We start from the raw sequence: 106,438 nt of genomic DNA on the forward strand, positions 1-106,438 counted from the left end.
CCAGGCGCTGATGCCGATCGAGAAGAAGTATCCGCTGGCGGAGGTCGTGGCGGCTGCAGCGACCTTCGAGCGGCGGATCACCTTCGAATATGTCCTGATTGCAGGAAAGAATGACCGCGAACGCGATGCGATTGCGCTGGCGTCGCTGGCGCGCAAACTCGGCGCCCATGTGAATCTCCTGCCGCTGCATCCCGGCGGAAATCCTGATCTGGTGCCTGCCGGCGCCGCGTCGATCCGCGAATTCCGCGGAGCGCTGACGGCGCGGGGGATCGAGGCAGTGGTCCGCCGCAGTCGCGGCCTCGACATCGACGCGGCCTGCGGACAACTGCGCGTCGCGGTCGAACGGAAACGGCGCGCCGACGAAGCCGTCGCGGGCGGATAGCCGCTTGCCGGGGGGCGCCGCCGTCCGGTAGACTGCGGTACAGGTGATGGGGCTCGCCTTCAACCGCCAATCGTGGCTGATAGCTCCTGCGTACATCATGTACCCGACGAGAGATCATGTCGCAGCCACAGATCACGCCACTCTATCTGGTGACAGTCGCGCTCGGCAGCGCCGTCGGCGGTGCCGCACGATTTGCGCTGACGATCGTGACGCAGAGCCGCACCGATGCAGCCTTCCCGGTCGGCACGTTCGTCGTCAACATTCTCGGCTGCCTGGCGCTCGGCGCGCTGGTGCAACTCACCGCCGGCCGGTCGACCGTGACGCAGTTGCTGCTGACCACCGGATTCTGCGGGGGCTTCACCACCTTCTCGACCTTCAGCTACGAGTCGATCGCGCTGATCCAGAACGGCCTATGGGCGCGAGCCGGAGCGTATGTCGCAGGAAGCGTTGTGCTCGGGCTCGCGGCGTTCTGGTGCGGCATGGCCGCGACGCGCGCAATGGCAGGCGTCATCGCAAGCTGACGGGTGCGAGGCCCTCAATGGGCGGACATATGCACGACGAGCCAGTCGGCGATCATGCCGAGGACTGTCGGCGTTACCCGCGCGCTCTTCAGATCGACATATCCTGCAGGTTGTCCACTCGGGTCGGGCACGAAGAGGTGGTCGAGCCCCGGAAAGAGATGGACCGTGACATCCGCGTTGCCGTTGCTCCGGATCGCGGTCGCGAGCTTGCCCGCCTGGTCGGGCGTGACCTGATGGTCGGTCATCCCCTGCAGGATCAGCACCGGGACTTTCACCTTGCGAGCCGTCATCGCCGGATCGTAATCGAGAAAGAACCGCATCCACGCATTGGAGCGCGCGAGTGAATCGAGTGCCGTTGCCGCCGCGCGGATATCCGTTTCGCGTGACGCGGCAGGAATCGAGGCGTCGTTTTCGATCGCGTTGCGCTGCTGATAGTAGATGACATCGCGCCCGGTCACCGCGGTGCCGGCCATCAGCACAATTCCCTTCAACTGCGGATCGGTCGCCGCGATCATCGGCGCAATCACGCCGCCTTCGCTGTGCCCCACGAGCGCGAGGCGCGTACCGTCGATCCCGCGTTGCGTGCGCAGCCATGTGATTGCCGCGCGGATGTCGTCGGCGTTGTCGGCGGTGGTGCCCGGGGTTCCACCCGAGAGCCCGACGGTCCGGTCGTCGAGCCGAAGCACGGCGATGCCACGGCGTGAAAGCGTGTCGGCAAGCTGGCGAAACGGACGGTAGCCCCCGGCGACCGGGATGTATTCGTCGCGATCCTGCAGCCCGCTTCCCGTGATCGTCACCACTGCGGGGACCGGCCCGGTCGCACCGGCCGGCATCGTGAGCGTACCCCCGAGCACTCCCGCCGGGCCGGGAAGTGTCACTTCGGTCGCGGTGTACGGTGCGCCAGCCGGTGCCGAGTAATCGGTGCGTCCGAGATGCAGCACGGCAGCGGCCGCGGGATCGACGCGGAGCACCTCGAGACGCTGCGCCGGTATCGTACCACCAAGGATTCGCCCGTGCGGATCGACGCGAAGGCGTTCTTCCTGACCCGCAATGACCAACAGCATTGAGTCGGCCCCGACCGGCGTGACCTTGACGCCGAGCGTGGCGCCGCCTGCGAGCGCAAAGGCTGGCACGTCGACCGGGCCGCCCGCGGCGCGTGCCTTGCGCGTGAAGAGTTCCGCGAAGGCAAAGGAGTTGTTGAGCAGCGGGAGTGTTCCCGGCGCGGAGTGGAATCCCTGGATGTGTCCCCCGACGTCTACGAGCAACGAGTCACCGCGGATCGCGACAGCCGCTCTCTGCATCGGCGCGGTGTCGCTGCCGGCTTCGCGGAACACCGAAATCGTCATCGATCGCACCGTGTTCTTCGGTCCGGTGATCGCGACGTAATCGGTGCGCGGCTGTCCCTTGACGGCGACTTGTCCCTGCACGGTGTCGGCGCTCCATGCAAAGCGCTCGATGACGATGGTATCGGCGCCGACTCGCATGATGAAGGCACCCCGATCAGCGATCTGCTGTGCGGCGAGCGGCGCAGCCACCAGGCCGGCGAATGTGACGGTCGATATCAACGCGAGAATCCGGCGCATCAGGCGTCCCTCCCCACGGCTTCGGGATCGTTCTTCCACACGAAATAACTCCAGACGATTGACAGTAGTGCGCTCGCCGCAACGCCGACCATGACGATTTGTGTTGCGATGCGCGGCATCATGAACGCAGCCAGCACGCCGAGGATCCCCGTTACCACCATCGCATAGCCACCGACCCGGTGAGTCTCCCGCCAGGACCGATCGCTCGACAACGTCCATGGCGTGCGGATGCCAAAGATCCAGTTGGGCCGAACGCGAGTCAGGACATTGCCCAGCAGGATGAAGAGAAGCCCGAGACCCAGTCCCAGCAGCGACGCGAAATCGAACTTCCAGCCAAGGTTGTACCCGATGATCAGCACCTGTACCGCTGCGAGGAAGGCGAGGACGGCATTGGTCACGACCCAGTACGACCCGGCGTGCAACGGGAAGTTGCGTCGCTTCGGGTCGAGACGCGGTGCGATCGAGAGGACTGCCGCCATGACCAGTGCCACGATCGGTACCATGACGACCAGGCTCCCGCGCGACATCCATCCGTTCACGTGCCCGTGCGCGTCCCAGTGACTCGCCACGCGCTCCGGGAGCTGCGGCAGCATCTTCATTCCGAATCCGAAGGCGATCACGTTGAGCAGTATCCCCGGCCAGAGCTTTCGGATCATGGTTTTCCTCGCGAGCGGGTTCGCGGTGCCTTCCCGTCAGTCCGGCCGGAAATGTCGAGCATGTGCTGGAGCGCGTCCTGGAAGACGGTGGTATTGAGCGAGTAGATGATGAATTGACCCTCTCGGCGGGTCTGCACCAGCCCGGCGTCGCGCAACACCTGGAGATGATGCGACACCGAGGCGAACGCCATGTCGAAATGCCCGGCGAGTTCTCCCGCCGGAAGGTCTGCATCTCGAAGCAGTTGCAGGATCCGGCGCCGGGTCGGGTCGGCGAGGGCGCGGAAGGTCCGGTCGAGCATCGATCGAGATATTTATACAATCATCTAAATAATCGCAACCACCGGCCCCCGCTGACCGCGCCGGAACCCATCCTCGAAGGAAGACTGATGGCAGCCGGCATCTATACCACCCGGTTCGGCACCGGCTTCCCGGCGAAGAACGCCAGCAGATTCTCCGCCGCCAGGAACCCCATCGCCTCGCGGGTCTCGCGCGTGGCGGAGCCGAGGTGCGGAAGAAGCACCACGTTGTCGAGACCGAGAAAGCGGCGGTCGACGTTCGGCTCCCCGCGAAAGACATCAAGACCGGCGCCGGCGATGTGGCCCGCAACGAGCGCGGAGACGAGGGCGTCGTCGTCGATGATGTCGCCTCGCGCCGTGTTGATCAGGAATGATCCGCGCTTCATCTGAGCCAGCCGCGATGCATTGATCAGTCCGCGGGTCTCCGCCGTACTCGGGCAGTGCAACGAAACGACGTCAGCCTCTGCCAGCAACATCTCCAGCGTCGCGCGCGGCTCGGCGCCGACCTGATCGAGGTCGACGGGCGAGAGCGGCGACGGATTGAAGCAGAGCACCCGCATGCCGAACCCGTGGTGGGCGCGGTGGGCAACAGCTCGGCCGATCCGACCCATCCCGACGATCCCGAGTGTACGGCCGGTCAGATGCGCTCCCAGGAGATGGGTGGGGCTCCAGCCGAGCCATCGCCCCGAGCGAAGCTGCCGCTCCCCTTCGCCGGCGCGTCGTAGCGTCATCAGCATGAGTCCGATCGCAAGATCCGCCGTCGAGTCGGTCAGGACGTCCGGCGTATTGGTCACGACGATTTCGTGGGCTTGCGCGGCGACCAGATCGATGTTGTCGGTGCCGACGCCGAAGTTGGCGATGATCCGGGTGCGCAGCGGATACGCCGCAAGCACTTCTCCGGTGAACTTGTCGGTCACCGTCGCAAGGACGCCGTCGGCGTGGCCGAGCGCTCGCTGCAGATCGTCTGCTGTGGTGGGCTGATCGCGCGGTGCGAGCTGCACGTCAAAGTGTTCGCGAAGCAGCGATTCGACCGCTCCCGGAAGCCGCCGAGTCACGATGACGCGCGGGAGTGCCGCCATCAGCTGGCCAGCCAGCTGCGTTGCGCCGCGGCGACACCAGCTCCCGGGTCCAGCTTCACGCCGGAGTCGAGGAGCGCCATTTCGACCAGCCCCAGCGCGCCGAGCACCATCCCCTCATTCAGATCACCGAGATGCCCGATTCGGAACGCCTTCCCGGCGAGCGGTCCGAGGCCACCGCCGAGCGACAGGTTGTAGCGGGTGAATGCGTGCTTGATCAGCTTCGATGCGTCGACGCCGTCGGGCGTGTAGATCGTGGTCACCGTATTCGATTCTGCGGAGCGTTCGCGACAGCAGATCGAAAGCTTCCACGCTGCGACCGCTGCGCGAACGCCGGCAGCGAGCCGTGCATGCCGTGCGAAGACCTCCGGCAATCCTTCTTCACGGAGCATCGCGAGTGATTCGCGAAGTCCGTACAGCATCGGAATCGACGGCGTGTAGGGAAAATAGCCGGTCTGGTTTTGCGCCAGCATCGGTTTGAGGTCGAAGTAGGCGCGCGGCGCGCCATGGTCGATCGCATCCAGCGCCCGCTGCGACAGGGCGAGCAGCGCCAGCCCCGCCGGCAGCATCAACCCCTTTTGCGATCCGGTAATGGCAACGTCGACTCCCCATGCATCGTGCTGGTATTCGAGCGACGCGATCGCCGACACGCCATCCGACATGAGGAGCGCGGGATGCCCGGTGCTGTCGATCGCCCGACGGATCGCCGGGAGATCGGCGGTCACGCCGGTCGACGTCTCGTTGTGGACGATCAGGACCGCCGCGATATGGCGGTCGCGATCGCTGTTGAGTGCCTCGGCAATCCGATCAGGGGGAGGCGGCGCGCCCCATGCGAGATCGGCAAACGTTGTGACCTCATACCCAAGCCGTCGCGCCGCATCCCCCCAGAGCGATGCGAACTGCCCTGCGCCCGGCAACAGGACGTGCGATCCTGCCGGAAGCGTATTCGTCAACGCCGCCTCCCAGCCGCCGCTGCCGCTCGACGGAAAGAGCGCCACTGTTCCCGTCGCCGTCGCGAAGAGCCTTCTGGTCTGGTCGAGCAACGGGAGGACCAGGTCGGGAAACTCGACCGAGCGGTGATCCTCGGAGGCGCGATGCATCGCCCGAAGAATGCGGTCGGGGATGTTGCTCGGCCCCGGAACAAAGAGGTGGTGTCGTCCTGGCATGATTCGTCAACGAGAGAGAAGCCCTAATATTGACCCGGACCGCGCGAAAGAGAACCACGCCTGGGATTCGCTGGAGGATCAGTTGCTCCGTGCAGACAACTCGGCATCCACACCCGAGCAGCGATTGCGTCGGTGCTACGACGAGGCGATTCGCGCCGTGCAGCCGGAGCGCGCGCTTGGCCGGGCGCTTCCGTCACTCGCTGCACCGACCTCATCGTGCTGGATCATCTCGGTAGGAAAGGCCTCGACCGGGATGGCGAACGGCATCGCGACGTGGCTCGCCGCCAGCGGCCAGGCGCCTGCCGGCGGGATCATCGTCGGCGCCGAGGATCATCCGCCGCCGCACCGCGCGCTCCGGGTGATGACCGGTGATCACCCGATCCCAGGCGAGCGATCAGCGGCCGCGGCGGCCGCAATCGGCAAGACGATCGACCAGATCCCCCGCGGCGCATCGGTGCATGTCGCGATCTCCGGCGGCGCGAGCGCCCTGATCGCCGGTCCGCTGCCGGGGCTCACCGCGGACGATGTCGTCAGGACATTCAAGGCGCTGCTGAGTTCCGGTCTCGACATCAACGAGATGAACGCGATTCGCAAGCGCGTGACCGCGTGGAGCGCAGGGCGGCTTGCGGCGGCGCTCACCGGCCGCGACCTGCACGTCTGGGTGATTTCCGACGTGCCAGGTGACGATCTCGGCAGCATCGCCTCCGGCCCGTGCACCGGCGACGCGTGGACGCGAGACGACGTCGCCCGGCTCGTTGACGAGCATGATCTGGCGGATGCACTGACACCGGCCGTTCGCAGTGCCCTGACCCGCGAAACGCTCAAGCCTGGTGCCTCCGAACTCGCGGGCGTCGAGCCGGTGATCGTTGCCAGCAATCGGACGGCGGTCGATGCCGCGGCCGACGCAGCGCGCGAACTTGGATGGCAGGCACAGGTGATGACTCCTGGACTGCGTGGCGACGCGTCCAGGATGGGGCGTGAAGTTGGGATGGCCCTCGACGCCCGCGCCGACGCGCAATCGGTCTTCATCTGGGGCGGCGAAACGACGGTCACCATCGGAGCGGCGGCGGGGACCGGCGGGCGGGCGCAGGAACTGGCGCTGGCGGCGGCGAGCGAACTGGCGCAACGCGACCGCGCCGCAATTGTGCTCTCGGCCGGCACCGACGGGCGCGATGGGCCGACTGACGCCGCAGGTGCGATCGTCGATGGGAAGACGTGGGGGAGGATCGAGGCCGCAGGTCGCGACCCGGGCAAGGATCTCGCACAACATGACGCATACCCGGCGCTCGATGCGGTGGGGGCGCTCATGCGCACCGGACCGACCGGCACCAACGTCACCGATCTGGTGCTGGGAACTACGCCATAGCGGCCGTGAGCGCCTTCATTGCCATGCCATGCGCCACCGCGACCTCCGGCGAGCGCTGCACGAACTCGTAGTACCGCTGCTGGAAATCGTCACCCTGGTCATCAGGCCGCAGGAGCTCGCGTGTCGTGGCGAGGAGCGCCGGAACGCGAGACTCGGCTTCGCGGCTCGGATCGGTCTCGGCCATTGCTTCGTCCATCGCTGCGATCAGTGCGGTGAGTGGGCGGAGCCATACGAACCACGGATCGTGGATCACCAGCTGCAGGAACTCCGGATTGTCGGCGACGCGCCCGTTGAGCGCCTCCCAGGCGATCCGTTCGTTGCTTAGCAGCGCGCGGTGCAGCACGAGCACTGCATCACGGGTGGCGCCGAGTCGCGCGGCGGGATTCGAGATCACGTGCCGATCGAGGAAGCGGTCATCACAGACGGACACGACGACATCAGCACCGTTTCCTTCACACCAGCGCATCGCTTCATCATGGCGGACCCCGTGCGGCAATCCGCGCGCCTGTCGTCTTTTCGGGCAGGTGTGACGAATGAACGTCGCACCGTAACGCTCGGGGGAGTCATGCCAGCGAAAGGTAGCCACCATACGGGTGGAAGCCGCCGATACGGGAAGGCGGCCTCGAAGAGTGTGGAGCGGGCCATGCACAAGGAGAAGCGCGGGACGCTGAAGAGCGGCCCCGGCGGTCACGGCGGAAAGGTCACCAGCCGGAAGCAGGCGATTGCGATCGGGTTGTCGGAAGCCCGCAAGAAAGGGGCGAAGGTCCCGCCGCAATCGCACTGATTGCCGTTCAATGGTGCGAAACCGCCGCGGTCGCGAAGGCGGCACCGAGCAACACACTCAGGTCGACCATGCGCGTGGTATCCGGCGCGGATACCACGTCGGCGGATCCCAGTGCGACGAGCGCCCGGCCCACGCCGGCGGTGTCGCCCCGGCGAATGAAGATGGTGTTGTGGAGGTGGTTGCCGCGCCCGGTATCGGCGTTGCCGAAGTAGACCACGTCGAGTCGTTCGTGGCGTAGCCGGAGCGTCGCCGCCAGCGCGAGACCCGCCGTCCTGGTCCCGTTGAGCACCTCGACCGTGACTCGCGGGAAAGCACCGGGAATCGCGGCGTCGGTCTGCGGGGCCGCCACCCCGGGATGCCTGCGCCCGGTGATCCACCCCGCGGTTACCACCACGCAGGCGAAGACCGCGCCCACGATCAGCACCCGGCGCGTCATCCGCAAACCATCTGGCGAAAGGCGATGCTCTCGGGCGGCAGCGCCCAGCCGCGCTCGACGGCATAATCGAGACGCCGCCGCACCACGTCGCGAAGTACCGCGTCCGGCCGCTCGGGAAATGCCTGCGCCAAATCCGCTCGACCGGCGCGATCGAAGGTCCTGCCAGGCTCAAGAAAATCGGCGCAGTACAGGGCGCGTCCGGCGCGGCCCCACCCAGGCCACCCGACCGAATGCCATCGCACCGCACTCAGCACATCCGCATCCTGCTCGCCTTCGAGTTCCGCCCGCGCCGCCGCTGCCGGGCCGTGACGCAGTTCAACCGGGCCGTCCACCTCCGGCGCCCACCGGCGCATCTCCGCCTCGGGCGCGTCCCGCAGGGCGTCGTGCAACCATCCGGCGCGAAGCCATTTCCCCGCCTCGTCGATGGGAAGGCGCATCACGACGGTCCATTCGCCGAGGAGTCCCACGACTCGCTCGATGTGCGCCCGACGCACCGGCGACACGATCGCCCAGGGCGGCAGCCCGTCGCGCGGCGGCACCGCGGCGGCGTGCGTCACACGTCGGTCGTTCCTGAGCGATCCAGCCGGTTCGCCGAATCAACGAACGCGATCGCGGGACGAAATCCGGAGACATCCGATTCGTCCACGTCGGCGAATGCCATCACGATGACGAGATCCCCCGGCATGCCCAGGCGCGCGGCGGCACCATTCAGCTGCACCATCCCGGTTCCTGGACGCCCGCGAATCACGTAGGTGGAGAATCGCGCGCCGTTGTTCACATTGACGACTTGCACCTCTTCGTATTCGGCGAGGTTCGCAGCCGCCATCAGGTCGGTGTCGACCGTCAGCGAACCCTCGTACGAGAGATCGGTCGACGTGATGGTGGCACGATGGATCTTCGATTTCAGGAGACGCCGGCGCATGTCGGTCGAAGTGCCTCAGAGGATCGCGTTGTCGATCAGGCGCGTGGCGCCGACGCGAGCAGCGACCGCGACGATCGTCCCGGGTCGGACAGTATCGACGGGCGCGAGCCGGTCGGGATCGACGATCGCAATATAGTCCGGACGAACCGCGGGAACCGCGGCAAATGCCGCCTCGATGATCCCGCGAATTCGCTCGGCGCCGGTCTCGCCGCGCCGGGTCGCCGCCTGCGCGGCATCGAGCGCGCGAGAGAGGACCAGGGCATCGCCGCGTTCAGTCGCCGAGAGGTAGACGTTGCGCGAGCTCATCGCCAGACCATCAGGTTCGCGGACCGTGGCCACGATCTCGAGCTCGACCGGACAATCGAGGTCGCGAACCATCGACCGGATCAGCGTCACCTGCTGAATGTCCTTCTGGCCAAAGATCGCGACGTCGGGCTCGATGATGTGGAAGAGCTTGGCGACCACGGTCAACACGCCGTCGAAGTGTCCCGGGCGGATCGCCCCTTCCCATCGGGTCGCCGCGTCGCCCGCGATGACGCGCGTCCCTCCGTCGCCGCGATACATCTCACCGGCCTCGGGCGCAAAGAGCAGATCGACGCCACGCCCCTCCGCGAGCGCCTGGTCGCGCGGAAGATCGCGCGGATAGCGCGCGAGATCTTCGTTCGGACCGAACTGCAGTGGATTGACGAAGACGCTCATCACCACGACATCCGCCCGACGGCGCGCCGCATCGACCAGGGCAAGATGCCCCTCGTGCAGCGCGCCCATCGTCGGGACCAGTGCGATACGGGCGTTGTGCCGCCGTTCGCGCTCGAGCCGCTGGCGGATCTGCGCGATCGAGCGCAGCACGTCCATCATCAATCGAACGAGTGCGAGTCGTCCGGGTAGGTGCCGTTGCGGACTTCGGCACCGAAGGCGGCGACGGCGTTGCGCACCGTCGCACCGAGGGTCGCGTAGCGCTTGAGGAATCGTGGCGCGAATTCCTCATTCAGGCCGAGCATGTCGTGCAGCACCAGCACCTGTCCATCGCAGCCGGGTCCCGCACCGATCCCGATTGTCGGGATCGCCACCGATGCCGTGATCTCGGCGGCGAGTCCCCGGGGGACCAGTTCGAGAACGATCGCGGTGGCACCGGCGTCTTCCAGTGCTCGTGCGTCGCTCCTGAGGCGCGCGGCGACCGCCTCGTCGCGGCCCTGCACTTTCGTCCCGAGCAGGTTCACTGATTGCGGCGTGAACCCCAGGTGCCCGACGACCGGGATCCCGCGATCAACCAGCGCGCGGACGGTGGGCGCCATCGCTTCGCCTCCCTCGAGCTTGACCGCATGGCAATCGGTTTCGGCGAGAACGCGGCCGCTGTTGCGGACCGCTTCCTCGATGCTGACCTGATACGAGAGAAACGGCAGATCGACGATGATCGGCGTGTGCAACGCACCGCGCCGGACACTCGCCGCGTGATAGATCATCTGATCGAGGGTGGCGCTGAGCGTCGAGGCGCGCCCGGTGAGCACCTGGTTGAGCGAGTCACCCACCAGCAGCAGGTCGATGCCGGCCGCTTCGAGCAGGCGCGCGAACAGCGCGTCATAGCACGTCAGCACGACGAGCTTCTCGCCGCTCTTCTTGCGGGCGGGGAGATCGGGGAGTGTCAGACGACGCTCAGGCATGCGCCTCCAGTTCGGCGATCTCGCGCGCCCAGAATTCACGATCCCGCAGGCCGGGATGCGGCAAAGTCAGTGCAGGAAGGTCGCAAAGGAGCCCGCCGTATCGCACCAGGTCAAGGTCCAGGGTACGCGACGTCCATCGCTCGCCACGCTCCCGTCCCGCCTGCCGTTCGATCTGGTGGCACGCCGCGAGCAACGCATCGGGCGATTGTGCGGTCGCCAAGGCGATCATCTGGTTGAGATAGGCCGGCTGGTCGCGCCCGCCGAGCGGTGCGGTTTCTTCGACGCCGCTCGCCGCGAGGATCCGGGCGCCCGGAAGGGCCCCAAGTGCTTCGCGCGCCATCGCGAGACGCGCCGCCCGGTCGCCCAGGTTGCTGCCGAGCGCCACGAACGCCGTGACGGCCACCTCAGGCAGCATCCACCGCCGTGCGCATCGTGGCCATGAAATCGGCTGCGGCAGCTACGCCATTGCGCCCCAGCGTATCGACGAGCGCGCTGCCGATCACCACGCCATCCGCCAGCGATGCAACACTGGTCGCCTGGGCAGCCGTCGATACGCCGAATCCCACGGCGACCGGAAGCGTCGTCGCGGCGCGCACCCGCGCCACCGATCCGGCGAGATCCGCCGCGAGCGACGTCGACGCTCCTGTCACGCCAAGTCGCGCGATCAGGTAGACAAATCCCTGGGCGCCGTTCATCGCCGCCGCAATCCGCTCCGGCGTACTGGTCGGCGCGACCAGGCGGATCAGGTCGAGCTCCGACTGCTGCACCGCGCGTTCGACTGCGGCATCCGCCCCGGCCGGAAGATCGGTAAGCAGCAACCCCGCGATGCCGATGGTCGCCGCATCGCGAAGGAGTCGTTCGACGCCGTACTGGAGCACCGGGTTCAGGTAGGTGAAGAGGACCACCGGAGCGGCAACCTGTGCCTCGGCGATCAGGTCGAGCGTTCCCGGCAACGACATTCCGTTCGCGAGCGCGCGAAAGGTCGAGGCCTGGATCGTCGGCCCGTCGGCCAGCGGGTCACTGAACGGGACGCCGACCTCGATGATGTCGGATGCCCCGTCGATCGCGCGCAAGGCGTCGCGTGACGCGGCGATCGTGGGGAACCCCGCGGTAAGATACGGGATGAGCGCGGTCCGCCGTGCGGCGCGCAGGTCGCGCCATGTGGCACCGATGCGTGAATCAGATGAAGTAGTCGCCAACGACGATGCCGTACCGATCAGGTGAAGTGACCTTGACGATGACGCGCGGATAACTGCCGTTCGCCGCCGGAATGGAAAGATCGACCAGTTCGCCGGGGGGAGCCACTCGTCCGCCGCTCGCGTCGACGACGAGCCGCACCACAGGCCGGTGCAATTGCTCCGGGTCGGGCGATGCACCGGCCACGATCGCCACCTCGAACGTGTCGAGAATGACGCAGGTGCCGACCGGATAGATCCCGAGCAGGTTGATCAGTGCCTTGACCAGCGTGGGGTCGTAGCCGCGACCCGGATTGAACCACATCTCGCGAAGCACCGCATCCGGCTCGAACGGCACATTCTGGTAGACGCGGCGTGTGGTCGCCGCGTCGTAGCCATCCGCCACGGAGATGAGCCGCGTGAAGAGGCCGAGTTGCCGCGGCCGGATCGGTCGCGGATACCCGCTCAGGTCGACCTTCATGTGGTGCTCGTGCGCCGCGAGAATGGTGCGGTACGGCAGCTCTTCCCCTTCGCGCATCTTGAACAGCGTGAGCGTCCCGCGCCACGGATGCGACTGCATCGCCCGCCATTCCGCCTCGTCCAGCGACGAGCTCTTGTTGAGCAGCGACTGCTCGAGCCGCGCCTTCCCGATGTCGTGCAGCAGTGCGGCCAGGCCGAGATCGTACAACTGCAGTCGGTCGAACCCGAGGCGCTTGCCGAGGGCGACGGCGAAGATGCAGACATTGACCGAATGGGTGAAGGTGTATTCGTCGTAATCGCGCAGCGTCGTGAGGCCGGTGATCGACAGCTCGTTCTCCATCACCTGATCGACGATCACCTGGATCGCCCGCTTCAGCCGCCGCGTGCTCGGCATCGCGCCCATTCGCACGCCCTGCACCACGTCGCGCGCCACCGCCACGCCGTGCGCATAGGTCCGCTTGGCGCGCTCGAGCCCCTCGTCGGCGTCGGCGGCAGCGTCGCCGGTGATATCGCCCGCCGATCCCACGCTGATGCGCACGATTTCCGCCTGCTGCATCCGCTGCCGCAGTGCATCGAGCCGCTCGTCCGGCTCCGCCTCGGCCGCGACCGCGCCGGTCATCGCCAGGAACGCCTGGAACTCGCGCCGCGTCACGCCGTCTTCGATCCGGAGGAGCCCCATGCCGCACGCCTTCATCATCGAGACGAAGCCGCTGAACGCCGCGAAGTTGTCGAGGCCGAGGCGAAGACGCGTCTGGTTGATGAAGATGAAATCGCCGGAGAGACGGATCTCGATCACCCCTTCGAGCCGGCAGAGCGACACCGCCGTTCCGACCAGATCATCGAGCGCCCGCTGCACCGCCGCGTTCTCCACCGGGTACAGCTTGAGCGCGCGCTGGGCCCCGTGGATCGAGATCAGCAGTGCGCGCCCCGATTGGCGCAGCATGCCGTCATCGCGGACCGTGCTTTCGGTCACGGCACCCATTCCCGGAGCACGGCGTTGGCGGCGCTGCGCACCACGGCGTCGCGATCCGACGTGAAGCGGTCAACCAGCATGCGGGCGTCGATCGTCCGCACCTTCCCCAATGCGAACAACGCGCACGCACGGATCTCGGCCGGCTCCCGGCGGCGCAGCAGGCCCCGCGGCTCAAGCAATCCGCGAAGCCGCGTGATCGCCCCATCGCCCGCAAGGCGGCCGTACGCTTCGTACATCGCTCGCCGTTCGCTTCGCTCCCAGTCGATGTCGGTGTCCGTGAACAGGAGGCGCTCCAACTGGGCCACCATCCCGCCGGAGCCGCCGCGATCGACCAGTGCCGTCAGCGCCATCTGTCGCACACCGCGATCCGGGTCGGCGAGCGCCAGTTCCATCGCGGCCACGGCGCTCGGTGTGCCGAATTCGCCCAGCACGCGCACTGCCACCATCCGGATCGGCTCGTCGCCATCCTTGAGCCGTGCGATGATCACCGGCACCAGGTTCGAGAGTCCCAGACGCGAGGCAAGCGAGATCGCCGGCACCAGCGCGTCGGTCGGCCCGTTGTCCAGCAGCGCCGCAAGCGCGTGCGGTTGGGCGCGCGCGATCGACTCGACGCTCCCTTCGAGCACCCGGCGGACACTCGCCTCGGTGATGCGCCCGAGTTGCGTGAGTACCGCCGGGAGCGCTGACGGCTTGAGCTCGCGGAGCACTTCTCCGACGTCTTCTTCGGCGGGACGCGATGCCATGTCGCCGAGCACCCGAAAGAGCTGGTCGAGAATCTCCGGCGTCGACAGGCGCTCCTCGAACGAAAGCACCGCGCCGTGCAGCTCCTGGTCGAGTCCGTGCGCACGCGCCGAGATGACGCGCAGTTCGCGGATGATCCGTGCCACCGCGCGGAAGCCGCCGGTCGAGAGCTGCACCGGGAGGATGTCGTCGAGCAGCGCGATCGCTTCCTTGCGGACCGCCGAGTCGCGCTGTCCCTCGAGGATGTCGAGCAGCGCATCGATCGCCGCCTGGCGGATGTCGCGCCGGTACTCCTCCTCGAGTTCGGTCTGCACCAGGCGAATCTCGGCCTCGTGCAGGAAGTACGGCGTGGCATCGAAATCGGTGAGATCGACGACTCCGAGATTGCCGCCGCGGGCATCATCCGATCCGGGCGGCGCTTCCTCGGCGGCAGCGACCTCTTCCTTCGCGGCGTCCGGCGGCAACGGCTCGTCGCGTGAATCGCTGTCCTGCAGGAACTCCATCCCGTCGCCGAGCACTTCGATGAAGACGTACGAGATCAGCACGAACTCCTGCTCCCACAGCAGCGTCAGGAGATCGTCGCTCGCGTCGACCGGCAGCATCCGCGCGGAATTGGCAACCTGCAGGAAGCGAAGGATCTCTTCCGACTCGACGCCGGGAAGGAGTGTCAGGCGCCGCAGGCCGTCCTTGTAGAGTTGCCACGCCAGCCCTTCCGACTTCGGCTGCTGGCGATATACCGGCACTTCGTCCCAGGTGATCTGATCCTCTTCGATCCCGAGCACCAGGCGACCGGTGATCCCCCACACCGGCCCGAACGCGTCCGCGACCTGCTGCATCGCGCGCTGATAGACCGGATTGTTGGGGAGATACATCTGCAGCGCGCGCTGGCCCTTCGACAACACGCGCAGCAATTCCTCGATGACCCTGACATCCGCTTCATTCGACGTGACCGCCGGTCCCGCTGTCACGCAGGAGTGCCGATCGTGGCGGCGACGTGTGCCACGTCCTTGTCACCCCGCCCGCTCAGGCAGAGCAGCACCTGCTGATCTGCCGTCCACCGTCCCCGCGACCCGAGAATCCAGGCGATGGCGTGCGCGGTCTCCAGCGCCGGGATGATTCCCTCGAGACGCGCGATCGCCTGGAACGCATCCAGTGCCTGCTGGTCATTGATCGCGTGATACGCGACGCGGCCCTGATCGCGAAGCCATGAATGCTCGGGGCCGACCCCCGGGTAGTCGAGACCAGCGGAGATCGAGTGCGCCGGGAGCACCTGTCCGTCGGCGTCCTGCAGCAGATACGACAGCGAACCGTGGAGCACGCCCGGTGCACCGGCCGAGAGCGTGGCACTATGACGCCCCGTCGAAATTCCCTCCCCCGCGGCTTCGACGCCGATCAGTTCCACGTCGCTGTCGTCGAGAAAGCCGCTGAACATCCCGATGGCGTTCGATCCACCGCCGACGCACGCCACCACGGTGTCCGGCAGCCGCCCGCTTCGCTCGATCAGCTGCGCCCGCGCCTCGCGCCCGATGACCGACTGGAAATCGCGGACCAGCCGGGGAAATGGATCGGGCCCGACCACGGAGCCGATGATGTAATGCGTGGTGGGAACGTTGGTGACCCAGTCGCGGAGCGCTTCGTTGGTCGCGTCCTTGAGTGTGCGCGTCCCCGACGACACCGGTACGACCGTCGCGCCGAGGAGCCGCATCCGGTAGACATTCAGCGCCTGCCGCGCGACATCCTCCTCGCCCATGTAGACAACGCACTCGAGGCCGAATCGCGCGCAGACCGTTGCCGTCGCGACGCCGTGCTGCCCCGCTCCGGTTTCGGCGATGATCCGTCGCTTTCCCATCCGGCGTGCGAGCAGTGCCTGCCCGATCGCATTGTTGATCTTGTGCGCACCGGTGTGATTGAGATCCTCCCGCTTGAGCCACACGGTCGTGCCAACGGCCTCGCTGAGCCGCGGTGCGGGCGTCAGTGCCGACGGCCGCCCGACGATGTCGCGCAGCAGCGCCGCATATTCGTCCCAGAACGCGCTGTCATCGCGCATGTCGAGATAAAGCGCTGTGAGATCATCGAGCGCTGCAATCAGCGTTTCTGGGACGTAGCGGCCACCGTAGGGGCCGAACCGGCCGGCGACCGTGGTGTCAGGCGGCAGAGCGTGCGGCAAGAACGTTCTCCAGGAAGCTGGCCAGGCGCTCGGGATCCTTGATGCCAGGTGAGGATTCAATCCCAGAACTTACATCGACCACGTCGGGCCGGACGACCTCGATCGCGGCGGCGACGGTGTCGGCTGCGAGCCCGCCGGCGAGGACGAATCGCGCCCGCGGCACCGCTGCTCGGGCGCACCGCGCCAGTTCGAGCGGAATACCGACACCCCGCCCCCCGGCTCCGCCAGGGACTCGCGCCTCGATCGCCACCGCGTCGACGCCCAGCGCCGCCTCGCCAAGCTCCTGGGCAAGGTCAGTTCCGAAGTCGATCGGAACCACCCGCCACACTTCGTAGCCTCTGGCCCGAAGGTCTGCGGCGGTCTCCGGTGAGTGATCTCCGTGCAGCTGCGCGCCGGCCAACCCCGCCCGCTCCATCATATCGAGGATCGTCCCGCGCGGCCTCGGTCCAAAGACCCCGAGCACCGGGACCCCGTGCGCCCCCGCGACAACCGCGGCCGCCTGTTCCACGGTCACCATCCTCGGCCCCCCCGCAAAGACGACACCTAGCCGCCACGCGCCGTGCGCCGCCGCGAGCGCCGCGTCGCTCGGGCGGGTCAGGCCGCAGATCTTGGCGCTAACGAGCACGGCGCACCACACCTGACAGCTCGCGCGCAGCACGGGCCGGGTCTGCTGCCCGGGCGAGGGCCGACCCGATGAGGACAGCGTCAGCTCCGGCGCCGGCCGCTGCCGCAACGTCGTCGGTCGTCGCCATTCCCGATTCGGCGATCGCGATCCGGTCGGCAGGAACGGTGGCGATCAACTCCCAGGCCGCCGCCGTATCGATGCTGAAGTCGTCAAGATTGCGCGCGTTGACCCCCACGACCATCGCCCCGGCGTCGAGCGCACGATCGAGCTCACCCCGGTCGTGAGCCTCGACCAGCGGCGTAAGTCCGAGCTCCACGGCGAAGTCGACCAGCCGCCGGAGCGCCGCGTGCTCCAGTGCCCGGACAATCAACAGCGCCGCGGCGGCACCCGCCGCACGCGCCTCCAGGAGCTGCGTCTCGTCGAGAATGAAATCCTTGCGGAGGACCGGCAGCGGAACTCCCCGCGCCACCCCCTCCAGATCGTCGAGCGAACCACCAAAGAAGCGCGAGTCGGTCAGCACCGATATCGCGGCCGCGCCCCCCGCGCGGTACGCCGAGGCCAGGGACAACGGATCGAGACCCAGGTTGATCGCACCGGCCGATGGAGACTGCCGCTTCACTTCGGCGATCAGCGCCACGGACGGACCACGCACCGCGGCGCGAAAATCGACCGTCACCGGCCGGGCGTCCGCTGCCCGCTCGAGTTCCTTCCGGCGGACACGAAGCGCCGGCAGCAGCGTGCGGGTCTGGTCGAGGATCTGGTCAAGGGTGGTCATTCTTGCGATTCGGTTTCCGTTCGGGTACATTCGGTTCGGGATCTATTCGCCACTCACCGGAGATTGTCTTGACGCTCACGCGAAAGCAACACGACATCCTCGACTATGTCTCGACCTCCATCGCGAAGAACGGGTTTGCGCCGAGCTTCGAGGAAATCGCCGAACGGTTCGGTTACCAGTCACTCGCCACCGTCCATGAGCATCTCAGCAATCTGGAACGGAAAGGTTATATCCGCAGGGGATATAACGAGAGCCGCGCGATCGAAGTTCTCCCGCGCCGCGGTACCTCCGGTGCGACCGAGATCCCGCTCCTCGGCGCTGTCGCGGCGGGGTTTCCGATCGAATCGATGATGGCCGGCGAGGTCGTTCCGGTCCCCGATTTGATGCTCCCCCGCCGAGGCCCCAACTACGCCCTCAAGGTCAAGGGTGAGTCGATGGTCGATGAGCAGATCCGTGACGGCGATCTCGTCGTCGTCAACGGGCGCGATTCGGCAGACAACGGCGAAATGGTGATCGCGCTGGTCAATGGAACTGAAGCGACCGTCAAGCGCTTCTATCGTGAGCCCGGGGGCTGGATTCGACTCCAGCCGGCCAATACCACGATGCGCCCGATGCGATTCCAGGAGCGTGACGTTCTGATTCAGGGTGTAGTCGTGGGGGTGATCAGGAAGTACTAACCGCAACACTCAGGCAGGTTTCGCCGGCGCCGCCTTCCGCAGCGCCTCGAGGCGCTCGCGTGCGCTCCCCGAGTCCAGCGCCTTCATCGCAACTCCAATCCCGTCTTCAAGAGTCGCTGCGAGGCCACCAACGTATGCCGCAGCGGCCGCGTTGAGGATCACCGCTGCCCGTAGCGCCGGTGCCGCTTCACGCGGCGATTCGAAGAGGTGCGCGATGCGCGCCGCGTTCTCGCCGGGCTCGCCGCCTTCCAGGCCGTCAAGCGACGGTGTCGACATTCCCGCCAGGCCGGGATCGAAGGTCCACTCGCGAACGCTGTCGCCGCGCACTTCCCAGATCGCCGTCTTCCCCACAGGTGAGATCTCGTCCATTCCGATTTCGGCATGCACCACGAGGCCGTGCGTCACGCCGAGTCGCGCCAGCGCCCCGGCCAGGATCGGCCCGCGGGCACGATCAGCGACGCCGACGACCTGTCGGCCGGCGCTCGCCGGGTTGGCCAGCGGCCCAACGAGGTTCATAAGCGTCGGCCCCTTGATCCGCCGGCGCGCCGGTCCGACGTGCCGCATCGCCGGGTGATACGCCGGCGCAAAGAGGAAGACCAGCCGCGCGGCGATCAAAATCGTGGCGGCGGCGTCCGGCGCCACGTCGATGGCGATCCCAAGCGCTTCCAGGACGTCCGCGGATCCCGACCGCGACGTGTAGCTGCGATTGCCGTGCTTGGCGATCGTTGCCCCGGCGCCGGCCGCCACGAACGCTGCCGCCGTCGAGACGTTGATCGTGGTGATCACCCCGCCGCCGGTCCCGCAGGTGTCGACCAGCGACTCCGGCGCCGAGTGGGCCACGCGCAGCATCGCCTGCCGAAGCGCCCGGACGGCGCCGGCCACATGATCGGCAGACTCGCCCCGTGACCGTAACGCCAGGAGGAGCCGTTCGATCAGCGCCTCAGGTGCTGCGCCACTCATGATCTCGACAAACGCGGCCTCGGTGGCAGCGTCATCGAGCCGCTCTCCCCGGTCGAGCAGGTCGACTGCCGATTCGAGCGCGGATTGGCTGTGAGAATGGGGCGGCATCGTGGGGGCCAAGCGTATGAGGCCAGCGTTGCTTTTGTCAATATTCACAATGGTTTGCGCGGGTTGCCGCGACCTCTTTCGCGGACTAGTTTTGGCAACTTCATGGAGCGCGCCTTCTTGCTGTTCCTGGAGTTCGATGGCACCGACTTCTGCGGCTGGCAACGACAACCCCACGGCCGGTCGGTGCAGCTGGTCGTCGAAGGGGCGCTATCCGAACTCGCTGGATCCGAACGGAAGGCTGTTGCCGCCGGGCGCACCGACGCAGGTGTCCACGCTCTCGCCATGCCGGTCAGCACCTCGATGCCTGATCGCTGGACCTCCCCGGCACTGCTCCGTTCGATGAATTCGATCCTTCCTCGCGAAATCGCCGTCCGCGAAGTCCGCGCAGTCGTTCCGGGAACAGACGCCCGGCGCTCCGCGATCGAGCGGCGGTATCAATACGACATCGGTGTCGGCGGCACGGCGCGCTCGCCCTTCAGGTCGCGTACCGAGTGGGCGATGACCGTCCCGCTCGAGGTGGCCGCCATGCAGCACGCCGCCGATGCCATCAAGTCCCAGCATGATTTCCGCGCCTTCGCCGCCGTGGGCGAGCCGAAGCCGCACTACGACTGCACCGTCAGCGACGCGACCTGGTCCGCGATCCCGGGGCGGCTCCGCTTCGTCGTCGCAGCCGACCGTTTCCTGCACCACATGGTCCGGATGCTCGTCGGCACGATGGTCGACATCGGCCGCGGTCGCCGGCCGGCGAGCGACATGGTGGAGCTCCTTTCCCGTCACGACAACAGCGAGACCTCCCCGCCGGCGCCGGCTGCGGGTCTCTCATTCGTCGCGGCGAAGTATCCGGCGAACTGTTTCCTCGACGAGTGCGCCACATGGTAGTCCGTCGCGTCGCGATCGTGCTTGCCGCGCTGGTCCTCTGCGCCTGCGGTCGCCACGGACGTGCCGACGCGCAGCAGAGTACTGCGCCGGCGCGGACGATTCCCAATCGTGCGATCGATGCGCAGCGTCGCACCGCGATTGTCGACGCCAGCGCACGCGTTGCACCGGCCGTCGTGTCGATTCACGTGATCCTGCCGACACCGCGCCCGACGATGTATGACATGTTCACCGGTCAGTCGGAAGGAACACCACAGGGGTTCGGCACCGGCTTCATCTTCCGCTCCGACGGGATCATCGTCACCAACCAGCATGTCGTCGCGAACGCACAGCAGATCACCGTGACACTCGAAGACGGCACCGACGTACCAGGACGCGTGCTGGGCGAAGACCCAGTCACCGACATCGCAGTGATCAAGATCGACAAGACGCACCTTCCCGTCGTAACGATCGGCAAGTCGAGCGATCTCATGATCGGCGAATGGGCGATCGCCCTCGGCAATCCCTACACGTACCTTCTCGGCAATCCCGAACCGACGGTCACCGCGGGGGTGATCAGCGCAACCGGCCGCAACATCCTTCCCACCGGGAATCTGCAGGGGATGTATGTCGACATGATCCAGACCGATGCCGCGATCAATCCCGGCAATTCCGGCGGCCCGCTGGTCAACGCCCTCGGCGAGGTGATCGGCGTCAATTCGTCGATCTTCTCCAACTCCGGCGAATCGGTCGGCCTCGGCTTCGCCATTCCGATCGAACGCGTGGCGCGCGTCGCCAACGAAATCATTGCGACGAGTTCGGTCCGCCGCGCCTGGGCAGGGCTGCAGGTCGCCGGGGCGCAGAACATTCTCGACTGGAAGCAGACCGGCGGCGTCACGGTGCAATCGGTGGCCCCGGATGGCCCGGCGGCGAAGGCGGGGATCAAGGTCGGTGACATCCTGATCAAGGCGAACGGCCGGACGCTGCGCACCTTCCTCGACTGGGAAGCGGTGAAGATTGATCTCAAGGTCGGCGACCCGATCGATGCCACCGTCAAGTCCGGGAATTCGACCGTCAACCATCGCATCACCACTGGCGACCTGCCGACGATCACCGCCACGCGCGTCCGGGTGCTCCAGGGACTCGATCTCGTCACGGTCACGGCGGCCATCCGCGAAGAACGGCGCATCACCACCAACACCGCAGGCGCGCTGATTCTCAAGATCGAAGCCGATATCGCACAACGGACCGGCCTGCAGGAAGGCGACATCATCTACGGGATCAACCAGGAGCCGATGCAATCGGCCGACGACGTCACGCGCACGCTGTCAGCGGTGCGACCGGGACAGGTCTTCATCCTCTGGATCGAGCGCGGCGGCACCCGCGGCCAGATCTCCCTGCGCATGCCGTCGTGACCGATTCGCGCTGGCAGTCACCGCTCGGTACGCGGTACGCATCGCCCGCGATGCAGCGGCTGTGGGGCGAACCACACCGGATCGGGCAATGGCGGCGCGTCTGGCTCGCGCTCGCCGAAGCCGAGGCCGAACTGGGCATCGCCATTCCGGCACCCGCGCTCGCGGAGATGCGAGCCCATCTCGACGACGCCGATCTCGTCGCCGCCGCCGCCTTCGAAAAGCGCTTCCGCCACGACGTGATGGCACACGTGCATGCGTTCGGAGAACAGGCGCCGGCCGCGCGCCCATTCCTGCACCTCGGCGCCACCAGCGCATTCGTGACCGACAACGCCGACATCCTGATCATGCGGGATGCGCTCACCCTCGTCCTCGGGCGGCTCGTCGAAGTCATCACCGTGCTGCGTCAGTTCGCGCTCGATCATGCGTCACTTCCCTGCCTCGCGTACACGCACTTCCAGCCGGCACAGCTCACCACGGTCGGCAAACGTGCCACGCTCTGGCTCCAGGAGTTCGCGCTCGACGCCGAGGCGATTGCGCATCGACTCGACACGTTGCCGATCCGCGGCTGCAAGGGGACCACCGGTACGCAGGCGTCGTTCCTCGAATTGTTCAACGGCGATCACGCCAAGGTCCGGTCCCTCGAAGCGCGAATCACTGACAAGCTCGGCTTCACGCAAGTCTTCCCTGTCACCGGGCAGACGTACCCTCGGAAGCTCGATGCGCAGATCCTCGACCTGCTGAGCGGCGTGGCACAATCGGCGTCGAAGTTCGGCGCCGACCTCCGGCTGCTGCAGCACGAAGGTGAGCTTCTCGAACCGTTCGAGGCCGAGCAGATCGGCTCGAGCGCGATGGCATACAAGCGGAATCCGATGCGCGCCGAGCGGATGGGCGGACTCGCGCGCCATGTGATCTCGCTGCAGGCGAGCGGCGCGAATACCGCAGCCTCCCAGTGGCTCGAGCGCACCCTCGATGACTCGGCCAATCGCCGGCTCACCCTTCCCGAAGCATTTCTCGCCACCGACGCGATCCTCCTGTTGGCGACCAACATCAGCCGCGGCCTCGACGTGCGGCCGGGGATGATCGATCGGCATGTCCGGGAACAGATGCCGTTCATGGTTACCGAGCGCTGGCTGATGCTCGGCGTGCAGGGCGGCGGCGACCGGCAGGTGCTGCATGAGGTGATCCGGCGGCACTCGCACGCGGCCGCTGCCGCAGTCGCGGCGGGCCAGCCGAACGATCTCCTCGACCGTCTCGCGCGCGACGGTGCCTTCGATGCGGTGCGCCAGTCGCACCTCGAAGCGGAACTCAATCCTGTGCGCTACGTGGGGCGCGCACCGCAACAGGTCGGCGAATTCCTCGCCGAGTACCTCGATCCGCTCATCGAACGACTCGCCGTGCGCGCACCCGCGCCGGCGCACGCGGAGCTCGCGGTATGAGCGCGCCGATGGTCGCCTCCGCGCTCCCGCTGCCGCTCTGGCGGCGCGGCAAGGTGCGCGAGGTGTATGAAGTCGGTGCCGACCGGCTGCTGATTGTCGCCAGCGATCGCGTCAGTGCGTTCGACGTCGTGATGGCGGAAGCGGTGCCACACAAGGGACAGGTCCTTACGCAACTGTCGGCGTTCTGGTTCAACCAGCTCGCGACGGTCACGCCATCGCATTTCATTTCGGCGTCGACCGACGCGATCATCGACGCCATCCCCGCACTCGATGGCAGCCGCGATCAGATCGCCGGACGCGCGATGCTGGTGAAGCGCACCGACCCGGTGGCATTCGAGTGCGTCGTTCGCGGCTACCTCGCCGGATCTGCATGGGGCGAATACCGGCACTCGGGAACGCTCGCGGGTGAGCAGCTGCCACAGGGACTCGTCGAATCGTCCAAGATGCCGGCGCCGATCTTTTCTCCTGCCACCAAGGCCGAAACCGGTCACGACGAGAACGTCACCTTCGATCGCGTCTCCCGCGAGCTCGGCACAACCCTCGCCGATCGCCTTCGCAGCACGTCGATCGCGATCTATCAGGCGGGGAGCCGCATCGCAGCCGAACGCGGCATCATCATCGCCGATACGAAGTTCGAGTTCGGACTTGACGACACCAGCACCCCGATCGTCATCGATGAGATGCTCACCCCCGACTCGTCGCGCTTCTGGCCGGCGGACGCCTACCAACCGGGGCGGACCCAGCCAAGTTTCGACAAGCAGCCGTTGCGCGACTGGCTCGCCGCGGAGCGAACCGCCGGTCGATGGAACGGCAACGCACCGCCGCCGCGACTGCCCGACGAAGTGGTCGCCGCGACCAGCAGCCGATATCGTGACGCCTATCTTCGCCTCACTGGCCACCCGCTCCCGGAGTTTGCCTGATGCGCGTTGCACGTGAGGGGTGGCTCTTCATCGCGATCGCCTGGACGATCGTCGTCGTCCTCCTCGTCGCTGGCTGGTGGCCGGTCGCGCTCGTGATGGCGATCGTGGCGTGCTGGGTCGTGGCATTCTTCCGCGATCCGGTTCGCAACGGCCCGCGTGGCGACACACTGGTCATCTCCCCGGCCGATGGCGTCGTCGTCAGCGTTGTCCGGATCGACGAGCCCGATGTGGTCGGCGGCACCACCCACCGCGTGGCGATCTTCATGAACGTGTTCAACGTGCATGTGAACCGGTATCCGGCCACCGGAACCGTCGTCTTCCGCAAGTACCAGCCCGGCGTCTTCGGTCATGCGGGGCGCGACAAGGCGAGCCTCGAGAACGAGCACAGCGATGTCGGCCTCAGCACCGCGCACGGCAAGCTGCTGGTCCGGCAGATCGCCGGGAGCATTGCCCGCCGGATCGTCACCGATCACGCGGTCGGCACCGCCGTTCACCAGGGAGATCGCATGGGACTGATTCGCTTCGGGTCACGCGTCGACATCTTCCTGCCGATCGGTGCGGCGATCCGCGTCAAGGAAGGCGACCGCACTCAAGCCGGCGTCACGGTGATCGCCGAATGGACGTGAGTCCGATCAACGCCCCGCGCCGCACGGTGATGCGCCGTGTCGTGGTGGTGATGCCGAGCGCCTTCACGCTCGGCAATCTCTTCTTCGGCATCTGGGCGATCGTCGCGGCGTACAACGGCGGCTACCTCTGGGCGGGCTGGTTCATCATCTTCGCCGGTGTCCTCGATGGCCTCGACGGCCGCGTCGCGCGGGCGTCGAACACTGGCACGCGTTTCGGCGCCGAGCTCGACTCGCTCGTCGACGTGATCTCGTTCGGCGTCGCTCCGGCGCTGCTCATCTACTTCGAAGAACTCGCCACGGTGCGCGGCTTCGCGTGGGTGCTCTGCTTCCTCTACGTCATGGCCGCGGCGATCCGTCTGGCGCGCTTTAACGTCGTCGCCGGGCTCGGCGGACGGCCGTCGGCGTGGTTCACCGGCCTCCCGTCGCCCGCGGCGGGTGCCACCCTGGCCGTCTGGTGGGCGTTTTCGCAGACGTCGTGGTATCGCGTCACGCTGGCGCAGTACAACGGCCAGCACATCGTGACGGTGGGATTGATGGTTCTCGTCGCGATGCTGATGGTCAGCAACGTGAAGTACCCGCGATTTCCGTCGGCCGGGATCCGGAATCCATCGCAGATCACCGGCCTCGTGATCTACCTCGTGATGCTCGCCGGCGGATTGATCGTACCGCGTTACTTCCTCTTTCCGCTCGGGATCACCTATATCGCCTTCGGCCTGCTCCGCGCCGTCGTGCACAATCTCGCCGATCGCAACGACAACCATTCCGGCGGCGGACAGGTGTCGGTCCTCGCCAATCGCCGGCGCCAGGGCGGTCGCAATCTCGAGGACCTCGAATGACGTTCCGCGTTCATGTGCGCATCGTCCCGCGTAGCGGGTTGCTCGACCCGCAGGGACAAGCGATCGAGCACGCCCTTGCCGCACTCGGCTTTGCCGGCGTCGCCGACGTGCGCGTCGGCAAGGCGATCGAACTCGGGATCGACGCACCGACGGCGGAAGCGGCGCGCGACGAAGCGCGTGCGATGTGCGCGCGGCTCCTCGCCAATCCTGTGACCGAAGACTTCGTGATCGAGGCCGACGCGACATGAGCACCGTCGCTGTTGTCTCCTTTCCCGGCAGCAATTGCGAAACCGAAACGCTCGCTGCGATCGAGCGCGCCGGCGGCAATGCCGTGCTTCTCGACTACCGCGCCAAGTCTCTCGGCGATGCCGGTGCCGTGATTCTCCCCGGCGGATTCTCCTACGGCGATTATCTCCGGTCCGGAGCGATCGCGCGGTTCGCGCCGGTGATGGACGCGGTGCGGAAGCTCGCGGAAGACGGCGGCGTCGTGATCGGCATCTGCAACGGCTTCCAGGTGCTCTGCGAAGCGCACCTTCTTCCCGGTGCGCTGCAGCGCAATGCCCAGCAGCGGTTCGCCGGCCGTCCCGTCGATGTCCGGATCGAACGGACCGACACCGTGTGCACCGGCGAGTACCGCGACGGCGAAGTGATTCGCATTCCGATCGGTCACGGCGAAGGGCGGTACGTCGCCGACGCGGCGACGCTCGCCGCGCTCGAACGCGACAATCGCATCGTCATGCGATATGTGCCGGTCGACGGAACCGATGCGCCATCCAACCCGAACGGCGCCACCGACGGCATCGCCGGGATCTGCGATCCGACGGGCCGCATCGTCGGCTTCATGCCGCATCCGGAGCGCCAGGCCGATCCCGCCCTCGGCTCCGATCTCGGCCAGCGGGTCTTCTCCTCGCTCGTCGCCTCGCTCGCTGTGGGCGCGCCCGCGTGACGGCGATCGCACCCGCCGAAGCGTTTCCCGGCGAGCGGCCGGTCACTGCGGCCGTCGTCCGCGAGCACAAGCTGACCGATGCCGAGTATCAAGCAATTCTCGACCTCCTTGGTCGCACGCCGACACTGACCGAACTCGGAATCTTCTCCGCGCTCTGGTCGGAGCACTGCTCGTACAAGCACACCAAGCCGATCCTGCGGACGTTTCCCACCGAAGGGCCGCAGGTGGTGCAAGGACCCGGCGAAAACGCCGGGGTGCTCCGGTTGCGCGATGGCTGGGCAGTCGCCTTCAAGATCGAGTCTCACAATCACCCGAGCGCGATCGAGCCGTTCCAGGGCGCCGCCACCGGCGTCGGCGGAATCCTCCGCGATGTATTCACGATGGGTGCACGCCCCGTTGCCGTGCTGAATTCGCTCCGTCTCGGCCCGCTCGACGACGCCCGCAACCGCTATCTCTTCGCCGGCATCGTCAAGGGCGTTGGCGACTACGGCAATTGCGTCGGCATCCCGACGCTCGGCGGCGAAGTTGTCTTCTCCGCGTGCTATACCGGCAATCCGCTGGTCAACGCGATGGCCGTGGGCCTCCTTCGCGAATCGGATTTGATCACCGCACGAGCGCACGGCGTTGGCAATCTCCTGATCGCCGTCGGCGCGCGGACCGGTCGCGACGGCATCCACGGCGCATCGTTCGCTTCGGAAGACCTCAGTGCCGAGAGTGAGAAGCGTCGCCCGCAGGTCCAGGTCGGCGATCCGTTCACGGAGAAACTCCTTCTCGAGGCGTCACTCGAGCTGATCACCAGCGGCACCATCGTCGCGATCCAGGATATGGGTGCGGCGGGGCTCACTTCGTCATCGGCGGAGATGGCCGCTCGTGGTGGCGTCGGCGTCGAGCTCGATACGTCGCGAGTCCCGGTCCGCGAAGCCGGGATGACGCCGTATGAGATCATGCTGTCGGAATCGCAGGAACGGATGCTCGTCGTCGCCGAGCCGGCGCAGGTCGACGAGATCGTCCAGATCTGCCGCAAGTGGGATCTGGAAGCCGCGGTGATCGGATCGGTGACCGACGACGGGATCTACCGCATCGTGCACGAAGGTCGCGTCGTCGCCGCGATTCCGGGCAAGGAACTGGTCGACGGCTGCCCGATGTATGCGCCACCCGCGGCGGAATCTGCCGAGGCGATCAACCGGCGCACAATTACTCCAGCGGCCGCCGATCCACCGGTCGATGAGGCTCTGAAGCGGCTTCTCGACGCGCCGACCATTGCCAGCAAGCGATGGGTGTTCGAACAATACGACTCCACTGTGCGCGGTAGCACCGTCGTCGTTCCCGGTGGTGATGCCGGCGTCCTCAAGGTCGCGGGCACCGACTTTGCGCTGGCGATGACCGTCGATTGCAACGCGCGCTACGTCCTCCTCGATCCCTACCAGGGCGGCCTCGCCGCAGTCGCTGAAGCAGCGCGCAACATCGCCTGCACCGGCGCGCGCCCGCTCGGGATCACGGATTGTCTCAACTTCGGCAACCCCGAGAAACCTGCGATCTTCTTTCAGTTTGCCGAAGCGTGCCGCGGGATCTCCGACGCCTGCCGCGCGTTCAATACGCCGGTCACCGGCGGTAACGTCTCGCTCTACAACCAGAATCCCAACGGCGCCATCGATCCGACGCCAACAGTCGGGATGATCGGCCTTCTTGACGACGTCACCACTGCCGTTCCCGCCCATTTCCAGCGCAGCGGCGACGTGATCCTTCTTCTCGGCACCACGCGCGGTCATCTCGGCGGAAGCGCCTACTGGGCGGAAGTGCTCGACACCGTCGGTGGTGCGCCGCCACCGGTCGACCTCACCGCCGAGCGTGCCCTCCAGGACTTCCTTGTCACCACTGCACGCGAACGGCTGATTCACTCGGCGCACGATCTCTCTGACGGCGGCCTCGCCGTCGCGCTCGCCGAGTGCTGCATCGGCGGCCCGTGGGCGACGTCGAGCTTTGGGGCCGAGGCCGATCTCGCCGGGCACGCCAACGACGTCGGCGATACGGCATGGTTTTTTGGCGAGGATGGCGGCCGGGTGCTGATTTCGTGCGATCCGGCCAACGTTGCGCGGTTGCAGAAGCTCGCCCACCATCACGGCCTTCCCTGCCACTACCTCGGCCAGGTCGGCGCTGCCGGAGGCGATCTGGACGTCCATCGCGGGAACCAGCGGTGGCGCTGGTCCGTTGGCGAGTTGCGCACCATCTACATGAACGCCATTCCGCGCCGGATGTCGCCGGCACGGACGGCAGGGGGCAACTGAGCCGTGTGCGGCGTCGTTGGTGTTTCCGGGATTCCTGATGCGGCGCGGATCGCCTACCTCGGCCTCTACGCCCTGCAGCACCGCGGCCAGGAGAGCGCCGGGATCGTGGCGATCGACGCCGCCGGCAAGGCTCGCGTCCACCGCGCCATGGGGCTGGTGGCCGACGTCTTCACCAACACCGCCCTAGAAGGGCTTCCCGGCGATACGGCGGTGGGCCATACCCGCTACTCGACGGCCGGCAGCAGCATCCTCGCCAACGCCCAGCCGTACCTCGTCAACTATCACGCCGGGCCGCTGTCGGTGGCCCACAATGGCTCGCTCACCAATTCGACCGAACTCAAGGACGAACTGGTCCGGCAGGGCTCGCTCTTCGCCACTACCGTGGATACCGAGGTCATCGTCCACCTGATCGCCCGGTCGAGTGCCGCGACGGTCGAGGGCCAGATCCGTGACGCATTGGAGAAGATCGACGGCGCCTATTCGCTGGTGATGAGCGTCGGCCGCACCATCTACGCGGCAGTCGATTCGCGCGGCTTCCGGCCGATGGTCGTCGGCCGGCTCGGCGGCGGATTGATCGTGGCGTCGGAGACCTGCGCCCTCGACCTGATCGGTGCCACCTTCGTCCGGGAGCTCCAACCCGGTGAATTCGTCAAGATCGACGATGGCGAGATGATCGACCTCCCCCGCCTCTCGCCGCGGCGGACTTCACGCTGCATCTTCGAGCTGGTCTACTTCTCGCGCCCCGACTCCACCGTCTTCGGCGAATCGGTCAATGCCGTCCGCCGGGAACTCGGCCGCCAGATCGCCCGGCACCACGCCGCCCCGGGTGCCGACGTGGTGTTTTCCGTCCCCGATTCGTCCAACGCGATGGCGCTGGGATATAGCGAGGTCTCCGGCGTCAAGCTCGAACATGGATTGATCCGGAATCACTATGTCGGACGGACCTTCATCAATCCGGTGCAGGCACTGCGTGTCGAAAAGGTCAGGATCAAGTTCAATCCGGTGCGCGACGTCATCGAAGGGCGGTCGGTCGTGGTGATTGACGACTCGTTGGTGCGCGGCACAACCAGCAAGGGACTGGTGGGGATGATTCGTGACGCCGGTGCGCGTGAAGTGCATCTCCGCCTCGCTTCGCCGCCGATCACCGGGCCGTGCCACTACGGGATCGCGACGCCGACCAGGGAAGAACTCATCGCGTCGAGCCATTCGGTCGAGGAGATCCGTGACTACCTCGGCGTCGATTCGCTCGACTATCTCACGCTTGACGAGATGGTCGACGCCACCGACGGCAGCACGCCATGGTGCCACGCCTGCTTCTCCGGTGACTACCCCACGCCGGGCCAGCTCACACTCGGTCAGCTCCACCACGCACCGCAACTGGTCGCCCTCACACGATGAGCGACGCGTTCGTCCCCCAGCCGCTGGTCTATTTCTTTGGCCAAGGGCGGGCCGACGGCACGTCCGCGATGAAGGACATTCTCGGCGGCAAGGGCGCCGGACTCGCCGAGATGACCAACCTCGGGATCGCGGTACCGCCCGGCTTTACCATCTCGGCGCAGGTCTGCCCGACCTATCTCGAAACCCGTTCCTTCCCGCCGCGCCTCAAGGTGCAGGTCGAACGTGCCCTCGAGCGCCTCGAGGCCGCGACATCGAAGGAATTTGGCGGGATGACGTCTCCACTCCTCGTGTCGGTGCGCAGCGGCGCCGCCGTGTCGATGCCGGGAATGATGGAGACGATCCTCAACCTCGGCCTCAACGACAAGACCGTCGAAGCGCTGGCGTCGCTCAACGGCAACCCGGCGTTCGCGTGGGATTGCTACCGACGCTTCCTGCAGATGTACAGCAACGTCGTCTTCGATCTTCCCAAGGCGCCGTTCGACGCGATCCTCGAAGAGGCGCGGCACGCGCACGGCGTCACCCGCGACATCGATCTTCCGGTGCCGACGCTCCGGTCGGTGATCGCCCGCTTCAAGACGCACGTCACTGACCAGATCAATCGCCCCTTCCCCGACGATCCGATGGAGCAGTTGTGGGGGGCGATCGCGGCGGTCTTCGAGAGCTGGAACACGCGGCGCGCCATCGACTATCGCCGCCTCCACGACATCCCCGACGATCTCGGCACCGCCGTGAGCATCGTCACAATGGTCTACGGCAATCTCGGCGACACCTCGGGAACCGGCGTCGCGTTCTCGCGCAACCCGTCAACCGGTGAACGGCTGATCTTCGGCGAGTTCCTCTCGCACGCGCAGGGCGAGGATGTTGTCTCGGGGGCGCGCACGCCGGAGCCGCTCACCTCGCTCCGTGACAAGCTCCCCGCGGTGTATCAGGAGCTCGAGCGGATGGCCCGCACCCTCGAACGCCATTTCCGTGATGTGCAGGACATGGAGTTCACCATCGAGGACGGCCATCTCTACATGCTGCAGACGCGGCGGGCGCAACGGACCGGCCAGGCGGCGTTCCGCATCGCGTGCGACATGGTCGACGAGGAGGCGATCACTGAAGACGAAGCGGTGGCCCGCATCCCGCCCCAGGCGCTCGAGCAGCTCCTCCATCCGACGATCGATCCGAGCGCCGCGCTGGAGCGACTGACCACCGGCCTCCCCGCATCGCCAGGTGCGGCGTCGGGTGTCGTGGTCTTCGACGCCAACGCCGCCGAAGCAGCCGCCAAGCGCGGCGAAGCGGTGATTCTTGTTCGCCGTGAGACCTCGCCGGAAGATTTCCACGGCATGGTCGCGTCCCGTGCGATCCTCACCGCCCGCGGTGGGATGACCTCGCACGCCGCGGTCGTGGCGCGCGGCATGGGGAAGCCGTGCGTTGCCGGCGCCCATGAGCTCGATGTCGACGAGGCCGCCGGCGTCATCCGCGTTGGAGAGAGGGAGATCAAGGGCGGCGAGTGGATCACCCTCGACGGATCAACCGGTGCGGTGCTCTGCGGCCGGGCGAAGCTTCTCGCGCCGGAGATGACCGAGTCGTACAAGCGGTTGATGGCGTGGGCCGACAAGATCCGCCCGATGAAGGTGCGCGTCAACGCCGATACGCCCGCCGACGCGCATCGCGGCCGCGACTATGGCGCCGAGGGGATCGGCCTCTGCCGCACCGAGCATATGTTCTTCGAGGGCGATCGCTTGCTTGCGATGCGCGAGATGATCCTCGCCGAGACCGCCGAGCAGCGGAAATGCGCGCTGGCGCGACTCCTTCCGATGCAGCGCGGTGATTTCGAATCGATCTTCCGCGCCATGGAGGGATTCCCGGTCACGATCCGCCTCCTCGATCCGCCGCTGCACGAGTTCCTCCCCAAGGACGAGGAGGAGATGCAGCGGCTCGCCGACGAGCTCGATCAGCCGATCGAGCGGATTCGTCACGTGGTCGCGTCGATGCACGAACAGAATCCGATGCTCGGCCTCCGCGGTTGCCGCCTCGGCATCACCTACCCCGAGATCACCGCGATGCAGGCCCGCGCGATCTTCGAGGCGGCGTGCACCGTGGCGGCGCGCAAGGGACGCGTCATGCCGGAAGTGATGATCCCGCTCGTTGCTACGACCGTCGAGTTCCGCCGGCAGGCACTGCTGGTGCGGCAGACCGCCGAGGCGGTTTTCCAGGAGCGGCAGCTCACCGTGCCGTACCTCATCGGCACGATGATCGAACTCCCGCGCGCCGCCCTCACCGCCGACGAGATCGCCCGCGAGGCGCAGTTCTTTTCGTTCGGGACCAACGACCTTACCCAGACCACCTGGGGGCTTTCCCGTGACGACGCGGGGCGCTTCCTGCCACATTACATCGAGAGCGGCATCGTCGAGGCCGACCCCTTCCAGGTTCTCGACCAGGTGGGCGTCGGCAAGCTCATCCGCATGGCGTCGGAATTGGGCCGCGCCACGCGCGCCGATCTCAAGCTCGGGATCTGCGGTGAGCACGGCGGTGACCCGAGCTCGATCGCCTTCTGCGAGACCCTCAAGATGAACTACGTCTCCTGCTCGCCGTTCCGGGTGCCGATCGCACGATTGTCCGCGGCGCAGGCTGCGCTCGCGGCGCGCGGCACCGTCGACCGAACCAAGGCCACCGTATGACGGCACCGCTCGTCGGAGTGGTGATGGGCAGCGATTCGGACTGGAAGGTGATGCAGCACGCGGCGGCACGGTTGCTTGAGTTCGGCGTTCCCTACGAGACGCAGGTCGTCTCGGCGCACCGGACCCCCGACCTCCTCTTCTCGTACGCTGCAGAGGCAGAATCGCGCGGCCTGCGCTGCATCATCGCCGGCGCAGGTGGCGCGGCGCACCTCCCCGGAATGCTCGCCGCCAAGACGACCGTTCCGGTCCTCGGCGTGCCGATCCCCAGCAAGCATCTCAAGGGACTCGACTCGCTCCTCTCCATCGTGCAGATGCCGAACGGCGTCCCGGTGGCGACCTTCGCGATCGGCGAGGCCGGCGCTCACAACGCGGCGCTCTTCGCCGTCGGCGTCCTCGCAGCCGGCGATCCGGCACTTGCCCAGCGGCTCCACTCCTTCCGCGAAGGCCTCGACGCAAAGGTTCGCGCCCTGTCGCTCCCCGACATTTCGTGATCCGCCCCGGCGCGACGCTCGGCGTGCTCGGCGGCGGGCAACTCGGCCGGATGTTCACCGCCGAGGCGCAACGGATGGGATTCAAGGTGATGACCCTCGATCCCGATCCCGACGCTCCCGCAGGCCAGATCGCCGACTTCCACCTCTGTCGCAAATGGACCGACGGCGATGCGCTCGACGAACTGGCACGCACCTGTGCCGCGATCACCACCGAATTCGAGAACGTTCCCGCTGATGTATTGCGCGCACTCTCGGCGCATCGGCCAGTGCACCCGAGTGGCGATGCAGTCGCGGTGACGCAGGACCGGATCCGCGAGAAGTCGTTTCTCAATCGCCATGGAATTGCTACGGTCGCATGGGCCGAGATCAACGGACCGGATGACTTTGACCGCGCGTGGAATGCGATTGGCAGCGGCGTCGGAGTCCTCAAGACCTGCCAGCTGGGCTACGACGGCAAGGGCCAGGTCGTCGTCACGTCGCGCGAACCACTCGCCGACGCGCACAAGGCTGTCGGCAACGGCGCGAGCATCCTTGAACAGCGTGTCGCGCTCGAGCGCGAAGTGTCGATCATGGTTGCACGCGGTACCGATGGCGCGATCGCGAGCTGGCCCCTCGCCGAGAATGTGCATCGCAACGGGATACTCCATTCGAGCGTGGTGCGGGCCCGCGTACCGGATGCGCTCGCCGAATCGGCGCGGGCGATCGCCGCCAAGGTCGTGACGGCGCTCGAGTATGTGGGAGTGATGGGTGTCGAGTTCTTCGTGGTCGATGGCCGGCTATTGGTCAACGAACTCGCGCCGCGCCCGCACAACAGCGGACACTGGACCCTCGACGCGTCGGTGACGTCACAGTTCGAGCAGCAGGCGCGTGCCCTCGCCGGCCTCCCCCTCGGCGACACGTCGGCGATTTCGCCGGTCGCAATGATCAACATCCTCGGCGATCTCTGGAGCAACGGCGAACCGCCGTGGGACAAAGCGCTCGCGATGCCGGGAGTGCGGCTCCATCTCTACGGCAAGAAAGCACCGCGCCCAGGACGCAAGATGGGGCACCTCACCGTGATCGCGAATACTCCCGATGACGCGTTGGCTATCGGGCTTGCGGCGTGGCGCGCCCTGGGTGGCGCGGCGTAGCAGATCGTCTGACTCTGACGGTACATTCCGCCATGCCCCGCGGAACCTCGATCCACATGCTTGCACTGATCTCGTTCGCCGCTGCTGCCGCGGCCGCCGCCCAGGGCGACACTCCCCGCGAACTTGTCACCGCCATCGTGGTAGGCCGCACCGAGACAGCGCAACTCTCCCTCAGCTGGGATGGAGCGCTCGCCGATGGCGGGCCACTTCTCGGCCACTCTATCCCGCTCGACACTCTGTGGGGGATCGGTTCGACCGCGCCACCGGTCCTGACCACCACGCTGCCGCTGCGACTCGGAGCGCTTCAGATCCCGGCCGGTTCGTTCAATCTCTGGGCCAGGATCACCGCGGATTCGGCGACGCTGGTCGTGACGAGCGGTGGAGGCGACAACGCTCGGACGTTCAACCCGGGACTCGTGATCGGTACCGCGCCACTCACCGCCGATTCATCAAGCGCGCCGGTCCTGCGGCTCACGATGCTGGTCAGGATCCAGCGCGTCGGACCCGACACCAACGGCGTCGAATCCGATCGGAGCGGGCGTCATGCGACGATCATTCTGCACCCCGGAACGGTCGCGACGCTGATCATCGCGTGGGGCGATTCAGGTGGTCGGTGCCGCTGTCGGCGTTGTAGCCTCGGTGAGGATGAACGCGTAGTCGGTCGCAATCTCCCGCAGCCGGTCGTATCGCCCCGATGCTCCGCCGTGCCCCGCGCCCATGTTGGTCAGCAGGAGCAGCGGCGTCGATCCCTCCTTGAACTCCCGCAGCTTTGCCACGTACTTCGCCGGCTCCCAGTACATCACTTGCGAATCGTTGAGCGACGTCCGCACCAGGATCGCCGGATACCGCGCCTTGCGCAGGTTGAGATACGGATCGTACGCGCGCATCCAGCCGAACTGCTCGGCGATCGCCGGATTGCCCCACTCCTCATACTCGCCGACGGTGAGCGGCAGCGACGGATCCGACATCGTGTTGATCACGTCGACGAACGGCACCTGGCTCACCACGGCGCGGAAGAGGTCGGGACGAAGATTCGTCACCGCCCCCATCAGGAGCCCGCCGGCACTCCCCCCTTCGATCACCAATGCATCGCGCGCGACGATGCCACGCTCGATCAACGACTCCGCCGCCTCGATGAAGTCGGTGAAGGTGTTCATCTTCTCTTCCATCCGGCCGGCATCGTGCCACTTCTTCCCCAGTTCGCCGCCGCCGCGGATGTGGGCGATCGCGACCACCATCCCGCGATCGAGCAGCGAGAGCCGATTCGACGAAAACGCCACTGGATAGGAGTACCCGTACGATCCGTAGCCGTGTAGCAGGCACGGCGCGAGATGGCCGGTGTCGCGGCGGCGCACGATCGACACCGGAATCGACGTACCGTCGGCAGCGGTGGCGTGGATCCGCTCGGAGACGTATGCGGAGGAATCGTATCCGCCGACCACTTCCTGCTGCTTGAGGAGGGTCCGGTCGTCACTGTCGAGATCGCAGTCGAAGACCGACGACGGCGTGACGAGCGACTGATAGCCGATGCGGATCCGGTCGACGTCCCACTCGGGATTGGAGTGGAGGTATGCCTCGTATGCCGGTTCCGGAAACGTCATCCGGCGCCATCCTGGCGCATCGACCCTCGCCACCGCGATCTGCGGAACGCCGTCCTCCCGTTCACTCACCACGAGGTGCCGCGCAAAGCAGTCGTGTCCTTCGATCATCACCGTGTCGCGGTGCGCAAGGATTTCGCGGAACCGTTCCCGTCGCACATCGCCAACGGGTGCCGTCACCAGCCGGAAGTTGCGGCCGGTGTCGTTGATCCGGATAACAAACACATCGCGGTACGGCTCCGGATTCGACGGCCAGATGAAATGATCGATGTCGTATTCGATCTCCGCCTCGCGCGGGAGCAACGTTTGCCACGAAGCCGCGCCGCCGGCCGCCGGCAACACGCGTGTCTCGCTGGTGGTGTGGCTGCCGCAATGCAGGACGAGCCACGCGCGGCTCCTCGTGCGCCCGACGTGAACGCCGAACGCCTCGTCATCCTCCTGGTAGATCAGCGTGTCAGCCGGCTCGCCAAAACGATGGCGCCAGAGCTGGTGTGACCGCTTGGTCACTTCGTCTTCAACGGTGTAGAAGAGTTCGCGGCCGTTGGTGGTCCACGCGATCGAGGTCACCCGTTCCCGGCGCAGGCCGAGGAGGTCGCCGGTTGCGAGGTCCTTGACCTCGAGGGTGTACTGCCGAAAGCCGGTCTCGTCGGTGGAATAGGCAAGGAATCGCGCATCATCGCTCACGACGTAATCGCCCAGCGCCATGAACGGCTTCCCGGCTGCGAGGAGATTCAGGTCCAGGACGATCTCTTCGGCGCCGCTGTCCATCGACTCACGCCGCCGGCACTGGATCCCGTACTGCTTCCCTTCCTCGGTCCGCGTGTAGTACCAGTAACCATCGCGGCGGACGGGGACCGAGAGGTCGGTCTCCTTGATCCGGCCGAGCATCTCGCGATAGAGGGTCTCCTGGAGCGAATCTGTCGGAGCGAGCACCTCGTTGGCGTACGCGTTCTCGGCTTCGAGGTAGGCAATCGTCGCCGGATCGTCCTTGTCGCGGAGCCAGGCGAAGTCGTCGGTGAAGGTCTCGCCGTGGCGAGTGGTGGATGCAGGATGGCGTGGAGCGCGGGGTGGAGTCGGCATGTCGAAATCTAGCAAGCGCTGGAATTGATTCGACTCGCGGAAGCCTCCCGACCCTTGCGTTTTCTAGTACCCGCCCCCGGATCCGCTCGAAGTATCTTGCTCCCGTCGGCGTTCACAGCGCCCCGTTGCTGCCGGGCACGGAGGTAAGATGTCGGACGATATGGGACTCCTCAGAATCGATGTAACGGTGGAGAATCAGTTGCGCCCGGGGGAGTCACGCCTGCTGCACGGCGTACTGGTCGACACCGGCGCGGAACTCAGCTGGGTCCCGAAAGGGATCCTGGAATCACTCGGCATCGAGCGCGTCAAGCAGATCGCTTTCCGCCAGGCCGATGGCTCGAGGCTCGAACGCTGGATCGGCTTCGGGATTCTCCGCGCCGCCGGCGCAGTGACGATCGACGAGATCGTCTTCGGCGAGCCGCGGGACCTCGTCCTCCTCGGCGCGCGGTCACTTGAGGGAATGAACCTCAAGGTCGACCTGGTCGAACGCCGACTCGTCGCCGGCGGCCCCATCATCGTCGCCGCAGCGGCGCCGAGTCCACCTCACTCGACCCGCGATTCAACACTTTCGGGTCGCGGTCGAACCCTTTCGGGTCCGAACCCGGCACATTCACTTCGCTATCCGAGAGAAGAGTTCACGTTCCAGCCCCATTCGATTCGCTATCCCACTCACGCGGGTCCGAGGCGAACTCGCTCAGCGCCGTGTCGCACTCACTCGGCTCCGTGTCGCACTCACTCAAGCCCGTGTCGGGCTCACTCAGCGTCCGTTGCCACTCATTTGGTCCCGACGCACGCTCACTCGGCTCCGTGGTCGACTCACTTGGCTCTGTGTCGCCCTCACTTTGTCATGAGTCGCGCTCGTTAGGTCCTGTTACGGGCTCATTCAGGTCGCTGTCGCACTCACTCGGGCTTGTTTCACCGATATTCAGTCCCCTCGCACGGCCATTCAGTCCTGCGCGACGCGAAGCGGTGGCCTTACCGCCTCATTCGGGTCGCTGTCACACCCATTCGGTCCTGCGCCGACAGAAGCGGTGCCGTGACAGACTCATTCAACCCGGTGTCAAGTTCACTCAGGCCCAAGTCAGACTCACTCAGGTCTGAGTCACACTCACTCGGGTCCGAGTCACACTCACTCAGGGCCCCGTCGCGCTGACTCACGACGTGGTCGCGTCTCTCCGGTCTCGCGTCCCCGCCGATCGCTCCCATCTCACCCTCGTTCACGGCTGCGCCACCGCCGGCGAGCCGCTTCCCGACCAATCCGATCGCCGCACCGATCAGTTAAGCACCAAGCGCCACCCCGTCAGGAGTGGCGCTCAGCTGTTCAGTGGAGGCGCAGGGAATCGAACCCTGGTCCGAATCAGCGTCCGAGACCGCATCTACGTGCGTAGGCTTCGCTTCAAGCTGAGCATCGGACCGGGGCGAAGCCACCCTTTCCGACACCTACCTCCGTCAGAGCTCAGGTTCTGGAGTGGAGGACTCCAGCGCCCTATCCCGGATTGTCGATCCCGTAACGCCGTCCCGGAAAGGCCTCGTTACAGGAGGAGCGTGAAGCGAGCGTTAGCTCAGCTTACGCAGCCATCGCCAGATCAGTGTTGGCAATTGTGTTTTTCCGACAGGATTTACCAGGATATCGGACCTGGGCACGCGACGATGTCTTCTACCAACCCGTCGAAGCCGATCGCCCCCGTAGAGCCGAAACTACCCGCCCGGCCGGAAAGTTCCTAGTTTTCTCCCGTTCCTCCCCACATAACCCGGATTTCGAGCCCACGATGCGTTTTTCCGTCGCTCCGCTGGCGCTGGCCGCCACTATGGCGATTTCGCCCTCTCCGGCGGCCGCACAGTCCCTCCCGCTGCGGCAGTCACATCTCGACGCCTCTGCCCGCGACGCCAAATTCGACCTCCCCCTCGACTCGACCTCCGACGCCCGCTGGCTCGGCGGCGGTGCCGGCGCGCCCCGATGGGACGTGGAGGGCCAGTGGGCCTATTTCACCTACGACACCACCGTCCGGGTGACCAGCGCGGTGGCACCCGAAGCGCAGTGGTGGCGCGTCTCGCGCGACGGGAAGAAGGTCGAACCGGTCGCCCGGGATCTCGCGACGCGGATCCCCGCCAACCCCGCCCGCAGTCGCGACGGATCGCGCGCCACCTGGTTCGCGCGCGGAGAATTGCGGTACTGGGAGCGTGGAAAGGGTGATCGAACGCTGCAGGTCCGCAGCGACGCCGTCTCTCCCTCCTGGTCCCCCGACGAACGCGAGATCCGCTTCACCTCCAGCGGCGATCTCTATGCCATCGATCCCGCCACCGGCGAGCAGCGTCAGCTCACTCGCGCCTTCACCCGCACCGATCCGCCGAAGGATTCGAAGGCCAACGCCGAGCTGAAGCGCGAACAGCTCGACCTCTTCGACTTCGTCCGGCGCCACAAGGAGGAGAAGGACAGCGCCGACGCCCGCCGCCGCACCGACCCGGCACCGGAGCCGTTCGTGATTCCGCGCCGCAAGGACGAGACGGTTTCCGATCTCTCCCTCTCCCCCGACCTTCACTACTCGACGTACATCGCTGCACCGAAGGTCGACGAGATTCAGACCCTCTTCGCCGACTATGTCAACGATTCCGGCGTCGTCTACACGCGCACCTCGCGCGCCAAGGTCGGCGCGCCGATCGCCAACTCGCGCGCCTGGATCGTCCGCAACGACTCGTTCGCGATCGCCGATTCGGTCAAGCCGGTTGTGGTCGACACTGCCGGCTTCGGCAAGGCGGTCCACGCCAATGCGATCTCATGGAACCGCCAGGGGACGCATCTCGTCGCGGAATTCGCGTCGAACGACTACAAGGATCGCTGGGTCGTTCTCGTCGATCCTGCCACGGGAAAGCAGCTCCGCACGCTGCATCACGAACACGACGACGACTGGATCCTGGAAACACCCGGCGTCACGTGGATGAACGACGGCGAGCATATCGCCCTCACGTCGGAGAGCAGCGGCTGGATTCATCTCTACCTCGTCGGCATCGACGGTTCGCACAAGGCGTTGACCGATGGCGACTGGGAAGTCCGCGACGCGCAGCTCTCGCGCGACGGGACGACCTGGTGGCTCACCACGTCGATGGCCCACCCCGACGAGACGCATCTCTACACCATGCCCGCCATGGGCGGCCCGATGACCCGCATCGACTCGCTCGGTGAGGGAGAGGTCACTGCGACGCGCGCACCGGACGATCGCGGGATGATCCTCCGCTGGGGGAATCCGCGAGAGCTCACCGATCTCTATCTCGTGTCGTCGATCGGCGCCAAGCCGGTGCGCGTCACGAAGAGCGGCTCCGACGCCTTCTACAGGATCGCATGGCCGGCGAGCGACTTCGTCTCCTTCGACGACGATCAGGGGAAGCCAGTCTTCGCGCGCGTCTACCGCCCTGCCAAGCAGGCGGCGACCCGTCCAGCAGTTCTCGAAATTCACGGCGCCGGTTACGCCCAGGCGGTGCACAAGACGTTCGCCGGCTCCAGCGCACACGGCGGCGCGCTCTACGCCAAGTATCTCACCGACCTCGGCATCACCTACATGGTGATCGACTACCGCGGCAGTTCAGGGTACGGCCGAGACTCGCGCGTCTCGATCTACCGCGACATGGGAGATCACGATGTCGGCTCGGCGCTGGCCGCTATCCCCTTCCTTCGCGACAAGTACCATGTCAACCCCGGGCATGTGGGCCTCTTCGGCTGTTCGTACGGCGGCTTCTACACGCTGATGGCGCTCTTCCGTCACCCGGGAGTCTTCAAGGGCGGCGTGGCGCAGTGCGCCGTCACCGACTGGGCGCACTACAACCACTGGTATACCGCGCGCATCCTCAACGGCTCGCCGGCAGAGGACACCGCCGCGTATCGCACGTCGTCGCCGATTCATTACGCCGCTGGCCTCAAGGATTCGCTGATCCTGATGCACGGCCTTGTCGACAACAATGTCGAGTATCAGGACGCAGTGCGTCTGGTGCAGCGGCTGATGGAACTCGGCAAGAGCTTCAACTTCGTGACGTACCCGATCGAGGCGCACGGGTGGGTGAACGGGATGTCCAAGAAGGATTCGCAGCGGCGGATGACGGCGCTCTGGCGGGAGATCCTGCTCAAGTAACCTCGTCCCGAGCGGAGCGGCCGAAGGTCGCGCAGTCGAGGGACCGGCTGGCCTACAAGGCGGTCGCCAGCGCTTCGTGCTCCAGATACTCGCTGAAAATCCGCTCTGCCTCGGCCATCGTCTCGACCTGAAAGAGGTGTTGGCGGAGGGCGCTCGACCCGTGCAGTCCGCGCGTGTACCATCCGAAGTGCTTCCGGAATTCGACCACTGTCTTCCGCGAATCGCCCTGCAGTTCGATCGCCAGCCGCGCGTGCTGGAGCGCAACGTCGAACTTCTCCTGGGCTCCCGGCTCCGGCGGCACGTCGTGTCCATCGAGCAGCGCGCGGGCATCGCGGAAGAGCCACGGATTTCCGAACGAACCGCGCCCGATCATGATCCCCGCGCACCCGGTGTGGCGCCACATCCGGTAGACATCCTCGGGCGACGTGATGTCGCCGTTGCCGATCACCGGCACATCGAGCGCCTCGACGACGCGTGCGATGTCGTCCCATCGCGCCTCTCCCGAAAACATCTGGGTGCGGGTCCGGGCGTGGAGCGTGAACGCCTTGGCGCCAGCGTCCTGCATCCGGAGCGCGATACCAACCGGATCGCGCGTCTCGTCCGACCAGCCACTGCGGGTCTTGACCGTCACTGGGAGATCGGTCGCGCCGACGCAGGCTCGGATGATTTCATCCACCAGGTCGAGGTCGCGGAGGCACCCTGAGCCGCCGTTGCGCTGCACGACTTTCTTGACCGGACAGCCGAAATTGATATCGATGAAATCAGGACGGTAATGCTCGGTGACGAGCGCCGCCGCGTCCGCCATCGCATCGGCGTGGGCGCCGTAGATCTGGATCCCGATCGGCCGTTCGACCTCGTCGAATTCGCACCCTTCCAGCGTTTTCGAGATCCGCCGCCGGATCGCCTCGGAGTTGAGGAACTCCGTCAACACCACGTCGGCGCCCAGCCCCCGCGAGATGCGGCGGAACGGCGCCTCGGAGACCCCCGCCATCGGCGCGAGAAAGAGGGGAATCTGGGCGTTGGTGCGGTACGGAAACTTCATCGGGAGAAATCTAAGGAAGCGCCCCCGGGAGAGCCAAATGGCTGGGCTGGATTGACGGCGTCACGATCGGATCTAACGCGTTGTACCGATTCACCTTCGGCATTACGTTCACCCCCGCGATGCAACTCCGCGACTTCTTCTCACGCGACGCGGTCTCTCTCGAGCTCTCCGCCACCGCCAAGCCGGCGGCGATCGAGGAGATGATCGGCCTCCTCGGGGTCGATCCCGAGATCGCAACGACGTTGCGGAAGTTGCTCGATCGGCGCGAAGAACTCGGCTCGACCGGAGTCGGGCGCGGGATTGCAATTCCGCACTGCCGCGCCTCGGTGATTCCGCAGCTCCGGCTGGCGTACGGGAGAGTTTCTGCGGAGGGGGGAATTTCCTACGATGCCATCGACAAGCAGCCGGTCCACCATCTCTTCCTGATCGTGGCGCCGCCGGTCGAGGTCTCCAACCTCTACCTCCCGGTCCTGGGCCGCCTCGCCCAGTTCGCCAAGGGCGACGACATCCCCGACCGCCTCGCGGCACTTACTTCACCAGATCAGTTCTTCGCGCTCCTCGACGAGCGGGCCGCGTAGCGCGCGGAGGGTGAGCACAGCGCACCTCCTGAGCAACGTGAACGAAAGGATCGGCTTGTCATTCGCGTCACTGCGCAGCGACCGGCGCGCTGATCATCTGGTTCTGGCCAAACGGCCCATCGAGAAACGACCATTCACCCACAAATCGAATCTGCTCACTCGAAGCGACGAGCTGTCTCGTCAGCTGAACCGTGGCCGACTTCGTCGGATCCAGTGCCTGCGCGATTGATGCGCATGGAACGGGGAGTGTGACGGTCTCCCACTCCCCGGCGCGGAACGCCTCAATCATCCCCGGGCAGATTGGATTGTACGCGATTGCCGCAGAGTCTCCGTTGGTCAACCGGATGGAGACCGTGTAACCCCCGGAGTCCGGCGTCGTGGAGAGGATCGTTGCCGTGACGCCCGGGGTGACGGGCATCGTCGCCGATTGAGAGTCGCAGGCGGTTGAGAGAACTGCCGCGACCAGCACGACCGCTGACACCTTGGAGACTAGCCGGGACATCGCGTTCTCCTGATCGGGACAGCGGAGTGTAGCACGCCGGTACAGCGGTCGCAAATCCTGAGAGCGCGAAGCAACCCGATCCCTCAGTCGCTGCCCCTCGACAGGCTCGGGGCAGGCGCTCCTTCGGGATGACTGGCGCCGTCGGCGCCAGTCACTCCCACTCGATCGTCGCCGGCGGCTTGCTGCTCACGTCGTAGACCACACGATTGACGCCAGCGACCTCGTTCGAGATCCGGTTCGAGATCGTCGCCAGCACATCGGGCGGGAACGGGAACCAGTCTGCCGTCATTCCGTCGCGCGATGTCACCGCGCGGAGCCCAATCACCTGGTCGTAACTCCGTCCATCACCCATGACGCCGACCGAGCGAATCGGCAGCAGCACCGCAAACGCCTGCCATATCTGATCGTAGAGTCCCGCTGCGCGAATCTCTTCGAGGTAGATCGCATCGGCCTTGCGCAGGATCTCGAGACTCGGCCGCGTGACCGCGCCAAGTATCCTGATCGCGAGTCCAGGACCGGGGAACGGATGCCTGCCGACGACATCCTCCGGCAACCCGAGTTCGCGCCCGACCTGGCGCACCTCGTCCTTGAAGAGCTCACGCAGCGGCTCGATCAACTTGAACGGCAGCCGTTCGGGCAACCCGCCAACGTTGTGATGCGTCTTGATCGTGACCGACGGGCCACCCGTGGGCGAGGTCGATTCGATCACGTCCGGGTAGAGCGTTCCCTGCACCAGGAATCCGACATCGCCGCCGACCGCGCGCGCTTCGCGCTCGAAGACGTCGATGAAGCGATGCCCGATCTTCTTGCGCTTTGTTTCCGGATCGGTGACGCCGTCGAGGTCGCCGAGAAAATCTGCCGAGGCATCGACCGTGCGGAGATCGACGCCGAGCGTCCGGCGGAAGGTGCTCTCGACCTGCTCGCGTTCGCCGAGCCTGAGGAGGCCGTGATCGACGAAGATGCAGGTGAGTTGATTGCCGATGGCGCGATGCACCAGTGCCGCCGCAACCGACGAATCGACGCCGCCCGAGAGTCCGCAGATCACGCGGCGATCACCGACCAGCTCCCGGATCTTCTTCACTTCGCCGTCGACGAAATGCTCGGGCGTCCAGTCGGGCTTGCAGCCGCAGATATCGAAGAGGAAGTTGGCCAGGATCTCGCCGCCGCGCGGCGTGTGCGCCACCTCAGGGTGGAACTGCACCGCGTGCAGCGGAAGATCGTCATGCTGAATTGCCGCGATCGGCGAATTCTCGCTCGACGCCGTCACATGCCACCCGGGAGGCGCCTCGTCGACGTGGTCGCCGTGGCTCATCCAGACCTGTGTGGTGGCGCCGGATGCGAATCCCTTGAAGAGATCGCCGCCTTCGACCTTCACATCGGCACGACCGTACTCACGCCGCGCAGCCGGGACCACTCGACCACCGGCAAGCTGCGCCAGCACCTGCATCCCGTAGCAGAGGCCGAGGACCGGAACACCGAGCGCAAGCAACTCCGGCTGCGCGGTGGGGACACCGGCGTCGTACACCGAATTCGGGCCGCCCGACAGGATCACCCCTTTCGGTCGCCACCCTCGGATCCATGCCACGTCGCGCGACGGCGGCTGGATTTCGCAATAGACACGCTGCTCGCGGATTCGCCGCGCGATCAGCTGCGTAAACTGCGATCCGAAGTCGACGATCAGGATTCCATCGGGATGGGGGGCGCTCACGGATCCTCGGTGGCAAAGGGGTCGGCGATTTCGTCGCGGAACAGATCAGAAAGGCGCTCCCGCGGACGCACCACTGCCCAGCGTCCGGCATCGACCAGCACCTCGGCGGCGCGCGCGCGGGAGTTGTAGTTGGAGCTCATCGCAAAACCGTACGCACCCGCGGCGAGCACCGCGAGAAGATCGCCCTGGGCCACGGGAGCCATTGGTCGTTCGAGGGCGAGGAAGTCGCCGGTCTCGCAGACCGGCCCAACGACATCGAGCTTGATCGGCGCCGCACCCGATGGAACCACCGGGACGATCTCGTGCCACGCCTTGTAGAGCGACGGCCGCACCAGATCGTTCATCCCCGAATCCACGACCGCGATTTCGCGGCCGCCCGAGTGCTTGCAGTAGAGGACGCGCGTGAGCATCACTCCGGCGCTTCCGACCAGGAACCGACCGGGCTCGATCTGGATGGTGCAGCCACTCTGCGTCATCATCGTGCGGAGCGGTTCGATCCAGTCGATAGGATCAAGCGGGATTTCATCCTGATAGCGAATGCCGATTCCGCCACCGAGGTCGAGCACGTCGGGCGCGTGCCCGGCGCGGCGGGCCACGTCGAGCAACGCAAGAAGGCGCTCCATCCCCGCGGCGTACGGGTCGGCCTTGAGCAACTGCGATCCGATATGCATCGCGACGGCGCCAAGGCGAATCCGCGACGTATTGTCCAGCACGCGCAGCACGTCGGCAAACTGGTCGACAGGAATCCCGAACTTGAGCCCGCCCTTCCCCGTCGTGATGTACGGATGCGTTTCGGCGGTGACGTCGGGATTGATGCGAACGCCGATGGTGACATCGCAATCGTGCATGTCGACCAGGAGCGCGATCCGCTCGAGTTCGGCGAGTGACTCCACGTTGATGTGACCGACACCCGCGGCCATCGCGGCGAGGAGCTCTTCATCGGATTTCCCCACGCCGCTGAAGATGATCCGCGACGGATCGAACCCGGCAGCGATCGCGCGAAGCAATTCACCGCCAGAGACGATGTCGGCGCCGGCGCCGAGGGTCGCGAAGATCCGCAGGATTGCGAGATTGGAATTCGCCTTGACGGCGTAGCAGATCCGATGCGGAATCTCGCCGAAGACGTCATCGAGACGTGCGAACTGCCGGCGGATCGTCGCCGCGTCGTACACAAACGCAGGCGTGCCAACCGACTCGGCGATGGCGGGCAGCGGAATCCCGCTCATAGCGAGCGCGCCGTCGCTTCCCGGAGCGAGGCCGGCGTCGCTCAGGCGCGAGTCTAGTACGCCCGCGCCCACACCGCCTCAACGGTCGCTGGCCGGCCGGTCCAGATGCACTTCTCGGGCGCCGGATTGCTGCGGAACTCTTCCATCGGGAGGCAGCGGATCGTGGCCTTCGTCTGCTCCTTGATCTCTGCTTCGACCGCCGGATCGCCACACCAGCCGGCGTAGACGAAGCCGCCGTTCCCTTCGATGAAGTCGATGAATTCCTGCTTCGACCTGGGGTTGCGGAGCGTCGCCGCTTCCTGTCGCGCTTTGGCCGCATCGAAGAGCGTCTGCTGCATCGTCGTCATTTCCTGATGAATCCGTGCGGCGATCCCGGCAAGCGGCACCGCTTCCTTGCCGCCGAGCCGACGCGCGAGCATCGCACTCTGGTTGGCGAGGTCGCGGGGCCCAAGCTCGAGGCGGAATGGGGCGCCGCGCGCTTCCCATTCGTAGTACTTGGCGCCGGGCTTCATGTCGCGCAGGTCGGACGTTGCGCGAACGCCCGCAGCGCGCAGCTCCTTGACCAGATTCTCCGCGGCTGCAGAGGTCTGGCTCTTCTCCTCATCCGATTTCCAGATCGGGATGACGACCACCTGCCACTGCGCCAGGCGCGGCGGACAGACGAGCCCCTTGTCGTCGCTGTGCGTCATGATCAGGCCGCCGACCATGCGGGTCGAGACACCCCACGACGTGCTCCAGACATGGTCGAGCCCGCCATCGGCGGTCTGGAACTGCACGTCGAACGCCTTGGCGAAGTTCTGTCCAAGGTTGTGCGACGTCCCCGCCTGCAGCGCCTTGTTGTCCTGCATCAGCGCTTCGCATGAATAGGTGCGCAGCGCACCGGCAAATCGCTCCGACGCCGTCTTCGGACCGGTGATCACCGGCATGGCCATCCACTCTTCCATGAAACGGCGATAGATGCCGAGGATCAGCAGCGTCTCCGCTTCGGCTTCGGCTTCCGTGGCGTGCGCGGTGTGCCCTTCCTGCCAGAGGAATTCGGTGGTGCGCAGGAAGAGGCGGGTCCGAAGCTCCCAGCGGACGACGTTCGCCCACTGATTGATCAGGAGCGGGAGATCGCGCCACGACTGGATCCACTTGCCGTACATCGCATAGATGATCGTCTCCGAGGTCGGGCGGACGACGAGCGGTTCTTCGAGCTCCTTGCCGCCGCCATGCGTCACGACCGCGGTCTCCGGCGCGAATCCCTCGACGTGCTGCGCTTCCTTGGCGAGGAACGATTGCGGGATGAAAAGCGGGAAGTAGGCGTTCTGGTGGCCGGTGTCCTTGAACATCCGGTCGAGCGCCGCCTGCATCTCCTCCCAGATCGCGTAGCCGTTGGGACGGATCACCATGCAGCCGCGCACCGGCGAATAGTCGGCGAGCTCCGCCTTCATGATCACTTCGTTGTACCAGGCGGAGAAGTCTTCTGCGCGCGTGGTGAGCGATTTCGAATCAGCCATGATTTATCGGAGAGTGAGAGACGAGGGACGACACACGGGCAACGATCTCACTGCGCGACACGCTTTCCTGTGTCTTTGTCTTGAGATCCTTGATCTGCGCTTCATTGCGGGCCCGATCGTCAGGCCCGATCACGACGGCGACGCGCGCACCGCGTGTATTGGCGAGGGTGAGCTGCTTGCCGACCGCGGCGTTGGTGAAGGCATACTCGACGCGAATACCTGCGTCGCGGAGGAGGTGCGCGACGCGCAGCACCTCGGCGACGTCATCGGGCGTCACGCTCGCGACGAAGACCTCGATCGACGACGGCGCGGCGGGATGGAGTCCGCGATCCTTCAGAAGCTCGCCGAGCACGACGTCGCCCATCCCGAAGCCGACGGCTGGGAGATCCGAGCCGCCGAGGGAGGCGAGCAGATTGTCATAGCGTCCGCCGCCGCAGATCGCGCGCAGTTCGCCCTTGGCATCGAATAGTTCGAAGACGGTGCCGGTGTAATACGCGAGGCCTCGGACGATGGTCATGTCGACATCTAGCCAGTCGCCTAGCCCCAGGTCCTCGACGCCCCGAATGGTTCGCCCGAGATGGGAGTCAGTCGGAATTGCCCCAGTGAACGGGCCAACGAGGCTCAAGACTGACGCCATTAACGGCGGCGTGAGTTCGTCCGCCAGCATCGCCTCCGCACCGGCTCGGTCCTTCCCAAGTCGGTCGAAAGCACGCAGAATCGCAGGCGTCGCCTCCGGAATCTTGGTCACTGCTTCAATTGCGCTGACTACCGTGCGTCGATCGCTGATCTTCACCCGCACATCCGCCGGCCCGAGCCCGAACGCTCGCATCATGTCGATCGCCAGCGCGATGATCTCCGCATCGGCAAGCGGCCCCGCCTCCCCCAGAAGGTCGCAGTTGAGCTGGAAGTGCTCGCGCAGCCTGCCCCGCTGTTGCCGCTCGTAGCGGAAGAGCTGGGGGATCGAGAACCATCTGATCGGCTTCTTGAGGCCGTTGGCCCGGGCACCGACCATCCGGGCCAGCGTCGGGGTCATCTCGGGGCGGAGCGCGACCTCCCGGTCTCCCTTGTCGGTGAAGTTGTACAGCTGGCCCACGATCTCGTCGCCGCTCTTGGTGGTGTAGAGGTCGAGCGGCTCGAGGGGGGGGCCGTCGTACTCCTCGAAGCCATACCGGGACGCCACTTCGCGCCAGACGCGGAAGATGTGCGCCCTGAGCGCGAACTCCTCGGGAAAGAAGTCGCGAAAACCCGGTAAACCCTTGGAAATCATCGCCCAAGATACATGGCGGAGGGGGGGTCGGCGAAGGGTTTACGGCGTTCCCGCAACCATTTGAAGGGTGTAGACGTCTTACATCCTTAGGCTGTAGACTGTCTACATCCTCCGCCAGGAGATTCCGGTGCCCCGCAAGCCGCGCCCTTCCGATTCCCGGATCGAAGTGCTCCAGGGAACGCTCGACCTGATCATCCTGCAGGCACTCCGCTGGGGGCCGGCACACGGCTACCGGCTGTTGCAGTTGATCCGCTCCACCACCGACGGCGTCCTCCAGGTCGACACCGGGTCGCTCTACCCCGCCCTCCATCGCCTCGCGCGGCAACGGTGGGTGAGTGCCGCGTGGGAGACGTCGGAAAACGGCCAGCGGGTGCGCGTGTACCGGCTCACCCCGTCGGGCACCCGCCAGCTCGCGATCGAACGGTCGCGCTGGGAGCAGCTGGGCCGGGCGATCGCCGGAATGTTTGCAGCGCCGGTCAAGGAGGACGCGTGAACCGCCCACACGATCGCGATGACGAACTCGACGCCGAACTCGCCAGTCATCTGGAGATGGCGAAGCGCGACCGGCTCGCCGCAGGCGAATCCGCCGATGACGCGAAACACAACTCCCGCCGCGAGTTCGGCAACCTGGCCCACGTGAAGGAAGTCACGCGCGACGGATGGGCCGGCGCCACGTGGGAGCGGATCATGCAGGATCTCCGGTTCGCCTTCCGCTCGCTCCGCCGGGTGCCGCTCTTCGCCGCGGTCGCGATTGCGACGATGGCCCTCGGCATCGGCGCCAACACCGCGATCTTCTCGGTGATCGATGGCGTGGTGCTCCGCCCGTTGCCATACCCGCATCCGGAGCGACTGATCTACATCACCAGCCGCTTCCCGGCGATGAATCTCGATCATTTCCCGATCGATCTCGGCGAGTATCTCGATCTCAGCGAACGGAACCACTCCTTCGCATCGCTCTCGGCGTACACCCTCGGCGCCGTGAACGTTGGTGGTACCGCGCATCCGACCCGCGTGGTGTCGGCAGCGATGGTCGGAGATCTCTTTCACGCCCTTGGCGTGGCACCTGCGATCGGTCGAGGATTCACCGAGGCAGATTCGCACCCGCAGGCGCCGCCGGTGGCGGTGCTATCGTACGAAGTGTGGCAGTCGGTCTATGGCGGAGATCGTGGCCTTGTGGGGCACAGCATCGACATCGACGGCGTGACCACCACCGTAGTCGGGATCATGCCGAAGGCGTTCGACTTCCGCGACCAGGGGATCCGCATCTGGCAGCCGTTCACCTACGACCCGGCGCAGCGCGATCAGTTCCGCGGCGGCCATTTCCTCTATCTCCTGGGCCGGCTCAAGCCGACAGTGACGCTGGCGACCGCTCGAGTCGAGCTTCAGTCACTACTGGCGCGGTGGGCAGCCGACGACGGCGTCCCCGCCACCGTGGCGCCCAATCAGCGCCGCCTGCACACGCCAACTCCGCAACATGCGTTGCGCTATGACGACCTGCAGGCCGACATGGTGGGAAGCGCCGGTCCGGCGCTCTGGATCCTGCAGGGCGCGGTCGGGCTGGTGCTCCTGATTGCCTGCGCCAACATGGCGAACCTGCTTCTTGTTCGTGCCGAGTCACGGCGCAAGGAGTTGATGGTACGTGCAGCGCTCGGCGCGGGACGATGGAGACTGGTTCGGCAGTTCGTCGCCGAAAGCGTCATCCTTTCGCTTGCCGGCGGCCTCGTCGGCGTGGTGGTCGCGCAGTGGGGGCTGCACGCGCTCCTGGCAGCCAACGGCGGCAGCATCCCGCGCGCAACGAGTGTGCACATCAATCTCGCGGTCCTGGGGTTCACGGTGGTGCTGGCGGTGGGAACGGGGCTGGTCTTCGGGTCAGTGCCGCTGCTGCAGGTGCGCCGCGAATCGGTAAGCGGCGCGCTGCGCAACAGCGAGTCGCGCACCACCGCCGGAACGGCACGGCACCGGGTGCGCAACGCGCTGGTCGTCGCCGAGATGGCGCTCGCCGTCATGCTGGTCATCGGCGCGGGGCTCGCGATCCGGTCGTTCTGGAAGCTGATGCAGGTCGATTCCGGCTTTGATCGGAGCAACCTGACCACCTTCAACCTGGTCCTCCCCGCGCAGCAGTATGCCGACAGCAACCGGCGCATCGCGCTCTTCGAGAGCGTGATCAGCCGGATCAAGGCGATCCCCGGAGTGAAAGACGTGGCGGCGATGAGCGGGCTCCCGCCGCAGCGACCGATCAACGCCAACGACACCAAGTTCATCGGGCTTCCGACTGGTCCGAACATCCCGATGCAGAATGTCGACTACTGGCAGTTCGTCACACCGGGGTACCTCGGCACGATGAAGATCCCTGTCGTCCAGGGTCGGGGATTCGAGCCGGGAGACGGCCCGATGCAGCCGCCCGTCGTCCTGGTGAATGAGGCGCTCGCCAAGCGCTTCTTCCCGGGACAGAGCGCGATCGGCCGGCAGGTGCAGCCCGGTGGGTCGCCGGCGGTGTTCACCATCGTCGGCGTGGTGAAGGATGTGAAACAGCAGGGGCTCGATGCGAGCGTCGGTACCGAGCTATACATCGACTATGACCAGACGCCGCTGGATATGGGATTCACTCCCCGCAACATGAATCTCGTGGTGCGGTCGACTCAATCGACGGCAGCGCTTGCGGCGCCGATTCGAAGCGTGCTCGCGGACGTCGATCCGGAGCTTCCGATCTCGAGCTTCCGCAGCATGGACGACGTCTTCGCCGCGGCGACGAGCCGGCCGCACTTCCTCGCGCAGCTGCTCAGCGGCTTCGGTGCCATTGCGCTGCTCCTCGCCGCGATCGGGACGTATGGCGTGCTGTCGTATTCCGTCTCCGAGCGCCGTCGCGAGCTGGCAATCCGCATGGCACTTGGCGCCGCGAAGAGCGGCGTGCTGTCGATCGTGTTGCGGCGCGGGATGACGCTGGCTGCGGCGGGTGTGGGCGCCGGGCTCGTCGGCGCACTGATCGTGACGCGACTCGTCCGGGCGATTCTCTTCGATGTCTCTGCGACCGACACCGTCACGTTCGTCGTGGTGGGACTCTTCATGGCGGCGGTGGCGCTGGTGGCGTGCCTCATTCCGGCGTGGAATGCGACACGAGTCGATCCGATCACCGCGCTGCGGACCGAATGAGATAGCGGGGTACCCGCGAACTGGCACGCCGCACCGGAGCGCACCGTGTGACGATGTCGTGACACGGATGCGCTCCCGTGACGCCGTCGTGGTGCGATACCTTGTAACACGTGACCGCATCGCCGGGCTCTCCAGACCCGAACGCCAGCAAGCCGCGCGCGCCAGAATCGCTCTCGGGGCGCACCATTGACGACCGATTCCATCTCGCCGAAGAGATCGGCGAAGGCGGAATGGCGACGGTGTATCGCGCACATGACGCCGTATCCGGCGTCGATGTCGCCGTGAAGGTGCTCCACGCCGCGCTCGTTGCCGACGCCACGTCGATGGCGCGCCTGCGACAGGAGGCCGCCCTCGGCGCGCAACTCACCCACCCCAACCTCTGCAACATCATCAGCATCGGCGAGCGCGGCGACGTCGTCTACGTCGTGATGCCGCTCCTCACCGGTGAGGCGCTCTGCGATCGAGCATACCGGGCGGCGCAACTCGATCTCGCATCCACCGCGACGTTTGTTCGCGACATCAGTGCCGGTCTGCATGCCGCCCACGACCTGGGGATCGTCCATCGCGATCTCAAGCCCGAGAATGTGATGATCGTGGCGAACGGTGACGGGACCGAGCGCGCAGTTCTGCTCGATTTCGGACTCGCGACGGCGCGGCTGAGCAGCCCTGGCTGGCAGAAACTCACCCGGACGGGGATGGTGGTGGGCACGCCGGAGTTCATGAGCCCAGAGCAGATGCGCGGCAAGGCGCTCGATCAGCGGAGCGACATCTACTCGCTGGCGTTCATGACCTACGAGTTGCTGACCGGCCAGCTCCCTGTGGAGGCGCAGACGCTGCGCGAGATGGCGGTCGCGCGGATCAAGGGCGACTTGATTCCGATCCGGACTCGGCGTCCCGACCTCGCGTTCCCGAAAGCGGTGGAAACGGTGCTGGCGAAGGCGCTGGAGCCCGATCCCGATGACCGGTACCAGACCGCGCCGCAGTTTGGGGAGGCGTTCTGGCGCGCGGCGAGGAGCCGAGCGGACGGTGGCGGGTTGTTCGGCTGGCTCCGGCGCTGAGTTGCTCAATCGGAAACATCGTGACGGTGCCGTGACAGCGGCGATTTATCTCTGAACGAACCGGGTGATCACCACCAACATGGATGGACTCTCATGGCCGACGAAGAAGAACAGCTGCGGATCGTCCTGACTCCCGAGCAGCGCGAAATGGTGCGCCGGATGTCGGGACAGAACATCGACGCGATCGAACTCAATCCGGAAGACACCAAGAAGGGTGGCGGCCCGCTGAAGTTCCTGTGGCGGTTGTCGAGCGCGTCCGGGATTCCGCGGCAGCGGTGGGGGATGGACGATGAGGAGGAGAAGAAGTAGGGCGGGGTCGACGCGTACTGATTGACAATTCTCCGGTGGCGGCGGATGCTTGGTGAGCTTCTCACACCATGGCATCGACCGGAGTACCGGATCCGAATCCTCAGCAGCATCTGGACTGCGTCGGTCCTCGGCCTCCTCGCCTGCCACACGGACGCAATCGTCAGTCCTCCGATCAGCACAACGACACCGCTCAATTCCGGCGCCCCGACGCGGCTCACGGTCAATCCTGACCAGGACTACTGGCCAGCATGGACGCAGGACGGTCGTGGCGTGCTGTATGCCTTTGTCGACCAACAGAACCCGGCGCATCGATGCCTCGGCCTGCTCCCTCCTGACGGAGGGACAAGGCTCTGGCAACTCTGCGACAATCGCGCGGTTCGTGCCGACACCCTCTCGAGTTACACGGCCTTTGCGCTAGACAGCACCGGCAGGCTTCTCCTCGTGGAGGCCGTCAGTCCACCCGGCGCCTTTGCGTCGTTCCCGGTCGCGATTCGGCTCCAGCTCACCGACACAGCAACTCCGTACGTTCGCTCAACGCTTCTCACGCTGCCGGTCACCGTTGGACACACTGTCGTGACCTGGCTCAGTGACATCGCGTGGACCGGGCCGAACTCGTTCCTGGCGCTCGGTCAACAGTTCACCTCGCAGAGTTATCCATCTCCGTGCTCCGGACGGTTTGCGTGCATTGACTCACTGTTTGGTGCGAACGGCATTGTCATCAAGGGTACGCTCGCCGGTTCGGGAGCAACGCTTGAACCGGTTGTCGGAACTGACAGTGCCACCGGATACTCCGTCGTTGACGACGGTGCGTCGATCGCCTTCATCCGGGGAGCGGATGGCCGATTGTTCGAGGTCGCCCTCAGCGGCGGGCCGGTCGATTCGGTCGCGACAATACTCCCCGGGCACGCCACGTTGCTCGGACTGGCTTGCCGTAGCGACGTCTGTCTGGTAGCCGCCGGCAGTCAGCTGATGGAGGTGTCGCTCACCGATGGGACTATCCATGTGGTAGCCGCGGCCGGGCTCATCGCGACGCCGATTCTGTCGCCGATTTCGCGTGATGTCGTGGCCCAGATCGGCGGCGCAGCGGGGCACATTGCTTCAAGCCACCATCTGGAGTGGTCCGATCTGTACCTCTACAAGGACGTGTTTCCGACGCCGTAGAGTCTCACACCTCCATCCCCAGCGCTTCCATCACATCACCAACGGTGTGGAACGACCCGGTGACGAGCACCGTTGACGCCCCGCGCTGCACCCGCTCCAGTGCGGCGTCGAACTCCGGCACCAGATGCCACTCGGCGCGCGCCGCCGGACGTGCCGGATCTGCCAGCCAGCGCTCGAGCCATCCGAGATCCCACTTCCGGGTGTCGGCGCTGGGCGCCACGGTGAGAATGCCGACGTCGATCGCCTGATCAAGTTCGACCAGCATCTCCGGCCATTCCTTGTCGCCGAGGATCGATACCAGCGCGTGAATCGGGCGGGCGGGTCGCGTCTCGTGCAGCGTTGCCATCAGCGCGCGCATGCTGTCGGGGTTGTGCGCGACGTCGAAGATCCACTTCCCACGCCGATCGAATCGTCCGGCGATCCGGGCGCGGGCAAAGGCCGCTGCGATCGCATCGTCTGACGGATGAAGCGGTGCCGGGAGCGCGTCGAGCACGGCGCTCGCGACCGCGGCGTTGCGGATCTGGTGCGGGCCGATGAGTCCGAGCTTGCCACGCCACCGCGCATCGGGCGGAACGACGATCGGCAGATACGCTCCGACCGCGGATTCGCTCGCGATTCGCGCTTCGCCGGCCTCACGGACGACATCCGCGAGCCATGGATCACCCTCACCGATCACGAATGGCACTCCTGGCTTGGCGATGCCGGCCTTCTCTGCGGCAATCAGCTCGACCGTGTCGCCGAGATATTTCTGGTGATCGAGCGCGATGTGGGTGACCACGCTCACCAGCGGCGCGATCACGTTGGTGCTGTCGAGCCTTCCGCCGAGGCCCACTTCGATCACTGCGATGTCGACCTCGCGCGCGGAGAAATGGGCGAAGGCGATCGCCGTCGTTGCTTCGAAAAACGTTGCCTGGTGTTCCTCGATCGCCGGGCGAAGCGTCTCGGTCCAGGCGGCGACGGCGTCTTCGGTGATCGCGACGCCGTCGACCGTGATCCGCTCGCGAAACGAGATCAGGTGGGGTGAGGTATAGAGCCCGACGCGAAGTCCGTGCGCCCGGAGTGCCTCCGCCACCAGCGTCGAGACACTCCCCTTCCCGTTGGTGCCGGCGATGTGGATTGAGGGAAAGAATTGCTGCGGCTCACCGATCGACGCGAGCAATGCTCGCGTCGTGTCGAGTCCGAACTTGATCTGGGTGGTGCGGGGAAAGAGGTAGTCGAGGGCGGCTGAGTAACCGATCGGGCTCACGCCGCCGCGTCTGGGGTCGCCTGCTTCACCTTCCGGCCGCGCATGTGGCGGAGCAGCCGCGACGTCGTCTCGCGCAGCGAAGCGCGCGGCACCACGTCATCGACCTGCCCTTTTTCGAGGAGGAATTCAGCGGTCTGGAACCCTTCGGGGAGGTCCTGCCCGATCGTCTGCTTGATCACGCGCTGCCCCGCAAAGCCGATCACGGCTCCCGGCTCCGCCAGGATCACATCACCCTGCATCGCGAACGATGCCGAAACGCCACCGGTCGTCGGATCGGTCAGGATCGTGATGTACGGCACCGCCGCCTGCTTCATCAGCGAGATCGCCGCAGAGGTCTTGGCCATCTGCATCAGCGAGAGGGCGCCCTCCTGCATTCGCGCTCCACCCGAGGTGCAGACCACCACCATCGGAATCCTCTTGTCGGCGGAGCGACGCGCCAGACGCGCAATCTTCTCCCCCACCACCGATCCCATCGACCCGCCCATGAACCGGAAGTTCATCACGCCAAGATGAAGCGGCTGCGTATCGAGCCTTGCCAAGCCGGTGTAGATCGCGTCGGACTCACCGGCCTTCTTGCGCGAGGCAACGAGCCGGTCAGCATAATGCTCGAAATTGAGCGGGTCGCCCGACTTGAGGTCGGCGTTGAGTTCCTTCCAGCTCCCCTCGTCGGTCAGCAGCTCGACGTATTCCTCGGCGCTGAACCGCTTATGCGTACCGCATTCAGGGCAGACGTTGAGCGACTTCTGGAACTTCTCCCGAATATCGATATGCCCGCACGACTCGCACTTTTCCCACGCATCAGCGGGAATCTCGAGGCGCTCACGGGGAGCGGTTCGCGGCTTGCGCTCTTTCTTGAACCACGCCATCACAGCCATACGACCTTGGGTTGCGAGGGCCTTCTGGTGCTCATGGTAGTTGCACTGAACGTGCGGCAAGAAACAGCTGCGCGCAAGGGCTTGACAGCTAAGTCGTTATCAAGACTCAAGATAGCTTGCAGCCCTACCCTCTTCCGAAGCCCGGAAGGCGAGTCCAAGGCCCAGGAACATCGCCACCAGGAACGATCCCCCATAGGAGAAGAACGGCAACGGGATCCCGGTGATCGGCATGAGCGAGATCGTCATTCCCACGTTTTCGAAGATGTGGGTGAGGATCACTGCCGCGACCCCGAAGACCACCAGCGACGCGAACGGGTCACTCGCCTGGCGAGCGATCCGAACCATCAGGAGCAGAAGTGCCAGGAAAAGCGCCAGGGCCAACGCGACACCGAGGAAGCCGAGCTCCTCACCCACCACGGCGAAGACGAAATCGGTCGAGTGGAACGGAATGAATCCCGACCGCTTCTGCGGCCCGAGTGTGAAGCCGGTGCCGAGCCAGCCACCGGATCCGATCGCGACATGGGACTCGACCGCCTGGTACCCTGCCTTATGCCGGTACGCCGCACCCTCCGGATCGAGAAACGAGAGAATCCGGAGTTTCTGGTAGTCCTTCATGTGTTTCCAGACGACGAAGGCGAGGACGCCCATTGCCGAGTTGGTCACATAGACGAAGATCGCCTCCATCACGAACGGCCTCCACCAGAGGAGGAGCGCGAAGAGGACGATCATCCACGCGCTCCAGAGACCGGTGCTCCAGGCGAGGAGGAGCGACACGATCGGAGAAGCGAGGAGCACCAGGAGCGACACCGGGACGTCGGCCCAGAAGAGCATCCCGAAGAGAATCGCGACAAAGACGATGGCGCTGCCGAGGTCGGGCTGCTTGAGCACCAGAAGGGCTGGAACTCCCGCGAGGATCACCGGCTGGAGCAGTCCGCGGAGCGTGGTCGGTGGTTCGCGACGCGAGGCGAACCAGCGCGCCAGCATCAGAATCGTCGCCAGCTTGGCGATCTCGACCGGCTGGATTCCGATCCCCCCGAGCGAAATCCAGCTCTTGCTCCCGGATGCCGATCCCTTCCCCGAACCGATCACCAGCGTCACCGCCAGCATCGCGAGCGACGCACCATAAAGCCACGGCGTCGCCCATTCGAGAATCCGGAACGACGTGCGATACGCGAGCGTCGCGCCGACCAGCGCAATCATCAGCCATACGAATTGCACCACCCAGAGCCACCGCTCCTGACGGAACCACGCGCGATGGGTACTGACGATGAGATCAGTCTGCCCCGCCGAGTAGATGACCGCGAGTCCGAAGAGCGACAGCAGCGTGACGACGAGGAGGAGCTTCTTGTCGATCCCGCGATTCATCGGCCGGAACGCCCCGGGTGCGAGATCGGCTTCGACGGCGGATGTGCTCCAGCCGGAGGCAGACCGGGCGGGATCTGCGGCGGCGCGGGCGTCGACGAATCGGCGTCGATGCTGTGGTTGAGATCCTCGGTCACATTGGTGACGTCGGCCTTGACCGTGCGGCCGGTGAGAAAATGGATGATGGCGCGGACCGGATACTTCGCGACGAGTGCGCCATGGATCCCCTCTTCAACGGCGATTCCCACCACGATCTTCGGTGATTCCGCCGGCGCGAAGGCGATGAACCATCCCATGTCCTTCTGGCCCGTCACCTGCGCCGAACCGGTCTTTCCCCCGATATGGAATTGCTGGAGGTCCGCTATTCCGGCAAGATCGGCCGACGCCGTACCACCGCTGTTCACCACGTCGACCATCGCGAGCCGAAGATCCTGGAGATTCTTTTCGGGAATGTGCAGGTCGCGAACGACCTTGACCGGACGGTTCTGCAGCAGACGCGGCGCGCGCTTCATTCCATCGCTCGCAAGTGCCGCGAAGAACGACACCATGTTGATCAGCGTCTCGGTGTGCGCACCCTGTCCGATCGAAAGATTGAGTGTCTCGCCGTTCCCCCATAGCGATGTCCCGCGCGACGTGACGTAGTCCTTCACCGCCTTGCGGAGAAAGGGCTTTGCCTCGCCGCCGATATCGATATCGCTGCGCTGGCCGAAGCCGAGGTCGTACGCCCCCGCCAGGATCGAGTCGGCACCGAGCAACTGGCCGAGCTGGTAGAAGTAGACATCGCACGACGCCGCGATCGCCTGGCGCAGCGTCAGGTAGCCGTGACCCTTGGGATACCAGCAATGGTAGATCCGATTCCCGAACCGATATCCGCCGGTGCACGGATCGCGCATCTTGCTGTCCAGAGTGTAGCCGCGACGCAGCGCGAGTGCCGCCATCGCCAGCTTGAACGGCGAACCCGGCGGATAGGTCGCCTGGATCACCCGGTTGTAGAGCGGCCGATTGGGATCCTGCTGCAGGCCGCTCCAGATCGTCGGATCGATCCGCCCGATGAAGTCATTCGGGTTGAATGACGGCATCGAGTAGTACGCGAGCACCTGGCCGTCGGGCGTCATCGCGACCATCGCGCCGCGCTTTCCGGGAAGATCGGCACGCCACATCGAATCGATGAATTGCTGCAGGTCGAGGTCGATCGTGGTGCGGATCGCGTTCCCGCCGACCGGCGGAATCGACCCCGCCTCGGCCTGCTCTCGCACCGGTTGCCCCGTCGGTGTGACCTCGACGAACCGGACCCCCCGGCGACCGCGAAGGATCGAATCGTATTCGAGTTCGAGCCCCTGCTTGCCGACGATCTCCCCGGGCTGCGCCCCGGGGAAGGTGCTGTTCTCGAGATCGGTCGGGGAGACTTCACCGACATAACCGACCAGATGCGCCACCGCGTCGCTGTCGGGATAGCGACGCCGCGGTTCGCGCTGAATGACGAGTCCGCTGAGTTCGGCGCGATGTTCTTCAAGTCGTGCGACGACGTCGGTGCGCCCCGAGGCGTAGACGAGCGCAGGCTGGTATTTCGCTTCCTTCCAGCGGCGCACCACCGTTTCGACGTCGATGGTGTCGTTGGGGATCAGGCCATCGAGGCGCGCGAGCACGGCGCGCAGTGAATCTTCGGTGTTGGCGAGCAGCTCGATCGAGTAGCCAGGGAAATTATCGGCAATGGTGCGGCCGTCGCGGTCGAGGATGGCACCGCGCGGCGCGGCCAGCGGAATCTGCCGCAGATGCGTCTGCGCGGACTCGGTGCGGTAGCGGTCGTGCTCGACAACCTGTGCCTTGAAGAACGCCGACAGGAGGACGCCGAAGATCAGCACCAGCAGCCACTGCGCCGCCACAGCGCGGCGGGCGACCTGCCACGACGCAAAGGGACTCATCCGTCAATCCTGATCGCCAGCCAGTCGCGGAAGACCGCGACGACGATTACGCCTGCGATCGCCGTGGTGAGCGCCTGCAGCGGCGCCCAGACCAGCAGTTCGGACGGGAGCGCATGCAGCGGCGTCCCGCTGAAAAGGAGGACAAGGAGGTCACGGACCCAGGTCCCGACAAAGAAGAGTGCGGCATTCACCAGGAGATTATCCGCGAAGAAGAGCCCCCTTCCCCACGCCGCTCCCCAGCCCACCAGCACATGCGCCAGGATTCCCGCACCGAAGCGCGCGGGTGTCAATGCGTCGATCACCAGCCCGATGATGAAACCGGTGAATGCGCCGGCGCCGGGGCGCTCCCGGATCGCAAGGAGCAGCAGGACGAGCAGCAGGAAGTCCGGCGCGGCATGACTCTCGAAGAGCGATGGCCTGAGGTAGAACTCGAGGAACATCAGTAGCACCAGCACGAACACGACGCGCCACCGGTCGCTGCGCCGCGAACGACGGCGGCGGCGGTCGAACGGACGGCCGCTCATTGGTGGGGCGGTCCGGGCGGTGGTGGCGCCGCCGCGTGAACGGCCGCGGAATCATGCGCAGTGGCGGCGGGCGGCGGCGGAGCGGGCGCAGGTTTGGGGAGGTAGATCGAATCGTGCGGCGAGATCAGGACAATCACGTCGCTGGCGTCACCGGGATTGGCGAACGGCATGATCCGATAGACGGCGTCGTACCCGTTTTCGTCCCGGCGCCCCGACGTGACTCTTCCGATCGGAATGCCGTGCGGATACGTGCCACCGGCGCCCGCGGTCAGCACGATCGTGCCGGGCTTGATGGTATCTCGAATGGCCACGCCGTGCAGCTCGAGCACCGTTCCGTTGCCACCCGCAAGCGGCGCCGGCCGGACGAAGCCCATCACCTTGCCGTCTTCCGTGACCGCCGACACCGCGAAATCGGGATGCGCCCAGGTCATCGCCGAACTCGAATGCGGACCGGCGTTGATCACGGCGCCAAGAAGGCCGTATGCCGACACGACCGGATTGAAGTTGGCAACGCCATTCAACGTGCCCACGTCGAGCAACAACATGTGCGAATCGGTGATGGTCGGCTGGTGCAGCACGGTGGCTGGAACAACCGCCTGGATCATCCGGGCCCGGACGCCGAGGAGTGCGCGAAGATTGGCGTTCTCGCGATCGGTCGCCGCGTGCTGCTGCACCCGGATGGCGAGGAGATCGCGGTCGCGGCGAATCGCCGTGAGATCGAAGCGTGCGGCGCGATCCTGCGCGGCGCGGTCCTGGAGTGCCACGATCGGGCGGAGGACGCTCTTGCGGATGGTCCCGGCAAGTCGCAACGACCACGGGCGCGGGAGGGCGAGGGCGAGAATGGCGACCGCGGTGCATGCCGCGAAGAGAACGATGTCGGTGCGAGCGGAGTCGCCCCTCTCCGACCCGCGCATCGTCAGGTGGTCAGCACGCTGCGGTATTTCTCGAAGTCGTCGAGAATACGTCCGGTCCCGCGAACCACGCAGGTGAGCGGATCGTCGTCCACGTGAATCGGCAACCCGGTTTCGTGCGACAGGAGCTGGTCGAGGCCGCGGATCAGCGCGCCGCCGCCGGTCATCACGATCCCGCGATCAACGATATCGGCTGCAAGCTCGGGAGGCGTGATTTCGAGGGCGCGCCGCACGGCGTCGACCACTGCCGCGATCGGCTCCTGCACCGCTTCGCGGATCTCCACGGAATGCACCCGCACCGTCTTCGGAATCCCCGAGACCAGATCGCGCCCCTTCACTTCCATGTCGCGCTCTTCAGCCGCCGCGTACGCTGATCCGATCTTGATCTTGATCGCCTCGGCCGTCGGTTCGCCGACGAGGAGATTGTAGTTCTTGCGCATGAAGAGCACGATCGCCTGGTCGAGCTCGTCGCCGCCGATGCGGATCGATGTATCGGAGACGATCCCTGACAGCGCGATCACCGCGATTTCCGTGGTGCCGCCGCCGATGTCGATCACCATGTTGCCGGTGGGTGTTTCGACCGGCAACCCGACACCGATCGCCGCAGCCATCGGTTCGGCAACCATCAGGACCTGTTTCGCACCGGCCGTTTCCGCCGAATCGCGCACCGCGCGGCGTTCGACTTCGGTGATCCCCGATGGGACGGCGACAATCACTTTCGGCTTGACGCGGAAGAAATGTTTGTCGATGATCGTCTTCAGGAAGTAACGCAACATTTTTTCGGTGACATCGAAGTCGGCGATCACGCCGTCCTTGAGTGGACGGACTGCGGTGATCCCCTCGGGAGTTCTCCCGAGCATCCGCTTCGCCTCGAGACCGATCCCCTTGATCCGGCCCGTCGCCTTTTCGATTGCGACGACCGATGGCTCGTTGAGGACGATCCCTTCGCCTTTGACATATATGAGCGTGTTCGCGGTGCCGAGATCGACCGCGATTTCGTTGGCAGGGAGGAAGGTACCGAACTTGAACAAGTTCATGTGAGGCGTCCGCGAGGAGTCAATTGCGAAGCTAAAGGTGGGGTCGAAGGGTAGCAAGGCAACGCATTGTGGTGCGCGAGGTTGGGCGACGTTGTGAGCGTTCGCTCACATACCTCCATGAGCAGATGCTCATCTAAACAGGATTCCCGTGATGTCGAACCGATCCACCTGATTCTATCCCCGCGTCGGCCTGTCGCGAGCGTTCGGACTGATATATTCCCTCCGATTACTCCCAACCTGGATTGCTGACTGTGAACGCTGTCGCGTCAATGCTCTGGCGTGCCCGGAGCGCCGTTGTCGTGGTCGTCCTGGGCCTCCTGACTGCATTCCCTGCCCACCTCGTGGCCCAGCAGATGGCCACCGAAACCCGCGATTCTCACCAGGCGCAGGACGCCGAGTTCGCGGCGAAGTATCGGGAGTGGACTGGGGATGCGAAGTACGGGTCGCCGCTCGTGGACCATCTCCCCACGGTCAAGGGAATCCCCTCCCCGCGAGACGTCCTGGGCTATGACGTCGGGGCACCGAAGAAGCTCACCTATTACGCCGATATGCTGAAGTACTACCGGGCGCTCGCCAAGGCGACGCCGCGGGTCAAGGTCGAGACGATCGGCACCTCAGATGAAGGGCGCGAGCTCGTGGTCATCTGGGTGTCGTCGGACGAGAACATGAAGCACCTGCAACAGAACCGCACCAACCTCGGCAAGCTCGCTGATCCGCGCGGACTGACCGATGAACAGATCCAGCAGTTGATCGCCGGGACCAAGCCGCAATACCACCTCTTCGGCGGCCTCCACAGCGGCGAAACCGGCCCGTCGGAGATGCTGATGGAGCTCGTCTACCGCCTCGCGACCGAGACGTCGCCGCTGATCACCCAGATCCGCAACAACGTGTATGTGTCGGTTACGCCGGCCGCGGATGCCGACGGCCGCGACCGCAACGTCGACTGGTTCTACCACGGGCTCGATGTGACGGCGCAGATGGCTGCCGACAGCGCGGCGCGAGCGGGCCGTGCTGCGAACGCGCCGGGCGACAGCGCTCAACGCGGTGGCCGCGGCGGCGGCGCCGGCGGAAGAGGTGGAGCACCAGGCGGTGGCCGCGGTGGCGGCGCCGGCGCACTCCCCTACTGGGGGAAGTACGTCTTCCACGACAACAACCGGGATATCAACCTGTCGCTGATCCAGATGCGCGACATCGCCGACTGGTACTTCACTGCGCATCCGCCGATCATGCACGACCTGCATGAATCCGAATCGCTGATGTACGACTACAGCGGCGGTCCGCCGCAGAATCCCAACCTCGATCCGATTCTCTTCTCCGAGTTGCCGTGGTACGCCAACTTCGAGATGGCACAGATGACCAAATGGGGGATGCCCGGCGTCTACGACTTCGCCTTCATGGACGGCTGGTCGCCAGGGTATCTCGGCTCGATCGCGTACAACCACAATGGCATGATGAAGATGTACGAAACGCAGTCGGGACGGGACGTCGAGCGTCCCGCCGCGCGGCGGGACAGCACGACGACGGTCGCTCGCAGCGACAGTAGTGTTCGCCGGGACAGTGCAGCGGCGGGAGCGGCAGGCGGCAGAGGTGAACGCGGAGGACGCGGAGGACGCGGAGGCACGCCCACAACCGGAGCCTCGGCCAACGGCCTCGAAGAAACCAACATCGCGACGCCGGCCGGTCGCGGCGTGGCGGGCGGTGGGCGTGGTGGTCCAGCCGCTGGCACAGGTGGAACGTTCGGCGGTCGGGAATCCGCGCCGCCGAGTGGGAAGGGCGGCTCACAGGATCGCGAGTGGTATCGCGGGCTCCCGATTCCACCCGACGCAATCGCCAACTTCAGCCGCCGCGACAACACCAACTACATGGAAACCGGAGTCCTGTCTGCGCTCCAGCTGACCGCAGCGTTCCCGAACGTCGTGGTGCAGAACTTCTACATCAAGTCGAAGAATTCGATCGACGACTGGCGCACGCACGGCCCGGCGGCGTATGTCATTCCCGCTCGCCCAGACATGACGCGCGCCGCGCAGCTGGTGAACGTGCTGCGCATCCAGGGCGTTGAGGTCGGCGTGGCAACCGAGCCGGTGAAGGTTGGCGACTCCACGTATGCCGCCGGATCGTACGTCATCAAGCGGAACCAGCCGTACGGGCGGCTCGTCAAGAATCTCCTGGAAAAGCAGGTCTTCCCCGATCCGAGACTCACCACGTACGACGACAGCGGCTGGTCGATGGGACTGGAGATGCTGGTCGACGTCGTGCCCGTGGCCGATTCGTCGATTCTCGGGGCTCCCGTCACGCCGGTCACGTGGGCCAAGGTCACCGGGACGGTGCGCGGCAACGGCACGGTGGCGATTGCGGTCGCTGACTACGGATCGAACAACATGATCGCGTTGCGGTACCGGCTGAAGAACGTTCCGATGAAGATCGCCGAGGAGTCGTTCAGCGTGAACAACGTCACGATGCCGGCCGGGTCCTTCGTCATTGCCGATGCGACCGATGCCGCTGCGATCCGCGCCGCCATCGACTCCCTCGGCCTCACCGCGGCCAACCTCGATGCGATGCCAACGGTGCCGATGCATGACGCCAACGTGCCGCGCGTCGCGATCTACTCCCAGTGGAACAGCACCCAGGATCTCGGCTGGTATCGCCTGACGTTCGACAACTATCACATTCCGTACGACCTGATCTTCAAGGAGCGGGTGGCGAAAGGCGACCTCAAGAAGGACTACGATGTCATCGTGATGGCCGACCAGAACATCAACAAGCAAGCGGTAATGCAGAAGGCCGCCGCGCGCCCGCAACCTTACGAGAAAAGCGACAAGTATCAGTTCCTCGGGATGTACGGGTCGACACATGACATGAGTGGCGGATTCGGCCAGCCGGGCGTCGATGCCTTCCAGCAGTTCCTCGATCAGGGAGGGACGCTGGTCGCGATCGGCCAGGCGGTGCACTTTCCGATCGACTTCGGGTGGGCGCGGACCACCGACACCAGCAATGTCCCGGGGCTCACGTCACAGAATCCGATCGTCACGGGCGAGATCGTCAATCACAAGTCGCCGATCTTCTACGGCTACGACAAGACCATGATCCCGATCAAGTACGTTGGGGGACCATCCTTGCGGGTCGGCACGGCAGACGAAGGCAACGTGCTGGCGCGCTACGAGGGCGGCGACGCGTCCGTGTTGTCGGGATTGATGGTCGGCGCCGATGCGCTCAAGGGGCGGGCATTTGCGGTCGACGTCCCCGGGGCGTACAACGGCCACGGCCGCGTGGTGCTCTTCACCAACAACCCGATCTATCGCTGGCAGAACCACGGCGAATTCAACATGGTCTTCAACGCCGTGATGAACTGGGATGACGAGGTCGCGGCCAAGCCAGTGCCGTAGCAGCCGGCCTCACTCGGTCAGGTACAGCCCTGTCGTCCGTACCTGATCGAGCAGATCGGCACGATGCCGTGCCGCTTCCATCATTTCCGGCGGCGCGCCAAGGAGTTCGAGGAGGAGGAGTGCGCTCCGCGATTGCGCCGGGCCAGGTGTGAGTCGATGATGAAAGACCAGCTGTCCGTCGACGACTGCATCGGTGAAGTGGTACGGCAGGTAGAGACCCGCCAGGAGATCGACGAGCTCACCGTCGTGGGTTGCCGCAATCACGACGTGCGGCGAGGGTTGACCATCCCGAGAGCGCAGCAGCTCGCGGAGCACTCCTTCGGCCGCGGCAATCCGCTCATTGGTATTGGTGCCGCGAAACACTTCATCAAGCAGAAACATCCGCGGCTCAAGTTCCCCGCTCTCCTTGATCATCGCCACCACACGTTCGGCCTGACTCAAGTACGAGCTCTTTCCGGATTCCAGATCATCGTCCGAGCGCATCCCGCTGCAGACGATCGATGCCGGCCCGCGGTAGCCAGTCGCCGGCACTGTGTTGACGGTGCGAGCGAGCAGCACAACCGTGCCAAACGTTCGAAGCCAGGTCGATTTGCCGGACATGTTGGAGCCGGTGATCAGCACGCCGGCCGGCTGGCCGATCGTGATCGAATTGCGAATGGCGTCGGGGAGAAGCGGATGCCAGGCGTCGGTCACGACGTAACCGGGCTCTGCCGTGATTGTCGGGCACGACCATTGTTCCGGTCGTGCGCGGAGTGAAGCGATGCTTTGCGCCACATCTGTGTCTCCGACAAACGCCAGCACCTCGAAGAGCGCATCGCGGTGATGGCGCAGTGCGCGCGAGACCCGCACCATCGCGTTGGCATCGAGGAGAAGGACGATGTTGAGGTATTCCCATAATCCATCGAGGAGCTCGTTCCCGGTCCCCTGGAGTCCCACAAGCAACAACGGCGCGCGGAGTGGCAGCAGCACGCCGAGCGCTTGCGCGATCCGCTCACCTCGTCTTGGGGAGGCGAGGCCAGCTTGGCCGCTGAGCTCCCGGGCGACATCGAGGATGCCGCCGAGCGCCCGGAGCGGCGCGATGACGTGTGCGGTCCGGGTGAACAGCCTGTGCCGAATCCAGATTCCCGCAAAGACAAGTGGCACGAGAACCAGGAACGCCCGCGGCCAGAACGGGACCATGACCGCAGAGCCGACCAGCGCGATGGATAGCACCGGCAGCCACGCCATCCAGCTCGGCGCAGGAACAGCATCGGGGTCGGTCAGGTCCCAGAGATCGCTCCGATCGCCGAGGCGCATGAGGAGAAGCTGGAGCTTCTCGCGCTCCTCGGCCGACGTTGCGAAGTTAGCGATCGCACGTTCGAGTTCGTCGCGCTCGGCTGCATCCGGCAACGACCGCAATCGGGCATAGAGGGCTTGACGGCCGAGCGTGGTAAGTGAGTTGTCGATAGCATCGAGTATTTCGTCGAGGAGGAGGTCGCGCGCGGTCTCCGCGGATATGCGGGCGCGGGCTGGATCGCGCCGACACGACATGGCGTGGAGCGCGTCGTCGCGGCGCCGAATCGTCGGAGGAGCACGGCGCACGCCCCATGCGGCCCGCAATTGCTGGAGCAGTCGACCGACGCGACGACTCATCGACTTGCGGCCCGCCCCCCCACACCCAGCTCCCGATACCTGAAACAGCTGACCAGGTGATCGTTGACCAGCCCTGTCGCCTGCATGAAGGCGTAGCAGATCGTCGTGCCGACAAAACGGAATCCCCGCCGCTTGAGATCCTTGCTCATCGCATCCGATTGCGGGGTGCTCGCGGGGACGTCGCCGTGACCACGCCGCCGCTCCTGACGCGGCGCACCATCGACGAACTGCCAGATGTACCGGTCGAACGATGCGAACTCGCGCTGCACGACGAGGAAGGCACGGGCATTCGAGACGGTGCTTTCGATCTTGAGCCGGTTGCGGACGATCCCGGGATTCTGCATCAGCCGTTCGACTCTCGCCGGCGTGTAGCGGGCAACCTTCGCCACGTCCCACTCGCTGAACGCCTCACGGTAGTTGTCGCGCTTGGCGAGGATCGTTGACCAGCTCAGGCCGGCCTGTGCGCCCTCGAGGGTAAGAAACTCGAAGAACCGCGTGTCGTCATGCACGGGAACGCCCCACTCCCGATCGTGGTACGCGATATCGAGTTCCTTGCGCGCCCAGGTGCAGCGCGGTGTGTCAGTCGGTCGCGGCATCGCTCCTCCTTAAATGAACGCGCGTGCCCACGGAATCCGCGGGCACGCGCGCTCACTATGGTAACCGATCAGATACCGCTCTTGGCGTCCTTCGCTCCACCCGCCGAGGCACGGGCGAGATCGCGGGCAGCCTGGGCCATCCACTGCACCCGCTGTCCATCGGTCGCCGACTTGGCGTCGCCGTCGAGCTGCGTGGCAATCTTGTTGAGCTCGCTCGCGCGGGCGGCGCCGTGCGCCTTCTCTGCCGCGTCGATTTCCTTCCAGAGCGCTTCACGTCGCGCCTGGGGGAGGCCGTTGTCGCGGTCGAGCTGGTCGAGGTACGACTTGACGACGGGGAACGCCGCCGGCCAGACAAGCTTCGGCTGGTCCTGCGGGTTGAACTGGTCCATATGGATCAGCTTGGCCGCATCGATCTCGTTCTGGGAGAGGAACTCGCTCGGCGTCAGATCGAAGATGTCGATCCCGCGGGCGATTTCCGAGGCATAAATGTGGCCGTTGTACCAGTAGCCGCACCAGAACCCGCCGATCACGATCCCGGTCGACTGCGAGTCGGCCTTCTCCGGGTGATTCGGAATCGGACCGCGATCGAAGTAGGCAATCTCCTGCACATGATCGGGATTGCTGAAGTCGAAGACGTCGACGCCGCCCTGATACCACCCCTGCACCATGATGTCGCGACCGGGCACGGGCAACAGCGAGCCGTTGTGAGCGACGCAGTTTTCCGCTTCGGTCTGCGCAGCCGGCATCTTGAAATAGGCGTGGCGGGTCAGCTTGCCGTTGTTGATGGTGAAGACCGCGTCGCTGCCCCAGTTGAGCGGATCGATCGCGCGGCAACGCGCACCGGTACCGCCGCCCCACTCATCGGTGAAGACCACCTTCTTGGCGTCGTTGCTGAATGTCGCCGAATGCCAGAAGGAGAAGTTGGTGTCGCCGACAAAGTCGAGGCGGGTCGGATTGAGCGGGTTCTTGATGTCGAGCAGCAGGCCGAGACCGGCACAGGCGCCACCAGCGAGCCCGGCCGACGGATAGACCGTGATGTCGTGGCACTGATTCGGACCGGCATTCGGATCGCGCGGCGCGCCACCCCGGCCGCCGCGACCGGCAGCCCCCGCGGTAAAGCGTGTCACGATCGCCTGCATCGCTGCCTGTGAGTCAGCCGCCGTCGGTGCACCGGTGCCACCGCGCGCCTTCTCGATGCTGTCGATCACCGGCGTCACCATTGCCGGCGGAAGCTGGGCAAGATTGATTCGGTCGGTCGGCGCGCCGCGCCCACCGCCCCGCCCACCCCGGCCCCGCGCCGCCGCGGTGTCGCCCGGCGGATTGCCGTGCGCCGGACCGTTGCTCCGCAATCCTTCGAAGATCCGTGCGCCCGCGACGACCTTCGCATCCTCGGGGTGTGCCAATGGCACCTTGATGATCTCGATGCGGAAACGTGCCGAGTTGGTCGAGTCGCCGCGGTCGATGCATCCGGCCATCTCGTTTGAATCACGAACCCCGGAGGTGCCGGAGATATACACGTAGAGATTGTTCTTGTCGTTGGGATCCTGTACCAGCGTGTGTGTGTGCGAGCCGCGGCAGTTCTGCACGTTGGCGACGACCTTCGGGTGCGCAATATCGGAGATGTCGAAGATACGGACGCCGATCATCCGGTCGGCGCCGCTCTGCACGCCACCGGCCTTGCAATCCTTCCGGTCGCCGGTGCTCTCGGACGAAATGAAGAGCAGGTTGCCCCAGACCGACGGATCGCCCTGCGAGGTGGGGCAATAGTACGCCGTCTTGATGAAGGGCTCCGAGGGGTTCGACACGTCCCAGATCTGGAAGCCGGAGAAATTCCCCTGGATGACGTAGTTCCCCTTGAACGCGAGATCGGAGTTCGCGTAGGTCAGGCCGCCGGCGTGATCGAAGACGTCCGGCTTGGCGTGATGCCCAACCAGTCGCATGTTCTTCTGCGCCGTACCTGCGTCATCGAATCCCGAGTGCAGACCGACGCGCGGGTCAGTGAGGGACGCGGCCATCGAATCGCGCGCTTCGGGAACGCCATTGCGCCCGTCGCGACTCGCCCTGCCCTGCGCCGAGAGTGTGGCGACCGACGCGGCCACAGCCAACGCCGATGCGCCGAGGATGCGGAGCCCGTGAAGAGCGCCAGAACGGATCGACTGCATGCGATGCTACTCCTTGGTGTAGGCGGACAACATTCCCTGCATGACGCGAATCTCGGCCGACTGATCGGCCTGCACAGTATTGGCAAAGGCGAAGATATCGGCTTGCTGGCCGGCGTCGGCGTCGAAGAGCGACTGCACCATGCCGAGCGCGCCCTCGTGGTGCTGGATCATGAAGGTCAGGAAGAGCTGGTCGAAGGTGGCGCCCCGCGACGCATCGAGGAGGGCCATCTGATCGGGGGTGAGCATCCCGGGCATCATGTGCATGCTCATGTCCATGGCGCCTTTGCTCATCCCCGGCATGTTCATCCCTGCCATCGACGTCGATGCGGTATCGTGATGGAGGTAGCCAAGAGGATCGGGGGCGTCGAGGTGGCGCTCCAGGAGCCATCCCTGCATGAGCTTGATCTCGCTCTCCTGGGTCAGCGCCACCTTCTTGCAGAAAAGCGCGACCTGCTGGCTGGCGCCGTGGGTGTTGGCCCAACCGGCCATCGCCACGGCCTGCGCGTGATGGTAGATCATTCCCTGCATGAACTGGACGTCGGCTGCGGTGTAGTCGTGGGCTTGTGCTGCGGCAGGATGAGTCACGATGCACGATGCAACTATCGCGATAGCTGGCCAGAGATGGCGACTTCGTGGCGGGGACTCCCGCATCGTCGGAACGTGCTCCTCGCGGCGAGGTGAACGCAGAACTGTATCGTAAACAGAAGGGACGGCGCGCGCTACTGGCCCGAGCGACCACCACTCACCATCAGGGCGTCTGAAGCAGCTTTCCTACCGCCCAGTGCTTCCGAATCCGCCGCCGCCCCGATCGGTCGCCGGCAATTCGCTGACCTCGTGAAAGACCACCGGTTCCACGCGTTGCACCAGCAGCTGCGCGATCCGTTCACCCCGACGGATCTCGAACGCCGCATCACCGTGATTGATCAGGATGACGCGAATCTCGCCGCGATAGTCGCTATCGACCGTGGCGGGCGAGTTGGGAAGCGAGATGCCGTGCTTGAGCGCCAATCCCGATCGCGGACGGAGTTGCAGCTCGTATCCGTGCGGAACGGCAACGGCGAACCCGGTCGGCACGAGCTCTCGCGCCCCCGCCTCGATGGTGACGTCGACGGCCGACACGATGTCCATGCCGGCGGCACCAGCCGTGGCGCGTGCCGGGAGCGGCAACCCGGCGCCGTGAGGGAGCCGGGTGATGAGGACGGTGAGCGTGTCAGTCACGCCGTGTCATACCGGGCACAGCGAAGGACTACAGGACCGTGTCGACATTGGTCGAGGGCAGCCCGAACGCTTCGGCAACACCGCCGTAGACGATTTTTCCGTCGACCACGTTGAGACCCAGCTTGAGGGCGCCGTCGCGCTTGCACGCTTCCTTCCACCCGTGCCGCGCCAGCTGGATCGCGTACGGCAGCGTGGCGTTGGTGAGCGCGAGCGTCGAGGTGCGCGGCACGGCGCCGGGCATGTTCGCCACGGCGTAGTGAAGGATCCCGTCGACGAAGTAGGTCGGGTCCTCGTGCGTCGTCGGCTTGATCGTCTCGACGCAGCCGCCCTGATCGACCGCAACGTCGACGATCACGGCGCCCTTCTGCATGATGCCGAGATCGGCGCGCGTGACGAGATGCGGCGCCTTCTTCCCCGGAATCAGCACCGCACCGATCAGCAGGTCGGCATCGCGGATCGCCTCGAGGATGGTGTGACGGTTGGAGAAGACGGTGTTCACGTTCGCCGGGAGTACCTCGTTGAGATAGCGCAACCGGTCGAGCGACGTGTCGAGGATGGTGACGTTGGCGCCGAGCCCGGCGGCCATCTTGGCCGAATTGATTCCGACCACGCCGCCGCCGATGATGACCACCTTCGCGGGCGGAACACCTGGCACGCCGCCCAGCAGCACGCCGCGGCCACCGAAGAGCTTCTCGTTGTACTTGGCGCCTTCCTGCACCGCGAGACGACCGGCGACCTCGGACATTGGCGTGAGCAACGGCAGCTGGCCGCCGGGCAGCTGCACCGTCTCGTATGCGACCGCGATCGCTCCCGACTTCATCACTGCGCGCGTGAGCGGTTCATCGGCGGCGAAATGGAAGTAGGTGTACATCACCTGCCCCTTTTTCATCCGCGGCCACTCGACGCTGATCGGCTCCTTGACCTTGATGATCATCTCGGCGCGCGCCCAGGTATCATCGGCGCTCGGTGAGATCGTGGCGCCCGCCGCGGCGTAGGCATCGTCGGCAAATCCACTGCCGAGCCCGGCGCCGGTTTCGACCAGCACCTGATGACCTTCGCGAACCAGCGCTTCGACGCCGGCGGGAACGAGACCGACGCGGTTCTCGTTGGTCTTGATCTCCTTGGGAACTCCGATCAGCATCGTCAACTCGCTTCTGCGCCAGCGGCGCACCTGGGGATGCAGGTCAAGCCGGCCCGAGCCGGACGGTCGTCATGCGCTCCGGGGGGAGGAAGTGCGCGGCAAGCGCCGAGGTTTCCTCCAGAGTCACGCCGTCGACGAGGCGGAGCACCTCGTCGATCGAACGGTACCGCTCGTCGTTCAGGACGTGCACGGCAAGACGGTTCATCCGGCTCACCGTGCTTTCCAGCGCCAGCATCACGCTGCCCTTGAGCTGGCCCTTGGCATCACGCAGCTCATCCGCCGGGATCCCGTCGCGCGAGACAGTGGCGAGCTCGTCGGCAATGACGGTGAGCGCCTGATCGGCCGTCGATGGTTGTGTGCCGACATAGATGCCGAAGACGCCAGCGGCGCGATACGACGCGTGCCAGGCGTGAATCGCGTAACAGAGGCCGAGTTCTTCGCGGACCCGCTGAAAGAGGCGGCTCGACATCCCGCCGCCGATCACCGCCGTCAGCAGCGCGAGCCCCCAGCGGCGATCGTCGGCGGCGTCGACGGTATCGGTCCCGACGATGGCGTGCACCTGTTGCAGGTCACGCTCTTCGCGCCTGGTGACGCCGCGGCTCGCGGTGGCAGGGAGCACTCCCGCCCGCGGAGCGCGCGGTTCGCCCGCCATCCACCCTTCGCCTTCGAGGAGGTCGAGTACCTGCTCATGTTCAATACGTCCGGCCACGGAGATCACTGCGTTTCCCGGATAGTAGCCATGCTGGTGGACGTCGCGCAGGTCGCCGACGCCGATGTCGTTCACCGTTTCCGGGGTGCCGAGAATCGAGTAGCCGTACGGGTGATCCGGCCAGAGCACTTCATTCCAGAGCTCGCCGACCAGATCGTCCGGCGTGTCGAGCACACCGTTCAATTCCTCGAGGACGACATTGCGTTCGAGCACGAGATCGGCGTCGCGCAGCAGCGGGCGGCGCACCAGGTCGGTGAGGACATCGACGGCGAGCGGCAGGTCGGCATCGAGCACGTGCGCCTGGAACCCGGTGTGATCGCGCGAGGTGAACGCATCGAGCGAACCGCCGCGCGATTCGAGCGACAGCGCAATCTCGCGCGCCGTCCGCCGTTCGGTGCCCTTGAAGACGAGATGTTCGAGGAGGTGAGAAACACCCATGCGCGCGCGCGGCTCGTGGCCGCTTGCGGTGCGAACCCAGATCCCCGCCGCGGCAGACCGGACGCCCGGAAGGCGTTCGGTCACCACGACGAGGCCATTGCGGCAATCGGTCCGAAAAAGCGCGTCGTCAAGCTGGACGGTGCGCCCCTGCGAACGATCGCTCACGGCTTGGGAATCAGCGCTTTCCGGGACAACCGCATCCGGCCGCGCTCGTCGACCTCGAGCAGCTTGACCTGCACGATATCGCCCTTCTTCACGACATCCTCGGTCTTCTCGACCCGCTTGTGGTCGAGTTCCGAGATGTGCAGCAGCCCTTCCACGCCCGGCATGATCTCGATGAACGCGCCAAACGCGGTGATGCTCTTGACCGGACCTTCGTAGACCGTACCCACGATCGGCTCGGCGACGATCGCCATCACCATCTCGCGTGCCTTGCTTCCGGCTTCGGCGCCCACTGCCGCGATGGTCACCAGACCGGTGTCGTCGATGTTGACCTTGGCACCCGACGCGTCCTGGATCCCGCGAATGGTCTTCCCCTTCGGTCCGATCACGTCGCCGATCTTGTCCGGCTTGATCTGGATCGTGATGATTCGCGGCGCCCACGGCGACATCTCGGCGCGGTGCGTCGGGAGAACCTTGTTCATCTCGCCGAGGATGTGGAGGCGACCCTTGCGCGCCTTCTCCAGCGCGTCGCGCATGATGTCGAGCGACATCCCTTCGATCTTGATATCCATCTGGATCGAGGTGATCCCGCTCTCGGTCCCTGCGACCTTGAAGTCCATGTCGCCGAGATGATCCTCGGTGCCGAGGATGTCGGTGAGGATCGCGATCCGGTCGCCTTCCTTGATCAACCCCATCGCCACACCCGCGCACGCCGACTTGATCGGCACGCCGGCATCCATCAGCGCCAGCGATCCGCCGCAGACGGTCGCCATCGACGACGAGCCGTTCGACTCGAGCACCTCGGAGACGAGGCGGATCGTGTACGGGAAATCCTCGAAGTGCGGCAGCAACGGCTGCAGCGCGCGCTCGGCGAGTGCACCGTGCCCGATTTCGCGCCGCGACGTGCCGCGCATCGGCTTCACTTCGCCGGTGGAGTACGGCGGGAAGTTGTAGTGGAGCATGAACGACTTGGTGTGCAGCCCGGCGACGTTGATGCCGTCGAGCTTCTGCTCGTCGTCGGCGGTACCGAGCGTCGTGACCACGAGCGCCTGGGTTTCGCCCCGGGTGAAGAGCGCTGACCCGTGCGGCCTCGGCAGGACGTGGGCTTCGACGGTGATCGGACGAATCGTGTCGCCGTCGCGTCCGTCAACGCGCTCACCCTTGGTGAGGATCTGCTCGCGCATCACCCGGTACTCGACATCCTCGAGTTCACCCGCGATCTCCTTGGCACGATCCGGGAATTCCTCGGCGAGCCCGGCGACCACGTCCTTGCGGACCGTCGCGAGTCCCTCGCTGCGCCCAGCCTTGTCCTTGGCGTTCATCGCCTTCGCCATCGACTTCTCGGCAAGTGCGCGCACGCGCTTGACGAGCGCTTCGTCCTTCGCGACCGGCGCCCATTGCATCTTCGGCTGGGCATTCTTCGCCACCAGATCGGTGGTGTGCTTCACCAGCTCGCGAATGCCGTGCTGCGCCACCTGCAGCGCCTCGACGACCTGCGCTTCCGAAATCTCGAGCGCGCCGCCTTCGACCATCAGGATCGAGTCGGCCGAGCCGCTGACGATCATGTCGAGTGACGAGAATTCGAGCTGCTGGAAGGTCGGGTTGAGCACCCATTTGTCCTCGATCCGTCCCACTCGCACCGCGGCAATCGGACCGCTCCACGGCACTTCGGAGAGGGACAGTGCCGCCGACGCGGCGAAGACACCGAGGACATCGGCGTCGTTCTCCTGGTCGGCGGAGATCACGGTCACGAAGACCTGGACCTCGTTCTTGAACCCTTCCGGGAAGAGCGGCCGGATCGACCGGTCGATCACCCGCGCGGAGAGGATTTCACCGTCGGAAGGGCGTCCCTCACGCTTCAGCCATCCGCCCGGAATCTTGCCGGCAGCGTACTGCTTCTCGCGGTATTCGACCGTGAGCGGAAAGAACGGAAGGGTGGAGATGTTGGGAGAGACGGTGACGGCGGCGAGGACAACGGTTTCTCCGAACTGGATGAGAACCGACCCTGCGGCCTGCTTGGCGAGGCGGCCGGTCTCGATGACCATGGGCCGCCCCGCGAACTGCGTTTCAATGCGCTGCACGATGTTCCTTCAATGCGTATGAGCACTCCAATACACAAAAGGCGTCCCACAGTGCTCGCGTGGGACGCCCTGCAGCTTCAGCACCGGATCAATTCCGGAGGCCGAGTTCTGTGACCAGTGACCGATAGGCCGAGAGATCGCGGCTCTTGAGATAGTTCAAGAGCCGGCGCCGCGTGCCGACCATCTTCAGCAACCCCTGCCGACCGTGGTGGTCCTTGGAGTGGGTGCGGAAGTGCTCGGTGAGGTCGTTGATCCGCGCCGTCAACAGGGCAATCTGGACCCGGGTCGACCCGGTGTCGGTGTCATGCTGGCGGTGCTTCTCGATGACGGGCTGCTTCTCGATCATTCCATGTCCTGAGTCAAGCTGCGCTTACACTTAGGTCTTCTCTGATAGCCTTCTAGAATATGAAGATCGAGCCCGAATCGCAAGGGGGAGATCGCCCGCGCCAGCGGCACAGACGCCGTCGCCTAGGAGGAGCTCGGGAATCAGCGCCCGAACAGTCGCCAGATGTCGTTCTTGAAGGCGATCGCCATGAGCAGGACCACCAGTGCGAGCCCGACCATCGAAAACGCCTCCCTGATAGCGGTCGGCAGCGGCCGGCGGATGACCCCCTCCACCAGAAGGAAGAGGAATGCTCCGCCGTCGAGAATCGGGATCGGCAGCAGATTCACGATGGCGAGGTTGACCGAGATCAGCCCGATGAATGCCAGGAGGTTGTCGAACCCCTGGCGAGCCTCCTGGGCGGCCATCTGACCGACGAGGATCGGGCCGCCCACTTCCTTGGACGAGACATGACCGTCGGCGATCCCGCGGAGGGTCCGGAAGATCGTCCCGGCAGACGAGACCGATGCGTGGGTCCCGGCCTTGAGCGCCCCCCACGGCCCCAGCGACTTGGTGAGATAGCGGGCCCGGCTTGCGACGCCGATCCGTCCGACCATCGGCGACGACGGGTCATCGGGGATCTGGTGCTCTGCCTTGGGGGTGATGGTGAGGTCGCGCTGCTCACCGTGCCGGATCACGGTGAGGTGCAGCGCCCGCCCTGCCGCGGGCTCGATCCGCTCGACCGCATCGGCGAAGGAGCGGATCGGCGCGCCATCGATCGCGATGAGCGAATCACCGACGGCAAGCCCAGCCGCCTGCGCCGGCGTTCCGACGCCCACCTGGCCGATGACCGGTGATTGGGTCGGCTCGATGGCGGTCGCCAGCTCGGCCCGCTCACCCAGGGCGTCGCGGTGCAGCGGGATGACCAGATCGGACCGGCCGGCGAAGGCGATATCGACCTGGTTGTCGGACCCTTCCGCGATCCGCTCGGTGATGTCATCCCACGAGGTGACCGGATGCTTGTCAACCGACACGATGCGGGTGCCCGGCGGGATCGACGCCATCGCTGACGCCGCTGCGGGGAGTTCACTGGCCAGCACCCTTCCGATCGTCGTCGTCGGGTCGTAGCGCGAGCCGTTCTTCCACGCGAGGCCCGTGAAGATCACCAGCGCGAAGACCGCGTTGAACGTCACGCCGGCGAGGATGATGATCATCCGCTGCCACACCGGCTTCGCCTCGAAGACGCGATCGGGCGGAACGATTTCCGTTCCCGCGCTCCCTTCGAGCACCGACGACGCGGGCTCGGTTTCGCGCGAGGCCATCTTGACGTATCCGCCGAGCGGAAGCCATGCGATCGCCCACTCGGTTTCGCCCTGCCGGAACGAGAGCCCCGGAATCGGCTTGCCGAAACCGATCGCGAAGCGATGCACCCACACGCCGAACGACTTTGCGGCGACATAATGGCCAAACTCGTGCACCAGCACGAGCACGCCGAGCACCACGGCGAGAATCACCACGGTGAAGAGCACGTTGCCGATCATGCGAGTACCTCGTGCGCCATCCGACGTGCGTCCGCATCGGCCGCGCGGATGGCATCGAGCGAGTCCGCGGGCGCCGACGTCATCTGCGACAGGACGGTGTCGATTGTGGCGGCGATGTCGCCGAAGCCGACATGTCCCGCGAGAAATGCGGCCACAGCCACCTCGTTTGCGGCGTTGAAAGCCGCCGGCATCGTCCCTCCGGCGCGGCCGGCGGCGATACCGAGCCGGAACGCCGGAAAACACTCATGCCGGAGCGGCTCGAAGGTCAGCGGCCCCGCCGCGACCGGATCGAATCGCCGGACACCATCGTCGGTGAGACGCATCGGATGGGAGAGGGCGTACAGGATCGGCACCTCCATCGACGGAAATCCGAGTTGCGCCAGGACGCTTCCGTCCGTGAACTCGACCAGCGCGTGGATCACGCTTTGCGGATGGACCACCACTTCGACCGCGTCATACGACAACCCGAAGAGGTGATGCGCCTCGATGACTTCGAGCGCCTTGTTGGCCAATGTCGCGGAATCGACGGTGATCTTCGACCCCATCCGCCAGGTCGGGTGCTGCAGCGCTTCGGTCACCGTGGCGCGCGCCACGCGATCGCGATCCCAGGTGCGAAACGGGCCGCCGGACGCCGTGAGAATGATCCGCGACAGCGCCGGCTCCATGGTGGTGGTACACTGGAGCACCGCACTGTGTTCCGAATCGATCGGTACGACTTCCCCGCCGCCGTCACGCGCAGCCGCGTTGACCAGGGCCCCGGCCATGACGAGCGATTCCTTGTTGGCGAGCGCGACGCGCTTCCCCGCCAGGAGGGCCGCGAGCGTCGCGTCGAGTCCGGCAGCGCCAACCACGGCATTCACCACGATGTCGACATCGGACCTCGTCGCCGCCTCGACCAGCGCTTCGGGGCCGGTGGCAACGCCGGCGTGGCCATTGCCATGCACCAGACCCGCGAACGCGGGCTTCCACGCCGCGCATTGCTCGGCCAGTCGATCACCGTTCGATCCGGCGACGAGCGCCGAGACGTGAAAGGCTTCGCGATGCCGGCTGATTACGGCGAGGGTACTGACGCCGATCGACCCGGTACTGCCGAGCAAAGCAATCCCGCGCGGGGCGGAGTGAGCTGGCGAGGTCACGTCAAACCGATCAGGTGGTACCCGATCGCCGCGGCCGGCAGGACGAAGTAGAGGGAATCCAGGCGATCGAGAACGCCCCCATGTCCCGGGATCAGTGCCGATGAATCCTTCACCCCTGCTTCACGCTTGAGCACCGACTCCGCCAGATCGCCGATCTGTCCGATGACCGTCACGGCGAGCGCGAGGAGTGCGATGGCAATGATCGGCGTATCGATCGCGAGGCGCGGAAAGATCGCCAGTGCGTAGATCACGCCTGCAATCGTTCCGACCACGGACCCTGCGATCGAACCGGCCCAGGTCTTGTTGGGAGAAATCGTTGGCGCGAGCTTCGCGCCACCAATCATTCGCCCGGCGAACATCGCCGCTGAGTCGCAGATCCAGATCACGATCATCGGCAGGAAGAGCACTGCCGTCCCGGTCCATGAATCGGTCGACCACCGCGCGTGACGAATCATGAATGCCGATGCCGGCAGGACCCCGGTGTACATCGCGCCGAACAGTGTCACGGCGACCACCTCGAGCGGCCGCTCCTGCGGCGCCCGCGTAAAGGTCGCGATGCCGAAGATGATCATGAACGCGGCGATCATCACCATCGGCGTTGCCAAGGCCCACTGGAATCGAATCGGCCATTGCAGCACCAGTTGCAGCAACAGCACGGGGAGCACCGCCGCCACGATCCCGACAGCGCGGAGCGGCTTGATTCCGTTGCGTTCCGCGAGGTGGAAGAGTTCACCGGCGCCGAGCGCTGCCGCGACCATCAGCAACGCGGTCAGCAGCCAACCTCCGACCCAGATGATCGCGACCGCCGCTGGAATGGCGATCGCTGCGAAGGCGATGCGGCGCGTCATGTTGGCGTCCATGCGGACGTTGCCTCAGGCGCTCACGCGACCGAAACGCCGGTCGCGCTGCTGGTAGTCCAGGATTGCCTCGAACAGTTCTTCCCGCGTGAAATCCGGCCAATGCACGGCAGTCACATGGAATTCGGCGTAGGCAAGCTGCCAGAGCAGGAAGTTCGAAACCCGGAGTTCGCCTGAGGTGCGGATGAGCAAATCGGGGTCCGGCCACTCTGCCGTGTACAACTCGGCGGCCATCGCAGCTTCGTCGATGGCGTCGGGTTCGATTTCGCCCTGGCGAACGCGTTCAGCGAGATGCCGGGCAGCACGGGTCAGTTCCGCCCGCGACGAGTAGGAGAGACAGACGTTCAGTGCCAACGCGCTGCCGCCCGCGGTGAGCGACTCGATCTGATCGACGGCGTTCCGCCCGGACAGCGTCAGTCTCGAGAGGTCACCGAGCATCCGCACCGCGACACCTTCGTCGCGCAGCTCCTTCGCTTCGATCGCGATGTACTCTTCGAGGAGCGCCATCAGCGCTTCGATTTCCGACGCGGGGCGCTGCCAGTTTTCCTGTGAGAAGGCGAAGATCGTCAGCACCGGCACGCGAGCCTGCAGGCAGCCCTCGACGCTTTCGCGGACCGAGGTCATCCCTGCCTGATGGCCGGCGCTTCGCGGCAGGCCACGGTCTCGCGCCCAACGCCCGTTGCCATCCATGATGATGGCGATGTGTCGCGGGATGCTGCCGTTGAGACGAAGTTGCTCCAGCCGTGGCGACGTGTCGGCAGTCATCACACCTCGAGGATTTCGGCTTCCTTCGCCTTGAGCTGTGCTTCGATCTGATGAATGGCTTCGTCGGTGTGCTTCTGGACTTCCTTCTCGGCCCGGGTTTTCTCGTCCTCCGGCACCCGCTCGGTCTTCTTGATTCGCGCCATCGCATCGGTGCGCGCCTGCCGCACCGCGACGCGTCCCTCCTCCACCAGCTTGCCGCAGATCTTCACCAATTCCTTGCGCCGCTCTTCGGAGAGCATCGGCAGCGGCACCCGAATCAGGTTTCCCTGCGACTGCGGATTGAGGCCGAGATTGGCGTCGCGGATCGCTTTCTCGATCGCGACCGACAGGCTCTTGTCGAACGGCTGCACGGTGAGCATCCGCGGCTCAGGAGCACTCACCATCGCCACCTGCACCAGCGGCACGTGCGCGCCGTACGCTTCGACGCGGACGGTGTCGAGCAGCTGCGGCGAGGACTTACCGGAGCGGATCCCCTGCAATTCGCGCCGGGTATTCTCGACCGCCTTCTGCATGCCTTCGTGCGCCGTCTTGACCAGTTCGGGGAGTGTCATCGGACGAGGGTGCCGACGCGTTCGCCGCTGAGGACGCGGGCGATGGCGCCAGGCTGGTTGATGTTGAGGACGACGATCGGGAGCTTGTTCGCCTGGCAGAGGCCGAAGGCGTTGGCATCCATCACCGCGTAGCCATTCACCAGCGCCTCCTGGAAAGTGATCTCGGAGAGGAGCTTGGCATCGGGGGATGTCCGTGGATCGGCGGTGTAGACGCCGTCGACGTTGGTCGCCTTGAGCACCACTTCAGCTTCCATCTCCAGCGCGCGCAGCACCGCCGCGGTATCAGTTGAAAAGAACGGGTTGCCGGTCCCGCCGGCGAAGATCACGATCCGCCCTTTTTCGAGATGGCGCATCATGCGCCGGCGGATGTACGGCTCCGCCAGCGACTCCATCCGGATCGCCGTCAGCACCCGGGTCTGCACGTCGAGCGATTCCAGGACGTTCTGCAGCGCGAGCGAATTGATGACGGTGGCAAGCATCCCCATGTAATCGGCGGAGACGCGATCGAGCCCGTGCCCGCTGGCTGCCGCACCACGAACGATATTGCCGCCGCCGACGACGAGACCGAGGGAGACCCCCATCTCATGTACTTGCTTGATCTCGCCGGCGAGCGTGCCCATCACCTGGTAGTCGAGCCCACCGCCCTTGTTGCCGGCGAGCGCCTCGCCGGAAATCTTGAGCAACGCCCGGCGGTAGGGCTGCGTCATCAGACTTCGCCGACCTTGAAGCGGGCGAAGCGGGCGACCGTGGCACCGGGGATCCGGCCGAGCATCTGCCCGATCGTGACGGATTCATCCTTGACGAACGGCTGATCGACCAGGGCGCGCTCGGCGGCGAACTTGCGGACCTTTCCCTCGACGATCTTGGCGCGGATCGCTTCGGGCTTCCCTTCCTGCGCCACCTGCTCCTCGGCGATGCGACGCTCACGATCAAGCAGCTCCGCCGGAATGTCGGCGGAGGTGACGGCGATCGGATCCGCCGATGCGATGTGCAGCGCAATTTCCGCGGCAAGCGCCATCGCGGCGTCGTCAGCGGCACCGTTCAGTTCGACGATGACACCGACCTGTCGGTTGTGATGACGATAGACGCCAACGGCACCCGCGGCGGCGCCGAACCTTGCGACCCGCTTGAGCGTCATCGCTTCGCCGGTCGTGCCGGAGGTTTCCTTGATCAGCTGATCGATCGACTTGCCGTCGATTGATTCGGCGAGGAAGCCATCAAGCGTGACACCGACCGGACTCGACTCGAGGGCGTGCGAAGCGAGACGCTGCGCCAGCATCTGGAAGCCGTCGGTCCGCGCGACGAAATCGGTCTCGCAATTCAGCTCGATCATCGCGCCGCGGTCGGAAACGCTCTCGATCACGACGAGTCCCTGCGACGCGTCGCGGCCGGCGCGCTTCTCGGCCTTGGCGATCCCCTTCTTGCGGAGGATTTCGCCCGCCATCGTCATGTCGCCGTTGGCCTCTTCCAGCGCCTTCTTGCAATCCATCATCCCGGCGCCGGTACGGGCGCGGAGCTCCGAGATGTCCTTGGTGCTGATAGTCATTGCGGTCATCGGCTCGTAGTCTAACGGGTTCTCGTTGCAAAACCGCCGCCCGGAGGTGGGCGGCGGCACTGTCGGCATCCGGCGCAGCCGCCGGTCGTCCCGATTCCTCGAACGGCCGGCCGATCAGGCCAGCGTGTCGCCGCCCTCGCTCGATCCGCCGGCGTCATGCTTGAGCCGCGCGGCGATTGCCTCGGGGCGCGCTTTCCGCTTGCGGCGGGGGCGGCGCTTCTTGCGATCCTCTTCCGACGCTCCGTCGCCTTCGCCCGCGGAGTAGGTCTCGGCTTCCTCATCGAGCGCCACATCGCGCACCGGCATCTGGGCGCGGGCTTCGCGCACCGCTTCGCAGAGCGCGCCGGTGATCAGCGACACGCTGCGGATGGCGTCGTCGTTGCCGGGAATCGGCACGCTGATGACATCGGGGTCGGCGTTGGTGTCGACGATGGCGACCACCGGAATGCCCAGCCGGTTCGCCTCCTGGACCGCAATCTTCTCCTTCTTGGCGTCGACCACGAAGAGTGCGCCCGGCAACCGCCCCATCATCTTGATCCCCTCGAGGTTGCGCGAGAGCTTCTCGCGTTCCCGCTCGAAGAGGAGTTGTTCCTTCTTGGTGTAGTTCTCGAAATCGCCTTCCTGCGCACCCTGTTCGAGATCGCGCAGACGGCGAATCTGTTTCTTGATCGTCTGGAAATTGGTGAGGGTGCCGCCGAGCCAGCGCTCGGTCACGAAGTGACAGCCGGCGTTGCGCGCTTCGGACTCCACCACGGCCTTGAGCTGGCGCTTGGTGCAGACGAAGAGAATGTTCTCGCCCTTGAGCGCGACCTGCTTGAGGAGATCGGCCGCCTGCTGCAGCTGCTTCAATGTCTTCTGCAGATCGATGAGGTAGATCCCCGAGCGCTCGGCGAAGATGAAGCGGCGCATCTTGGGATTCCACCGGCGGGTCTGGTGACCGAAGTGCGTGCCGGCGTCGAGCAGGTCCTGCAGTGTAGGAATGGCCACGCGAAACAGCTCCTGAACTGTGGGTTGTACGCTACGCCGTCCATCTGCTGCGATCACGACCCGACAGGGCACCCGCGAACGCATCCGGCGGCGAGCAGCTTCGCACGCCACGGCGGCGTGCGTGTGTGGTGCGACCGGTGCAGCTCCGTCGGCCCGCGGTCATGTAGTGCAATACAAGGCAATTCGTCTGCAGCAGGCCCTTCGAATTAACAAGCTCAAACCAATGCTGGGCCAGCGGGCCCTTCGACTCGATCGCTACGCGATCTCGCTCAGGGCAGTTTTCGAAGCGTTTAGCGCTTCGAAAACTGGAACCGCTTACGCGCGCCCGGCCGGCCCGGCTTCTTCCGCTCCACCGCGCGCGGATCGCGCGTCAGCAAGCCGGCAGGGCGAAGCTTGGCGCGGTGCTGCGGGTCGGCTGCGACCAGTGCACGCGCCACGGCGTGGCGCATTGCGCCAGCCTGGCCTGCCACACCGCCACCGTCCACATGCGCCATCACATCAAAGGTGCCGAGCGTGTCGGTCGCGGTGAACGGCTGCTGAATGTGCTGCACCAGCGACGGCCGGGGGAAATAATCACCGAGAGTGCGTCCGTTGACGTCCCACTTGCCAGTGCCCGGCGTGAGATAGACCCGGGCAACACTCGTCTTGCGGCGGCCAATCGCCTGCCAGCGGAATTCGGAAGAAGCGGCCATCAGTTGGTCTTCGCCTTGGTGGCAATGGTGATCGGCTTCGGCTGCTGGGCTTCGTGCGGATGCTCCGCGCCGCCGTACACCTTGAGCTTGGTGCGCATCTTCTGACGCGCCAGGGAATTCTTCGGCAGCATGCCGAAGACGGCCTTCTCGATCACCCGGTCCGGGTGCTTGGCGAGGAGATCTTCGGCGACCGTGTAGCGATCGTGACCCATGTAGCCGGTGTGCCGGAAGTACTCCTTCTGGCTCGCCTTGCGCCCGGTCAATTTGACCTTGGACGCGTTGAGCACGATGACGAAGTCGCCACCGTCCATGTGCGGCGTGAAGGTCGGCTTGTGCTTGCCACGAATCAACTGCGCCACGTGCGTTGCGAGGCGGCCGAGCGGAACGTCGGTCGCATCGATCACATGCCAGTCGTGTTGCAAGTCCGAATGCTTGGCGCTGAAAGTCTTCATTTCCCGCGAATCCCCATCAAATGCTCTGGAACGGCTGTCTGAAGTAGCCCTCCAAGTTAGCCTCCAGCAAGCGATTGGGGCAAGTGGACCCTCGCGAGAACGGTCCCGGCCAGCAGATCACTCCCCGGCAGCCTCGGCGGGGCCCAGTTCGAGGAGCCTGGCCCCCTTCTCCACCGCCTGCCCGGCCTCCACCAGGACGGCGCGCACCGTCCCTGCGGCGTCGGCCTTGAACTCGTTCTCCATCTTCATCGCCTCGAGTACCAGGAGCGGCGTCCCGACGGCGACCGTATCACCGGCTTTGACGTGCACCCGCAGAACCATACCGGGCATCGGGGCCTTCAGGGTGGCGTGGCCATCCGACGCCTTGCCGGCGCCGACCAGCAGGCGGATCTGTCGGCTCCGCTCGTCCTCCACCGAAAGCTCGCGCACCGCCCCGCCGTCGACGAGCCGCATCGAGATCCCGTCGACGCGATCGAGTGCGACCGTGGCGGCGTCGCCGTTGATCACCACCCGGAGCTCGGGCGTGCCCCGGGTTCGCTCGACTCGCGCCTCGACCGGCCGGCTGTCGACACGAACCGCGTCACTGTCCAGCTCCACCGCCACGCTCCGGTCACCGATCGTCACGATGTACTTCACCGCTGCTCCAGGATGGCGAGAGTTTCCAGATGCGCTGTCTGCGGGAACTGATCATACGCCGTGACACTACGCACGCGGAACCGGGGTGCGAGGCGCTGCAGGTCGCGCGCGAGCGTCGCCGGGTCACAGGAGATGTAGGCGATCGTCGAGACCGTGGACGCGGTGAGCGCATCGGTGACCGACGCCGCCATACCAGTCCGAGGCGGATTCGTGACCACTATGGTCGCAGCCGGGAGGGTCGCGATGACCTCCTCCACACTCCCGGTACGCCGATCGGGGCCTGCCGGTCCGAGGGTGACAGCCAGAGCCACCGCCGCACGATCACGTTCGACGCTCACCACCATGGCGCCGCGGGCGGCAAGTGCAACCGTGGTCTCACCGATTCCTGCGTACAGATCCCACGCGACCTGCCCGCCGATCTCGCCGAGGGCCTCGATCGCCGCCGCACGAACCTGATTTCCCACCGCGGGATGGACCTGTTCGAAGACCGTCGCCGGCCACGGCGTCTCGGCGCCTGCGAGGGCGCGGGGCCGCCCGCCCGCCGGATGCCACCAGATGCAGACCGCAAGGCCGGCATCACTCAATGCGCGATGCAGTGTCTTGGCGCCGGTCCACGCCGAGGCCCCTTCCGGCGTGCTCACGACAACGTGCCGCCCGCCGTCGCGGTCGAGACGGAACGCCACGCGGGTCCCATCGCCCGGGAGCAGCGAACGATGGCTCCGCACCACCGCGTGCACTTCGCGAATTTCGGGTCGCGCGATCAGGCAGTCATGCAGGTCAAAGACGCGCACCGCGTCCTGCAACGGATGATATCCGAGAAGTCCGCGCCAGATCGTCAATGTGATCCGGGTGCGGTACGCGAACGGATCGGGAGGTGGCGCCACCGGAGGATCGTCGATCTCGACGTGTCCGATGCGTCGAAGCGCATCGCCGGCGATGCGTGCCTTGGCCGCACGCTGCGTCGGCGCGTCAAGATGCATCAGCTGGCACCCGCCGCACCGATCGTTGATGTAATGCGGGCACGGCGGGTCCACGCGTCCGGGACCCGCAACGATCACTGCATCGATGGCGGCGCGAGCGTACCGCGCGTGGAGCTGCACCGATCGGAGCCGGAGCCGGTCGCCGGCGGCGGCGCGAGGGATGAAGACCGCCCGTCCATCATCCAGCGTCGCGACACCGTCCCCGCCGCCGGCGAGCGAGCGCACCGTGACCTCGGTTCCCTCCGATGTCACAGGAGCGCGTCGCGCCGTCCTGCGCGGGCCCAGTCGCTGAGTGCCGCGTGGCGATCGGGAGCGCTTCCGGCGAGCGGGGGAACCGGCCGCCGTGACGTGCGGCGCTCTTCAGCGAGCCACGCCGCCGTGATCGCCAGCCGCGTGATGGTCCGTTCATCCGTCGGCGCCGTCAGCAAGTCGGCGCGGCGGTCGAGGAACTGGATGTCGATGGCGCCGTCGACGAAATCACGATCGGCAAAAAGCTGCCGATGGAACGGTGCGTTCGTTGCGACGCCGACGATGGCGAGCTCGGTCAGCGCCCGCTGCATCACGGCGATCGCTTCGCGTCGCGTCGCGGCGTATGCGATGAGTTTGGCGATCATCGAGTCATAGAAGAGGGTGAGCTCTGAGCCGGTCTCGACACCGCTCTCCCACCGCACCCCCGGTCCCGCCGGGGCACGCATCCAGTGGATCGTCCCGGCGCTGGGGAGCAGGCCGTTGGCGGGATCTTCGCTGGTGATGCGACATTCGATCGCCCACCCGCGCGGCGCCAGCGGACCGCGCGCAATCGACATCGTCATCCCGCGCGCAATGCGGAGCTGTTCGCGGACCAGGTCGACGCCGTAGACCGCTTCGGTGACCGGATGTTCCACCTGAATCCGGGTGTTCATCTCGAGGAAGTAGAAGGTGCCGTCAGCGGCGAGCAGGAACTCGCAGGTGCCGGCGCCCCGATACCCGACGGCGACCGCAGCAGCAACTGCAGCCACACCCATGCGCTCGCGGAGTGTGGCGTCCACGGCAACCGACGGTGATTCCTCAACCAGTTTCTGGTGACGCCGTTGAATCGAACATTCGCGTTCACCCACGTGAATCGTGCGTTCGTGATCGGCGAGGACCTGGATCTCGACATGCCGCGGACGCTCGATGAACTTTTCCAGATAGATACTGCCGTCGCCGAACGCCTTGAGTGCTTCACTCGTCGCCGCCGACATTGCTGCGAGGAGGTCGCCTTCCGCGCGCACGACGCGCATCCCCTTCCCGCCGCCGCCCGCCGCCGCCTTGACCAGGACCGGGTAGCCGATCGACGCCGCCGCAGCGATCGCCTCCGACAGATCACCGAGCGGCGTGGTCAGTCCTGGCACGATCGGAACGCCCGAGTGCGCCATCAGACGACGCGCCGCGGTCTTGTCTCCCATCGCAGCAATCGCCGATGCTGGCGGCCCGATCCAGATCAGCCCGGCTTGGGTGACTGCGTTGGCAAACGCCGCGCGCTCGGAGAGAAAGCCGTATCCCGGGTGGACCATCGTCGCACGGCTCTCGCGCGCCGCATCGAGGAGGCGGTCAATCCGCAGGTAGCTCTCCGCCGGCGCCGGTGGTCCGAGTCGCACGGCGTGATCGGCCGCGCGCACGAACGGCGCGTGACGATCGGCGTCCGAATAGACCGCGACGCTCTCGAGCCCTTCGTCGCGGCAGGCGCGAACGATCCTGAGCGCGATCTCACCGCGGTTGGCAATGAGCACGCGCGGCGTCTCCGGCGCCGTCACGGGGCGCAGGATGCGATGGCGGGGAGAGTCAGTGCGTCAGTGTTGACGAAAAGCGAGGAGCACAGCCCGTGATTGCGGCGCGCGGCGAGATCGTAGGCGTCGCGCGCCGCAATGGTCCAGACCGAACCAGTGAGTCCGGTGCGTCCGAACTGAAACACGCTTAGCGGCGTCTGCCAGGCCGGCGGCGGAGGCGGCGCGACGGTGCTGAGCACCATGCGCGACGCGTGCCATTGCAAGTCCGGGCTTGCGACCGAGTCGACGCTCGGCGTGAGACACACCGGACGGCTCTTCGCAGCACTTGCCAGCGCGGCAGGAAGATCGGCAGCTGAATCGGCGCCGATGGTGCGCGCCATCGCCGCCCGGTACCGACCGTCGGCGCGATAGACGTCGGGGCGAAGGAGGATGAGATCGGCGCGGGTGCCCTGCAGCCGCGCCCCCCACGCCGACGCCGTCTCGACCAGCGAAGACGTCACCAGCACGCCGTTCCTGGGACACGACTCGAGAAGATTCCGGCCGAGTTCGAGAAGGACCGGGGGGAGCGGAAGGTCGACCGCTTCGGGATGCCAACTCGCCAACGAATCCCAGCCATTTCGTTCGACGCGCAGCGTGCCGCGCTCGACCGCTACCATGACGCGGAAGACGCCGGCCGAGTCGACCAGCAGTTGCTGCGCAGGTTCAAACGACGTGCTGGCAAAATCGAGGAGGAGGCCGCCCGAGGCCTCGGGTCGATGGCCGGCGCGGTGCCACGCCTGCGCCTGTTCGAGATAGATGCGTCCGAGATAGAACCATGCCCGGCCATCGTTCGGCCGCTGCATGAGATGCTGACCGAGCAGGTCGGTCGCCGAGTCGCTCTGACCCTTGCCGACGTACTCCTGCGCACGCTGGATCACGCCTGCGGCCATGGCCACGGCGTCGACCTGCGTCTGTTGCGCCGGCAGCGCAGCAGCAGCGGCAAGCGCAAGGGTCAGGAATCCGAAGAACGATCGCGATATCGAGGTCATCACAATGGAATACATCCATGCTTCTTGGGCGGGTTCCGGTCGCGCTTGGTCGACAAGGTCCGCAGTGCATCGATCAGCCGGGGGCGGGTGTCCCTCGGATCGATCACATCATCAATGTAGCCACGGGCAGCGGCCTGGTACGGTGTTGCGAACCGGGACTCATACGCGGCGGTCTTGTCGGCGATTTCGGCCGTCGGATCGGCCGCTTTCCCGATCTCTTCGCGATAGAGGATTTCCACCGCGCCCTTCGCACCCATGACCGCGATTTCGGCCGTTGGCCACGCCAGGTTGACGTCGCCGCGAATGTGCTTGGAACTCATCACGTCGTAGGCGCCGCCGTACGCCTTCCGCGTAATCACGGTGAGCTTCGGCACCGTCGCCTCGCAATAGGCGTAAAGGAGCTTGGCACCGTGGCGGATGATCCCGCCGTGCTCCTGACCGACTCCGGGGAGAAACCCCGGAACATCGACGAACGAAACCAGCGGAATATTGAACGCATCGCAGAAGCGGATGAACCGTGCTGCCTTGACCGACGCGCTGATATCGAGCACACCGGCGAGTACTGCCGGCTGATTGGCGACGATACCGACCGAGCGGCCGCCAAGCCGGACAAACCCGGTCAGGATATTTCCCGCGAACGCCGCCATCGTCTCGAAAAATTCGCCGTCATCCGCGACCAGCGTGACGACTTCACGCATGTCGTAGGGACGTGACGGGAGATCGGGCATCACGTCGAGCAATCGCTCCTCACGCCGGTCGACAGGATCACTTCCGGGACCCGCCGGCGGATCATCGACGTTGTTCGACGGGAGAAATCCCAACAGGGTCCGGAGCGCGAGGAGTGATTCCGGTTCGGTCGGATGGACGAACTGCGCCACGCCAGACGTCTCGCCGTGGATGTCGGCACCACCGAGCTCGTCGTGCGAGACCTTTTCGTGTGTCACGGTCTTCACGACATCCGGACCGGTCACGTACATGTAGCTCACGCCCCGCACCATGAAGACGAAATCGGTGAGTGCGGGTGAATAGACGGCACCCCCGGCGCACGGCCCGAGGATCGCCGAAATCTGCGGGACCACGCCCGACGCCAGCGTGTTGCGCAGAAAGATGTCGGCGTAGCCGCCAAGCGACGCGACTCCTTCCTGGATCCGCGCCCCGCCGGAATCGTTGAGACCGATGATCGGCGCGCCGTTTCGTACGGCGAGATCCATCACCTTGCAGATCTTCGCGGCATTGGTCTCCGACAGCGACCCGCCGATGACGGTGAAGTCCTGTGAGAAGATGTAGACCAGCCGTCCGTCGATCCTCCCCCATCCGGCCACCACGCCGTCACCGAGTGGTCGTTTCTCGCCCATGCCGAAGTCGGTGGTACGGTGGGTGACAAAGCGATCGAGTTCGGTGAACGAGCCGGGGTCGAGCAGCAAGTCGAGACGCTCACGCGCCGTGAGCTTCCCCTTGCGGTGCTGCTGGGCGACACGGGCCTCGCCGCCGCCAACTTCCGCCTGGGCCTGCCGGTGGTGCAGGTCGTCGAGGCGCGTCCGGATGTTCGTCATGTACAGGGAAGTCTATCGCAGGAGCGGGCGGCGGCAAACGCCCCGCGCGCCACAGGAACGGAAAGGGCGGCCCGAATGGGGGCCGCCCCGACCTGCACGATGGGCGAACCGGGCCGGGGTCAGCGCCGGCGGCGGCGGCCCGCTGCGCCGAGCCCGACAAGCCCCATCGCCATGAGCGACATCGTCGCGGGTTCCGGCGTCTCTTCCTGCGGGAAACTCGGATCGTCCTCGATGTCGTTGGCCTGATCAAGGTCCTGCTGGAACTTCACTCGGCCCTCGAACGGCGTATCGGCGCCGAACGCGACGACCAGCGCGCCGTAGAGATCGCCGACCGGCGCATTGCCGCTGACGCCGACCGGGTTGTAGTACGTCGCAAGGGTGTTCCAGTGATCGGTGGTATCGGAGTAGCAGATGCCAAGAAAGACACCGCCGCAGTAATTGAACTGTTGGCCGTAGCTGCTGCCCAGGGTGCCGACGGTCGGGAAATTGTCGACATCAAACACGGCGTTGCCGGCCAGCGCGTCGATTCCGAAACTTTGCAGGTCCTTGTCGGTGACCAGCGACCACAGGGAGAAATACGCCTGATCGCTTCCGTGCGCCGTGAGCGAAAAATCCGAACCGACAACACCCCAAGTGCCGGATCCGAGCGACGCCCAGGTGCCCGATCCTCCGGTGCCATCGGAGAAGGTCCAGTCGACGGTCATGCCACCGACCTGCTTGAACTGCGTCAGGAATCCGGGGAGCGAGCCGACATTCACCGGCGAATCGCCGTTGGTGGTCACGTTCTGTGCGGTCAGTGGCGTGGTGATCGCCACGGCGCCCAGCGCGATCGCGGTGATTGGCGCGAACAGCTTCATGGTCGGCTCCGGAGGTCTGCGATGATGAGTGCGTTGCCGCGGGTAGTCTGCGACACATCGATCAAACGCAGGATCCGGACCATCCTGTCACCCCCTGTCATCAACTGTCGATGTGGCGAAATCACTGGATTTGGGCGCGAATGTCGCTGGATTGTTTGACTCTGCAACCCAAAGGCAGCAGTGCAATGCGGCGGCGATGCTACGGCCACTGTCGCGGAAGGGCGGCACAAACTCCATTGATCGATCAATACAATCGGCCCGCCGGGATCGACGATCGATGGCGAACACGACAAGGGCCGGTTCGTGCAGAACCGGCCCTTCCCGCAATACGCCGCGCGAACTACTCGATCGGTTTGTTCGCCAGCTCCTTGTACTGCTCGTACCCTTCGGTGTCATCGTCTTCCGGCGGCGGCACCGGCGTCACCGGAATCGAGCCTGGCTCCGGAATGCCGTCGGCCGGGTAATCGATGATCGCGACGACGACGCGATGATGAATCGGGTCGACCTCGAGGATCTTGGTGATCACCTGCTGGCCGGTGACGACAGCGTCTTCGGGATTCTGGTCGGTCCCGATCCCCATCTGCGACACCGGGGCGAAGCCTTCGATGTCGTTGCCGAGATCGAGGACAATCCCCTTGTCGACTGGACGGAGGACGGTGCCGCGCAACTCGGTTCCGACCGGAAGGCGCTCGCCGATCGTGAGCCACGGATCCTCGGTCGCCTGCTTGAGTCCGAGCGAAATCCGCTTGTTCTCGGCATCGATGTTGAGGATCACGACATCGACCGAGTCGCCCTTCTTCACAACTTCCGACGGATGCTGGACTCGCTTGGTCCATGACATGTCGGAGATGTGAATCAGTCCATCGATTCCCGGCTCGATTTCGACGAAGGCGCCGAACGAGGTGAGGTTGCGCACCTTGCCGCTGAGGCGGGTTCCGACCGGATACTTGAGCGGGAGGATCATCCACGGATCCTGCTCGGTCTGCTTCATGCCGAGCGAGATCTTCTCCTCGCTCTCGTCGACCTTCAGCACCACGGCGTCGATCGTTTCACCGATCGAGACGATCTTGCTCGGGTGCCGCACATTGCGCGTCCAGCTCATCTCGCTGATGTGCACCAGCCCTTCGATCCCCGGTTCGAGTTCGACGAAGGCGCCGTAGTTGGTGATCGAGACCACTTTCCCCTGCACGCGCGATCCGACCGGATACTTCTCCGCCACGTTCTGCCAGGGATACGACTGCAGCTGCTTCATGCCGAGCGAGATCCGCTCGCGCTGCCAGTCGATGTCGAGGATCTTCACCTCGACTTCCTTGCCGATGGCGACCAGCTCGCTCGGGTGCGAGACGCGCCCGTAGGACATGTCGGTGATGTGCAGCAGGCCGTCGACGCCGCCGAGATCGATGAATGCACCGAAATCGGTGATGTTCTTGACGATGCCCTTCCGCACCTGACCGACTTCGAGCTCCTTCATCAGGTGCTCGCGCTTGTGCGCGCGTTCGTTCTCGAGAATCACGCGGCGCGAGACGACGATGTTGCGGCGCCGCTTGTTGAGCTTGATGATCTTGAACTCGTAGGTCTGGCCGAGGAGTTCGTCGATGTTCGGGACACGACGGAGCGCGATCTGCGATCCCGGCAGGAATGCGTCGACACCCATGAGGTTCACGACGACACCACCCTTGATCTTCTTCATCAAGGTGCCTTCGACCGGCTGGTCGCTCTCGTGCGCCTGGCGGATCTTCTCCCAGACGCGCATGAAGTCGGCCTTCTTCTTGGAGAGAACAACGGCCCCCTCCTGATCCTCGAGATGCTCGAGGAAGACCTCGACCTCGTCGCCGACCTGCAGGTTCTGCGGATCCTTGAATTCATCGAGCGGCACCGAACCTTCGGACTTGAAGCCGACGTCGAGGATGACGGCGTTGTCGGTGATCCGGAGAACCTTCGACTTGACGATTTCGCCTTCGACGATCTGGGACATCGTCCCCTCGTAGAGGGCGAGCATGTCCTGATATTCGGAGTCCGAGTAGTCCTCATCGTACAGATCGGCGCGGACGCGGAGGCCGGTGGCGGTCTCGAGATGTGAAGGCGAAATGGTATCAGTGGAAACGGGCATGTGCGGAAGGTCCTGCGCCAGCGGGAAACCGCGCACGATGACGCGGTGTGAGGAGCATTCCTCGGCCCCGGAAGCGGTTTCCGGGGAACCCGATAAAATATTCATTTATTCAGAAATTGCAACGTCAGAGAGGAATACTACAGACCGCGGTGTTCAGCTTGACGGCGCCTTCCCGAGCCGCTCGTGGGCCAGTGTGGCGATCTGGTCAACCTGCTGCTCGAAGGTGAGCGACGTCGTATCGACGAGGATGGCATCGGGTGCACGGCGGAGCGGTGCCACGGCGCGCCCCTCGTCGAGCCGATCGCGTTCTGTGAGCCTGAGTGCTTCGCCGGCCAGGAGAAGTGGATCGACCGCGCCGTGCAGCTGGTGGAGGCGTCGTGCTGCGCGGGCCTGAGGCGTGGCCGTGAGAAAAATCTTTACGGCGGCGTCCGGAAAGACTTCCGTGCCGATGTCGCGCCCGTCGACAACAGCAGGGCCATGCCGAATCACCGCATCGCGGAGACGGTCGTTGACCCAGTTCCGGATCGCCGGCATCGCGGCGATGCGGGAGACGCGGGCGTTGACCTCCGGCGAGCGCAGCGCGGTTTCGACATCATCGAGGCCATCGACGTGCACCTCGAATCCGGCACGCGCCGGTTGCAACCTCACCTGCATCGCAGCCGCGGCGGCAGTGATCGCCGGAGCCTCGCCGAGATTGCGGTGGACCGCCACCCAGGTGAGCGCACGGTAGAGCGCACCGGAATCGATATGGACCCATCCGAGCTGCTCCGCCACCGCCCCCGCGGTGGATGACTTGCCCGACGCAGCCGGCCCGTCGATCGCCAGGACTCGAAGATTCATCGCGGTCCCCCGAACAGTGCCGCGAGCGCAGCGTCGAAGCCGGGAAAGGAGACCGATGCGCAGGCACGGTCGTCGATGGTCACTCGGGCGCCGGGGAGCGTGCCGAGGACGGCGAACGCCATCGCGATGCGGTGATCGCCGTGAGTCACGACGCGACCGACGGGCGGAACGTCGGTGCCGGCGACAATGAGGTCATCGCCGTCGACTGCAGCTTCGACTCCCACGTTCCGCAGATTGTTCGCAACGAGCGCCAGGCGATCGCTTTCCTTGACCCGAAGTTCGGCCAGGCCGGCAAGACGCGACGTCCCTCGTGCACGCGAAGCGAGGCATGCCAGCATCGGAATTTCGTCGATGACGCCGGGCGTTTCCGCGGCGCGGATGTCGGTCGCCACAAGGTCGCTCGCCGCCGCGACGATCGTTCCCACCGGCTCGCCCGCCGCGTCGAGCATCTCTTCGACGTGAATCCGGATATTCATCCGATTCATGATATCGATGAACGCGATGCGCGAGGGATTGAGGCCGACCGCTTCGATCGCGATTTCGCCGCGTGACGCCAACGCAGCAGCCGCGGCGAGGAAGATTGCTGATGATGGATCACCGGGAACGTCGAGCACGAACGGAACGAACGCCCCGCCGGGGCGGAGTATCACCCGTGACGCATGCTCCTGCACCGAATATCCGAAGTGGCGCAGCATCCGCTCGGTGTGGTCGCGGGAGGCGGCCGGCTGGTCGAGTGTGACTTCGACTCCTGCGACGGCACCGGCAAGGAGGATTGCACTCTTGACCTGCGCCGAGGCAACAGGAAGGGTCCAGTGCAGCGCATGCAGCGATCCTCCGGCGATCGTGAGGGGGAGTGTCTCTGCGCCGGCCTGCACGACTCGCGCCCCCATCGCGACGAGCGGGTCGGTTACCCGGCGCATCGGCCGGCGCCTGAGCGATCGATCACCGGTAAGTGTCGACTCGAAGCGATGCGCCGCGACCGTGCCAAGTAGGAGTCGCGCTGTGGTGCCGGAATTTCCGCAATCGAGCAACGCCGCGGAAGCCCGAAGGGCGCCGCGTCCAGTGACCGCAACGAGCGCGCCCGGCCGGAGCGGCGTGATGGCGCTGCCAAGTTGGCGAAGGACCCGGGCACTCGACCGCGCATCGTCCGAGGTGAGGGCGCCACGAATCTCCGAACGCCCGCGCGCCAGCGACGCCATCATCAGCGCGCGATGGGTGATGCTCTTGTCGCCGGGAACACGGTGGATCCCGCGGACGACGGTCGTGGGCTTGCTCAGGTCGATGCTCCCGGGTGGCAACAGGTGAATCGGGCCGCGGAATCGTATCTTTCCCGCTCGCAGGGAACAACCGGCGCAGCCCGAAGGTGGAGGAGCCTTGGCATCGATCCTGATCGTGGAAGACAGCCCCGACAACATGAAGCTTTTCTCTACCCTGCTCCGCCTCAAGGGACACGAGATCACGGGAATCATCGGCGGCGATGATCTCTTCAACCGACTGGGGGCACAGCGGCCGGACCTGATCCTGATGGACATCCAGATGCCCGGGAAGGATGGCTACACGCTGGTCGGGGAGATCCGGAACTCGCAGTTTCGCGACCAGCGCGTGATCGCCCTCACCGCGAATGCCATGGCGGGAGACAAGGAAAAGGCGCTGGCGGCAGGATTCGATGGCTACATCAGCAAGCCGATCGACATCCGGCGCTTTCCCGATCAGGTCGGGCTGGCGCTCGAGGGGAAAGATCCGCTGGAAGGATGAACCGTGATGCTCGGGGCGGGACTCGAACCCGCACGGGGTTGCCCCCTGGAGATTTTAAGTCCCCTACGTCTACCGTTCCGTCACCCGAGCGTCGCTTCCCGAACATACCCATCGGTCCGGCTCCCCGGAATGATACGGTGCACTTCAACCGTCAGCGCCGATCCTGACCGGACTACTTTTGGCGGGATGATCCGCCCCCTCCGATCTGCGATCGCAGCGCTGTTGCTCGCGCCGGCGGCGCTCGCCGCGCAGCTGCCGATGATCACCGTCCCATCGGGGCTGTTGCGGGTCGATGTCAACGGCGCGTTCTACCCCAGCAACGACTTCCGTGACGACGGCGGCACGCGGCCAATCGGTTCGATGCTGGACGGTACCGACAACGGGATGGTGAGTTCGCTCCAGCGATCGCTGTCACAGATCACCGGGCAGTCGGTTACCGGCCTTTCGCTCGGCGGCGTGTCCGCGGTGGCGGCACGCGAACACGGTGTCGGCGAGATCGGCCTCGCGCTCGGCCTGACCCGGCGCATTACCCTCTTCGGCACGATTCCGATCGTCTACGTGCGCAACCGCGTGGCACTGGCGTTCGATTCGAGCACCAGTCGTGTCGGGATCAATCCGGCGAATACCATCCTCGGTACGTCGGCGGGCCAGCAGCAGGCGACGACGTTCTTCTCGCAGTTCGATGCCGCGCTGACCTCGCTCTCGACCAGGATCCACGACGGAGACTTCGCCGGCGATCCCGCGACGCTGGCCCTCGCCCAGCAGACGTTGACGCGGGCCTCGTCGCTCCGCGGTTCGCTCTTCTCGCTCCTCTCCGATCCGATCCACGCCAGTGCGGTGTTGCCGGTGAGCGGCGACCCTGCCGCCACTCAACTGCTCGGTGCGATCACGACACTGGAATCGACGCTGTCGAATCAGCTCGGCGTCGCCGACCTCAACACGGTCCCGGCGTTGCCGTCGGCCACGCTGACCAGCGATGAGTTCGGCTCGGTACTCGGTTCACAGGGTGGCTTCGGCTTCTCCACGCTGAACAGCCTTCCGCATTACGGCCTCGGCGACATGACGGCGGGCGTCGCCATCCAACTCGTCGATCGAACTTCACATTCGAGCGCGACGCATCAGGCAGCCTGGATCCGCGTCGCGGCGCGCTTCCCCAATGGAACGGTGGCCGACCAGTCAATCCTCCTGGCACAACCGACCGGAAGCAAGAGTCCGGCGGGGCTGGTCGACGGGATCGCCGAGATCGGAGCGCGTCACCTAGGCCTCCGCGCCACGGCGACATATCAGCACGAGCTCGCGGCGAACTATGTGGAGCGAGTGACTGCGCCGGATGCGCCGCTGGTGCCGGCATCATTCCTCGCCGCGGTCACCGTGCAGCCGGGCGACAGCATGGCGATCACCGCGCAACCGTTCTTCCGGTTCGCGCCGCATCTCGCGTTCGCCGGCGTGGTGCAGTTCTGGCGGCGCGGTGGCTCGAGCAGTTCGTACTTCTCAGGCCAGGCGCCGATTCCGGGGGTCAGTGCATCGGTTCTCGACGTGGGAAGCAGTGCGAATGCGCTGGTAGTGGGGATCGGGCTGGCGTATTCGCACGACGGTGTCGGACGCGATGGGCACGTCGGGTCGCCGGTGGAAGCAGGATGGTCGATTGAACGGACGATCGCGAGCGGCACCGGGATTCTGCCGGTCGCGCTGACGTCACGGGTTTACCTGCGAATCTACCGGCCGCTGCTCAAGCGGTGAAGTGAGCCTCGAGCATCGTCGCGGCCATCCGCCGCGCGGCGTCACTGTCGGGGTCGCCAAGCATGCGCGCCAGTTCAAGAATCCGGTCTTCCCCATGCAGCACGGAGACGTCGCTGGTCGCCACCCCGCCTCGCGTTGCCTTCGCCACCATGAGATGGCGATCGGCCCGAGCGGCGATCTGCGGCAGGTGGGTGATCACCAGCACCTGATGTGTCTCGGCGACCCTGGCGAGCGCCTCGCCGACACGAGTTCCCACCTCACCACCGATCCCCTGATCGATCTCGTCGAATACCAGTGTGGGCACCGCGTCCTGTCTGGCCAGGACCACCTTGAGGGCCAGCATCAGCCGTGAGAGCTCTCCGCCAGATGCGACCTTGGCGAGGGCCCCTGCCTCCATCCCTCGATTCAACCTGACGGTGAAGACGACCTGCTCAGCGCCGTCCCGCGCGGGCTGGTCCAATGGTGTGAGCACCACGGCGAACTCACCGCCGGCAAGACCGAGGCGCGGCAGCAGCCGGTTGACCTCTCTCGAGAGGCGCGCACCCGCCGTCGTGCGCAACGTGGTCAGTTCGCGTGCCACCGCGGCAAGTCCGCGCTCCGCACCAGCGATTCGTGCAGCGATGCCGCGAAGGTCCAGCGCCGCGGTGTCGAGCAGGTCGAGCTCGGCCCGAGCCGCGTCCCCCGTCGCGATGACGTCGCGCAGCGTCGCTCCGTGCTTGCGTCGCACTTCCTGCAGCAGGTCGCGCCGCCGCTCCACGTGCGCCTGCCGATCAGGGTCTTCCGACAGGGTGCCGAGATATTCATCGCTGCGCTGCGTCAGCTCGTCGAGCGCAGCGTAGGCGTTATCGAGAAGGTCCTGCCATGACCGTGCGGAATCGTCGATACGCTGCAATGCGTGGAGCGCGCGTTCCGCTCGATCGAGTGCGGCCCGGGCGCCGGCGTCCTCATCCTCGAGTGCGGTACGGATCCGACCGACCTGCTCCGCCAGTGCGCCCGCCTGCCCGAGGCGCGCCGCTTCGCGGTCGAGCTCCTCGTCTTCGCCAACGCGAATTCTGGCGGCAGTGATTTCGGCGACCACATGCCGCAACCAGTCTGCCCGCCGTTCGGCGTCGTCGCGGCGTGTCGCCAGGTCCCGCTCCTGTTCCCGCAGCGCGGTCAACTCGGCAAACGCTGCCGCGACGGACTTGAGAATCGGCTCGGCGCGCGCAAATGCATCGAGGAGGGCTCGCTGAGCTCGCGCGTCGAGCAGCTGGATCGTCTGATGCTGTCCGTGCAGGTCCACGAGCGATTCGCCGATCGTGGCCAGGACGCCGATCGTCGTCGGTGACCCGTTGACCCACGCCCTCGACCGTCCCTCGCTGCTGATCTCGCGACGGATGACCAGCGTATCCGCGACGTCGACGCCGTGTGCATCAAGCGCTGCGCGCGCCGCAGTCGGCACCGGATCGACGACCCCTTCGACGACCGCGCGGGTCGCACCGGGACGAATCGCGGCACGGTCGGCGCGATCGCCCAGCAGCAGTGCCAGGGCGTCGACCAGCATTGACTTCCCCGCGCCGGTCTCGCCGGTGAGCACGTTGAGCCCGGAGCCGAGTTCGAGCGAGACGTCGTCGATGGTGGCGAGATCGCGCACCCGGAGCGAGGTGAGGGTCATCGCTCTCGATCGGAGAGATCACCCCATTGGAGCTTTTCGCGCAGCGTGTGGAAGAAGCCCGATTCGCCGAACCGCACGAGGACCACCTTCCCCGGGGCCGCGACAATCTCGATCCGGCCGCCAACTTCGAGTGGTGCGGTTTCCTGTCCGTCGAATGACACCAGCAGTTCGCGTGCCTCGGGGTCGACCGATTCGACGCGGATCGTGGCATCGCCGCGGACAACGAGCGGCCGCACTCCCAGTGAATGCGCGCAGATCGGCGTGACGACAATCGCGTCGAGACTCGGCACGACGATCGGACCGCCGGCGCTGAGCGAATACGCGGTGGATCCGGTCGGTGTGGCGATGACGACGCCATCCCCCGACACCGGCCCCATCGGCTCATCGTCGATCATCACCTGGAATCGCACCACGCGAGCGACTCCGCCCTTGTGCAGCACCACGTCGTTCAATGCGAGGTGTTCGCTGGCCGGCGCACCATTTTCGTTCTGAAGCGTCGCGTGCAGCGCCGTGCGTACCGAGAGGCGATGCTCTCCGCGGCCGAACGCCTCGAGCGCGCCGCCAAAGCCGGTCCGGGCCACCGACGTGAGAAAGCCGACGCGGCCGAAATTGACTCCCAGAATCGGCACAGTGCGACCGCCAAGAAGCCGCGCACCACGCAGCAAAGTGCCGTCGCCGCCAAAGGTGACCAGAAGGTCGATGGCATCGACGTCGAGCGCGGGAAGTGGATCGGCAGTGAGCGCGGCGAGGTCATCCGGCGCAGACAGCACCCACCGATTTACCGAGGCGAGCCTGGTCGTTTCAGCGAGCGCCGATTCGAGCCCCGGGTAGCGCGGATTGCCGACCAGGCCGATACGCATCGAATTCAGGCGGTTGCCGGCACCACAAGCGAGCGGACGCGCTCCGCGATCCCGGCGGCGGTCAGTCCCTGCCTGGCCAGCTGGTCGCCGCGCGGGGCCTGCAACATCAATTCGTCGGCGACCCCCATCGCCACGACGCGAACATCGGGATCGCTCTCCTGCAATCGACGCGCGAGCGCGGCGCCAAACCCGTTCACGACCGTCCCTTCCTCGACGGTCACCAGGACGCGACAGGCGCGAACCAGTTCGGCGATCATTGCCTCATCCATCGGCTTGATGAATCGTGCGTTGATCGCGGCTGCATCGATCCCTTCCTTCGCGAGCAACTCCGCCGCGTCGAGCGCCGGCAACGCCATCGTCCCCGTCCCGACAATCGCAATGCCGCTTCCCGGCCTGAGCTGCTCCCAGCTGCCGTATGGGATCGGCTCGACGCTCGCAATCGGACTCGGATCGGTCGGGGCCTTGTCGCGCGGATACCGCAGTGAGAACGGTCCGTCGTGCGCCAGCGCCGTACGCATCAATCCGACAAGCTCGTCCGCATCCTTGGGCGCCGCTACCGTCATTCCGGGAACGGCGAGCATGTAGGCGATGTCGTACAGCCCCATGTGTGTCTGACCATCCTCGCCCACCAGCCCTGCGCGATCCATGCAAAAGAGCACCGGCAGCCGCTGGACCGCGATGTCGTGGATGACATTGTCATATGCACGCTGCAGGAAGGTGGAATAGATCGCGACCACCGGTCGAATCCCCTGGGTCGCGAGCCCCCCGGCGAACGTCACCGCATGACCCTCAGCGATGCCGACGTCGAAAAACCGATCGGGAAACTGCTTCGCGAAGATGTTCGTCCCGGTCCCGCTCGGCATCGCCGCCGTGATCGCCACCACGTCGTCATGCTCTTCGGCGAGCGTCGTGAGCGTGTCGCCGAAGATCTGGGTCCACGTCGGCGGCCCGGTCGGCTTCTTGCGGGCCTCCCCCGTCTTGGGATCGTATGCCGCGAGGCCGTGCCACTTCTCGCGATTGGCCTCCGCAAACGAAAATCCCTTCCCCTTTTCGGTGAGCACGTGCACCACGCGCGGGCCGTGCATCGGACCGACGAAGGCGAACGTCTCGCACAGCTTCTCGACGTCGTGTCCGTCGATCGGGCCGAAATAGCGGAAGCCGAGCTCTTCAAAGAGCATTCCCTGCGAAAAGAGGTTCTTGACCGACTCTTCAACGTTGCGCGCAAAATCGACGACGCCGTCGCCGAAGACCGTGCCGAGCTTGACGGTGAGCCGCTTGATCCGTTCGCGGAGGCGGTCGGTCCGCGGGTCGGCGACGATCCCGCCGAGCCGCTTGGCGATCGCGCCGACATTCGGCGAGATGCTCATGCCATTGTCGTTGACGACGAGGAGGATGTCGCGGTCGGAATGCCCGGCGTTGTTCATACCTTCGTAGGAGAGACCGCAGGTGAGCGCGCCGTCGCCGACGATGGCAATCACCTTGTAGTCGTCACCGTGCAGGTCGCGGGCGGTCGCCATGCCGAGGGCAGCGGACATCGCGGTTCCGGCATGGCCGGCGCCGAACTGGTCGTTCTCGTTTTCATCCCGCTTGAGAAACCCGGAGATTCCTCCGGTGGTGCGCAGGGTGGGAAATGATGCATTCCGTCCAGTCAGCAACTTCCAGGCGTACGCCTGATGCCCGACATCCCAGACCACCTTGTCGTGCGGAGAATCGAACTCGTGCAGCAATGCAATGACGAGTTCGACAACACCGAGCGAGGCACCGATGTGCCCCCCGGTGACGGAGACGCAATCGATCAGCCGATCACGGACTTCCTGTGCCAGCTGTGGCAGGAGCTCTCGGGGAAGTTGCTTGACGTCGGCTGGACCCTGAATGCGATCGAGCAGGGACACGGCGGCTCCCGTGATGGTGAAGAATCAGGACGGTCGCGTCACAATATACCGCGCCAGTGCGGCCAGCGACGCGGTCGCAACTGAAACGTTCGCGAGTTCGGCCACGGCGCGACGCTCGTGATGCAGCGCCTCGGTGCGTGCCGCGTCGACGCCAAGGACGCTGACATAGGTCGATTTCGCGAGCGCCGCATCGCGCCCCGCAGGTTTGCCGAGTTCCTCGGAGGTTCCGGTGGCATCGAGAACGTCGTCCGCGACCTGGAACGCCAACCCGATCTCCTCGCCGTACCGTCGCAACGCTTCGAGCACCTCGGGCGGAGCGTTTGCCGCAATGCCGCCGAGGACGGCAGCGGCGCGAATCAGCGCCCCGGTCTTGCCACGATGCACTGCGGTGAGTTCCGGAAGGGTCAGGCGGCGATGTTCGGCTTCGAGGTCACGCCATTGGCCGCCGACCATGCCGCGAATTCCGCCGGCGTCGAAGAGCTCCGTGGCGAGCGCACCGGCGGCGCGGTCGTCGAGGCCGAGCGCAGCGCTCGCCATTGCCAGCGTCTCCGCCGCCACGGGGACGAGGAGATATCCGACACGCGTAGCGACAGCTACATCGAAGGCGCGGTGCGTCGTGGGGCGTCCGCGGCGCATGTCGTCGTCGTCCATGCAGGGGAGATCGTCGTGGACCAGCGAATAGGTGTGAACAATTTCGACCGCGGTCGCGACGCCCGCGATCGCCGGCGAGGTACCACCGGCGGCGCGGTAGGCCGCCAGCACCAGCGCCGGCCGGACGCGTTTGCCCGGACTGCGAAGGGCGTACGCGAGCGCTTCGCCGGTGACGCCTGCGACAGTGTCGCGGAGCCGGTCGGCGCAGCGGGCCAGTTCGGCGTCGATGCGGTCGCGCGCTTCGGCAAGGAGGCCGAGCGCGTCGGCGCCGTCATCCATCCAGCGGTTCGAACCGGAGCGTGCCGCCGGAGGAGTCTTCGACCACCTGCCGGACCCGGATCTCCGCATCGGTCAGGCGCGATTCCGCGGCCTTGAGCCGGCCGACGCCTTCTTCGAAGAGTGCCAGCGCCGCGTCGAGATCGAGCGTGTCGTCTTCGAGTCGGCGGACGATTTCTTCGAGGCGCTTGAGGTCGTCGCTCAGCGACGGCGCATCGCTCATGATTCCTCCACGTGCGCCGCAATGGAGCCGTCGGCGACAGTGAGCGTGAAACGCTGGCCCGCCGCAAAATCGGCGCGGTGCGACAGGACCTTTCCCGACTGGTCGCGCGCCAACGCATAGCCGCGGCCCAGGACCGCGACCGGCGACAGCGCGTGCAGTTGTGCAGCGAGGCGCCCGACCGCGGCGCGGTGGCGATCGATGCGACGCGTCATCACCGGACCGAGCCGCGATGCCGCGTTGAGCAAGCCGCGCTCGGCGCCACGAACCTGATCGAGAAGTGCTGCCACCAATCGATCGCGAGTCCGTTCCATCCGATTGCGCCGTGCCGAAACCAGCAGCGTGAGCGCGCGGTGCAGCCCCGTTCTGAGCCCGTCGACCCGCGCCGCCACATCGCGGCGATCCGGAAGGGCAAACTCCGCGGCCTGTGACGGAGTCGCCGCCCGAACATCCGCGACAAGATCAGCGAGCGTGACGTCCACCTCGTGCCCGACCGCGCTGATCACCGGAACGGGACAGGCGGCGATGGCGCGACAGAGCAATTCGTCGTTGAATGCGGCGAGGTCGTCGCGACCGCCGCCGCCGCGGCCGATGATGCAGCAATCGATCCGCTCGAGGCGCGACACGATCGACAGCGCCGCCACAAGCTCCTGTGCCGCGCCCTCTCCCTGCACTGCACTGTTGACCACCAGGACTTCCACCGACGGCCAGCGCCGGCGCGCGACGGTGATCACGTCGTGAACCGCCGCCCCGGCGATCGAGGTGACGACGGCGACGCGCACCGCGAACTCGGGGAGACGGCGCTTGCGCCCGGGATCGAGCAACCCGTCGACGAGAAGCGCCTGCTTGATGCGCTCGACTTCCTGCGCCTGCGCCCCGATCGCGGCCGCCGGGAGAATCTGGGTGACGTTGAATCGCAGCGCGGTCCGTTCTTCCCAGACATTGGCGCTGCCGAGGGCAAAGACCTCCATTCCGTCGGTGAGCGGTGCCCGCAGCTGACCAGCCGCCCCGCGCCAGAGGGTGCAGTCGACCCTCGCCGTGGTGTCGCGAAGGCAGAAATACCAGTGGCCGCTCGGATAGCGCTTGACGCCGGTCAGTTCCCCGCGGACCCAGATCGGCGCCGCCTCTGCTTCGACGGCGCGCTTGATCGTTCGCGCGAGTCGCGACACGGACCAGGCTTCGTCGGCCATGGTCATGCCGGCGTCCGCGTCGGAACGGCCGCTATATCTACCGATACTATAGTGCTCATCCGTTGGCCGTTCCCCGCGCCGCCTGGACCGTGTTGACCAGGAGCATCGCGATCGTCATCGGGCCGACGCCACCCGGGACCGGCGTGATCGCGCCCGCGACCGCCGCCACCTCGTCGAACGCCACATCGCCGGCGAGCCGGTAGCCGCGCGGCTGCGACGGGTCCTCGACCCGGCTCGTCCCCACGTCGATCACGGTCGCTCCGGGGCGCACCGCGCCCGCAGTGATGAAGCCCGGCCGGCCGATCGCAACGATCAGAATGTCGGCGCTCCGGCAGATCGCCTCGAGGTCGCGCGACCGCGAATGCGCCAGCGTCACGGTCGCATCGCCACCGGCACCCGGTTGACTCAACAGGTTCGCCAGCGGCCGTCCCACCAGGTGAGACCGGCCGACGATCACGGCGTGAGCGCCGCGCGTCTCGATACCGCTTCGCACCAGCAGCTGCTGCACGCCGGACGGCGTGGCCGGCTTGAGCGCCGTCGGATCGCCGAGGACCAGCTTTCCGACATTGATCGGATGAAAACCGTCCACGTCCTTGGCCGGATCAATCCGGGTGAGGATTGCCGCACTGTCGATGTGCGCCGGGACCGGCAGCTGACAGAGGATGCCGTGGACCGCGGGGTCCGCGTTGAGGCCGTCGATAACATCGAACAGCTGCTCCGAGGTAGCGCTCGCCGGCAGCGTGACGACCTCGGAGCGGATTCCCGCTTCTCCGCACGCCCGTGCCTTGGCGCGGACGTAGGCCTGGGACGCGGGATCCTCGCCGACCAGAACGACCGCGAGGCCGGGGACCGTCCCGCGACGCGTGAGGTCTGCGACTTGCTGCGCCACGTCGCGTCGGATCGCCGCGCCAATGGCCGCGCCGTCAATGATCCGTGCGGTCACTTCGCGATGTCCGACGCGCGCGTCTCCCGGATGACGGTGACGCGAATCTGTCCCGGATACTGGAGCTCGTTCTCGATCCGGCGTGCGATCGTCTCGGAAAGCAGCTGCGCGTCGCTGTCGTTGATCTGATCCGGCTTCACGATGACGCGCACTTCGCGGCCGGCCTGGATCACGGTGGTCTTGTCGACCCCGGGATATCCTCCCGCGATCTCCTCCAGCTTGGTCAGCCGCTTCACGTAACTCTCGAATGCTTCGCGGCGTGCGCCCGGCCGCGAGCCGCTGATCGCATCCGAAGCCTGCACCAGTACCGATTCGACACTGTCGTGCGCCACATCATCATGGTGAGCTTCGATACAGTTGATCACCGCAGCCGACTCGCCGTGCTTGCGGGCGACCTCGACCCCGAGCTGCACGT

Annotated in this window: 98 protein-coding genes, 1 tRNA gene, 1 other RNA gene and 1 riboswitch (1 of these 101 running past the window's edge); of the genes, 28 read left to right on the forward strand and 72 right to left on the reverse strand. The window is 65.8% G+C overall.

From position 1 onward, the window contains the following. Both rlmN and crcB read left to right on the forward strand, forming a co-directional pair. Positions 1 to 382, forward strand: partial view of a 23S rRNA (adenine(2503)-C(2))-methyltransferase RlmN gene (rlmN, locus tag VGM20_11750; protein ID HEY4101536.1) — the 3' portion only. The gene continues 692 nt to the left of window position 1, outside the view; the window shows 382 of its 1,074 coding nt (coding positions 693–1,074); its start codon lies beyond the left edge, outside the window; the stop codon is at positions 380 to 382. A gap of 33 nt (positions 383 to 415) precedes the next feature. After that, positions 416 to 478, forward strand: a riboswitch (Fluoride riboswitch). A 20-nt stretch (positions 479 to 498) separates the two neighbouring features. Next, entirely contained in the window at positions 499 to 903 is a 405-nt protein-coding gene (gene crcB / locus VGM20_11755) for a fluoride efflux transporter CrcB (protein ID HEY4101537.1), read from the forward strand. Positions 904 to 917: 14 nt separating this feature from the next. Here crcB and VGM20_11760 read toward each other — a convergent pair whose 3' ends face one another. From VGM20_11760 to VGM20_11780, 5 genes are all read right to left on the reverse strand, one after another. Continuing rightward, positions 918 to 2,486 (reverse strand): alpha/beta fold hydrolase, encoded by a 1,569-nt coding sequence (locus VGM20_11760; protein HEY4101538.1) that lies wholly within the window; start codon positions 2,484 to 2,486, stop codon positions 918 to 920. After that, complete coding sequence (locus tag VGM20_11765) at positions 2,486 to 3,142, reverse strand: SdpI family protein (protein ID HEY4101539.1); 657 nt, start codon at positions 3,140 to 3,142, stop codon at positions 2,486 to 2,488. Before VGM20_11765 ends, VGM20_11760 begins: the two co-directional genes overlap by 1 nt. Next, on the reverse strand, positions 3,139 to 3,441 hold the full coding sequence (locus VGM20_11770) for an autorepressor SdpR family transcription factor (protein ID HEY4101540.1): 303 nt from the start codon (positions 3,439 to 3,441) through the stop codon (positions 3,139 to 3,141). Before VGM20_11770 ends, VGM20_11765 begins: the two co-directional genes overlap by 4 nt. Positions 3,442 to 3,542: 101 nt before the next feature. Further along, positions 3,543 to 4,517 carry a D-glycerate dehydrogenase gene (locus tag VGM20_11775; GenBank protein HEY4101541.1) on the reverse strand — a complete coding sequence of 325 codons (975 nt, stop codon included), beginning with the start codon at positions 4,515 to 4,517 and terminating at the stop codon, positions 3,543 to 3,545. Further along, on the reverse strand, positions 4,517 to 5,680 hold the full coding sequence (locus VGM20_11780; protein HEY4101542.1) for an aminotransferase class V-fold PLP-dependent enzyme: 1,164 nt from the start codon (positions 5,678 to 5,680) through the stop codon (positions 4,517 to 4,519). The genes VGM20_11775 and VGM20_11780 overlap by 1 nt, the downstream gene beginning before the upstream one ends. A gap of 82 nt (positions 5,681 to 5,762) precedes the next feature. On the opposite strand from VGM20_11780, the gene VGM20_11785 reads away from it, so the two are divergent. Beyond that, the gene (locus VGM20_11785; protein ID HEY4101543.1) at positions 5,763 to 7,046 is read left to right on the forward strand and encodes a DUF4147 domain-containing protein; all 1,284 of its coding nucleotides are present in this window, start codon (positions 5,763 to 5,765) and stop codon (positions 7,044 to 7,046) included. On the opposite strand, the gene VGM20_11790 is transcribed toward VGM20_11785, so the two are convergent. Next, complete coding sequence (locus VGM20_11790; protein ID HEY4101544.1) at positions 7,036 to 7,476, reverse strand: hypothetical protein; 441 nt, start codon at positions 7,474 to 7,476, stop codon at positions 7,036 to 7,038. The two genes, VGM20_11785 and VGM20_11790, sit on opposite strands and share 11 nt — an antisense overlap. Positions 7,477 to 7,611: 135 nt before the next feature. Between VGM20_11790 and VGM20_11795 the strand changes: the two genes are divergently transcribed. Then, a complete protein-coding gene (locus VGM20_11795) occupies positions 7,612 to 7,830 on the forward strand; it encodes a DUF6496 domain-containing protein (GenBank protein ID HEY4101545.1) in 219 nt (72 codons plus the stop codon). 7 nt (positions 7,831 to 7,837) lie between these two features. Here VGM20_11795 and VGM20_11800 read toward each other — a convergent pair whose 3' ends face one another. The 12 genes from VGM20_11800 to trpC are packed head-to-tail and all read right to left on the reverse strand — an operon-like array spanning position 7,838 to position 17,785. Beyond that, positions 7,838 to 8,266: a LytR C-terminal domain-containing protein gene (locus tag VGM20_11800; protein ID HEY4101546.1), complete on the reverse strand. Its 429-nt coding sequence runs from the start codon at positions 8,264 to 8,266 to the stop codon at positions 7,838 to 7,840. After that, positions 8,263 to 8,823 carry a hypothetical protein gene (locus VGM20_11805; protein HEY4101547.1) on the reverse strand — a complete coding sequence of 187 codons (561 nt, stop codon included), beginning with the start codon at positions 8,821 to 8,823 and terminating at the stop codon, positions 8,263 to 8,265. Before VGM20_11805 ends, VGM20_11800 begins: the two co-directional genes overlap by 4 nt. Next, positions 8,820 to 9,188, reverse strand: coding sequence for an aspartate 1-decarboxylase (gene panD, locus VGM20_11810; protein HEY4101548.1), 369 nt, complete (start codon positions 9,186 to 9,188; stop codon positions 8,820 to 8,822). The genes VGM20_11805 and panD overlap by 4 nt, the downstream gene beginning before the upstream one ends. 15 nt (positions 9,189 to 9,203) lie before the next feature. Next, complete coding sequence (gene panC, locus VGM20_11815; protein HEY4101549.1) at positions 9,204 to 10,037, reverse strand: pantoate--beta-alanine ligase; 834 nt, start codon at positions 10,035 to 10,037, stop codon at positions 9,204 to 9,206. A gap of 8 nt (positions 10,038 to 10,045) precedes the next feature. Then, a complete protein-coding gene (panB, locus tag VGM20_11820; GenBank protein HEY4101550.1) occupies positions 10,046 to 10,849 on the reverse strand; it encodes a 3-methyl-2-oxobutanoate hydroxymethyltransferase in 804 nt (267 codons plus the stop codon). Continuing rightward, complete coding sequence (gene folK / locus VGM20_11825) at positions 10,842 to 11,264, reverse strand: 2-amino-4-hydroxy-6-hydroxymethyldihydropteridine diphosphokinase (protein ID HEY4101551.1); 423 nt, start codon at positions 11,262 to 11,264, stop codon at positions 10,842 to 10,844. The genes panB and folK overlap by 8 nt, the downstream gene beginning before the upstream one ends. Beyond that, a complete protein-coding gene (gene trpA / locus VGM20_11830) occupies positions 11,254 to 12,048 on the reverse strand; it encodes a tryptophan synthase subunit alpha (protein HEY4101552.1) in 795 nt (264 codons plus the stop codon). Before trpA ends, folK begins: the two co-directional genes overlap by 11 nt. Then, positions 12,029 to 13,477 (reverse strand): HD domain-containing phosphohydrolase, encoded by a 1,449-nt coding sequence (locus VGM20_11835; protein HEY4101553.1) that lies wholly within the window; start codon positions 13,475 to 13,477, stop codon positions 12,029 to 12,031. Before VGM20_11835 ends, trpA begins: the two co-directional genes overlap by 20 nt. Continuing rightward, a complete protein-coding gene (locus tag VGM20_11840; protein ID HEY4101554.1) occupies positions 13,474 to 15,186 on the reverse strand; it encodes a HEAT repeat domain-containing protein in 1,713 nt (570 codons plus the stop codon). The genes VGM20_11835 and VGM20_11840 overlap by 4 nt, the downstream gene beginning before the upstream one ends. Continuing rightward, positions 15,183 to 16,385, reverse strand: coding sequence for a tryptophan synthase subunit beta (gene trpB, locus VGM20_11845; protein HEY4101555.1), 1,203 nt, complete (start codon positions 16,383 to 16,385; stop codon positions 15,183 to 15,185). The genes VGM20_11840 and trpB overlap by 4 nt, the downstream gene beginning before the upstream one ends. Next, positions 16,363 to 17,010, reverse strand: a complete 648-nt coding sequence (locus VGM20_11850) for a phosphoribosylanthranilate isomerase (protein ID HEY4101556.1) — start codon at positions 17,008 to 17,010, stop codon at positions 16,363 to 16,365. Before VGM20_11850 ends, trpB begins: the two co-directional genes overlap by 23 nt. Next, positions 17,000 to 17,785, reverse strand: coding sequence for an indole-3-glycerol phosphate synthase TrpC (trpC, locus tag VGM20_11855; GenBank protein ID HEY4101557.1), 786 nt, complete (start codon positions 17,783 to 17,785; stop codon positions 17,000 to 17,002). The genes VGM20_11850 and trpC overlap by 11 nt, the downstream gene beginning before the upstream one ends. A gap of 68 nt (positions 17,786 to 17,853) precedes the next feature. Between trpC and lexA the strand changes: the two genes are divergently transcribed. Next, positions 17,854 to 18,462: a transcriptional repressor LexA gene (gene lexA / locus VGM20_11860; protein HEY4101558.1), complete on the forward strand. Its 609-nt coding sequence runs from the start codon at positions 17,854 to 17,856 to the stop codon at positions 18,460 to 18,462. A gap of 9 nt (positions 18,463 to 18,471) precedes the next feature. Here the strand turns inward: lexA and trpD are convergent, their stop codons facing one another. Continuing rightward, complete coding sequence (trpD, locus tag VGM20_11865; GenBank protein HEY4101559.1) at positions 18,472 to 19,530, reverse strand: anthranilate phosphoribosyltransferase; 1,059 nt, start codon at positions 19,528 to 19,530, stop codon at positions 18,472 to 18,474. 102 nt (positions 19,531 to 19,632) lie between these two features. Between trpD and truA the strand changes: the two genes are divergently transcribed. The 13 genes from truA to VGM20_11930 are packed head-to-tail and all read left to right on the forward strand — an operon-like array spanning position 19,633 to position 34,534. After that, positions 19,633 to 20,409 carry a tRNA pseudouridine(38-40) synthase TruA gene (gene truA, locus VGM20_11870; protein ID HEY4101560.1) on the forward strand — a complete coding sequence of 259 codons (777 nt, stop codon included), beginning with the start codon at positions 19,633 to 19,635 and terminating at the stop codon, positions 20,407 to 20,409. Then, complete coding sequence (locus VGM20_11875) at positions 20,403 to 21,800, forward strand: trypsin-like peptidase domain-containing protein (protein ID HEY4101561.1); 1,398 nt, start codon at positions 20,403 to 20,405, stop codon at positions 21,798 to 21,800. The genes truA and VGM20_11875 overlap by 7 nt, the downstream gene beginning before the upstream one ends. Beyond that, positions 21,797 to 23,236 carry an adenylosuccinate lyase gene (purB, locus tag VGM20_11880; protein ID HEY4101562.1) on the forward strand — a complete coding sequence of 480 codons (1,440 nt, stop codon included), beginning with the start codon at positions 21,797 to 21,799 and terminating at the stop codon, positions 23,234 to 23,236. Before VGM20_11875 ends, purB begins: the two co-directional genes overlap by 4 nt. Further along, on the forward strand, positions 23,233 to 24,156 hold the full coding sequence (locus VGM20_11885) for a phosphoribosylaminoimidazolesuccinocarboxamide synthase (GenBank protein ID HEY4101563.1): 924 nt from the start codon (positions 23,233 to 23,235) through the stop codon (positions 24,154 to 24,156). The genes purB and VGM20_11885 overlap by 4 nt, the downstream gene beginning before the upstream one ends. Continuing rightward, positions 24,156 to 24,782 carry a phosphatidylserine decarboxylase family protein gene (locus VGM20_11890; GenBank protein ID HEY4101564.1) on the forward strand — a complete coding sequence of 209 codons (627 nt, stop codon included), beginning with the start codon at positions 24,156 to 24,158 and terminating at the stop codon, positions 24,780 to 24,782. The genes VGM20_11885 and VGM20_11890 overlap by 1 nt, the downstream gene beginning before the upstream one ends. Then, on the forward strand, positions 24,779 to 25,618 hold the full coding sequence (gene pssA, locus VGM20_11895; protein ID HEY4101565.1) for a CDP-diacylglycerol--serine O-phosphatidyltransferase: 840 nt from the start codon (positions 24,779 to 24,781) through the stop codon (positions 25,616 to 25,618). The genes VGM20_11890 and pssA overlap by 4 nt, the downstream gene beginning before the upstream one ends. After that, on the forward strand, positions 25,615 to 25,866 hold the full coding sequence (purS, locus tag VGM20_11900; protein ID HEY4101566.1) for a phosphoribosylformylglycinamidine synthase subunit PurS: 252 nt from the start codon (positions 25,615 to 25,617) through the stop codon (positions 25,864 to 25,866). Before pssA ends, purS begins: the two co-directional genes overlap by 4 nt. Beyond that, entirely contained in the window at positions 25,863 to 26,564 is a 702-nt protein-coding gene (purQ, locus tag VGM20_11905) for a phosphoribosylformylglycinamidine synthase subunit PurQ (protein HEY4101567.1), read from the forward strand. Before purS ends, purQ begins: the two co-directional genes overlap by 4 nt. Continuing rightward, complete coding sequence (purL, locus tag VGM20_11910; protein HEY4101568.1) at positions 26,561 to 28,849, forward strand: phosphoribosylformylglycinamidine synthase subunit PurL; 2,289 nt, start codon at positions 26,561 to 26,563, stop codon at positions 28,847 to 28,849. The genes purQ and purL overlap by 4 nt, the downstream gene beginning before the upstream one ends. Positions 28,850 to 28,852: 3 nt before the next feature. Continuing rightward, positions 28,853 to 30,247 carry an amidophosphoribosyltransferase gene (purF, locus tag VGM20_11915; protein ID HEY4101569.1) on the forward strand — a complete coding sequence of 465 codons (1,395 nt, stop codon included), beginning with the start codon at positions 28,853 to 28,855 and terminating at the stop codon, positions 30,245 to 30,247. After that, positions 30,244 to 32,913, forward strand: a complete 2,670-nt coding sequence (gene ppdK / locus VGM20_11920) for a pyruvate, phosphate dikinase (protein HEY4101570.1) — start codon at positions 30,244 to 30,246, stop codon at positions 32,911 to 32,913. Before purF ends, ppdK begins: the two co-directional genes overlap by 4 nt. Further along, positions 32,910 to 33,404 (forward strand): 5-(carboxyamino)imidazole ribonucleotide mutase, encoded by a 495-nt coding sequence (gene purE, locus VGM20_11925; GenBank protein HEY4101571.1) that lies wholly within the window; start codon positions 32,910 to 32,912, stop codon positions 33,402 to 33,404. Before ppdK ends, purE begins: the two co-directional genes overlap by 4 nt. Next, on the forward strand, positions 33,401 to 34,534 hold the full coding sequence (locus VGM20_11930) for a 5-(carboxyamino)imidazole ribonucleotide synthase (protein HEY4101572.1): 1,134 nt from the start codon (positions 33,401 to 33,403) through the stop codon (positions 34,532 to 34,534). The genes purE and VGM20_11930 overlap by 4 nt, the downstream gene beginning before the upstream one ends. A 304-nt stretch (positions 34,535 to 34,838) precedes the next feature. Here the strand turns inward: VGM20_11930 and VGM20_11935 are convergent, their stop codons facing one another. From VGM20_11935 to ssrA, 3 genes are all read right to left on the reverse strand, one after another. Beyond that, positions 34,839 to 35,009 carry a hypothetical protein gene (locus VGM20_11935; protein HEY4101573.1) on the reverse strand — a complete coding sequence of 57 codons (171 nt, stop codon included), beginning with the start codon at positions 35,007 to 35,009 and terminating at the stop codon, positions 34,839 to 34,841. Positions 35,010 to 35,136: 127 nt separating this feature from the next. Further along, positions 35,137 to 37,212: a S9 family peptidase gene (locus tag VGM20_11940; protein HEY4101574.1), complete on the reverse strand. Its 2,076-nt coding sequence runs from the start codon at positions 37,210 to 37,212 to the stop codon at positions 35,137 to 35,139. 1,322 nt (positions 37,213 to 38,534) lie between these two features. Next, positions 38,535 to 38,898, reverse strand: a transfer-messenger RNA (tmRNA) gene (gene ssrA / locus VGM20_11945). Between the two features lie 83 nt (positions 38,899 to 38,981). Here ssrA and VGM20_11950 point away from each other — a divergent pair. After that, the gene (locus VGM20_11950) at positions 38,982 to 41,333 is read left to right on the forward strand and encodes a prolyl oligopeptidase family serine peptidase (protein ID HEY4101575.1); all 2,352 of its coding nucleotides are present in this window, start codon (positions 38,982 to 38,984) and stop codon (positions 41,331 to 41,333) included. A gap of 52 nt (positions 41,334 to 41,385) precedes the next feature. Here VGM20_11950 and dusB read toward each other — a convergent pair whose 3' ends face one another. Beyond that, a complete protein-coding gene (dusB, locus tag VGM20_11955; protein ID HEY4101576.1) occupies positions 41,386 to 42,375 on the reverse strand; it encodes a tRNA dihydrouridine synthase DusB in 990 nt (329 codons plus the stop codon). A gap of 80 nt (positions 42,376 to 42,455) precedes the next feature. Between dusB and VGM20_11960 the strand changes: the two genes are divergently transcribed. Next, positions 42,456 to 42,953 carry a PTS sugar transporter subunit IIA gene (locus VGM20_11960; GenBank protein HEY4101577.1) on the forward strand — a complete coding sequence of 166 codons (498 nt, stop codon included), beginning with the start codon at positions 42,456 to 42,458 and terminating at the stop codon, positions 42,951 to 42,953. Positions 42,954 to 43,020: 67 nt separating this feature from the next. Here VGM20_11960 and VGM20_11965 read toward each other — a convergent pair whose 3' ends face one another. The 5 genes from VGM20_11965 to hisS all read right to left on the reverse strand — a co-directional run bounded on the left by VGM20_11965 (position 43,021) and on the right by hisS (position 49,155). Then, positions 43,021 to 43,371 (reverse strand): hypothetical protein, encoded by a 351-nt coding sequence (locus VGM20_11965; GenBank protein HEY4101578.1) that lies wholly within the window; start codon positions 43,369 to 43,371, stop codon positions 43,021 to 43,023. Between the two features lie 235 nt (positions 43,372 to 43,606). Next, positions 43,607 to 45,163: a glutamine-hydrolyzing GMP synthase gene (gene guaA / locus VGM20_11970; protein ID HEY4101579.1), complete on the reverse strand. Its 1,557-nt coding sequence runs from the start codon at positions 45,161 to 45,163 to the stop codon at positions 43,607 to 43,609. After that, positions 45,160 to 46,461 carry a diaminopimelate decarboxylase gene (lysA, locus tag VGM20_11975; protein ID HEY4101580.1) on the reverse strand — a complete coding sequence of 434 codons (1,302 nt, stop codon included), beginning with the start codon at positions 46,459 to 46,461 and terminating at the stop codon, positions 45,160 to 45,162. Before lysA ends, guaA begins: the two co-directional genes overlap by 4 nt. Continuing rightward, a complete protein-coding gene (proS, locus tag VGM20_11980) occupies positions 46,443 to 47,888 on the reverse strand; it encodes a proline--tRNA ligase (protein ID HEY4101581.1) in 1,446 nt (481 codons plus the stop codon). The genes lysA and proS overlap by 19 nt, the downstream gene beginning before the upstream one ends. Beyond that, positions 47,881 to 49,155, reverse strand: a complete 1,275-nt coding sequence (hisS, locus tag VGM20_11985) for a histidine--tRNA ligase (protein HEY4101582.1) — start codon at positions 49,153 to 49,155, stop codon at positions 47,881 to 47,883. Before hisS ends, proS begins: the two co-directional genes overlap by 8 nt. A 127-nt stretch (positions 49,156 to 49,282) precedes the next feature. Between hisS and VGM20_11990 the strand changes: the two genes are divergently transcribed. From VGM20_11990 to VGM20_12010, 5 genes are all read left to right on the forward strand, one after another. Continuing rightward, positions 49,283 to 49,648: a PadR family transcriptional regulator gene (locus VGM20_11990; protein ID HEY4101583.1), complete on the forward strand. Its 366-nt coding sequence runs from the start codon at positions 49,283 to 49,285 to the stop codon at positions 49,646 to 49,648. Next, the gene (locus VGM20_11995; protein ID HEY4101584.1) at positions 49,645 to 52,305 is read left to right on the forward strand and encodes an ABC transporter permease; all 2,661 of its coding nucleotides are present in this window, start codon (positions 49,645 to 49,647) and stop codon (positions 52,303 to 52,305) included. Before VGM20_11990 ends, VGM20_11995 begins: the two co-directional genes overlap by 4 nt. A gap of 110 nt (positions 52,306 to 52,415) precedes the next feature. Then, complete coding sequence (locus VGM20_12000; protein HEY4101585.1) at positions 52,416 to 53,363, forward strand: serine/threonine-protein kinase; 948 nt, start codon at positions 52,416 to 52,418, stop codon at positions 53,361 to 53,363. Between the two features lie 93 nt (positions 53,364 to 53,456). Continuing rightward, the gene (locus VGM20_12005; protein HEY4101586.1) at positions 53,457 to 53,672 is read left to right on the forward strand and encodes a hypothetical protein; all 216 of its coding nucleotides are present in this window, start codon (positions 53,457 to 53,459) and stop codon (positions 53,670 to 53,672) included. Between the two features lie 45 nt (positions 53,673 to 53,717). Continuing rightward, entirely contained in the window at positions 53,718 to 54,833 is a 1,116-nt protein-coding gene (locus tag VGM20_12010; GenBank protein ID HEY4101587.1) for a hypothetical protein, read from the forward strand. Positions 54,834 to 54,837: 4 nt separating this feature from the next. Here the strand turns inward: VGM20_12010 and VGM20_12015 are convergent, their stop codons facing one another. The 7 genes from VGM20_12015 to VGM20_12045 form a co-directional block, all read right to left on the reverse strand. Continuing rightward, complete coding sequence (locus VGM20_12015; GenBank protein HEY4101588.1) at positions 54,838 to 56,079, reverse strand: Mur ligase family protein; 1,242 nt, start codon at positions 56,077 to 56,079, stop codon at positions 54,838 to 54,840. Beyond that, positions 56,076 to 56,945 (reverse strand): acetyl-CoA carboxylase, carboxyltransferase subunit beta, encoded by an 870-nt coding sequence (gene accD, locus VGM20_12020; GenBank protein ID HEY4101589.1) that lies wholly within the window; start codon positions 56,943 to 56,945, stop codon positions 56,076 to 56,078. Before accD ends, VGM20_12015 begins: the two co-directional genes overlap by 4 nt. A 108-nt stretch (positions 56,946 to 57,053) precedes the next feature. Continuing rightward, positions 57,054 to 58,319 (reverse strand): FtsW/RodA/SpoVE family cell cycle protein, encoded by a 1,266-nt coding sequence (locus tag VGM20_12025; protein HEY4101590.1) that lies wholly within the window; start codon positions 58,317 to 58,319, stop codon positions 57,054 to 57,056. Continuing rightward, a complete protein-coding gene (gene mrdA, locus VGM20_12030; protein ID HEY4101591.1) occupies positions 58,316 to 60,238 on the reverse strand; it encodes a penicillin-binding protein 2 in 1,923 nt (640 codons plus the stop codon). The genes VGM20_12025 and mrdA overlap by 4 nt, the downstream gene beginning before the upstream one ends. Continuing rightward, positions 60,235 to 60,762 (reverse strand): rod shape-determining protein MreD, encoded by a 528-nt coding sequence (gene mreD / locus VGM20_12035; GenBank protein HEY4101592.1) that lies wholly within the window; start codon positions 60,760 to 60,762, stop codon positions 60,235 to 60,237. Before mreD ends, mrdA begins: the two co-directional genes overlap by 4 nt. Continuing rightward, positions 60,759 to 61,676, reverse strand: coding sequence for a rod shape-determining protein MreC (mreC, locus tag VGM20_12040; protein ID HEY4101593.1), 918 nt, complete (start codon positions 61,674 to 61,676; stop codon positions 60,759 to 60,761). Before mreC ends, mreD begins: the two co-directional genes overlap by 4 nt. Before the next feature lie 2 nt (positions 61,677 to 61,678). Then, positions 61,679 to 62,710, reverse strand: coding sequence for a rod shape-determining protein (locus tag VGM20_12045; GenBank protein ID HEY4101594.1), 1,032 nt, complete (start codon positions 62,708 to 62,710; stop codon positions 61,679 to 61,681). A gap of 251 nt (positions 62,711 to 62,961) precedes the next feature. Here VGM20_12045 and VGM20_12050 point away from each other — a divergent pair, with 251 nt between their 5' ends. After that, positions 62,962 to 66,093, forward strand: coding sequence for a M14 family zinc carboxypeptidase (locus VGM20_12050; protein HEY4101595.1), 3,132 nt, complete (start codon positions 62,962 to 62,964; stop codon positions 66,091 to 66,093). 9 nt (positions 66,094 to 66,102) lie between these two features. On the opposite strand, the gene VGM20_12055 is transcribed toward VGM20_12050, so the two are convergent. The 28 genes from VGM20_12055 to aroA all read right to left on the reverse strand — a co-directional run bounded on the left by VGM20_12055 (position 66,103) and on the right by aroA (position 96,140). Continuing rightward, a complete protein-coding gene (locus tag VGM20_12055; GenBank protein ID HEY4101596.1) occupies positions 66,103 to 67,725 on the reverse strand; it encodes a hypothetical protein in 1,623 nt (540 codons plus the stop codon). Beyond that, complete coding sequence (locus tag VGM20_12060) at positions 67,722 to 68,321, reverse strand: DNA-3-methyladenine glycosylase I (protein HEY4101597.1); 600 nt, start codon at positions 68,319 to 68,321, stop codon at positions 67,722 to 67,724. The genes VGM20_12055 and VGM20_12060 overlap by 4 nt, the downstream gene beginning before the upstream one ends. A 68-nt stretch (positions 68,322 to 68,389) precedes the next feature. Next, positions 68,390 to 70,483 carry a hypothetical protein gene (locus VGM20_12065; protein ID HEY4101598.1) on the reverse strand — a complete coding sequence of 698 codons (2,094 nt, stop codon included), beginning with the start codon at positions 70,481 to 70,483 and terminating at the stop codon, positions 68,390 to 68,392. A 6-nt stretch (positions 70,484 to 70,489) separates the two neighbouring features. Further along, positions 70,490 to 71,068 carry a DUF305 domain-containing protein gene (locus VGM20_12070; GenBank protein ID HEY4101599.1) on the reverse strand — a complete coding sequence of 193 codons (579 nt, stop codon included), beginning with the start codon at positions 71,066 to 71,068 and terminating at the stop codon, positions 70,490 to 70,492. A 186-nt stretch (positions 71,069 to 71,254) separates the two neighbouring features. After that, on the reverse strand, positions 71,255 to 71,701 hold the full coding sequence (dut, locus tag VGM20_12075; protein ID HEY4101600.1) for a dUTP diphosphatase: 447 nt from the start codon (positions 71,699 to 71,701) through the stop codon (positions 71,255 to 71,257). A 28-nt stretch (positions 71,702 to 71,729) separates the two neighbouring features. Then, complete coding sequence (ald, locus tag VGM20_12080; GenBank protein ID HEY4101601.1) at positions 71,730 to 72,842, reverse strand: alanine dehydrogenase; 1,113 nt, start codon at positions 72,840 to 72,842, stop codon at positions 71,730 to 71,732. 43 nt (positions 72,843 to 72,885) lie between these two features. Beyond that, complete coding sequence (locus VGM20_12085; protein HEY4101602.1) at positions 72,886 to 74,154, reverse strand: pitrilysin family protein; 1,269 nt, start codon at positions 74,152 to 74,154, stop codon at positions 72,886 to 72,888. Continuing rightward, complete coding sequence (gene pnp, locus VGM20_12090; GenBank protein HEY4101603.1) at positions 74,151 to 76,232, reverse strand: polyribonucleotide nucleotidyltransferase; 2,082 nt, start codon at positions 76,230 to 76,232, stop codon at positions 74,151 to 74,153. Before pnp ends, VGM20_12085 begins: the two co-directional genes overlap by 4 nt. A gap of 88 nt (positions 76,233 to 76,320) precedes the next feature. Then, positions 76,321 to 76,578 carry a 30S ribosomal protein S15 gene (rpsO, locus tag VGM20_12095; GenBank protein ID HEY4101604.1) on the reverse strand — a complete coding sequence of 86 codons (258 nt, stop codon included), beginning with the start codon at positions 76,576 to 76,578 and terminating at the stop codon, positions 76,321 to 76,323. Between the two features lie 140 nt (positions 76,579 to 76,718). Further along, positions 76,719 to 78,095 carry an RIP metalloprotease RseP gene (rseP, locus tag VGM20_12100; GenBank protein HEY4101605.1) on the reverse strand — a complete coding sequence of 459 codons (1,377 nt, stop codon included), beginning with the start codon at positions 78,093 to 78,095 and terminating at the stop codon, positions 76,719 to 76,721. Next, complete coding sequence (gene dxr / locus VGM20_12105; protein HEY4101606.1) at positions 78,092 to 79,231, reverse strand: 1-deoxy-D-xylulose-5-phosphate reductoisomerase; 1,140 nt, start codon at positions 79,229 to 79,231, stop codon at positions 78,092 to 78,094. Before dxr ends, rseP begins: the two co-directional genes overlap by 4 nt. Next, entirely contained in the window at positions 79,228 to 80,079 is an 852-nt protein-coding gene (locus tag VGM20_12110) for a CDP-archaeol synthase (protein ID HEY4101607.1), read from the reverse strand. The genes dxr and VGM20_12110 overlap by 4 nt, the downstream gene beginning before the upstream one ends. A 24-nt stretch (positions 80,080 to 80,103) precedes the next feature. Beyond that, positions 80,104 to 80,853, reverse strand: coding sequence for a polyprenyl diphosphate synthase (gene uppS, locus VGM20_12115; protein HEY4101608.1), 750 nt, complete (start codon positions 80,851 to 80,853; stop codon positions 80,104 to 80,106). Continuing rightward, entirely contained in the window at positions 80,853 to 81,404 is a 552-nt protein-coding gene (frr, locus tag VGM20_12120) for a ribosome recycling factor (GenBank protein HEY4101609.1), read from the reverse strand. The genes uppS and frr overlap by 1 nt, the downstream gene beginning before the upstream one ends. Beyond that, positions 81,401 to 82,111 (reverse strand): UMP kinase, encoded by a 711-nt coding sequence (gene pyrH / locus VGM20_12125; protein ID HEY4101610.1) that lies wholly within the window; start codon positions 82,109 to 82,111, stop codon positions 81,401 to 81,403. The genes frr and pyrH overlap by 4 nt, the downstream gene beginning before the upstream one ends. Then, positions 82,111 to 82,959 carry a translation elongation factor Ts gene (gene tsf, locus VGM20_12130; protein ID HEY4101611.1) on the reverse strand — a complete coding sequence of 283 codons (849 nt, stop codon included), beginning with the start codon at positions 82,957 to 82,959 and terminating at the stop codon, positions 82,111 to 82,113. Before tsf ends, pyrH begins: the two co-directional genes overlap by 1 nt. A gap of 114 nt (positions 82,960 to 83,073) precedes the next feature. Next, positions 83,074 to 83,946, reverse strand: coding sequence for a 30S ribosomal protein S2 (rpsB, locus tag VGM20_12135; protein HEY4101612.1), 873 nt, complete (start codon positions 83,944 to 83,946; stop codon positions 83,074 to 83,076). Positions 83,947 to 84,236: 290 nt separating this feature from the next. Continuing rightward, positions 84,237 to 84,638 (reverse strand): 30S ribosomal protein S9, encoded by a 402-nt coding sequence (rpsI, locus tag VGM20_12140; protein ID HEY4101613.1) that lies wholly within the window; start codon positions 84,636 to 84,638, stop codon positions 84,237 to 84,239. After that, complete coding sequence (gene rplM / locus VGM20_12145; protein ID HEY4101614.1) at positions 84,638 to 85,090, reverse strand: 50S ribosomal protein L13; 453 nt, start codon at positions 85,088 to 85,090, stop codon at positions 84,638 to 84,640. Before rplM ends, rpsI begins: the two co-directional genes overlap by 1 nt. A gap of 117 nt (positions 85,091 to 85,207) precedes the next feature. After that, a complete protein-coding gene (locus VGM20_12150; GenBank protein HEY4101615.1) occupies positions 85,208 to 85,726 on the reverse strand; it encodes a biotin/lipoyl-containing protein in 519 nt (172 codons plus the stop codon). After that, complete coding sequence (locus VGM20_12155) at positions 85,723 to 86,931, reverse strand: hypothetical protein (protein HEY4101616.1); 1,209 nt, start codon at positions 86,929 to 86,931, stop codon at positions 85,723 to 85,725. The genes VGM20_12150 and VGM20_12155 overlap by 4 nt, the downstream gene beginning before the upstream one ends. Before the next feature lie 23 nt (positions 86,932 to 86,954). Continuing rightward, entirely contained in the window at positions 86,955 to 88,481 is a 1,527-nt protein-coding gene (locus tag VGM20_12160; protein ID HEY4101617.1) for an acetyl-CoA carboxylase biotin carboxylase subunit, read from the reverse strand. Continuing rightward, positions 88,478 to 89,482, reverse strand: coding sequence for a hypothetical protein (locus VGM20_12165; protein ID HEY4101618.1), 1,005 nt, complete (start codon positions 89,480 to 89,482; stop codon positions 88,478 to 88,480). The genes VGM20_12160 and VGM20_12165 overlap by 4 nt, the downstream gene beginning before the upstream one ends. After that, positions 89,482 to 91,035 (reverse strand): acyl-CoA carboxylase subunit beta, encoded by a 1,554-nt coding sequence (locus VGM20_12170; GenBank protein HEY4101619.1) that lies wholly within the window; start codon positions 91,033 to 91,035, stop codon positions 89,482 to 89,484. The genes VGM20_12165 and VGM20_12170 overlap by 1 nt, the downstream gene beginning before the upstream one ends. A 119-nt stretch (positions 91,036 to 91,154) precedes the next feature. After that, the gene (locus VGM20_12175) at positions 91,155 to 91,892 is read right to left on the reverse strand and encodes a PEP-CTERM sorting domain-containing protein (GenBank protein HEY4101620.1); all 738 of its coding nucleotides are present in this window, start codon (positions 91,890 to 91,892) and stop codon (positions 91,155 to 91,157) included. Positions 91,893 to 92,232: 340 nt separating this feature from the next. Further along, complete coding sequence (locus VGM20_12180) at positions 92,233 to 94,002, reverse strand: 30S ribosomal protein S1 (protein HEY4101621.1); 1,770 nt, start codon at positions 94,000 to 94,002, stop codon at positions 92,233 to 92,235. 153 nt (positions 94,003 to 94,155) lie between these two features. Further along, positions 94,156 to 94,842, reverse strand: coding sequence for a (d)CMP kinase (gene cmk, locus VGM20_12185; protein HEY4101622.1), 687 nt, complete (start codon positions 94,840 to 94,842; stop codon positions 94,156 to 94,158). Beyond that, positions 94,839 to 96,140 carry a 3-phosphoshikimate 1-carboxyvinyltransferase gene (aroA, locus tag VGM20_12190; protein HEY4101623.1) on the reverse strand — a complete coding sequence of 434 codons (1,302 nt, stop codon included), beginning with the start codon at positions 96,138 to 96,140 and terminating at the stop codon, positions 94,839 to 94,841. Before aroA ends, cmk begins: the two co-directional genes overlap by 4 nt. A 76-nt stretch (positions 96,141 to 96,216) precedes the next feature. On the opposite strand from aroA, the gene VGM20_12195 reads away from it, so the two are divergent. Continuing rightward, complete coding sequence (locus VGM20_12195; GenBank protein HEY4101624.1) at positions 96,217 to 96,597, forward strand: response regulator; 381 nt, start codon at positions 96,217 to 96,219, stop codon at positions 96,595 to 96,597. A 7-nt stretch (positions 96,598 to 96,604) separates the two neighbouring features. Here VGM20_12195 and VGM20_12200 read toward each other — a convergent pair. Further along, a tRNA-Leu gene (locus VGM20_12200) sits at positions 96,605 to 96,687 on the reverse strand. A 96-nt stretch (positions 96,688 to 96,783) separates the two neighbouring features. Here VGM20_12200 and VGM20_12205 point away from each other — a divergent pair. After that, positions 96,784 to 98,337 (forward strand): hypothetical protein, encoded by a 1,554-nt coding sequence (locus VGM20_12205; GenBank protein HEY4101625.1) that lies wholly within the window; start codon positions 96,784 to 96,786, stop codon positions 98,335 to 98,337. Here the strand turns inward: VGM20_12205 and recN are convergent. From recN to VGM20_12245, 8 genes are all read right to left on the reverse strand, one after another. Next, a complete protein-coding gene (gene recN / locus VGM20_12210) occupies positions 98,327 to 99,991 on the reverse strand; it encodes a DNA repair protein RecN (GenBank protein HEY4101626.1) in 1,665 nt (554 codons plus the stop codon). The genes VGM20_12205 and recN overlap by 11 nt on opposite strands. Continuing rightward, positions 99,988 to 100,851 carry an NAD(+)/NADH kinase gene (locus tag VGM20_12215; GenBank protein HEY4101627.1) on the reverse strand — a complete coding sequence of 288 codons (864 nt, stop codon included), beginning with the start codon at positions 100,849 to 100,851 and terminating at the stop codon, positions 99,988 to 99,990. The genes recN and VGM20_12215 overlap by 4 nt, the downstream gene beginning before the upstream one ends. Positions 100,852 to 100,856: 5 nt before the next feature. Further along, on the reverse strand, positions 100,857 to 102,743 hold the full coding sequence (gene dxs, locus VGM20_12220) for a 1-deoxy-D-xylulose-5-phosphate synthase (GenBank protein ID HEY4101628.1): 1,887 nt from the start codon (positions 102,741 to 102,743) through the stop codon (positions 100,857 to 100,859). 24 nt (positions 102,744 to 102,767) lie between these two features. Continuing rightward, positions 102,768 to 103,673 carry a farnesyl diphosphate synthase gene (locus VGM20_12225; GenBank protein HEY4101629.1) on the reverse strand — a complete coding sequence of 302 codons (906 nt, stop codon included), beginning with the start codon at positions 103,671 to 103,673 and terminating at the stop codon, positions 102,768 to 102,770. Beyond that, positions 103,666 to 103,893: an exodeoxyribonuclease VII small subunit gene (gene xseB / locus VGM20_12230; GenBank protein ID HEY4101630.1), complete on the reverse strand. Its 228-nt coding sequence runs from the start codon at positions 103,891 to 103,893 to the stop codon at positions 103,666 to 103,668. The genes VGM20_12225 and xseB overlap by 8 nt, the downstream gene beginning before the upstream one ends. Then, positions 103,890 to 105,086 (reverse strand): exodeoxyribonuclease VII large subunit, encoded by a 1,197-nt coding sequence (gene xseA / locus VGM20_12235; protein HEY4101631.1) that lies wholly within the window; start codon positions 105,084 to 105,086, stop codon positions 103,890 to 103,892. The genes xseB and xseA overlap by 4 nt, the downstream gene beginning before the upstream one ends. 49 nt (positions 105,087 to 105,135) lie before the next feature. Beyond that, positions 105,136 to 106,023, reverse strand: a complete 888-nt coding sequence (locus VGM20_12240; GenBank protein HEY4101632.1) for a bifunctional 5,10-methylenetetrahydrofolate dehydrogenase/5,10-methenyltetrahydrofolate cyclohydrolase — start codon at positions 106,021 to 106,023, stop codon at positions 105,136 to 105,138. Continuing rightward, positions 106,020 to 106,438 (reverse strand): ribonuclease Y (locus VGM20_12245; protein HEY4101633.1); only part of this gene is annotated, 419 nt, incomplete at its 5' end. The genes VGM20_12240 and VGM20_12245, both read right to left, overlap by 4 nt.

It is taken from the genome of Gemmatimonadales bacterium, assembly GCA_036500345.1.
Taxonomy (GTDB): Bacteria; Gemmatimonadota; Gemmatimonadetes; order Gemmatimonadales; family GWC2-71-9; genus Palsa-1233.

What these genes read in the sequence shown, in the direction of transcription:
- VGM20_11890 (HEY4101564.1), top strand. Translation starts at nt 24,156, where the DNA reads ATGCGCGTTGCACGTGAGGGGTGGCTCTTCATCGCGATCGCCTGGACG.
- VGM20_11940 (HEY4101574.1), bottom strand. Translation starts at nt 37,212, where the DNA reads ATGCCGACTCCACCCCGCGCTCCACGCCATCCTGCATCCACCACTCGC.
- rpsO (HEY4101604.1), bottom strand. Translation starts at nt 76,578, where the DNA reads ATGATCGAGAAGCAGCCCGTCATCGAGAAGCACCGCCAGCATGACACC.
- recN (HEY4101626.1), bottom strand. Translation starts at nt 99,991, where the DNA reads ATGACCCTCACCTCGCTCCGGGTGCGCGATCTCGCCACCATCGACGAC.
- cmk (HEY4101622.1), bottom strand. Translation starts at nt 94,842, where the DNA reads ATGAATCTTCGAGTCCTGGCGATCGACGGGCCGGCTGCGTCGGGCAAG.
- pyrH (HEY4101610.1), bottom strand. Translation starts at nt 82,111, where the DNA reads ATGACGCAGCCCTACCGCCGGGCGTTGCTCAAGATTTCCGGCGAGGCG.
- VGM20_12205 (HEY4101625.1), top strand. Translation starts at nt 96,784, where the DNA reads ATGATCCGCCCCCTCCGATCTGCGATCGCAGCGCTGTTGCTCGCGCCG.
- VGM20_12025 (HEY4101590.1), bottom strand. Translation starts at nt 58,319, where the DNA reads ATGAATCGCGGGATCGACAAGAAGCTCCTCCTCGTCGTCACGCTGCTG.
- VGM20_12180 (HEY4101621.1), bottom strand. Translation starts at nt 94,002, where the DNA reads ATGCCCGTTTCCACTGATACCATTTCGCCTTCACATCTCGAGACCGCC.
- truA (HEY4101560.1), top strand. Translation starts at nt 19,633, where the DNA reads ATGGAGCGCGCCTTCTTGCTGTTCCTGGAGTTCGATGGCACCGACTTC.
- VGM20_11800 (HEY4101546.1), bottom strand. Translation starts at nt 8,266, where the DNA reads ATGACGCGCCGGGTGCTGATCGTGGGCGCGGTCTTCGCCTGCGTGGTG.
- VGM20_11760 (HEY4101538.1), bottom strand. Translation starts at nt 2,486, where the DNA reads ATGCGCCGGATTCTCGCGTTGATATCGACCGTCACATTCGCCGGCCTG.
- VGM20_12060 (HEY4101597.1), bottom strand. Translation starts at nt 68,321, where the DNA reads ATGCCGCGACCGACTGACACACCGCGCTGCACCTGGGCGCGCAAGGAA.
- panB (HEY4101550.1), bottom strand. Translation starts at nt 10,849, where the DNA reads ATGCCTGAGCGTCGTCTGACACTCCCCGATCTCCCCGCCCGCAAGAAG.
- xseB (HEY4101630.1), bottom strand. Translation starts at nt 103,893, where the DNA reads ATGAGCGATGCGCCGTCGCTGAGCGACGACCTCAAGCGCCTCGAAGAA.
- VGM20_12225 (HEY4101629.1), bottom strand. Translation starts at nt 103,673, where the DNA reads ATGGATGACGGCGCCGACGCGCTCGGCCTCCTTGCCGAAGCGCGCGAC.
- VGM20_12215 (HEY4101627.1), bottom strand. Translation starts at nt 100,851, where the DNA reads ATGCGTATCGGCCTGGTCGGCAATCCGCGCTACCCGGGGCTCGAATCG.
- frr (HEY4101609.1), bottom strand. Translation starts at nt 81,404, where the DNA reads ATGACACTCCCCGAACTGGTCAAGACGGCGCACGAAGGCATGCAGAAG.
- mreD (HEY4101592.1), bottom strand. Translation starts at nt 60,762, where the DNA reads ATGAGCGGCCGTCCGTTCGACCGCCGCCGCCGTCGTTCGCGGCGCAGC.
- rpsI (HEY4101613.1), bottom strand. Translation starts at nt 84,638, where the DNA reads ATGGCCGCTTCTTCCGAATTCCGCTGGCAGGCGATTGGCCGCCGCAAG.
- trpC (HEY4101557.1), bottom strand. Translation starts at nt 17,785, where the DNA reads ATGACCACCCTTGACCAGATCCTCGACCAGACCCGCACGCTGCTGCCG.
- tsf (HEY4101611.1), bottom strand. Translation starts at nt 82,959, where the DNA reads ATGACCGCAATGACTATCAGCACCAAGGACATCTCGGAGCTCCGCGCC.
- accD (HEY4101589.1), bottom strand. Translation starts at nt 56,945, where the DNA reads ATGGCGTGGTTCAAGAAAGAGCGCAAGCCGCGAACCGCTCCCCGTGAG.
- ppdK (HEY4101570.1), top strand. Translation starts at nt 30,244, where the DNA reads ATGAGCGACGCGTTCGTCCCCCAGCCGCTGGTCTATTTCTTTGGCCAA.
- proS (HEY4101581.1), bottom strand. Translation starts at nt 47,888, where the DNA reads ATGGCTGATTCGAAATCGCTCACCACGCGCGCAGAAGACTTCTCCGCC.
- VGM20_11875 (HEY4101561.1), top strand. Translation starts at nt 20,403, where the DNA reads ATGGTAGTCCGTCGCGTCGCGATCGTGCTTGCCGCGCTGGTCCTCTGC.
- purQ (HEY4101567.1), top strand. Translation starts at nt 25,863, where the DNA reads ATGAGCACCGTCGCTGTTGTCTCCTTTCCCGGCAGCAATTGCGAAACC.
- purS (HEY4101566.1), top strand. Translation starts at nt 25,615, where the DNA reads ATGACGTTCCGCGTTCATGTGCGCATCGTCCCGCGTAGCGGGTTGCTC.
- mrdA (HEY4101591.1), bottom strand. Translation starts at nt 60,238, where the DNA reads ATGAGTCCCTTTGCGTCGTGGCAGGTCGCCCGCCGCGCTGTGGCGGCG.
- VGM20_11765 (HEY4101539.1), bottom strand. Translation starts at nt 3,142, where the DNA reads ATGATCCGAAAGCTCTGGCCGGGGATACTGCTCAACGTGATCGCCTTC.
- VGM20_12045 (HEY4101594.1), bottom strand. Translation starts at nt 62,710, where the DNA reads ATGAACTTGTTCAAGTTCGGTACCTTCCTCCCTGCCAACGAAATCGCG.
- rplM (HEY4101614.1), bottom strand. Translation starts at nt 85,090, where the DNA reads ATGAAGACTTTCAGCGCCAAGCATTCGGACTTGCAACACGACTGGCAT.
- VGM20_11885 (HEY4101563.1), top strand. Translation starts at nt 23,233, where the DNA reads ATGAGCGCGCCGATGGTCGCCTCCGCGCTCCCGCTGCCGCTCTGGCGG.
- VGM20_12010 (HEY4101587.1), top strand. Translation starts at nt 53,718, where the DNA reads ATGCTTGGTGAGCTTCTCACACCATGGCATCGACCGGAGTACCGGATC.
- uppS (HEY4101608.1), bottom strand. Translation starts at nt 80,853, where the DNA reads ATGACTGCCGACACGTCGCCACGGCTGGAGCAACTTCGTCTCAACGGC.
- VGM20_12170 (HEY4101619.1), bottom strand. Translation starts at nt 91,035, where the DNA reads ATGACGAACATCCGGACGCGCCTCGACGACCTGCACCACCGGCAGGCC.
- VGM20_11770 (HEY4101540.1), bottom strand. Translation starts at nt 3,441, where the DNA reads ATGCTCGACCGGACCTTCCGCGCCCTCGCCGACCCGACCCGGCGCCGG.
- mreC (HEY4101593.1), bottom strand. Translation starts at nt 61,676, where the DNA reads ATGCGCGGGTCGGAGAGGGGCGACTCCGCTCGCACCGACATCGTTCTC.
- VGM20_11795 (HEY4101545.1), top strand. Translation starts at nt 7,612, where the DNA reads ATGCCAGCGAAAGGTAGCCACCATACGGGTGGAAGCCGCCGATACGGG.
- VGM20_12110 (HEY4101607.1), bottom strand. Translation starts at nt 80,079, where the DNA reads ATGACGCGCCGCATCGCCTTCGCAGCGATCGCCATTCCAGCGGCGGTC.
- VGM20_12005 (HEY4101586.1), top strand. Translation starts at nt 53,457, where the DNA reads ATGGCCGACGAAGAAGAACAGCTGCGGATCGTCCTGACTCCCGAGCAG.
- VGM20_12065 (HEY4101598.1), bottom strand. Translation starts at nt 70,483, where the DNA reads ATGCAGTCGATCCGTTCTGGCGCTCTTCACGGGCTCCGCATCCTCGGC.
- panD (HEY4101548.1), bottom strand. Translation starts at nt 9,188, where the DNA reads ATGCGCCGGCGTCTCCTGAAATCGAAGATCCATCGTGCCACCATCACG.
- dusB (HEY4101576.1), bottom strand. Translation starts at nt 42,375, where the DNA reads ATGAAGTTTCCGTACCGCACCAACGCCCAGATTCCCCTCTTTCTCGCG.
- ald (HEY4101601.1), bottom strand. Translation starts at nt 72,842, where the DNA reads ATGCTGATCGGAGTTCCCAAGGAGATCAAGACCAACGAGAACCGCGTC.
- hisS (HEY4101582.1), bottom strand. Translation starts at nt 49,155, where the DNA reads ATGATTTCCAAGGGTTTACCGGGTTTTCGCGACTTCTTTCCCGAGGAG.
- VGM20_12175 (HEY4101620.1), bottom strand. Translation starts at nt 91,892, where the DNA reads ATGAAGCTGTTCGCGCCAATCACCGCGATCGCGCTGGGCGCCGTGGCG.
- purE (HEY4101571.1), top strand. Translation starts at nt 32,910, where the DNA reads ATGACGGCACCGCTCGTCGGAGTGGTGATGGGCAGCGATTCGGACTGG.
- crcB (HEY4101537.1), top strand. Translation starts at nt 499, where the DNA reads ATGTCGCAGCCACAGATCACGCCACTCTATCTGGTGACAGTCGCGCTC.
- VGM20_11950 (HEY4101575.1), top strand. Translation starts at nt 38,982, where the DNA reads ATGCGTTTTTCCGTCGCTCCGCTGGCGCTGGCCGCCACTATGGCGATT.
- VGM20_11780 (HEY4101542.1), bottom strand. Translation starts at nt 5,680, where the DNA reads ATGCCAGGACGACACCACCTCTTTGTTCCGGGGCCGAGCAACATCCCC.
- VGM20_11965 (HEY4101578.1), bottom strand. Translation starts at nt 43,371, where the DNA reads ATGCCCGTCACCCCGGGCGTCACGGCAACGATCCTCTCCACGACGCCG.
- VGM20_12165 (HEY4101618.1), bottom strand. Translation starts at nt 89,482, where the DNA reads ATGACCTCGATATCGCGATCGTTCTTCGGATTCCTGACCCTTGCGCTT.
- trpD (HEY4101559.1), bottom strand. Translation starts at nt 19,530, where the DNA reads ATGCCGCCCCATTCTCACAGCCAATCCGCGCTCGAATCGGCAGTCGAC.
- VGM20_12055 (HEY4101596.1), bottom strand. Translation starts at nt 67,725, where the DNA reads ATGAGTCGTCGCGTCGGTCGACTGCTCCAGCAATTGCGGGCCGCATGG.
- VGM20_11775 (HEY4101541.1), bottom strand. Translation starts at nt 4,517, where the DNA reads ATGGCGGCACTCCCGCGCGTCATCGTGACTCGGCGGCTTCCGGGAGCG.
- rseP (HEY4101605.1), bottom strand. Translation starts at nt 78,095, where the DNA reads ATGATCGGCAACGTGCTCTTCACCGTGGTGATTCTCGCCGTGGTGCTC.
- folK (HEY4101551.1), bottom strand. Translation starts at nt 11,264, where the DNA reads ATGCTGCCTGAGGTGGCCGTCACGGCGTTCGTGGCGCTCGGCAGCAAC.
- xseA (HEY4101631.1), bottom strand. Translation starts at nt 105,086, where the DNA reads ATGACCATGGCCGACGAAGCCTGGTCCGTGTCGCGACTCGCGCGAACG.